The sequence below is a fragment of the Arthrobacter sp. P4_F10 genome, from assembly GCF_056401435.1.
This window is the reverse complement of sequence record NZ_JBFUJJ010000004.1, coordinates 1-115343: the sequence shown is the minus strand read 5'-3', so window position 1 is coordinate 115343 and position 115343 is coordinate 1. Positions and strand designations below refer to the sequence as shown.

The following is a 115343-nucleotide window of genomic DNA, read 5'->3' as shown; positions in this document are numbered from 1 at the left end:
TGGGATTCGCCGCGGATCTGCCGGACCTGCCCGTCTACGGTGCCGGGGCCGGAATCTACTCCGACGTCGTCAAGGCGGTCACCGAATTCAGCACCCGGCAGCCGGAGGCCCTCTCGCTGGGCCAGTTCGCGCTCGCCCGGCTCGCAGCGGGGGAACAGCTCCTGGACTCCACCCCCCTGTACCTGCGCGAATCCGACGCCCAGGTGCCCGGACCAAGGAAGCGTGCCCTGTGAGCCCGGAACGCGCCGCGCCGCGCAGGCTGCCCGGCGGGGTTACCCTGCGGGACATGGACGCCGCGGACATCCCCGCCGTCCACGCGCTGGAACGCCGGCTCTTTCCCGTGGATGCCTGGCCGCTGCAGATGTTCCACGACGAGCTGGCGCAGACGGACACCCGCCGCTACCTCGTGGCGGAGGTCCACGGAGGGATCGTGGGCTACGCCGGACTCATGTGCATCGAACCGATCTCGGACGTCCAGACCATCGCCGTGGTGCCCGAGCAGGAAGGAAAGGGCATCGGCTCTGCCCTGCTCACCGAGCTGATCGTGGAGAGCCGACGCCGCCGCGCCCAGGACGTGCTGCTGGAGGTCAGGGCGGACAACCCCCGCGCCCAGGAGCTCTACCGACGCTTCGGCTTCGAACAGATCCACGTCCGGCCCCGCTATTACCGCGACGGCGTCGACGCCCTGATCATGCGGCTCCAGCTGCCCCGCGAACCACTTAGCCCCCAGCCAGAGGAAGCAGGCCGACCATGAACCGCACCCAGCCGCTCGTGCTCGGCATCGAGTCCTCCTGTGACGAAACCGGCGTCGGCATCGTCCGGGGGACCGCTCTGCTGACGAACACCGTCTCGTCCTCCATGGACGAACACGTCCGCTTCGGCGGGGTGATTCCCGAGATCGCCTCCCGGGCCCACCTCGACGCGTTCGTCCCCACCCTCGAGGAGGCCCTCGCCGAGGCGGACGTAACGCTCGCGGACATCGACGCGATCGCCGTCACCTCCGGGCCGGGCCTGGCGGGGGCCCTCATGGTGGGGGTGTGCGCGGCCAAGGCGCTCGCCGTCGCCACCGGAAAACCCCTCTACGCCATCAACCACCTGGTCGCGCATGTCGGCGTCGGACTCCTGCAACAGCGCGCCGGCACAATGACGCTGTCCGGCAACGCGACGCCGTCCGGCGCGCCGTCGCCGCAAACCCCGCCGCACGCCCTGCCGGAGAACATGGGCGCGCTGCTGGTGTCCGGCGGCCACACCGAGATCCTGCGGATCCGGAGCATTACGGACGACGTCGAGCTGCTGGGCTCCACGATCGACGACGCAGCCGGCGAAGCGTATGACAAGGTGGCGCGGCTCCTGGGCCTGGGCTACCCGGGCGGTCCGGCGATCGACAAACTCGCGCGCACCGGCAACGCCAAGGCCATCCGGTTCCCGCGCGGCCTCACCCAGCCCAAGTACATGGGGACCGCCGAGGCGCCCGGGCCGCACCGCTACGACTGGTCCTTCAGCGGGCTCAAGACCGCCGTCGCCCGCTGCGTTGAACAGTTCGAGGCCAGCGGCGAGGAGGTCCCCGTGGCGGACATCGCCGCGGCCTTCCAGGAAGCCGTGGTGGACGTCATTACCTCCAAAGCGGTGCTCGCCTGCCGCGAAAACGGGATCACGGAGGTCCTTCTGGGTGGAGGCGTCGCCGCCAACTCGCGGCTGCGCCAGCTCACCGAGCAACGCTGCAGTGCCGCCGGGATCCGGCTGACGGTGCCGCCGCTGCCGCTGTGCACCGACAACGGCGCGATGGTGGCGGCCCTCGGGGCCCAACTGGTCATGGCCGGAGTGGAACCGAGCGGAATCGGTTTTGCCCCGGACTCCTCGATGCCGGTCACCACAGTCTCCGCCTGAGGCCTCGACCGCCTAAAGCCGGGTCCGGCCTAAAGCCTGGTCCGGGCGAATCTGAGTCCGCCTCCGTGGAGGCTGTAACAGTCCGGAGCTAGGCGTCCGGCCCCTGCCGCATCTGCTTGACCAGATCCAGGACGACCGCGCGCAGGTCCCCGCCGTGCTCGGCGGCGACCCGGCGTTGGCGCTCGTAGCCGGCGCCGCGCTCGATGATCTTCTCGACGTCGGCCAGTTCGGCGCTGCAGCCGAGCTTCGCCGCCACGGGCTCAAGCCGCTTGAGTGTCTCGCGCAGGTGCTCGGTGACGAGCTGCTCGTTGCCTTCGGCGTCGAGGATGATGATTGCGTCCAGGCCGTACCGGGCCGCGCGCCACTTGTTTTCCTGGACGTGCCACGGCGGCATGGTGGGAATGGTGCCGCCGTTCTCCAGCGTGGTGGAAAATTCGTCGACCAGGCACTGCGTCAATGCCGCGATCGCCCCGACGTCCTCGAGGGTCGCCAGGCCGTCGCAAATGCGCATCTCGATGGTGCCGAGGGCCGGAACGGGGCGGATGTCCCACCGGATCTCGGAGAGGGTGTCGATCACACCGGTGGTGAACATGTCCTGCACGTAGGACTCGTAGTCCTCCCAGCTGGCGAACTGGAACGGCAGCCCGGCGGTGGGCAGCTGCTGGAACATGAGGGCGCGGTGCGAGGCGTAGCCGGTGTCCTCGCCGCCCCAAAACGGGCTGGACGCGGAGAGCGCCTGGAAGTGCGGGAAGTAATTGACCAGGCCGTCCAGAACCGGAAGGACCTTGTCCCGGCTGTCCAGTCCGACGTGCACGTGGACGCCGTAAATGACCATCTGCCGGCCCCACCACTGGGTCCGGTCAATGAGCTTGGCGTAGCGTTCCTTGTCCGTGACGGGCTGGAGCTGTGGCGGGCTGAAGGGATGGCTTCCGGCACAAAAGATCTCCACGCCCATGGGATCGGTAACGTCCCGGACGGCCGCGAGCGAGCTGCTCAGGTCCGCTTTGGCTTCCGCGACGGTGGTGCAGATGCCCGTGACGAGCTCCACGGTGTTGAGCAGCAGTTCCTGCTTGATGTGCGGGTGCTCGTCGTCCTCATTGAGTTCGGGATGCCGGGCAGCGACTCCGCGGAGCACCTGGTTCGCCACGGAGGCCAGCTCACCGGTTTCGGCGTCGACGAGCGCCAGCTCCCATTCCACGCCAAGAGTCGACTGCCTGGATGAAGCGAACTCGATCTTCATGTGGTCCCTTCACTGTTTTGCTGTCACTGGCCGCGGTCCTGGTGGGAAATGCGCTGGCAAACACCCTCGGACGTGCCACCGGCGGTGGCACGTGACATTTCCCATCAAGGCGCCGGGCGGGCGGCTGACAGGGCTACGGGTGGTCCAAGTCTAGTGCAGGGGCGCCGCCGCGACGCGTGTCATAGTTACCGCTGGTGCGTGAGTGTATTCACAAAGTGGCTGGTCAGCGACGGTTCATGTTACGACATGGGGCCGGCGGCCGGGGGGTGACCGGACCCGTCCTGGCGTTTAATGGAGCTGTGCCCATTCTGAACAAAGACATGACCCTGTGTATCTCGCTCTCGGCCCGGCCCAGCAACAACGGGACGCGCTTCCACAACCACTTGTACGAACAGCTGGGCCTGAACTGGATCTATAAGGCCTTCGCCCCCACCGATCTCGCCCAGGCAATCGCCGGCGTGCGCGGTCTCGGCATCCGGGGCTGCGCGGTGTCCATGCCCTACAAGGAGGACGTGATCGCCCTCGTTGACGTCATGGACCCGTCGGCGAAGGCCATCGATTCGGTCAACACCATCGTCAACGACGGCGGCCGGCTCACGGCCTACAACACCGACTACACGGCCATCGAGCAGCTCCTGCACAGCAACGCCGTCCCCACGGACTACTCGGTGCTGGTCCTGGGCTCCGGCGGCATGGCCAAAGCCACTGTGGCCGCGCTGCGGGATGCCGGCTTCAAAGACGTGACCGTCGTGGCCCGCAACGAAGACTCCGGCCGCGCCCTGGCCGAACAGTACGGCTTCACCTGGAGCGCGGAACTGGGCTCCAGGGAGTCCGGCACCGGCACGGCCGACCTGCTCATCAACGTCACACCGGTCGGCATGGCCGGCGGACCGGACGCGGCGGCGCTGTCCTTCCCGCAGGAGGCCATCGACGCCGCGAAGGTGGTGTTCGACGTCGTCGCCCTCCCGGCCGAGACGCCTCTCATCAAGGCCGCCCGCGCGGCCGGCAAGACCGTGATCACGGGAGCCGAGGTAGCCACGATCCAGGCGCTGGAGCAGTTTGTGCTCTACACCGGGATCCGGCCCACGGACGAACAGATCAGGTCCGCCGAGGAGTTCATGCGGGCCCAGTAGCCCAATAGTGCAATAGGCCGGCGGCCCGGCCGCTTAGCCCCGGGATCCTGCTCGGGCGGTGCCTAGACGGGCTCCACCGAGATGGCCACCCGGTCCTCGCCGATCCTGGTGAGGACCAGGGTGGCTGATTTCTTGCCCTTGTGCTTTGCGCTTCCGCCGGCCAGGAGTTGCTTGCGCAGTTCTTCCGGTGTGACGGCCGTGCCGCGCTTCTTGATATCCAGGACGCCGATCCCTTCGTCCTTGACCCATGACTTGAGCGCTTTGACGTTGAACGGCATCACGTCGAGGACCTTGTAGGCCTTGGCGAACGGGGTGTCCCGCAGGTCCGGGGCACAGATGTAGGCGATGTGCTCGTCCACGAGGTGCCCGCCCAGCTGGAGGGCGACGTCGGCCACCAGCCCGGCGCGGATCACCGCTCCATCGGGCTCGTACAGATAGCCCTCCACGGGTCCCACGGGCGCCACCGGGCCGCCGTCGAAGTCCTCGCCGCTGGTGAGTTCGGCCGCACCCTGCGGGCCGAGCAGGAGGGCTGCGCGCCGCACGCCGGGACGCCGCACCGCGTTGAACCACAGGGCCACCTCGGTCACGTCCCCGCCGACGGAGACCCACTGGGCCTCGCAATCCGCGGGCACGGAATCGTGCGGCATGCCCGGCCCCATCTTCACTCCGACGGCGCGGCCGGAGCCGGCCAGCGACGCCACGAAGGACAGGGGAGGGGAGAAATCCTCCGGATCCCAGATCCGTTTGGTGCCCGACGTGGACGTGGTGCGCCGGGCCGGGTCCAGCCAGACGCCGTCGACCCCCTCGAGCGACACCAAGGTGGCATCCGCATGGACCACGGTGGCATTGCGGAACGGGATCAGGTTCATCGTGGCGCAGGCGGCCGTGGCCTCGTCCATTTCCACTGCGGTGACCATCAGGTCCAGGGACGCCAGGGCCATCGCATCCGCTCCGAGCCCGCAGCCGAGATCCGCGACGTGGCCGATCCCGGCCTCCGCGAACCGCTGCGCGTGCCGCGCCGCCACCGTGAGCCGGGTGGCCTGCTCCAGGCCGGCTTTGGTAAAGATCATCTGCCGCGCGAACTCCCCGAACTTGGCCTCGGCCTTGGTCCGCAGCCGGGACTGCGTGAGGACCGCCGAGACCATTTCGGGGGAGTGGCCGGCCTTGCGCAACGCCGCGGTGAGGCGGAAGGCCTCGTCCTCACGGTACGGGCCCAGCGACGCCAGCAGCTCCCAGCCCTCGGGCGTGAGGATCGGGGCAATATGTTCCTGCGGTGCGTCAGTCATGCCATCCAGCGTAGTTGAGCTCCGCGGGCACGCTGTGACCGGACCGCGGGGGCTAGGCTTGACGGCATGGAAGACAGCGGGACAGGCGACAGCATCGCAGAGGACACAGCCGGGCAAGACACAGCCGGGAACGACTACTCCGGGCAGGGGCGCCGGCGCCCGCAGGGTCTCGCAAGCTACGCCCGGCCGGCGCTGATCGCCGGCGCCGTGATCGCCGTCGTGTGCATTGCCCTTTTGGTGATCATTTTCTTCCTCGACTCCTTCAACGCCACCGTGTATTCCGTCGGTGGCAAGAACGTCCAGGACGCCACGGACGAGGCCCGGGCCATCCGCGACACCTACGCCGCTGCCCGGCTCGGCGGCATCATCTTCCTCATCGCAGGCATCCTGCTGGCCGCCGCCGGCGCCGTGCTGATGTACCGACACCGCAACGACGAGGGCCAGGACGTGGACGAAGACGACGGCGAGGACGTGGACTTCGAAGACCTCGCAGGCCAGTAGGCGCGGGCCCGCAAGGCCCGATCGTCCATGGGACATGCCCAGCACCCGGCATCAGGAGTGGGCATGTCCTCCCGGGCAGCCCGCACCCGTGGGGCATGTCCAGCGCTCAGCCCGGGCAGAGAGCATGATCCCCAAGTGCCCACCGGACGCCGCGAAAATTGGGCATGTCCCGCCGTGGAAATGTTCACCCGGAACGAATTTCTGGCACTCGCCTTGACCGAGTGCTAACCATTTACATAGAGTCGTCATTAGCACTCTCCCTAGGAGGGTGCTAACACATGAAGCGCGTTCCGCCAGGCACGCTGCCGGCACCGCGACGACGGTCTGCGCGCCTGGGCATCACCGCTTCATAGTCCACGAATTTGCTGACGAAAAGGAGAGGTCCGAGTGTCGGTCTCTATTAAGCCTCTTGAGGATCGTATTGTTGTCCGCCCGCTCGAAGCCGAGCAGACCACGGCTTCCGGCCTGGTTATCCCGGACTCCGCACAGGAGAAGCCGCAGGAAGGCGAAGTTGTTGCAGTAGGCCCCGGCCGCTTTGATGACAACGGCAACCGCGTTCCCATTGACGTTGCCGTTGGCGACGTCGTCATCTACTCCAAGTACGGTGGAACCGAAGTCAAGACCGGCGGCACCGAGTACCTCGTGCTCTCCGCCCGCGACGTTCTGGCGATCGTCGTAAAGTAACTCTCTTGGACCCCCGCGCAGCCGATCCTTTCGCATTGAATGGATCAGTTGCGCGGGGTTCTGTCTTGAAAGGACAAAACCATGGCAAAGCAGCTTGCGTTTAACGACGCTGCCCGCCGGTCGCTTGAAGCCGGCATCGATAAGCTCGCCAACACCGTCAAGGTCACGCTGGGCCCGCGCGGCCGCAACGTCGTACTGGACAAAAAGTGGGGCGCCCCCACGATCACCAACGATGGCGTGACCATCGCCCGTGAAATCGAGCTGGATGACCCCTACGAGAACCTTGGCGCGCAGCTTGCCAAGGAGGTCGCCACCAAGACCAACGATGTTGCCGGTGACGGCACCACCACCGCCACCGTCCTGGCCCAGGCCCTGGTCAAGGAAGGCCTGCGCAACGTAGCGGCAGGCGCCGCACCGGGCGAGATCAAGCGCGGCATCGAGGTTTCGGTCGAGGCCGTCGCCGCCCGGCTGCTGGAGAACGCGCGCCCGGTTGAGGGCACGCAGGTTGCCAACGTTGCCGCAATCTCCGCCCAGAGCGACGAGGTCGGCGAGCTGCTGGCCGAGGCGTTCGGCAAGGTCGGCAAGGATGGTGTGATCACCATCGAGGAATCCTCCACCACGCAGACCGAGCTGGTCCTCACCGAGGGCATGCAGTTCGACAAGGGCTACCTGTCCCCGTACTTCGTCACCGACGCGGAACGCCAGGAGGCCGTCCTCGAGGACGCCCTGATCCTGATCAACCAGGGCAAGATCTCCTCGGTGCAGGACTTCCTGCCCCTGCTGGAAAAGGCGCTGCAGAGCTCCAAGCCGCTCTTCATCATTGCCGAAGACGTCGAGGGCGAGGCCCTGTCCACGCTCATCGTCAACCGCATCCGCGGGACGCTGAACGTCGTCGCCGTCAAGGCGCCGGGCTTCGGTGACCGCCGCAAGGCCATGCTCCAGGACATCGCGACCCTCACCGGTGCGCAGGTTGTCTCCCCGGAGCTGGGCCTGAGCCTGGACACCGTTGGCCTCGAGGTGCTGGGCACCGCACGCCGCATCACGATCACCAAGGACAACACCACAATCGTCGACGGCGCCGGTTCGGCCGAGGACGTCGCCGCCCGTGTTGCCCAGCTGCGCGCCGAGCTGACCCGCACCGATTCGGACTGGGACAAGGAAAAGCTGCAGGAACGCCTGGCCAAGCTGGCCGGCGGCATCGGTGTCATCAAGGTCGGCGCTGCCACCGAGGTTGAGCTGAAGGAAAAGAAGCACCGCATCGAGGACGCCGTGTCCTCGACCCGCGCTGCCCTCGAAGAAGGCATCGTGGCCGGCGGCGGTTCCGCCCTCATCCACGCGCTGAAGGCGCTCGACGAGGACGCTGCCGTCCAGGCCCTCGAAGGTGACGCGGCTGCGGCCGTCGGCATCGTCCGCCGCGCCCTGGTCCAGCCGCTGCGCTGGATCGCCCAGAACGCCGGCTTCGACGGCTATGTCGTGGCTGCCAAGGTGGCCGAATCCGCCGTAAACCAGGGCTTCAACGCCAAGTCCGGCGAATACGAAGACCTGATCGCCGCCGGCGTCATCGACCCCGTGAAGGTGACGCGTGCGGCTCTGCGCAACGCGGCCTCCATCGCGGCGCTGGTCCTCACCACGGAAACCCTCGTGGTGGAGAAGCCGGCTGACGAAGACGAGCACGCAGGCCACAGGCACTAGGTTCTGCCCGCAAAGGGGACGGCCCGGCATCTTGCCGGGCCGTCCTTTTTTTCTGCCCTTTTCTCCCGCCGCCCTACCGCCGCCGGACGCACGTCTGCTGCATACCCGCCGCGGTTCTGCCGGGATTCTGGCGGCAAATTGCCCGGATTCCGGCGCCTTGACCAGGCAGGCGCCGCACCGGCGCCGAGAATTCACTGGAAACTCACACCCTGGCGTGCCTCAATGGAGATCGGTGGTGCTGCGACGATTGGCCATCAAAATTACGTTTTGGTAACATGGACGCTTTGGTTATCTGGTTGAGGGGTTGTTCTATGACACAGCAAAGAACCTCGCCCCTGCCTGCCCGCAATAGTGCCGCGCACAGGGCCAGCCCCGCCGCACCCAAGGCCGGCCGAAAATCCACATTCAGGCCAGAAATCCAAGGACTCCGGTCCCTGGCCGTGCTGATGGTCATGAGCTACCACATCTGGCTGGGCCGGGTCTCCGGCGGCGTGGACGTGTTCTTGCTGATCTCGGCCTTCCTCATGACGCTGCAGTTCGTCGGCCGCTACGAGCAGGGCCGGCCCATGGCTTTGCTCAAGCATTGGCTGCACCTTTTCCGGCGCCTGATTCCGGCTGCCGTCACCGTCATTGTGGCCGTACTCGCCGCAAGTATTCTGTTCCTGCCCCGGACCCGCTGGCTGGAAGTCATCAACCAGGGCTGGGCCTCCCTGTTCTACGCCGAGAACTGGCTCCTGCAATCCGAAGCCACGAACTACTACGCCTCGGACCACAGCCAGGCCAGCCCCTTCCAGCACTTCTGGTCCCTCTCGATCCAGGGGCAGGTCTTTATCCTGTGGCCGCTCATCTTCGCGGGAGCGGCAATCCTCGCCAAGCACTTCAGGCTCCGCTACCGCGTGCTGCTGTGCTACATATTCGCCCTGATCTTCGTTGTTTCGCTCGTCTACTCAATCGTTTTCACCCAGACGTCCCAGACGGTGGCGTACTTCGATACCTGGGCACGGCTGTGGGAGTTCGCGCTCGGCACCCTGGTGGCCCTGGCCCTTCCCGGCCTGCGGCTTCCCCGGGGCTGGCGCCTGGCCCTTGGCTGGCTGGGCATTGTGGCCATGCTCAGCTGCGGCCTCCTGCTCAATGTCCAGGCGTCCTTCCCCGGGTTCGTGGCCCTCTGGCCCACCCTGGCGGCGGCCTGCGTCATCGCCGCCGGGCAGTCCGGCAGCAAGCTGGGCGTCGACCGGATCCTCAGTTCGAAGCCATTGGTCCGGCTGGGCGACATCTCGTACGCCCTGTACCTGTGGCACTGGCCGGTCCTGGTCATCTCCCTCGCCGCGACGCACCGGGACCGTGCGGGGCCGATCACCGGCGCCGTCATCGTCACCGTGTCGCTGGTGCTCGCCTTTCTCACCACCCGCTTTGTGGAGAAACCCTGGCGGGAATGGAAGTGGCCGGAGGTGCGGCGGCGCCGCGCATTCATTGCCATCGCCGCGGCTGTGGTCACTGCCGTCGTGCCGCTGGCCGGCTGGCAGCTTCAGCTCAACATCGCCACGGCAGCCGCGGCGAGCCAGGCCTGGGCCAATAATCCGGGTGCCCGGTCGTTGGACCCCGCCTACGTCGACGGGGCTGACAAGTCTGCCCCGCTCCTTCCCACCCTCGCCACGGCAGCGGAGGAATGGCCCGAGTACGCGGGCGGCTGTAAAGCGGACGAGAAGGAACTCACCAACGTCTGCAACAACGGCAAGCAGAATCCCACCAAGACCGTGCTGATCATTGGCAACTCGCATGCCCACGTCTGGGCGACCCCGATCCTCACCATGGCCGATAAGTACGGCTGGAGGGTGGAGGCCATCACCAAGGGGTACTGCCCCGTGACGGACCACCAAGCCGCGGAGCTCTCGGAGGGCTGCCTGGACTTCAACAAGGACACCCTCAAGAAGGTGCTCGAGATGAAGCCGGATGTCGTGGTGACAACAAGCACCCGGACTGACCCCGACCCGAGCAACACCGAATTCATGGACCCGGGCTGGGTTCCGCCGATCAAATCCATCAACGACGCCGGCATCCCCGTGGTGGCGCTGCGGGACACCCCCCGCTTGCACGAGGCCGTTCCTGCCTGCCTCGAGAGCAACCCTGACAACTACGCCGCCTGCGGAACGACGACCGCGGAAAACTATCAGGCCGCGTCGCCCGATGCAGCCGTGGCCGGGCAGCTGCCGGCCACCAAGTTTCTGGACTTCAGCCGGTTCTTCTGCCCGGACAAACTCTGCCCGGCCGTGATCGGCAATGTGATGGTCTACAAGGATGACAACCACGTCACCCGGACCTACATGGAGAGCCTCACTCCGTACTTTGAGACCAAGTTCATGGCAGCTACCGGCTGGAACGCCGGGTAACGACCGTACGGTCCTTTGGGACGGCTGACTGACTGACGGGCTGACTGACTGCCGGCACGCGGCCGGCCGCCAGCGCCGGGCCGTCAGCGCCGTGAACGGTCCGCCCGGCGCCGCAGCCGGATTGCGGCGTCCGGGGGCAGCCGCTTGGTCACCAGCCGGTAGAAGATGAGAACCCCGACGGCGGCCACCACGATTCCCAGCAGGTTCAGGAACAGCTGCAGGGCGGAGCCGGCCGCCTTCTGGTACTCGCCCAGGACCAGTGCCACAGCCACGAACCCCGCCGCCGGCACCGTGGTGACCGAGATGAACACCCCGACCAGCGCCGCTGAACGCCGGCTGATGACCGACAGCATCCCGGCTATGCCGGCCAGCACGGCGACGATCAGGGAATACGGGCCCGGGTGGTAAATGAATTCAACCGCTGAACCGCGGTCCAGCGCGTCACGCGGAAACAGCCCGAGCGGCACGGACAGCCATGCGGCCAGGGCGGCAGCCAGCATCGCGACGGGAAAGCCGACGCCGAGGGCCAGCGCCGCGTCGCGTCCGAGCCGGCGCTGGCGCCGGACCAGGGCCACGGCCAGCGCAGCCAGCGGGCCGAACTCCGGGCCCACGGCCATGGCACCGACGATCGCAATGGTGGAGTCCGTCACGATGCCGATGGCCGCCAGCTGGGTCGCCAGGACCAGGAAGGTCAGAAACGTCCACGTCAGGCGCGAATCTTCGCCGGTCTGCCGCGACACCTCGTCCCAGATCACGGCGTCCGCGCCCTCACCCGGTGCCTCCGCCTCCGCCTTGTCGGACCGGTCCGAGAGCACCAGGTCCGGCTCGGTGACCGAAATTGATCCCCGCTGCTGGACATCGAGGACGTGGAGCTTCTCCACGAGCCCCTCCACGGATTCGCGCGCCAGCAGGACCTCGATAACGTCCCCGGGCGGCATGACCGAAGCACCCTTGGCCAGCGCGACTTCCGAGACGCCGACGTGACTTGTACAACTTTCGACAACAACTCCGGACAACTCACCCGGGACACAAATGCGCAGCTGCACGATCACTTAGCGGCCTCCTCAGACTCGTCCAGCCTAGCTTCCGCGCCACGACCGCGCCGGGGCCGGCGCCGCCGGCCGGCTCCGCGGGTGCGCCGTCCGCCGGGCGCGGGAAGGCTGCCGCCAGGGCCGCGGGAAGGCTTCCCGCGGGCGCCGGCGATTGGCCAAGAAAATCACGTTTCGGTAACATTGATGTTTTGGAAACTGGCCGGAAGGGTTATTTGTGTCGAGCGAGCGAACCATCGTGACCCCGCCAAGGGCAGACGCAGGTTCTCCGTCGAGCCGAAAAACAAGCTACCGCCCCGAAGTCCAGGGCCTTCGCGCCCTCGCGGTCCTCATGGTGGTCACCTACCATGTGTGGCTGGGACGGGTCTCCGGCGGCGTAGACATCTTCCTTCTGATTTCGGCATTCCTGATGACGCTCAGCTTCACGCGGAAGGTCGAAAGCGGCGCGCCGCTCCGGCTGCTGAGCCACTGGATGCATCTGCTCAAGCGCCTGCTGCCCGCCGTCGTCGTCGTGGTTCTCGGCGTCCTCGCCGGCACCTGGGCCATCCTGCCGCAAAGCCGCTGGCCCGAGGTCCTTGAGCAGGCCTGGGCCTCCCTGTTGTACCGGCAGAACTGGCTTCTGGCGGACAGCGCCGTGGACTACTACGCCCAGGACCATTCGGGCGCGAGCCCGCTCCAGCACTTCTGGTCACTCTCGATCCAGGGCCAGGTGTTCGTGCTCTGGCCTCTCGTCTTTGCCGGCACGGCACTTCTTTCCCGCCTGCTCCGGCGCGTGTACAGCCGCCGGAACGGCCAGGACCACGTGCTGCTGCACTACCGGTCCCTGCTGGCAGCGGCCTTCGGCGCCATCTTCGCCGTGTCCCTCGCGTACTCGGTTCAACAGACCGCAACGAACCAGGCCCACGCGTACTTCGATACCGGCGCCCGGCTCTGGGAGTTCGCCCTCGGCTCGCTCCTGGCCCTCGCCCTGCCGTACATGAAGCCGGGCAAGATCCTGCGCATCGTACTGGGCTGGGCCGGCCTGGTGGCCATGCTCTCCTGCGGGCTGCTGCTGACCGTGGACCGTTCCTTCCCCGGATTCATCGCGCTGTGGCCCACGCTGGCCGCCGCCGCGATCATCACCGCCGGCCAAAGCGGCAGCCGCTTCGGCGTCGACCGCTTCCTGACCTGGAAACCCCTGGTGGCGCTGGGAGACAACTCCTACGCGCTCTACCTCTGGCACTGGCCGCTGCTGGTCCTGGCCCTCGCCGGGGCGGGCATCACGGCGCCGAACCTGTTCCAGGGGCTGTGCATCGTTGCCGCGTCCGTCGTTCTGGCCGTGCTCACCACCCGCTTCGTCGAGAAGCCGCTGCGCGAATGGCACTGGCCCAAGCGCCGCGCCTGGCGTACCGCCGTCGTGATTGCCGCCTGTGGTGCGCTGCTGGCCGGTCCCGTCGCCGTCTGGCAGAGCCAGCTCGTCGCCGACGAGGCCGAGGCGGCATCCCAGCCCAAGGAGCTGACCCCCGGCGCGGCCGCCCTGGCACCGGAAAACGCCGGCAAACCCACGCCGGAGGCGAGAATCATCCCCGCACCGGCAGCGATGAAGAACGAGTGGGCCGACATTGACGGGCTGTGCACGGACGGAAACGTCCCCAGCGACCCCTTGCTGCAGGGCTGCCTGCAGAACAACAAGCCGGAGAAGGTCACCAAACGGATCGTGGTGCTCGGTGACTCGCATGCCCAGCAGTACATGGCGGCGCTGGGCCCCATTGCGAAGAGCCACGGCTGGGAAGTGGTCACCCTCCTGAAGGGCAACTGCCGCTTCGGCGGGGAATCCCCGGAGCGGGACGCGGACTGCAACGCCTTCAACAGGGCCAGCGCGCAGTACGTACTGGACCACCACCCCGACGCCGTTTTCACGGTTGCGTCCCTGACCCACAAGGAAGCACCGTTCGAGACCGAAGTGCCCCAGTACCTGGAGGGCATCAAACCCTTCACCGACGCCGGCATGGACGTGGTGGGCATCCGCGACAACCCCCGCTTTAACATCAACATGCCCGAGTGCGTCCAGAAGAACGGCGAGGACGCGGCGGAATGCAACGTGCCGGAGCAGGAATCGCTCGCGGGGTCCTCGCCGCTTGACGCCTACCGCGGCCAGGTGCCCAGGCTGCACCTGATGGACATGAGCGATTTCATCTGCGCCAACGGAACCTGCCCCGCTGTGGTGGGCAACGTGTACGTCTACAAGGACGACAACCACCTGACCAAGACCTACGTCCAGACCATGATCCCCATGTTCGAAAAGCGGCTGCTCGCCGCCACCGGCTGGAAATAGGCCGGCCGATCCCGGCGGGGGCGGCCGATCCCGGCTGGGGCGGCCGCAGGGCCGGTTTGGGCGGTCGGGGAGACGTGCGGGCATGGGACGGCTCACATTGAGCCGCACATTACTGCCCCGGAATATGGCTATCGCCGCCAAGGTTCTACTATTTATTCAGGACTTCTGCACAACCTGCTGCACAACCTTCTGCACAGACCAGACCCGTAATGACGGGCTGGTCATCTGTTGCAACCCCTACCCGTGAACCCCGTAACCCAAGGTAAGAGGCGCACTCATGACCCAGCCCGAACACAATCCCTTCGGCTTCATCGGCCTGACGTACGACGACGTCCTGCTCCTGCCCGGCCACACCGACGTGATCCCCTCGGAAGCGGACACGTCCTCCCGGATCTCCAAGCGCATCACGGTCCAGACCCCGCTGCTCTCCGCCGCGATGGACACCGTCACGGAGTCCCGCATGGCCATCGCCATGGCGCGCCAGGGCGGCCTCGGCGTCGTCCACCGCAACCTTTCCATCGCCGACCAGGCCGACCAGGTGGACCGGGTCAAGCGCAGCGAATCCGGCATGATCACCAACCCCCTGACCATCGGCCCCGAGGCCACGCTGGCCGAGCTGGACGACATCTGCGCACGCTACCGCGTCTCCGGTCTCCCGGTGGTGGACGAGGGCAACAGGCTGCTGGGCATCGTCACGAACCGCGACACCCGCTTCGTGCCCGAATCCGACTTCCCGCTGCGGCTGGTCAGCGACGTCATGACCAAGATGCCGCTCGTCACCGGGCACGTCGGCATCAGCCGCGAGGAAGCCTCGCACAAGCTGGCCACGAACAAGATCGAGAAGCTGCCGCTCGTTGACGAGCAGGGCCGGCTCAAGGGCCTGATCACCACCAAGGACTTCACCAAGGCCGAGCAGTACCCGCTCGCCACCAAGGACGACGAAGGCCGCCTGCGCGTCGGCGCGGCGATCGGCTTCTTCGGCGACGGCTGGGAACGCGCCATGACGCTCGTGGACGCCGGCGTGGATGCCCTCTTCGTGGACACCGCTAACGGCCACTCCCAGGGTGTGCTGGAGATGATCCGCCGGCTCAAGTCCGATCCCGTTGCGGCGCACGTGGACATCATCGGCGGCCAGGCAGCCACCCGCGAAGGTGCCCAGGCACTGATCGACGCCGGTGCCGACGGCATCAAGGTCGGCGTCGGTCCCGGGTCCATCTGCACCACCCGCGTGGTTGCCGGTGTGGGCGTCCCGCAGATCACGGCCATCTACGAGTCTGCGAAGGCTGCCATCCCGGCCGGCGTCCCGCTGATCGCCGACGGCGGCCTGCAGTACTCCGGTGACATCGGCAAGGCGCTCGTCGCCGGCGCCGACACCGTGATGCTCGGCTCCCTCCTGGCCGGTTGCGACGAATCACCGGGTGACCTGATTTTCGTCAACGGCAAGCAGTTCAAGAGCTACCGCGGCATGGGCTCCCTTGGGGCCATGCAGACCCGCGGGAAGAACACCTCCTACTCCAAGGACCGCTATTTCCAGGCGGACGTCTCCGGCGACGACAAGCTCATCCCGGAAGGCATCGAGGGCCGGGTCGCGTACCGCGGTCCGTTGTCGTCGGTGGCGTACCAGCTGGTCGGCGGCCTCCGCCAGACCATGTTCTACACGGGCGCACCAACCGTGGCCGAGCTGAAGGCGCGCGGCAAGTTCGTCCGCATCACCCCGGCCGGGCTCAAGGAATCGCACCCGCACGACATCCAGATGACGGTCGAAGCCCCGAACTACGGGTCGCGCTAAGACCCTCTGCCAGAACGGGTGAGCCCGCCGAAACCACAGTTTCGGCGGGCTCACCCCCTTAAGGGGCAGGCTCACCCTTCTTAGGGCGGCTTACGGCGGCCCGTTTCCAGCGGCGGTGCCGCTCACGCCGGCTCCGGGCCGCGGAACTAGGCTGGAGGCATGTCCGAACTCCTGCCGGCACGTGCGCCCAAACGCAAGCTCGCGCTCAAGCCCTACGCCCGCGCCGTGGCGCAGGTGCTGCGGGTCAGCTTCCGGGCCTCGCCCGCCGCCGTCGTCATGAAGGTCCTCGGCTCGCTGATCTCGGCGCTCCTGCCGCTGGTCACGACGTACTTTGCCGCCCTGACCACCACGGCGCTGGCCGCCGCCTACGCGGGCGACGCCGACGCCGGCGGCCAGGCCGTCGTCTACGTCATCATCACCGCGGCACTCGGGCTCTTCTGGGGATCGTTCAGCAGCGTGGACCGCTACATCCAACAGCTCATGAGCTTCCGGGTCGGCGCGATAGTCGGGGATCTCATGTACGAGCGCTTCCTGACCCTGGACTTCTGGCGCTACGACGACAAAGAGACCGTGGACCTGTACGACCGCGCCAAGCGCTTCTCCGATTCCTATGCCCGCGTCCTGGACCGGATCGCCGCCATCTTCACCCAGCTCGTCTCCGTGCTCCTGGCCATCGGCGCGCTGCTGCTGGTCAGCTGGTGGATCGCCGTGATCGTCCTGATCGCGATCGTCCCCAGCGTCTACCTGCAGTTCAAGCTCTCCCGCGAACAGATCGCGCACTGGAACACCCAAGTCGATTCCCGCAGGCAGCGCAGGATGATTGAAACCAACCTCCTGCGCCCGCAGCACATCGCCGAGATGCGGCTCTACGGGATCGTCGGCTACCTCATGGGGCTGCGCTCCCGGCTGCGGGACGCCGACGAAAAGCGCCGGCTGGACTTTCAGAAACGCTACATTCCCAAACAGCTCGCGGCCGATGCCCTGCAGTACGGCGCCGAGGTCGTCTCCCTGATCTGGGTGGTGGGCCAGATCATCGCCCGCGCCCAGCCGGTGGGGCAGTTTCTCTATGTCCAGCAGATTGTCAGCCGCGCCCTGTCCACCGCCAACAACCTCGTCTCCTCGCTCAGCTCGATCGACGAGGACCTGGCGAACCTCAAGGACTACGAGCTCTTCATGGCGCTGCCGGTGCAGTCCGGCCACGCCCCGCCCCTGCTGCAGGCGCCGAAAACGGTGGACCTGCGGGACATCCGCTTCACCTACACCGGCAGCGAACTGGAAGTGATCCGCGGCATTTCGCTGACCATCAGGCAGGGCCAGCACATCGCGATCGTCGGGGAGAACGGTGCCGGCAAGTCMACCCTGATCCGCATCCTGGCCGGGTTGTACCGTCCCGATTCCGGGCAGGTGATGCTCGACGGCGTGGACCTCGCCGCCGTCGACGTCACGTCCTGGCACCGGCACCTGGCGGTGCTCAGCCAGGAGTTCCTCAAATACGAATTCGCCACCGCGGCGGAAAACATCTTCTTCGGCGACGTCGATTCGCCCCGCGATGACGGTCGGGTCCGTCGCTCCGCCGCGGATGCCGAAGCCCTCGAGTTCATCAACAAACTGCCCAACGGCCTGGACAACCATGTCAGCAACTGGATGGAGGACCCGCGCGGTCGGAAGGGTTCCGGCCTTTCCGGCGGGCAGTGGCAGCGCCTGGCGATGGCGCGGAACTTCTACCGCAACGCCTCGTTCATGGTGATGGACGAGCCGACGTCGGCCATCGACGCGCTGGCCGAGCACCGGATCTTCACGAGGCTCTTCGCTGACCGCGCCAGTACCATCATCGCCATCAGCCACCGCCTCGCCACGATCGAGAAGGCTGACGTGGTCTACATGCTCGAGGACGGCAGCATCGTCGAACAGGGCACCCACAAGGAACTCGTGGCGCTCCGCGGCCGCTACTTCCGGATGTTCGAATCCCAGCTGACCGTCCCGGATACCGAGAACGTCAGCGGCGAGTGAGGGGAGGGCCTTCGATGGTGGTCCGCACGCGGGCCAGGCTGGGTCGCGGCGGGACACTGCTGAAACCGAAGCCGACGGCGGGCCGGACGGCGGCGAACGGGGACTGCGCCCACAGCCCCACCACCGCGCGCAGGCCCGAGCCCGTGCCGATCCCGGCAATGTGCCCGTCGAAAATCCACCGCTGCCCGTGGTGCCAAAGCATGACGGACACAGTACGCCGAAGCGGCGCCCCGCGTCGGCTGGGATAACCTAGAGCAGTGACTTACGAGATTGAGATTGGCCGAGGCAAGCGTGGGCGTCGTGCCTACTCCCTGGATGACATTGCGATCGTCCCCAACCGGCGCACACGTGACCCCAAGGACGTCTCCGTCTCCTGGCAGATCGATGCCTACAAGTTCGACATGCCGGTCATCGCGGCGCCGATGGATTCGGCCATGTCGCCGGAAACCGTCATCGCCCTGGGCCGCCTCGGCGGACTCGGCGTGCTCGACCTCGAAGGCCTGTGGACCAGGTACGAGAACCCGCAGTCCGTGCTGGACGAGATCGGGGGCCTCGCGGACGAGACCAACAGTCCCGCCGTCACCCGCCGCATGCAGGAGCTCTACCAGGCGCCGATCCAGCCCGAGCTGATCACCTCGCGCCTCGCCGAGATCCGCGCCGCCGGTATTACGGTGGCCGGCTCCCTGACCCCGCAGCGGACGCAGGAGCACTATAAGACCGTGGTGGCCGCCGGCGTCGACATCTTCGTCATCCGCGGAACCACCGTCTCGGCAGAGCACGTCTCCAAGGACCACGAGCCGCTGAACCTCAAGCAGTTCATCTACGAGCTCGACGTCCCCGTAATCGTCGGCGGAGCGGCCGGCTACACCCCGGCCCTGCACCTGATGCGCACCGGTGCCGCCGGCGTGCTGGTCGGCTTCGGCGGCGGAGCCACCACCACCACCCGCCGCGCCCTGGGCATCCACTCGCCGATGGCCTCGGCCATCTCCGATGTCGCGGCCGCCCGCCGCGACTACATGGACGAGTCCGGCGGACGCTACGTCCATGTGATCGCCGACGGCGGCATGGGATCCTCCGGTGACATCGTCAAGGCCATCGCCATGGGCGCCGACGCCGTGATGCTGGGCAGCGCCTTGGCCCGCGCCGACGAGGCCCCCGGCAAGGGCTGGCACTGGGGCCAGGAAGCCCACCACGTCGAACTGCCCCGCGGCGACAGGGTCAACGTCGGGACAGTGGGGCCGCTCGAAGAGGTCCTGTTTGGGCCGGGACACCACACCAACGGCACCTCCAACCTCATCGGGGCGCTGCGCCGTTCCATGGCAACCACCGGCTACTCGGACCTGAAGGAATTCCAGCGCGTCGACGTCGTCGTCTCGCCGTACGCCGGAAACTGAACGCCACACCGGCCTTTGTTTGGCCCTGCCCATCCGGGAAACTTGGACGTAGTCTGGTGCCCTACGAGGTTTGATCCGGATGGAGGCGTGACATGAACAGTTTTGCCGGCGGTTCTGCCGTGGCCGGAGGTGCCCTTGGGCCTGCGGAACGCGAGGCTTCAATCACTGTGCTCAGGGGCAGCACCGCCCCCGGCAAAGAACTCGACATCCTGATCGTGGGCGGAGGCATCGTGGGCGCCGGCGCCGCCCTCGACGCCGTCACCCGCGGGCTCACCGTAGGCATCGTAGAGGCGAATGACTGGGCCGCGGGGACGTCGTCGCGTTCCTCGAAGCTCATCCATGGTGGCCTCCGGTACCTCGAAATGCTCGACTTCGGCCTGGTCAAGGAGGCACTGCACGAACGCGGCCTCATTCTCTCCGTGCTGGCACCGCACCTGGCCCGGCCGGTCCCGTTCCTGTACCCGCTCCACAAGCCGTTCCTGGAACGGCCCTACGTCGGCGCCGGAATCGCCCTGTACGACGCGATGTCCATCACCGGCGGGCACAGCCGCGGCGTCCCCTTCCACAAACACCTGACTCGGCGCGGAACCCTGCGCGCCGCCCCCAGCCTCAAGGACGACGCCTTCGTCGGGTCCATCCGCTACTACGACGGGCAAGTCGACGACGCCAAGTACGTCGCCAACCTCGTGCGCACCGCGGCGCACTACGGCGCCCACGCGGTCAACCAGATGTCGGTGGTGGACTTCGTGCGCGAAGGCGAGCGCGTGGTCGGCGCCAAGGTGGTCAACCACGAGGACGGCTCCAGCTTCAACATCCGGGCCAAGCAGGTCATCAACGCCACCGGAGTCTGGACCGACGAAACGCAGGCCATGGTGACAGACCGCGGGCAACTCAAGGTGCGGGCCTCCAAAGGCATCCACCTGGTAGTGCCCCGCGACCGGATCCAGTCCACGGTGGGGCTGATCCTGCGGACCGAGAAATCCGTCCTGTTCGTGATCCCCTGGGGCAGGCACTGGATCATCGGGACCACGGATACCGACTGGCACCTCGACAAGGCCCACCCGGCGGCCTCCTCCAAGGACATCGACTACCTGCTGGAGCACGTCAACAAGGTCCTCAAGCGCCCGCTGACCCGCGAGGACGTCGAGGGCGTCTACGCGGGGCTGCGCCCGCTGCTGGCCGGGGAAAGCGATTCCACCGCGAAGCTCTCCCGGGAACACGTGGTGGCCCACCCCGTGCCGGGTCTCGTGGTGGTGGCAGGCGGCAAGTGGACCACCTACCGGGTGATGGCCAAGGATGCCGTCGACGAGGCAACGCGCAGCATGGACGAGCGCGTCCCGCCCAGCTGCACGGAGTCCATCCCCCTGCTGGGGGCGAGCGGCTTCAAGGCCGCATGGAACCAGCGGAACCGGATGGCGGAGGAGACCGGCGTCCACGTGGCCCGGATCGAACACCTGCTCAACCGCTACGGTGCCATGGCTCCGGAGGTGCTGGCGATCATCGCCGGCAGCCCGGAACTGGCCGAGCCCCTGCCGGGCGCGGACGACTATCTGGCCGCCGAAGCCGTCTACGCGGCCACTCACGAGGGCGCCCGGCATGTCCAGGACGTCCTGACCCGCCGCACCCGGATTTCGATTGAGGCGTGGGACCGCGGTGTGTCCGCCGCCCCGGTAGTCGCTAAACTAATGGGAGACGTTCTCGGCTGGAGTGATGCGCAGCGCGAGGGCGAAATCAAGCACTATCTGGCCCGGGTTGATGCCGAGCGCCTGAGCCAGCAGCAGCCGGACGATGAATCCGCCGACGCCGCACGGCTGGGCGTGGAGGACATCGTGCCCCTGCGCTGAGACGCAGCACCGGCCGGCAGTGGAGATTACAACGCTAGTCATTGGACTGCCGGCCGGCGTGCACTGACGCCACTTCGAAGGGACATCTCTTGGCGGAACCACTGGACCGGTACGACGCCGAGCTCACCACGCCCGAGATGGTGATCCTCGAAATGGATGCCACGGACAAGCTCGACGCCACTTCCCAGCTCGCCGAACGCATGCATGCGGCCGGACGAATTTCCGATCTCGAGGGATTCCTCCAACAGGTCAATGCCAGGGAGCACCAGCTCGCCACCGGCCTGCCCGGCGGCGTGGGGCTGCCGCATGCCCGCAGCGAGCTGGTCTCCCAGACCTCCATCGCTGTCGGCATCACGAAGTACGGCAGGGCGCTGGACTTCGGGGCGGCGGACGGCCCGGCCACTGTGATTCTGCTCATCGCCACTCCGGCGAGTTCCTTTTCCGATCACCTCGAAGTGCTTGCGACGCTGGCACGCTCACTGTCGAAGGAGTCCTTCCGCGAGTCGCTGCGCCGCGCCTACGACGCTGAAGTGATCGCCGAACTCATCAATTCCAGCCTGGTGTTCTTCGACCACTGAGATTGGGGCAGGCCCTTTCGTGTCGACTCCGTCGCCACGCAGGGACCCGGCTGCCCCACTCTGGGCAGGCCTTTCGTGTCGACTCCGTCGCCACGCAGGGACCCGGCTGCCCCACTCTGGGCAGGGCCTTTCGTGTCGACTCCGTCGCCACGCAGGGACCCGGCTGCCCCACTCTGGTCAGGCCCAACTGCTGCCCCGTTTCGCTGTTCTACACAGGGACGAAGTACGGTTAAGAGGTGCTGAAAACTGCCCTCAAACCCCGCTGGATCGCAGGACTCGTGTTCGCGATCGCCATTTCCGGGGTCTTTGTGCTGCTCAGCCAGTGGCAGTTTGGCCGTTCAACGCAGGCGGAAGCCCCAGTCTCCACCACAACAGAGGAGACGCGCCCGCTCACCTCGGTCCTGCAACCCGGGGGGTTCTTCCCCGGATCGGTGGCTGACCAGATGGTCTCCGCCACCGGCAGCTACGACCCCCAGAAGCAGGTCTTGGTCCCGGGACGGCTCAACGACGGGGCGAAGGGCTACTGGATCGTTTCCGCTTTCGCCGTCAAGGATGCCCCGGCCCTGTTGGGCCGCGGGGCCACGCCGCAGACCTGGATTCCGGTCGCGCGCGGCTGGGTCGCGGATCCCGCGGACGCCGTGGCGCCGCCGCCGGGCACCATCGAACTGACCGGACGGCTCCTTCCGTCCGAGTCCCCGCTGCCGCAAACCGATCCCGGGCCCGGCCGCGCCAGCGCCGTCTCAGTCGCCGAACTCATCAACGACTGGAACATCAGCAGCTACCCGGGCTTTGTCGCGGCGAGCACCGAACTGGCCGGCGGCACCGACGTCGGGGCCTCAGCCACCGGCGACGTCAAACCCCTCCGGATCGGCCCGCAGCCGCCCGTGCAGCAGGTCAACTGGCTAAACCTCTTCTATTCCGTGGAATGGGTGGTCTTCGCCGGCTTCGCGTTGTTCATCTGGTGGCGGCTCGTCAAGGACGACTACCGCCGGGACCTCGAAGACGAGCTCGACGAGGAACTCGCCGGGGACGAACCACCGGCCCAACACCCCACGGCCCAACACACGGCCGAACAGGCCACCGACCCGCATCCCACAGCCCCCCACCCCACAGACCCGAGAGTGCAATCATGATCGAGCCCCAGCCCGCCATCCAGCCGCAGACAACCAACGGCACGGGGAAAACCGGCAAGAAGCGCCGCTTCGGCGGCACCGAGGCCCAAATCCGGTCCGCCCTGAAGTTCTACAAGGTGCTCGCCTACCTGACAGGTTCGATGCTGCTGCTGCTGTGTGCCGAACTGGTCGCCCGGTACGGCTTCGGGCAGTACCTCTACGCCGGCGGCACCAACGCCATCACCGGCCAGCCGTTCGGCCTCGGATTTGCCGACGCCGAGCCGCCAGGGGTGATCGGGGGCGTCAACCTCTCCGTCGCGGTCCTGATCGTGCACGGCTGGATGTACGTCGTGTACCTCATTTCCAACTTCCGGCTGTGGTCCCTCATGCGCTGGCCGTTCACCAAGCTGGTGGTTATGGCCTTGGGCGGCGTGGTGCCGTTCCTGTCCTTCTTCGTTGAGAAGAAGTTCCACGCGGAGGTCGAGGCCGAACTCGCCGCCAACCCGCAGGCACCCCAGCGGTACTGAACCCCGGCGGCTCTAAACAGCGTCACGACGCCGGCAGCCGCCGTCGGGCGTGTGAGTTCGCTTACCTCCGCCCTCGATTCGGGGCCCGCGCCGGCTTCTCAATGTGCGGGCGGGCAGCGGCGCAAAGTAGGCTAGTGGGGTGACTACTCCCTCTGCATCCCAGACGTCCCACAGGCCCGTTCTGGTTGTTGACTACGGTGCCCAGTACGCGCAGCTGATTGCCCGCCGCGTCCGGGAAGCGAATGTGTATTCGGAAGTGGTTCCGCATACCTACAGCACCGAGCAGCTGCTGGCTAAGAACCCCTCCGCGATCATCCTCTCGGGCGGCCCCTCGAGCGTCTACGCCGACGGCGCGCCCAGCGTCGGCGCTGACCTCTTCGAGGCCGGTGTCCCGGTCTTCGGCATCTGCTACGGCTTCCAGGCCATGGCCAACGCCCTCGGCGGCAAGGTGGCCCAGACGGGGCTCCGCGAATACGGCGCCACCGAGACCACCACCCTGGGGGAGGGCCGCTCCATCCTGGCCGGCATGCCCCAGCACCAGAGCACCTGGATGAGCCACGGCGACTCCGTCCATGAAGCCCCCGAGGGCTTTGAGGTCCTCGCGACGACGGCGGGCGCCGACGTCGCCGCGTTCGCCAACGAGGACAAGCGCCTTTACGGTGTCCAGTGGCACCCCGAGGTCAAGCACTCGGCCTACGGCCAGCAGGTCCTGGAAAACTTCCTCTTCAGGGGCGCGGGGCTGGAACCGAACTGGACCACCGGCAATATTCTGGAAGAACAGGTCCAGCGCATCCGCGAACAGATCGGCGACTCCAAGGTCATCTGCGGCCTTTCCGGCGGCGTCGACTCGGCAGTGGCCGCCGCCCTGGTCCAGCGCGCAGTCGGCGACCAGCTGACCTGCGTTTTCGTAGACCACGGGCTGTTGCGCGAGGGCGAGGCCGAACAGGTCGAACGTGACTTCGTGGCCGCCACCGGCGTCAAGCTCTATGTCGCCAACGAGCAGGAGCGCTTCCTGAACGCACTTGCCGGCGTCAGCGATCCCGAGACCAAGCGCAAGATCATCGGCCGCGAATTCATCCGCGCCTTCGAGGAAGCCGAACTGGCGATCATCGCCGAAGCCGCGGCGCACGGTGAAAAGATCAAGTTCCTCGTCCAGGGCACCCTGTACCCCGACGTCGTCGAATCCGGCGGCGGCGAAGGTGCGGCCAACATCAAGAGCCACCACAACGTGGGCGGGCTGCCCGAGGACCTGCAGTTTGAACTCGTTGAACCGCTGCGCGCCCTGTTCAAGGACGAGGTCCGCGCCGTGGGCGCGCAGCTCGGCCTGCCGCAGGAAATCGTCGGACGCCAGCCCTTCCCCGGACCGGGCCTCGGCATCAGGATCGTCGGCGATGTCACCAAGGAACGCCTGGACCTGCTCCGCAAGGCCGACGCGATCGCCCGCGCCGAGCTGACCGCCGCCGGACTGGATGACGAAGTGTGGCAGATGCCCGTGGTGCTGCTGGCGGACGTCCGCAGTGTCGGCGTCCAGGGCGACGGCCGCACCTACGGACACCCCATTGTCCTGCGCCCGGTGTCTTCCGAGGACGCCATGACCGCCGACTGGTCGCGGCTGCCCTACGATCTCCTGGCCCGGATTTCCAACCGGATCACGAACGAGGTGGACGGCGTCAACCGCGTGGTGCTGGATGTGACCAGCAAGCCGCCGGGAACCATCGAGTGGGAATAGCAATGTGAATGGCCGGCCTTTCGAGGCCGGCCATTTCATTTTGTTCCTGACAATTCGAGCCGAATTTCGCACCGCCCAGTGTTGCGGCCCCGCACGTGCCGGGGATTCGGGCTACCCTCGAAAGCATGCCGGTATGGTCCAAGGCGTCCCGCGCCAGCCAGACAACCGCGAGCACCCACAACGCGGCCAGGGAAAGCGCGGACGCAACACAGACGAGCGTTGATACGTCGAACGCGCTAGAGTCGAGCCCGCCACGGTCCGGCGCAGAGAAATCGAGCACAGAAAAGAAGGCAGCAGTGTCAGTTGGTCAAGGCCACCCCGAGGGCTCCGAGGAGTTCAGGAAATGGCTGTCGGAGCTCAAGCCCGTCACCGGAGCAGATACCATGCTGCGCTTCACCAAAACGCCTGAAGGCTCGATCGACCTGACCCATGCCCATCCGTCCGGGCTTGCCCAGCTGATGGCAGGCCGGCGCACCCGGCTCTCGACGTTGATCCGCGACCGCCAGCAGTATGTTGTTGCGGCCAGGGCATCGCGGAACCTGCGCTCCAAGATTTTCGAACTCGCCAATGACCGCGGCATCGACGCGGGGTATTTCTCCGCCGGCACGGTCGTCTGGACGTCCGCAGTCGGGGGTAAGCCGCAACGGATCTCGGCCCCGGTCATGCTCACCGCCATTTCCCTCACGGTGCGCCCCGGCGAGGACGACTACGAACTTCAACTGACGGAACAGGCGCAGATCAACCCGGCGCTGGTTCGGCACCTCAAGTCAGTCCATGGGATCGTCTTTGACGTCAACGCGGTCACGCGGATGGCGTACAGCACGGCCCGTTATGACCCCCAGCCGGTTCTGGACCGTCTTGGCACCCTGGTCCAGCCGATCCACGGCGCGGAAGTCGAGCACAACCTGCTCGTCTCCACCTTTGCGGACCTCTCCGGCAACCTGGATGATCCGTGGATCAACCAGAACAACCCCCTTGTCACCGCGCTGGCACGGTCCGGTTCCGGCGAACGGGTCGACGTGCCCGCGCTTGAGCCCGGCCGCTTCCCCAGTACGGATGAGCGGGACCCGGCCGAGGAGCTTTTGCTGCTCGACGCCGACACGGACCAGCAGTATGTCATCGACGCCGTCCGGGCGGGTGACTCGCTGGTGGTCAGCAGCCCGCCGGGCACCGGCCAGACCCAAACCGTCATCAACACCATCGGCGCCCTCGTGGACGAGGGCAAGTCCGTCCTGGTGGTGGGTGACCGGCGTGCCAGCCTCGCCGAGATCTCCGCGCAGCTGGACGGCCTTGGCCTGGATTCGGTGCTCTTGCAGCTCACCGGCAACGCCAGCCCGCTGCAGCTCAAGGGCCAGCTGGTCCGGGCGATCGTCCGCAACGAGAAGTCTCTCCAGCCGCAGCTGAGCAACCTGCACGCCACACTGACCGGGCACCGCCACGCCCTGATGGACCACGTCGCATCCCTGCACAATGTCCGGGCCCGCTGGGGCTGCTCGCCGTACGAGGCCATGCAGTCGCTGGCAGAACTGACCTCCATCCAGCCGGCGCCGGCCACGACGGTCCGGCTCAAGCGCAGCGTGCTGGACAACATCCGGGACCGCGAGGAGCTCGCCGGCCGGCTCCGCCGCGCCGCCGAGCTCGGCAGCTTCAGCCGCGCGTCGACCACCAGCCCCTGGCACGGCGCGCGTCTGCTCACCCGCAAGGAAACGCAGGAAGCGCAGAACGTTGCCCAGTCCGTGGCGGAGAAACTGCCCTTGCTGCGCGGGCGCATGGACGCCGTGGCGGAACACGCAGAGATCCGGCTCGGCGGGACGTTCGCCGAATGGGGCGAGCAGATCGAACTTCTCGTGGCCGTCCGCGAAAGCCTGGACAAGTTCACTCCCGACATCTTTGACCGGCCGGTCCATGACCTGATCTCCGCCACGGCGTCCTCCGCCTGGCGCCGGGAACGCGGGATCGAGATGCCGTCCATGCAGCGCTCGCGCCTGCGCCGGGTGGCCAAGGAATATGTCCGGCCCGGCGTGCACATCGCGGACCTGCACAGTTCCCTGGTCCTCGTGCAGGAGCAGCGCGCCGCCTGGTCCGGCTACGCCACCACGCAGCGGCACCCGGCCGTGCCGTCCGGGCTGGGCGAAATCACGGGCCTGTACCGGGAGCTCGCAGCGGAACTGGCTGAACTCGGCCAGGCGGTCAAGCACACCGCCGCCGGCGGCGATGTGGATCGCGCGCCGTACGATGAACTCCTGCCCCGGGTGCGGCGGCTCGTCGCCGACACCGCGACCCTGGAAACCCTGCCCGAGCGCACCCTGCTGGTCGAAAGCATGCGTGAGCACGGCCTCGGCGAGCTCCTCGCTGACCTTGCAGAGCGCGAGGTTCCGGAGGGGTCGGTGACCGCCGAGCTGGAGCTGGCCTGGTGGCAGTCGGCCCTGGAAGCCATGATCAGCGGCGATGACTACCTCGCCATGTCCGACGGCGACGCCCTGCGCCAGCTTGAGGCGGAGTACCGGCTCGCGGACAATGCCCATATCGCCAGTGGTGCTGCCCGGCTGCGGTGGAACCTGTCCGAGCGGTGGCGTACGGCAATCGCGGCGTACCCCCGCCAGGCCGAGCTGTTGCGCAGCCTGCTCAAGGACGGCCGGGTGACCCTGGCAGCCCTGAGCGGCCAGGCGCAGGAGCTGCTGCCCACCCTTGTCCCGGTATGGTCCGTCAGCCCCTATCTCCTGACGGGCCTCCTGCCGATCGAGCAGACCTTCGACGCCGTCGTGATCCTCGACGCGGAGACGACTTCGCTGCAGGCAGTCCTTCCGGCCATCGCCCGGTCCCGGCAGGTCATCGCCTTCGGCGACGAACAGGTCGCCAGCCCCCGGACCTTTACCGTGGGCGTCGAACGGCTCGCGGCCGGGGAGAGCTCCTCCCAAAGCGTTGAGAGCTCGTACCGGGCACTCTCCGCTGTGCTTCCGGTCTGGAACCTGAGGACCGTGTACCGTGCGGTCGATGAAGACCTGGTGCGCCAGCTCAGCAAGGGTTTCTACGCCGGGGAACTTTCCCGGCTCCCTGAGGGGCAATCCGCCACGGGCCTTGACCGCACCCTCAGCGTGGAGTACCTGCCCGACGGCACGGGGCTGCCCAGCGCTGACCACGACGGCGTTGAATCGGTTGTTGCCGAGGTGAACCGTGCGGTGGAGCTCGTCTTCGAGCACGCCCGGCTCCGGCCGCGGACCTCGCTGGCCGTGGTGACCGGCAGCCTTCGCCACGCCGCCCGAATCGGCGAGGCCATCAGGGCGCAGCTGCCCAACTACCCTATGCTCGGCAGCTTCTTCACGGCGGGGGACGAGTCCTTCCGCGTGGTGGATCTGGAACGGGCCCAGGGCCTGGTCCGCGACCACGTCATTTTTTCCCCGGGCTATGGCCGCACCCCGCATGGGCGCACCCTCCACAGCCTCGGGCCGCTCTCCGCCGACGGCGGCCGGGCCAAATTCGCGCTGGCGATGACGCGAGCCCGCCGGTCCCTGCACGTGCTCAGTTGCTTCCGCCCCGAAGACCTCGATGTCAGCCGCCTCAGCCACGGCGCCGTGGACTTCTATGAACTGCTGGACCGTGAGATCGCGGGCAATACAGATCTTGGCAGCCCCGCGTCCCGGGCCGCGGCCAGCGAGCAGGCGCTCGGCGCCGATCCGCTCGTGGCCGACCTGGGCGACCGGCTCCGGGCACGTGGGGCACGGGTATGGCACCAGTACGACGGCGTCCTGAACATGGTGGCGGCCGCCGATCCGATGACCACGATCGGCCAGGACGATGCTGATATTCCCCGTCCGGTAGCAATCGAGTCAGATGGCACCGGCCACTACCGGCGGATGAGCGTCCGGGAACGCAGCAGGCTCCGGCCGCAGCTCCTGGAGCGGCTTGGCTGGCGCTACATGCCACTATGGACCATAGAGGTCTTCACAGATCCCTCGGCCTGTGCCGATCGGATTGGCGGCTACCTCGGGTTGGAGAAACCTGCCGTGTCCGGCCGGCTCCGGACATCGCACGGGTTCTTCGATGACGACATCGACCACCTGGCGATTGACCAGGCGCGGGCCGCTGAGTACCACGTGGCGGACGAACCCGCGGGGCAGGTATTTCGAGGCCGCGGAACTGCGGGCCAGGACTACCGCCGGCAGGAACCAGCAACAGGAATGACAGGCAATTCAGGCAGTAAGGAGGCCGGCGGCATGAGTGCGGACGGCGACATCCGAGACAACACCGGCGCCAAGAGGGACGACGCGACCAGCGCCACTGAGCCCAAGACCGCTGAGCCCAAGACCGCTGAGCCGAAGTCCGGCGAGTTGACCGGTGACGGGCCGGACCAGGAAACGGCGAAGGAGCCGTCCCGCCGTTCGGAGGCGCCGGCCACGGTCCCCGAAGGCGTGCTGCCGAACAAGGCGGCGGAAGATGACCCCCGGCGCTGGGGTGACCAGCCTGACAATTACGATCACGACGCATGGCTCCAGGAGCAGAAGCCACCGCACTGGGGCTGACGTTGTGTGGCCGGCACCGCGGAGCCTGCGGTGCCGGCATCACCCGGCGGACGGGCTGCCCGGGGCCCAGCGCGGCGCGCTGCCCAGGCCTAGCCCGGCGCGGCCGCCACAAGGACGAAGAACAGCTTGCCTTGGGTAGAGGCGCCCGCCAGTCTGCGTGCCTGGTCGGCCGCCGCTGCCACGACTATCAGCCCGTCCGTCTCCGCGGTGGCGGGCCACGGCGAAGCATTGCCGCCCTGCACTGACGTCCAGAGCACCGGAACGGCTTCGGCCAGGATTTGGCTTTCGCCGGGTTGGTCAAAGCCGTTGCCGCCGGTGAGCACCACGTTGACGAGCTGCCCGGGGGAGACCAGCTGGATGGAGGCCGGATCCGCCATCCTGAGCGGCACGGCCGCAGAGCCGGGCGGGCTTCCCGCGAGCAGGCCCGGGCCAAGGATCTGGGCATCGGTGAGGAGTTGGCCCTGGCGCAGCGGTGCGGCCAGTTGTTTTCCCTCGAACGCGGTCTCGCTGCCGGGGTTGCCGGCAGGCACGAGGCCCGGCGGGACACTGATGCTGCTGACATCGCCGGGTTCCAGGGTCTTTCCGGCGGGAAGATCCGCCGCTGCGGCGAAAGCAACCACCGTGGCAGTGGGCGCGGGAGCTAGCTGCTGAACCGTGAGGCCGGCCGGGATGCAGAACAGGAGGGCCGCGATAAGTCGCCGGTTCCCGTTCATCCAGCCGCGCAGGCGGCGCCGTGACGGACGGCGGCCGGGAGGCCGTTGCCGGCGGGTCTTCGCCGGGCCCCGGCTCCGGAACGGGCGGCCCGCCGCGGACAACGTGGCGGCGGGAAGGTTGGCGGCGCGGATCCCGGCGCGTGCCCAGCGGCCGGAGCCTTCGACGGGCGTGGGGAGGGACGGCAGGGACGACGCCGTGGAGGGTGCCCCGGACGAAGGGGTGGATGACGTCCAGGGCCAAGGCGGGGAAACCGCGCTGAGTGAAAGGGCCATGCCGTCACGCTACGGACCCGGGAGCATCGACGGGAGCCGCAGAACCGCCTATGTGGACAATGGCCACCGGCCCAAGGATTACGCTGACTCAGCCAGCAGAGGCCCACCTGACGGGCCGGCGCCGAACAGGCCGGCGTCTGACGGGCCCGCCCTAAGCAGGCGGGTGTCCTGCTAGAGCGCGGGGGCGGGTGCGGGGGTGGCCGCAGGAGCTGCAGGAGCCGGGGAAACCGTGCTGCCCTTGGCGTCGCGGGAATCGGTCCGGTAGAAGCCGGAGCCCTTGAACACTACGCCGACGCTGTTGAACTTCTTGCGCAGCGTGCCCTGGCACTCGGGGCAGGACGTCAGGGAGTTGTCGCTGAACGACTGCACGATCTCGAAGGCATGGCTGCAGTCCTTGCAGGCGTATGCATACGTGGGCACTGGAAATCCTCACTCTGGGGCAAACGAGCAGGTCCCGTGCTGCCGAGCCGGAATCACTGCCGATATGCCTATCGACCGGTTCCGCCCTTAGCAGTCGCAGGGCCTGAGTGCCAATTCTATCACCTTGGCAGGAACCCACATCAGCCGGGGCGGCATCAGCCGAGCCGGATGATCCCGCCCGGGGTCAGCGCCACGTCGACCTTCCGGTCGAACGACTCGGCGGGAATGCTGCCCGCGGGCAGCACCTCCGTGTCATAGACGACGGCCGCAGTCGGCAACGCGACAGCGTCGGACGCTGCGCCGGACGCGGGGGACATGGCGGCCAGGGCGGCAAGGAACTTGTCGTAGTAGCCGCCGCCTTGTCCGATGCGGTTGCCCGAGAAATCCACGGCGGTGGCCGGGAGGATGACTGCCGTGGCGTCGCGCATTACGGCGGTGCTGTGGCGTTCTCCGACAGGCTCCTGGATGGGGGCGTATCGGCTGCGTACAAACCCGGACTGCGGAGTCCAATACACCCAGCTGAGCGAGATATCGGGTTCGCACACCGGAAGCAGCACCCGGTGCCCGGCAACGGTCAGGGCCGTCAACAGCGGCAGCGTGGGCGGTTCGGCGCCCACACCGAGGTACACCGCGAAGATGCCTTGGCGGCCGCGGGCCTGCCCGGAGGCCCACTCGAGCCCGTGGCGGGCGATGCCCGCCGCGGCAGCATCCTGTGCGGCCGGCGGGAGTGCGGAACGCTTCGCCCTGTGGCTGGAGCGTATTTCCTCTTTAGACGCCAAGCTGGCCTGTCCTCTGCCTCTTCCGGCCGCCAGGTGTCGGGAGGGCCTGCCGGGCGGTTCGAATAAAAATTACGCAATGATTGGTCCCTCCGTTAGATTAGTCGAGTGAATACACTGAACGCTTCCGTCCGTAAGGCCGTCATCCCCGCCGCGGGCCTTGGTACCAGGTTTCTTCCGGCCACTAAGGCCATGCCCAAGGAAATGCTGCCTGTAGTTGACAAGCCGGCCATCCAGTACGTCGTTGAGGAGGCCGTGAATGTTGGCCTGAACGACATCCTGATGATCACGGGCCGCAACAAGCGGGCGTTGGAGGACCACTTCGACCGCGTCCCGGCGCTGGAGTCCACCCTCAAGGCGAAGGGTGACACGGCGAAGCTCGAGTCCATCCAGGCCGCCAGCAACCTAGGGGACATTCACTATGTCCGCCAGGGCGATCCCATGGGCCTTGGCCACGCCGTCCTCCGGGCCAAGCAGCACGTCGGGCAGGAGCCGTTCGCCGTCCTCCTGGGCGATGACCTCATCGATGCCCGCGATGAGCTGCTCAGCACCATGATCGAAGTCCAGGCCAAGACCGGCGGGTCGGTGATCGCCCTGATCGAGGTGGATCCGTCCCAGATCAGTGCCTACGGCTGCGCCGACGTTGAGGCAATCGTTGGTGAGGACTACGTCCGCGTCAATCAGCTCGTGGAGAAGCCCGACGTCGAGGACGCCCCGTCCAACCTCGCCGTGATTGGCCGCTACGTGTTGCACCCGGCCGTCTTTGAAGTGCTTGAGCGCACCGCGCCCGGCCGTGGCGGAGAAATCCAGCTCACGGACGCGCTGCAGGAGCTCTCGGCCGGCACCGGCGAGGGCTACGGCGTGTACGGCGTCGTCTTCCGCGGCCGCCGCTACGACACCGGCGACAAGCTCAGCTACCTCAAGGCCTGCGTACAGCTCGCCTGCGACAGTGAGGACCTCGGCCCGGGTCTGCGCGAATGGCTGCCCGGCTTCGCGTCCAGCCTGGCCCCCAGCCTCGCAAAGTAACTCCCGTGGGGGGCAGCTTCACCTGGCCGGTGACCCTGGAGAGTGGCGAGATCGTGTTGCGCCCGATCCGGTACCGGGACCGCAAGGAGTGGACAGCACTCCGGTCCCGTAACTGCGAGTGGCTGGCCCCCTGGGAGGCGTCAAACCCGGTCCCCGGCGGCGGCCTGCCGGACTACCGGCAGATGGTGCGTTCGCTCAAGGCCCAGGCCGCGCAGGCCACTGCCCTGCCCTTCGTGATCGCGGAATGGACGCCCGGCCACCAGGCACCGGTGATCGTGGGGCAGTTGACTGTGTCCTCGATCGTGTGGGGATCGGCCATGATGGCGACGCTTGGCTATTGGGTCGACAAGGAACGGGCCGGGCGGGGAATCGCCCCGACCGCCGTGGCCATGGCAACGGACTATTGCTTTGGCACCCTTGGGCTGCACCGCATGGAGATCAACATCAGGCCGGAGAACGCGCCGAGCCTGCGGGTGGTGGAGAAACTTGGGTTTCGCGACGAGGGATTCCGGCCCAGGTTCCTGCACATCAACGGCGAATGGGCGGACCACCGGACCTTCGCGCTCACGGCTGAGGAAGTGCCGGAAGGCCTCCTCGCACGGTGGCTGAGGACGCGCCAGGCCTGAACCTGTGACGCCGCCTGACCATCCACGGTGCCCCGGCGCCGGCCACTGGCCGGCGCGCGCGACACACCCCTGACAATGCGGGGCAGCACCCCATATACCTCATACGGTTTTGAGTGTGGACTTCCCTCTTAGCAGCTCTGTGATCCTTGTCATTGCTGTTGCGCTCTGGATCGTGTGGGTGGCGCCTTACGTTCTCCGGAACGGGCGCCACCAGCTGCAGCCTGCAGGCGAATTCCTGGCGGACGTCATGGACATGGAACCAGCAGATCCACATGCGGGGAAGGTTATGAAAATGACAGCGCAGCAGGAGAAACCCATGACCAGCACCCAGCGCGCAGTACCGGCCGGCGGCACCGCAGGCCATGGTCCAAGTAGCGGGGCGGCGGCCGGAAGGAACCCGAATTCTGCAGCGGCCTCCCCGGCGTTCCGGATTCGTTGGGGACGGCTGGTGCTGGCGGTAGCCGGCCTCCTGGCCCTCCTCACAGGAGTGGTATCCGCGGCCCTTCGACTTTTCGGTATTGGTTCCGGCTGGCTCCCCGTGACGGCCCTGCTGGGCGCCGTCGCCGCCGTGGCGCTGCTCCGCCGCCTCGCTGTCCGCGACCGCCGGCGGAAGATGAACGCCGCATTCCGTGCCGCCATGGGCAGCCCGGAACGCACTACTGCGCGGCCTTCCGCGCCCGAACAGGTCCCCGCCCTTCCTGCCGGCCGTCCCGCTGCCCGGCCGGAAAGCCCGCTCTTCGACGCCGAGGCGGACCGGGTCACTCCCAAGCCTGCACCGAAGCCGTTGACCGCACTGGAGCTCCGCCAGGCCGCCCTCGCCGAAGCGGCAGCCTCGGGGGATACCTCGGCGGCTTTGGCAGCCGAAACTGCGGCGGCCGCGGAGGGCTCCAGCTGGGAGCCCGTCGATGTTCCCAAGCCCACCTACGTCGAAGCGGCGAAGGCCGAACGCGCAGCCCCCATGCCGCTCGACCTGCCTGAAGCGCCGAAAGCCGTCGGGAAGCCGTCTCTCAAGCAGGGCGCGCGGCCGGCCGCATCCGATCCGCGGGCCGCGGACGATTCCGAGTCAAAGCAGCTCAGCAAGGCCCAGAGTGCTTTGAGCAACCTGGACGATGTCCTCCAGCGGCGACGCGCCTGATCCGCTCCGTTCCTCCGGAGATTTCGCCCCGGGCAGCCAGCGATGGCTGCCCGGGGTTTTCATTTCCCCGGGGCGTCGCGGGCGGGCTTCGTTGCGGTAGCCTCGGGTCATGACAAGGATCTGTGTCGCCGGCGGAACCGGCCAAGTAGGCCGTGAAGTGGTGCGCAGGGCTGTCGATGCCGGGCACTCGGTGGCCGTCCTCAGCCGCAACCAGCCGGCGGCCGGCACTGCCGCCAACATCAGCGGCGCGGAATACTTCCGCGCGGACGTGACGACGGGAGAAGGTGTCGCGGCCGCCCTGGCCGGTGCCGACGTCGTGATCGATTGCCTGGAGGGACGCTCCGGGACGGCGCGCAAGAACTTCGCCGACGGCGGCGCGCGTCTTCTGGCCGCCGCTCGGGATGGGGGTACGGCGAGGGCCGTCATGCTGTCCATCGTGAACTGTGGTCGCAGTAAGGCAGCCTTCTACCGGTCGAAGGCTGCCAAAGAACACGTCTACGAGCTGTCCGGACTGGAGACAGTGGTGGTCCGGGCCACCCAGTTTCATTCGTTGCTGGCAATGATGTTCGGCGCCGGCTCGAGAGTGCGGATCATCCCCGTGGTGCGAGGCGCCCGGTTCCAGCCGGTGTCGCCGGCCGACGCGGCCGCGGTGCTCCTGGAAACCGCACTGGAACGGGGGCCGGTTCCAGCTGCGGGACCGCGGCACCGGGTGCTGAACCTCGGCGGCCCGGAATCCAAGGACATGGCCGACTTTGCCCGGGAGTGGCAGCGGGCCACGGGCGTCAAGGGCCAACTGGTGCGCCTACCGCTGCCCGGCGCGACGGGCCGCTATTTGCGCGAGGGGCTAAACCTGGTGCCGGAGGCGCGACACGGCAACGAGACATTCCGGGGCTGGCTGGAAAACAGCGCAGATAGTTTGTAGCCTAGGGACACCGGCAACGCCGTTCCCTCAGGACCGGCGTTGCTTCGGGGCTATAGCTCAGTTGGTAGAGCGCTTCGTTCGCATCGAAGAGGTCAGGAGTTCGAATCTCCTTAGCTCCACAGTTTGCAGGGGTTTTTGAACCCTTGAATGATGAAATAAGCACTTTGCCAGGTGAAATCACTAAGAGCGCCTCGCCGAAAGGTGCGGTGCCGTCACCGGAACCGAATACGTCAACAAGTTATTGTCAAGGAAGCCGCCCCCGGGTCGATTTCGCGTGCTAGGTTAGCGGCAAAGCCGCGGCGATTGCCAGCAGCTTCCGTACTCTTGGGGGAGAGTGACGATGATCGCGAACAACAGGCAGCTCATCAATCTCATGGCCGGCGCCGATCCGGTTTTTCTTGCCGGCCGATTCGCTACCGACTTTTCGGCAGCCCGGGGTCTGGAGGGGGAGCGGGGCACTTTCCGGTACTTCGGGGGAGGCTATTGGGACATCAGGATTGACGGAGGCCCTGCGTTCCAGTTGACCCCTCACGGATCGAGAGTCGTCCAGGCCAACGGGTCGGCCGAAGATGGCCCGGTCATGACAAGCCCGCGGCTCCGACCGCCGTGGTCCCTGGTGCTGCCCTGTCATTCGACATCGACCGGACCGAACCCACGGATGAGGACCTGGCGGAGCTGGAATCTTTGAAATCCAGTGTCCAGAACTTTCCCGGAACGACCTGAGCCGGAAGATAAGGGATCGTCGTGACGGAAACATCCGCGGTGAAGCCCGCCACCCCCGGCGAACGTCGCGACGGACAGGCCAAAACCGACGCATGATTAACGCATGAGAGGGTCAATGATCGACGCGCTCCGGACCGGACTCCGCAGCCCGCATTTCTCTTGGGGGACAACTTGAATTCACGCATCACCGGCCTGCTGTTCACCGCGGCACTGACGGGGGTCCTGCTCACTGCCGCGGCGTGCGCCGTCCCGCAGGCGAGCACGGAGCCGAACGCCACGTCTCTGAGCGCGCCGGCCACTACTGTGGAGCCCTCGCCCAGTGCCGCAGCCACAACAGCGGCAACCCTCACCCCGGCAGTCAGTGAGACGGCGGCGGCGCCTGCTCCGGAGACCCGACAGTCTGCACCGATGCAGACGTTCACGTTTCCGGACGGCCACATTTCCTTCACCCACCCGGCCGGCTGGACGGTCACGGTCAAGCCCGGTCCGGTAAACAACGCTGAAGAGCAGAAGATCTCCTTCGAGGCGACCATCTCGGACGAGTCGGGCGCAGAATTGGCCCGCGTTTACAGCGGTAAGTACGGCGACGGCGCCGCGGGTCCGGCCAAGCGGACCGTCCTGGACCACAGCCCCGTGTCAGGAATCACGGACAAGTCAGGGGAAACCGCGCAGTTCGGCTTTGCCTACGATGAGGACCTGGCGGGCGGTCTCCACTACTTCATGGATGTCCGGGAAGCTCACGAGTTCCTGGCACATGACGGCAGCTCCGGGTCCAACCAGATCGCGCTGCCCGACAGGGTCATGAACGCTTACGTCGTCCTCACTGATTCGCCGTCCACACTGGCCTTTCCAACGACGGCCGCCGCGAAAGCCTGGATGGACACCGGACGGTACGCCCAGCTCAAAACGATGCTGCTCAGCCTGAAATACGCGTAGCCGGATCAGATCCCGGCGTTCCGACCTGGCACCGTCGGGGTCGTCTTGCATGCTCCAGGCGACGCCATGGTGCATGATTACCCCCGTGAAAAGAGGAGCAACATGACATCCACAGCGATCAGGACCCGGACGGCGTCGGACGTCAATCTGCACGTCGGCGCACCGGGACCCGCCGTGGCCATCGAAGCGGCGGCGCTCCTCAACGAATCCCTGGGCTCTGGATTCATCCGCCCTTCCGAGCTGGCTGAACTCACGGCAGGCCACGGGGGAGTCCTCATCCGCGCCCGCAACCGGCCCGGCCAGCTCTTCGGCGCGGCCACGGCCCGCCTCCTGGGCCGGGAAGACGTCAATGCGCTGCAGGACCTTCTGAGCGGTGCCGGCGTCGAGGCCAGCCTGGACGGGCACCAGGTCGGTGAGCTGAAGTCCATTGTCGTCTTGCCCGCAGCCCGCGGGATGGGCCTCGGTACCACCATGCTTGCGGCCAGTCTCGATTTTCTGAAGGCCTGCGGTTGCCGCTATGTTGTGTCCGCGTCGTGGGTCTCGGCCGATCCACAGCAATCTTCTCTCGGGATGCTGGAACGGGCCGGATTCGCGCAGATGGCCACCATTGCGGCCTTCTGGGCGGACGACCAGAAGGCGGGCGGTTACCTGTGCCCCGAGTGCGGCGCCGAGTGCGTCTGCGCGGCCATCATCCTCGTGCTGCCACTCGAGGACTGGCCGGTGGGCCCCGGTGGCACGTGACCTAACTCGCGGGGGCTGCCGTGGCGACTGGTTGTCAGGCCTGCTGGATGACCTGTTGGTCGGCCGTCAGAGCCTCGGGCGGCCGGGCGCCAACGCCGAACAGGGCCGGCGGCCGCTAGAGCTCTTCCTTGGCGAGGGCCGTGGTGCCGGGAGGTGTCGGCCGTCCGAGGCGCATGTCGAGTCTGGCGCGCAGCCTTGCGGCGGTGACCTGAACCCGGTGCTGCGGGACGGGCGCTTTGTGGGAAGCCTTCGCGGAAACGAGCGGCCCGCCGTCCGTTATTTCCGCAAGCCCGTTCACGGACTTCCACGCGATGTCCAGGAGTTCAAGCTCTTCGTTCCGTGCCAGCTCGCTGCCGGCGAGCACATCCAGCGCTGCCAGCCCTAGGGCTTTGATGTCCTCGTCCTCGTCCAGGGCACGTTCCAGTGCCCATTGTGTCCGTTTCCACCACTCGGCCCGGTCGTCGGAGATGGCCTTCTGGCGCAGTGTCTGCCAGGCCATAAGCGCTCCAACTGCCGCCGCTATGAGTACCGCAATAGGGGCAAGCGCGGCAACGATCTGCCACCACTCGGCCGGACTTGAGTGGAGAAGGACTTCAACTGGAACTGGAGTCGGGGCAGGCGTTGGCGGCATGCGATCAGCCTAAGCCGCAGCCCGGACAGTGTCAGGCGACGAGGCGGGCGCGGCGTGGTTTCGGCGCTCGCGCGCCATCACCGCGGCCACCGGTGTCCGTGGTCTCCCGGTGGGCGCCCCGGCGTGGATGCCGCCCTTGACGGTCCGCTCACCGGCTCTTCCAACCGGCAGCTTGCCCACCGGCTGTTGCCGGAGGAGCCGTTCTGAATATCCCCTCGGGCGGCGCGGAACGTCCCGTCGGCGACGCCCTTCTGGTGCTTCCCACCCGTAAGGATGAACAGGACAGCACGGACAAGTAGCCGCGGTACCCTCCGGTCACAGCGAAGCGTAGAGCCGGCCGAGTGATGTCAGCTGGCCGTTCGTTTCGTAGAGGGCTGACGGGCCCATGGCAGGGTCGCTGGGTTCCCTGGATTTCCACGCAAACCGTTCGACGAAGGGCATCGCACGCATGCCGGCTACCGCAACCTGCATGAAGTATGCGATCTCGCGGGTCGTGTACCTGGACGGATGTGCCGGGGTTGCCGACCAGTCCGCAACCGCAAATTCGGTAACCCAGACCGGCCTTCTATACCTGTGATGCAAGTACCAAACTTTTGCGAGGAAGCTCTCTGGGTTCGGCGAGCCGTAGGAATGCATCGTCATGAAATCGACCCGGAGATTCGCCTGCCGCGCCCTGGCCATGAACTGCTCCAGCCACGGGCTCCTGACACCGACAGTGGCCGGAGATCCCAGCCGCAGGCCGGTGGACTGAAGGTGGGGCCACAACCGGATGGCCTCATCGACAGACATGCTGGCTTGGCCAGGGTGGTCCGGCTCGTTGAAAGCGAGGAGGTGTCTGGTCCTCGTCTGGGGAAGTTGCCTGGCCACGTCGCCAAGGGCGTCCTTTCGGAGCAAAGCATTCGCGCTCCACACCATCGGGACAAAGGCCGGGTTGGTCGTGACGGTATACGCGGATCCCCAGGAGTAGTACCAGTTGGCGTTGAGGCTCCGGATTTGTCTCAATGCCAACGCATCGTCTCCGCCGTGGGCGGCGCCTTTAAGAGCCCTTGGGGCAGAGATGGCCGTCCGGGCAAGGGATGGTGCGGATGGGGCCGGAACCGGTCCTGGGGGTGTGGCGGCGAAACTGGCCCCGGCCGCAGCCGGGGCAGCCAGCATTGCAGTGAGAAATGTCCGGCGATCCATGGATTCCTTCTTCCGAAGCGAAGCGGGCCGATACCAATCCTCAACCGGATGTGACCAAGATCACGCTACGCCACTCTCTCGGCATTTGGAACAGCCGCAACGTGTCGCAATACCGGCGGCTTCGCGTGCGGGGCAAAAGAGTTTTCATGAGATGGTGTGAACATGCGTGATCGGCGCCGTGGCCGCGCCGGCGCAGCCATCTGCGCGGCGGAACCCAAAACGCAAATCAACGGCAAACCAGCAGAAATCCACTGCAGACATCCACAGCAGAATCCCAGTGCAGAAACCCAGTGCAGACGAGGCCACCAACCATGAAGAACATGATCGTGATCGCGATTGCCCTGCTGACGCTTCTGCTGACCGCAGCCTGCTCCGCCTCGCCGAATCCCGAGCCGTCCGCCGGGAGCGCGTCCGCGGGCCTGCCGGCGTCGCTTCCCAAACCGGACGCGGCCGAGCAGGAAGCCCTCCTGGCCTCGCTCGCCGCGATTGACCCCCGGCTGCCAAGCGATACGGCAGTCGATAAGGCCCGCAGGCTCTGCGGCCGCCTTCTGGGGCAGTCGCCGGAAGACCAGCTCATCGCCGCCGCAAAAGCGGAGTTCACCGGCGGCGACGTCCCGGCCGTCTCGGACGAGGACGCGCAGCGGGTACTCTCGGCGATCGGGGCCAACGGGTTCTGCCGCTAGCCTTGTTAATAACACGAGGAGAACTATGACCACCCTGAAAGAACGCCTGCACGCCGACGTCGTGAGCCACATGAAGGACCGCAACAAGGTTGCCCTCACCACTGTGCGCAACGTCCTGGGCGAGATCGAAACCCGCGAGAAATCGGGTAAGACGCCAATCGTGCTGGACGACGCACAGGTGACCGCCCTCCTGCAGAAGGAAGCCGCCAAGCGCCGCGACACCGCCCGCATCTACACCGAAGCCGGCGAAGCCGAGCGTGCCGCTGCAGAGATCGCCGAGGCCGAGGTGATCGAAGCCTACCTGCCCAAGCCACTCACCGCAGCCGAAGTCGAGACGATCGTGGACGAGACCATCGCGGCGCTCAAGGCCGACGGGGTCGAGCTGTCCCTGCGTCAGCTGGGAGCAGTGATGAAGCCCGTCACCGCCACGGTGGCCGGACGTTTTGACGGCAAAGCCGTCAGCGAAATCGTCCGCAACCGTCTCGCGCAGCAATGAGCCTGATCCGGCTGCACGACGTCGGCGTCCGTTTCGACAACACACAGATCCTTCGCGAGGCGTTCTTCCGCTTGGAACCCGGGGACCGGGTGGGCCTGATCGGCAAAAACGGCTCGGGGAAGACCTCCATACTCAAGCTCATCCTGGACCAGGTGTCCCCGGACACCGGAACGGTCACCGTGGAGCAGGGAACCAGGGTGGGGTATTTCTCCCAGTTTTCCGAGCTGGACGGCGAGGCGACCATCCTCGAGGTCCTTGACGGACTGTTCGTCCAGATCAAGGCTGCCGAGGCCGAACTGGCAGGCATCGACGCCGCCATTGCGGCAGACCCCGCCGAAGCAGAGCTGGACCGGCTGATCCGGCGTCAGTCCGAGCTGTTCGAGGACATGGACCGTCTCGACGGGTGGGACTACAAACGACGCATCGACACCGTCCTGACCACGCTGGGGTTCAGCGAGGCGCACCGCACGTGCGCGATTGACGAACTCTCCGGCGGGTGGCGCAATCGCGCTGCCTTGGCCAAGATCCTGTTGGAGGGTCCGGACGTATTGCTGCTGGACGAACCCACCAACTACCTCGACGTGGCCGGCGTCGAATGGCTGGAAAACTGGTTCCGCGACTACCGCGGTGCCGCGATCATCGTCTCGCACGACCGGAAGTTCCTCGATGCGGTGGTCAACCGGATTATCGAGGTGGAGAACTTCCATCTGCACGAATACCCGGGAAACTTCGCCGAGTACGTTGTCCAGAAGCAGTTCCGGCTCAAAACACTCGAGGCGCAGTTCGTCCACGAGTCCGAGCTCCTCGCCTTTGAAGCGGAGGGCATCGCCGACCGCCGCGAGGCCGCCAAGGCAGCCAGCCGCGGGCTGGGGAACCAGCTGGCCAAGATCAAGAAGGCACGCACACCCCGGCCCGTCGACCAGATCGTCACCGAGATCTACGGCGGGCTGCACGTGAAGGATGTCCTCTGCCGGGTCGAGGGGCTGGGCAAATCCTATGGCGACAAAGTGTTGTTCGAGGACCTCAGCTTTGAGATCCGCCGTGGCAACAGGATTGTGGTCCTGGGCTCCAACGGCAGTGGCAAGTCCACGCTGCTGAAAGTGCTGACCGGGGAGGAACCGACCGATTCCGGTGATGTGGTCTGGGCCAAGGGGCCCGGTTTTGTTTCGTACAACAAAATGCTGGAAGAGCTCGACGACGCCGACACAGTTTCGCACGCGGTCAACGCGCTGCCGGACAGCCTCGCCTTCAGCGCCACGAAGAAGTCCGTGAACAGATTCCTCGCGATGTTCCAGTTCTCCGAGGCCGACCTCAAACAGAAGATCGGCAACCTATCCGGCGGACAGAAAGCCCGCGTCGCCATGGCTCAGTGCCTGCTGTCCGGTGCCTCGGTGCTGCTCCTGGACGAGCCCACCAACCACCTGGACATGTCCAGCACCCAGGTGATGGAACGGGCACTGCTCCACTTCCCCGGGGCGGTCGTCGTGGTCAGCCACGACCGGTTCTTCACCGAGAAAATCGCCACTCGTCGGCTGGTCTTCGGCAGCGACGGCGCGGAACCCGGCGAGGTCGACGTGCGCGCGGCCTAGCAAACGCAAGATGAACCTTTGCTCAGCGTTGGCTCAGCATTGGCTCAGGTTGTGGCAGAAGCGCGTGAACGGCCGAAACGTGCTGGGTTCTGTCCGGTAACGTGGCGCTGGCTGCCGATGGGGGACCGGCAGCGGTCTCACTCGCCGCGTTGAAAGGTATCTCTCTCATGGCAGGAATCTTCGGCTGGCTTGGTGCGTTGGGCACCACCGGCAAAGCAGTAGTTGTTGCGTCCGTCGTCGTCACCGGCGGCGCAGGCGCCGCAGCCGCTACCGCGACCCCAGATCTTCCGGCTGACCCGACGTCGACCACGACGTCGACCGGCACCGCGACGGCTGAGCCGGACGATCCGGCTCAGTCGACGCCGGGAGCGGACGACCAGGAGTCCGCCGAGTCGGGCGATCCGGCTGGGGCGGAAACTCCCGAAGCCGACGACGAGGAAGCCGATGATCGAGAGTCCGCCGAGTCCGCCGAGTCCGCCGAGTCGGGCGATCCGGCTGGGGCGGAAACTCCCGAAGCCGACGGCCAGGAAGCGGACGATCAGGGCACGGACGGGGCCTCCGACGGCCAGGAAGCGGACGATCAGGGCACGGACCAGGACTCCGACGGCCAGGAAGCGGACGATCAGGGCACGGACGGGGACTCCGACGAGAATGGACCTGCTGCCCCCGCCGCTCCCGAGTCTCCGGCACCCGCCGCTCCGGAGTCTCCGGCACCGGCCGAAGATGATGAGCAGGACTCGGCCGATGCGCCGGAATCCGACGGCTCGCACCAGTGGAATGGCAACAGCGGATGGGCGCACCAGAATGCTAGCGAGCACCGCGCCGCTGGCCAGGCCAACGCCTCCGAGCACCGCGGCGACGCTGAGGACCGCGGAAGCGATCACTCCGGCAAGTCCAAGGAGCACGGCGGCTCCGGCGAACACCGCCACAACAAGTAGCGCGAACAGCTCTGAAACGGCGGCCCGGACCAWTGGTCCGGGCCGCCGTTTCTCTGACTGCGCGAAAATGGGATGCCGCGAATAACGTCACGGCCGGCCGCCTTCAGGGGCGCGACGGTCCGGTCCGCGAGATAATAAGAACATGACCAACCAGGAGCAGGACCGCGACCCGTGGGAGGAGTTCGACCAGCTCAAGCCCGCGGGCCCGGACCGGGTCGCCGGCTACCCCGGCGGGGAACCGCAGGGCTTCGGCTTCCGCACGGGCGTCCGCAGCGCCAAGGTTGCCCTCGGATTTGCCGTCTACTCCCTAGGGCTTGGCAGCATTCTGGTTCTCATCGGGGCCATCGTATTCATTGGCAGCGGGAAGTGGCTGCTGCTCGGGCTCATGGTACTGGCCGAGGTCGTCTTTATCCTGGCGTTCCGGCGGCTTATGGTCCAGGTCCGGGACCGCCGCGCTTCCGGCTAGAGCCAGCCCTTCTTCTTGAAGATGGTGTACATCAGCGCCGCCGTGGCGGCCATGAGCGCGACTGCCATCGGGTAGCCGAACGTCCAGTGCAGTTCCGGCATGTGGTCGAAGTTCATGCCGTACAGTCCGGCCACAAATGTCGGTGCGAAGAGGATCGCGGCCCACGACGAGATCTTCTTGACCTGCTCGTTTTGTTCGGCGCTGGCCTCGTTCTGGCGGTTGGCGGTCAGGGTCCCGTCCAGGGTGAGCGCGTTCTGCAGCAGGTCACGGAAGGAATCGGCGCGGGAGATCAGCCGCTCCACGTGGTCCTCGACGTCGCGGAGGCTGTGCTGCAGTTCCGTGTCCACCCGGTACTTCTCGAAGCCCCGCCGGAGCTGTTGCATCATTGCCGGGAGCGGATGGATGGCGCGCTGGAAATGGATGACTTCCCGGGCGAGTTCGTAGATCCGCCGGGACACCAGCGGGTCGCCGCTGAAGAGCTGGTCCTCGATCTCGTCGATGTCGTTTTCGAGCCCGGCCACCACGGGCCCGTAGTCATCCACCACCTGGTCCATGAGTGCGTACAGGACGGCCTCGGGGCCGTGGCGCAGCAGGTCGGGTCGGTCCTCCAGCCGGCGCCGGACCTGGCCCACGACTTTCGTCTCGGCGTGCCGGACGGTGACCACGAAGTTCCTGCCCGTGAAGATGTGCAGTTCGCCGAACTCCACGGTCTCGGTCTCGTCCAGGTACCGGGCAGGCCGGAGAACAGTGAACAGGTTGTCGTCGTAGCGTTCCAGTTTGGGGCGCTGATGGGCAGAAATTGCATCCTCGACCGCCAGCCCGTGCAGGCCGAATTCCGCCGCCACAGCCGCCATTTCACCGGGCGTGGGCCGGTAGAGCCCGATCCAGGCCATGCCCCCGCGCTCGGTCAGGGTCTCGAAAGTCTGCTCGAGGTTCCGCGGCTCGGCACTGCGTATTCCGTCCACGTAGACGGCGTTGTCGATGATAGTCACCGGGACATTATCCTTTGTTCATCTGGGGTTCGGCGCGATCGGCCCGCCGCGGCGCGGAGCGGCCGGAGGTCAGCGCGTTGCCCTGGGCGAGCCGGCTGATCAAAGGTTCGGTCCGGTAGGGGATATGGGTGTGCAGCGCCAGTACGGTCTCGGTTCGGATGACGCCCTTGATCCGAAGGATCGACCGGAGGGCCGCCTGGAGGTTGTGCGTATCCGTTGCCACCACCCGGCACCAGACGTCGCCGCGCCCGGAGATCTCATGGACTTCCAGGACTTGGGCGATCAGCCGCAGGGCCCCGACGACGCCGTCGAGTTCCCGGTGGTTGACCTCGATCGTCACGAAGGCAACGACGTCGTACCCCACCGCTTCCAGGTCGATTTCGCGGCCGCCGTCGTGCAACACGCCCGAGCGCAGCATGCGCCGCACGCGCGACTGGGCGGTGTTCCGGGCGATGCCCAGGGCATCACTGAGGTCGCCGATCTGGATCCGCGGATCCCGGATCAGCTCCAGCAGAATTTTGAGGTCGGTGGGGTCCAGACTGTTCAAATCATCACTCCGGTTCACGTCAACAGCCCGAGAATGACTGTTTTGATCAATTTTGACACAGAATTTGGCCATGAAGATCATTGGTATTGCATTCTGTAGGTACCAATCTTTCAACCAGGCCGGGCGTTTCCCCCACAACAGGGAAAGCCCGGCCTGCACTTTGCAAGGGCACGGCCATGACAGTCTTCAGTGAACTTCGCATGCGCCCGGCCACAGCTGACCGCTGGGGCTGGGACGCTTCCACCACCGCACGGCTCGTAATGGCCGGCGTCGTGATCTTTACGCTGCTCGTCGGCGCGAATCTGGCGACTCCGCTGTACCCCCTGCTGCAGGCAAAACTGGGAATTACGGCGCTCGACGTCACGGTGGCGTTCTCGGCCTACGTCCTGGCGCTCGTGGCCACCCTGGTCCTGGCCGGTCACTGGTCCGACCACATCGGACGCCGCGCCGCCCTCGTGCTGGCGGTACTGGTGGGCCTGACCGGCGGCTTTGTCTTCGCCACCGCGGACAGCCTCGTGGCGCTCTGCGCCGGGCGCGCGCTGCAGGGCGTCGCCGTGGCGCTCGCCACCGGCGCCAGCTCGGCTGCCCTGCGCGAACTCCTGCCCAGCCGTCCGGAGTGGGCCTCCCGGTTCACGCTCCTGGCCTCGGCCGGGGGCGTCGCGGCCGGTCCCGCGATCGGCGGACTGCTCTCACTCCTGCCGGGCCCGACGACGACCCCGTACTACCTGCACTCCGTCGTCCTCGCGGCCGTGCTGGTGCCCCTCTACCTGCTCAAGGCGCGGCCCGCCATCAGCCTGCATGCCGGACCCCAGCCGCTGCGTGTCCTGGCGCCGCGGCGGCCTTCGGTCTCCAGCGAGGCGCGCGGCGCCTTCTGGCTGGCGTCCTCTGTGGGCTTCCTGAGCTTCACGGTCTTCGGCTTCTGCCTCTCGCTCGCGCCTGGCTATTTCGCCCAGATTGTCCACGCCGACTCACGGCCGCTGATTGGCCTGCTGGCCGGGCTGACGCTGGGCTCCTCGGCCCTGAGCCAGCTGCTGGCCGTCCGGGGCCGGTTCGCCGTGTCCGCCGGGCTGGCCGTCCTGGGCGTCTCCGTCCTGCTGATCGCCGCGGCCGCTGCCTGGAGCAGCCCGTGGCTGCTGATATTGGCCAGCATCACTGCCGGCGTGGGGCAGGGCGTGGCCTTCCGGACCGTCTTCAACGACGTCGCCGGCAAGGTGGAGGCCGCCCGGCACGCCCAGATCATCAGCACCGTCTATGTCATCACGTACCTTGGCAGCGCCTTCCCGGTGATCGGGCTGGGGCTCGCGGCCGGTATGGTCGGGCTGCAGGCCGCCGTCGCCGGTTTCGTCACAGTGTGCGCCGCCGCCGCGCTGACGCTGGCGGCCGTAACGCTGCGGACCGCCCTGCGCCAGCCGGTCTATGTGCGCCAGCAGGTCTAAGTGCGCCGGCAGGTCTAGTGCGCCGGCAAGTGCGCGGTCGGCAACGGGCGCGCCGTCGCCCCGGTTACGGCAACGGGCCGTGGTTGCCCTGGATGTGGTCAAAGACCAGCGTGGTTTCGGTGTGGCCCACTACGGGGTCGGTGGCCAGGTTGTCCAGCACCCAGTCCCGAAGGTCCTCGGTGGTGGCCACGGCGATGTGCAGCAGATAGTCCACTGACCCGGACGTGTGGAAGGTCGAGAGCACTGCCGGGAGCTTGGGCACCCGGGCTGTGAACCGGTCGATCTGCTCGCGGTCGTGGGCCCGGAGCCGGACCGCAATGAGGGCCTGAACCGAGCGTCCGATCGCGGACAGGCTCAGATTGGCCTCGAAGCCCTCGATGATGCCGCGCTCCGACAGGGCGCGGGTGCGCATCAGCGCGGTCGACGGCGCGATCCCCACGAGCTCTGCCAGCTGCTTGTTCGAGATGCGGGCGTCCGCGACGAGGGCAGCGAGCAGGCGCTCGTCGATCGCGTCCAGCGGCTCGCTGGCTCCCGGCCGAACATTCTTCGCACTGCTGCTCACGGATCCTCCTCGTAGTGTGGTCTATTCATCATAAACGGCACTATCCGACAGTTCCATTCACATGCCCTACAAAAGCTCGAATTATTGCCAGATACTTGCGGAATTCAATGGCGAATATTCGTAAGGAGTAAGGGTGCTCTCTCAAGATTCATTGGCGGTCCACGCAGGCCGGAACGGGCTCACGGAACTGGGCGTCCATGCGGTGCCCATCGATTTGTCCACGACGGCACCCCTGCCGTCCGTGCACGACGGAGGCCTTGCCTACGAGCACATGGCCACGGGCGGGTCGCATGTGGAGGGGCAAAGTACCGTGTACCAGCGGCTGTGGAACCCCACGGTGGCACGCTTCGAAGATGGCGTCGCCGTCCTGGAAGGGACCCCCGAGTCTGTCGCCTTCGCCACCGGCATGGCGGCGCTGAGCGCGGTGCTCCTCGCAGTTGTGGCGGCAGGCAAGAAGCACGTTGTCGCCGTGCGGCCTCTTTACGGCGGCAGCGACTACCTGCTCGCCTCCGGCTTCCTCGGCAACGAGGTCACCTTTACGACGCCGGAAGGCGTCCGCGCCGCCCTGCGGCCGGACACCGGCCTGGTGATCCTGGAGACGCCGGCGAACCCGACCCTCGAGCTGGTGGACATCGCCCGCGTGGCTGACGCCGCCGACGGCGTGCCGCTCCTGGTGGACAACACCTTCGCCAGCCCGGTGCTGCAGCAGCCCTTCATGCGCGGTGCCGCCATGGTGCTGCACAGCGCCACGAAGTTCCTCGGCGGCCACGGTGACGCCATGGGCGGCGTGGTGGCCGCCGGCTCTGAATGGGCGGTGCGCCTGCGCCAGATCCGGGCCGTGACCGGCGGAATCCTGACACCGTGGCCGGCCTACCTGCTGCACCGCGGGTTGGCGACGCTGCCTGTGCGTGTCCGCGCCCAGCAGGCCAGCGCTGAAAAGGTCGCGGTTGCCCTGGCCGGGCACGGGCTTGTGAAGCAGGTCTACTACCCGGGACTGGCTGAATGCGACCCGCAGGGCCTTGTGGGCACGCAGATGTCCGGGCCGGGGTCGCTGATGGCCTTCGAGCTCGCCAGCGCCGAGCACGCCGAGCGGATCCCGGCCGCCGTCGGCATGATCACGCACGCCGTCTCCCTCGGCGGGATCGATACCCTCATCCAGCACCCGGCCGGCCTGACCCACCGGCCGGTCGAAGCCGCGGCCAAGCCGCACGCGAGCCTGCTGCGGATCTCGGTGGGGCTGGAGGACCCGGCCGACATCGTCGCCGACCTCGTGCAGGCGATCGAGGCAACCCGGTAGCCGGCGGACCCGGCGCCTAGCCGGAAAGGGCATCTAGCCGGTTACTGTGGCTCCGCCGCCGGCGGCTTCGGTTCCGCGCGCCGCTCCGGTTGCGGACGCGGGCGCAGGATGCGCGACGGCGGTGATTGCCGCCGTCGCGCCGGCCAGTCCGATGACTGTCAGGGCAAGGGCCGTCCAGCCGAACCGCTGGAAGATCAGGCCGCCGGCCCAGCCAAGCACGCTGGAGCCGAGGTAGTAGGCGAGGTTGTACAGTGAGGCTGCCTGCGCCCGGCCCGTCGTGGCGATCAGTCCGGTCCAGCCGGAACCGATGCTGTGGGCCGCGAAGAAGCCGCCCGTGAACAGCAGCAATCCCACCAGGATCGGGACCAGCAGCTCCGTGAGCGTCAGCGCCAGGCCGCCCGCCATCAGTACGGTGCCGGCGATCAGGACGGTGCGCCGGCCGAACCGTGACGTCAGCCCCGCTGCCCAGCGCGCCGAGACGGTTCCGGAGAGGTAGGCCAGGAAGATCAGGCTGATAGCGGTGGCCGGCAGGCTGAACGGTTCCCCGGACAGCCTGAATCCCAGATAGTTGTAGACAGCCACGAAGCCGCCCATGAGCAGGAAGGCCTGGACGTACAGGGCCAGCAGCCGGGGATTGCGGGCATGGCCGGCCAGCGTGCACCAGGCCCCGCGGATGCCGCCCGCGGCCGCGGCGGTGAACCCCTGGGCCCGCGGCACGAGGACGAGGAACAGGACAGCTGCTCCGGTGGCCAAAACGGAGACGGCCAGGGCCGCGGCCCGCCATCCCCACAGTTCCCCGACCGGTCCGGCGACCAGCCGGCCGGCAAGGCCGCCCAGGGTGGTCCCGGCGACATAACTACCGGCGGCAAGGGCAGCATGGGCCTTGTTGACCTCTTCGTTGAGGTAGGCAATCGCGATGGCGGGGATGCCGCCGAGGGCCATTCCCTCGAGCATCCGCAGACTGAGCAGCACGGGGAAGCTCGGGGCCAGGGGGACCAGCAGTCCCAGGATGGTGGCCGCGGAGATGCCCCACATCATTGCCCGGACGCGGCCGATCCGGTCGGCCAGGAAGGACCACGGGAGCACCGTCAGGGCGAGCCCCACCGTCGCCAGGGAAATCGTCAGCGCGGCCTCGGCGGCCGAGATGTGGAGATCCGCCGCCAGGAGGGGGAGCACCGCCTGGGTGGAGTAAAGCTGGGCGAAGGTCGCGACGCCGGCAAAGGCAAGCCCGGCGAGGATCCGGCGGTAGGCCGCGGAGCCCTTCGGATGGCCAGCCCAGGCAGCAGCGTTAGCTGCAGGATCAGCTGCAGGATTGGACACTGGACTGGGACCGGCGCCGGAGGGTGCGGAAAAGCGTGGCATGCCCTCAGGCTAAAGCCTGCCCGGGGCATGCTTCCAATGCATGATTTCCATAGAATAGATAGCAAATATGGAACAGTGCACGGAGGAAGGGCCCATGGACGTCGAACACAGGCAGCTCGTGCAGCTGCTGCCCCTCCTGCCGCTGCTGGCGGAACTCGGGCGGACGGAGCACATTACCGAGACGGCCGAGCTCCTGGGCCTGCCGCAGTCGACGGTGAGCCGTGCAATAGCGCGCGCCAGCGCCATCGTGGGGACTGAGCTGTTGATCCGGGACGGCCGCGGCGTGCGGCTGACGGCCGCGGCGAAGACGCTCCTGCCCCACATCGAGGCCGCTCTCGACGAATTCCAGACGGGGCTGGATCGTGTCCGGCACGAATCGGAAGTGGTCCGCGGCCGGATCGCTGTGTCGTTCCAGCACACCTTCGGCGAGGCGATGCTGCCGCTGCTCATCAGTGCGTTCCGGAGCCGGCACCCGCAGACCGCCTTTGACCTCAGCCAGGGCGCACGGGACGGCTGCCTCGCGGAACTGGCCGAGGGCTCCGCCGACGTGGCGCTCACCGCACCCGTGGCCGCGCCAAGCAAGAGAATCGGTTCGGCCGCGCTGTACCGGGAACCGCTGCGCCTGGTGGTGCACCACCGGCATCCCCTGGCCGGCCGCCGTCGGGCCCGGGTCACTGATATCCGGCAGGAGCCGTTCGTGGCGATGGGGTCCGGCTACGGCATGCGCTCACTGACCGATGCGCTGTTCCGGGAGGCGGGGTTCCGCCCCCGGATTGCCTTCGAGAGCCAGGACTCGCACACCGTCCGCGGACTTGTCTCGGCCGGGCTCGGCGTCAGCATCCTGCCGCCGGGCGGTTCCGCGCCGGGGCGGCAGCTCCCGTCGCCGGGGGCCGGCGCCGATGACGGCGGGCCCGGGTGGGTGGAGATTCCCCTGGATTCGGCCCTGGCGTTCCGCGAGATCGGCCTCGCGTGGCGGGAGCCGGTTTCGCGGAATGCCGGGGCCGATGCCGAACCTGATCCCGTGCGCTTGTTCCGCGAACTCGTGCTGCGCGACGGGCCCGCACTCCTGGCTGGTTTCGTGCGCGAACGCTCGGGAGGCTGAGCCGGGCCGACGGGCGCGCCGAGGTCGCCGGTTGGCCGCGAGATCGCCGTAAGAGGACCGCGGTTTCGCACGTTTCCGGCGATCTCGGGGTTCAGGGGCCCGCGAGGTTCTGGTGGCCTGCGGCGGTCAGCGGCCGGCGAGCAGCCCGTGCACGACGTCGGCGACGGGTCCGGCCTGCGCTTGGCGCCAACCCGTGCCCGCCCACAGGTTCAGGCGCTCCGCGTCGCCGGCTGCGGCCGCCGCGGCCCGGAGGGGAGCCGTCAGGTGGTGGACCGCCGGGTAGGCCTCAGGTGCCTCGGGGTGGTCGCGGACAAATTCGTTCTCCAAGGCCCGGGCCTGCCGGCCGGTGAAGGCGCGCGTCAGCCGGGTACGCGTGAAATGCGGATCCGCCAGGGCATCCTTGTGCAGCTGCCTGGCGCCGCTTTGGTCCGTACGGAGAAACGCGGTGCCCAGCTGGGCAGCAACAGCCCCGGCGCGCAGCACGGCGTCGAGCCCGGCCGCATCCATGATGCCCCCCGCGGCCACCAGCGGGAGGCCGACGAAGGACCGCACCTCCGCGAGCAGCTCCGCCGTCGTGCCGCCCGGCTCTGCCCCGCCCGGCACTGCCCCCGGTGCCGGAAGGAACGCCGCGCTGTGTCCGCCGGCGCTCGTGTGCTGCACCACCAGGGCATCCACGCCCTGCTCTGCCGCCTGAACGGCCTCGGCCGCGGTGGTGACAGTGGCAAGCACCGCCGATCCCGCCCGCTGCAGAGCGCGGACGACGTCGAGGCCGGGTAGCCCGAAGGCGAAACTGACCAGCTCCACGGGGTCCGCCAGCAGGGCATCGATCTTTGCCTGCCACTCGTCGTCGTCATCCAGCCGCAACTGCGGGAGCTCCACGCCGTATCGCCGGGCATCGGCCCGCAACTGCAGCCGGTAGTCCTCGAGCTCCGCCAACACCGCCGCGGACGGCGGCAGTTGGGCCGGATCCGGGACGAACACATTCATGCCGAAGCGGGCGCCGGACTCCCGGATGGTGCGGACTTCCGCCTGCATGGCCGCCACGCTCTTGTACCCGGCGGCCAGGAAGCCAAGCCCGCCGGCGCGGTGCACGGCCTCGACGAAGGCCGGCGTTGAGGTTCCTCCGGCCATGGGCGCCGCGATGACGGGTGTGCCGAAAAGATCCTGGGGCATTGCGGGCTCCTTGCAGGGGTTCAGTAACCTGTTCCAGTGACTAACACTGACTTCCCGCCGGCGGCGGACTCCGTTCCATCTTCCACCACGCCATCCACCCCGGCGGCGACGACGGGCGCTGTGATCGGCCTGGACATCGGCGGCACCAAAACCAGGGGCGTCCGGTTCGAAGGAGGCACGCCCGTGGCCGACGAATCGGTGGGCAGCTCCAACGTCCAGAACGTCAGCCCTGAGGAAGCCGCCCGCAACCTGGCGGAACTCTTCGGCAGGATCGGCGGGGGAGAAGTGGCCCAGGTCTACGCGGGGGCCGGCGGCATCGACACCGACGACGACGCCGCGGCGCTCGCGGCACTGATCGCCCCCCACGTACCCGGCGCACGGATCACAGTGGTCCATGACTCCCGGCTGCTGCTCGCCGCAGGCGGCGCCAGCACCGGCGTCGCCGTGATCGCCGGCACTGGCTCGGCCGCGTGGGGCAGGAACGGCCGTGGTGAGGAAGCCCGGGCCGGGGGCTGGGGCTACTTGCTCGGCGACGAGGGCAGCGGCTACTGGCTGGGCCGGGAGGCCGTCCGCCACAGCCTGCGGCGGATGAACCAGGGGCTGGAACCGGACGAACTCACCCGGGCCCTGCTGGCCTCCTGCGGGGCGGATGACCCGAACAAGCTGATCGCCATGTTCCACTCGCCCGCGACCGGACGCCGCTTCTGGGCCCAGCAGGCCCGGCTCGTGGTGGAAGCCGCAGACGCCGGCCACGCGCCGAGCCAGGCCCTCATTGATCAGGCCGGGCGCGACCTCGCCGACCTGGCCGCGCAGTCCGTCAGGCAGCTCGGCATCGAGGGTCCCGTCATCCTGGGCAGCGGTCTGGGCATGAACGTGCCGCGGTTGCAGGAGTCCTTCCGCGCGGCACTGGCCGTCGCGGGGATCACCGATGTCCGGGTCCTGGCGCAGGAGCCCGTCTTCGGGGTGCTCCAGCTGGTGGCGGAACAGGACTAGCGGGGGGCAATCCTCCGGCCACTACGCTGGAGGCATGAGCATGCAATTCGACACCCGGCCCGCCGCCTACGCCGTCATCATCCGCGACGCCGAGATCCTCCTGGCGTACTGGAAGCAGGACGGCCGCGAGGGATGGACGCTGCCCGGCGGCGGCCTGGACCTCGCCGAACACCCTGTTGACGGTTGCCGCCGCGAAATCCACGAGGAAACCGGCTACGACGCCGAGGTTGGCGCCATGCTGGGGATCGACGTCGGGCACTGGCCGTCCGAAGTCCGGCTCGACGGCGGCGAGCGGGACTTCCAGTCGCTCCGGCTGGTCTACGAGGCGGCGATCACGGGCGGGGACCTGCGCCACGAAGTGAACGGGAGCACCACCCACGCGGCCTGGATTCCGCTGCATGCGGTGGCGGAGCTGAACCGGGTCTCGCTGGTGGACGCCGGACTGCGCCTGTACCGCGAGAGGCCGCTGAACGGAAAACTTTCCGGCTAAATCGCTAGCCAGGCGCAGGCGCCATGGCTATTCTGTAGAAACCGCAGCGCAAGTAGACGACACAGCGCAGTAGACGGGATCAGCCAGGAGCCGGCCGCAGCAAGCCGGCCGACGATGGGGAGGTGGAAGCAATGAATGCGATATTTCTGAGCGCGCAGCGCACCGATACAAGCCAAATCATTACTCCTGCCCCGTCCCACGGCGCAGCCTAGCCATCCAGCGCTAGTCTCCACGCGCGCGGCGTCCCTTGCCGCCGCAGCGCACCTGCACCGCACCACGGGCCCCATCAAAGGGTTTTCGTTGACCACTCATGCTGCATCGCCCGGCGCCCGTGGCGCCCTCTTCACCGATTCATCTGTTGCCAGTTCATCCGTCCCTACTGCAGCCATCCCCAATTCAGCCACCACTAATTCAGCCACCACTAATTCAGCCCTGCACTCCAATGCGGCTGGCCCCGAGGGGCCGGTCCACTACGGTTACACGGCGGGCATCGCGGAGCGTTTCGCGGCACATCCCGTGCCAGGAGGCCACCGCCGGGGCCGAGTTATCCGGGTGGACCGCAACCTCGTCCTGGTGGCCGACGGCGACGGGGCCGCCCACCTGCCCTACCCCCGCGGCGGGGAGCTTCCCGTCACCGGGGACTGGGTCTGGCTGGGCTCGAACGCGGCGGGGGAGCCCGCCATCGCGGGCATACTGCCGCGCCACTCGGAGCTGAGCCGCAAGCGTGCCTTCGAAGCCTCCTCTGAAGCACAGGTCCTTGGCGCCAACATGGACGTCGTGGGAATCGTCGTTCCGGTGGACCGCCCGCTCACGCACAACCGGCTCGAACGGACGCTGGTCGCGGCTTGGGACTCCGGCGCCACTCCGCTCGTGATCATCACGAAGGCGGACATCGCGGATCTCGCGGACGACGTCGTGGGGACGGTCGTGCGCCAATCGGCCGGCGTCGACGTCGTCACCACCTCTGCCGAGAACGGCGACGGCCTCGACGAACTGCTGGGCCATCTGCCACCCGGCGGCACGCTGGTGCTGCTGGGGCCCTCGGGCGCCGGCAAATCCACGCTCATCAATGCCCTCGCCGGCGTCGCGGCCCAGGAGATCGGGACCGTTCGCGCCGGTGACGGGAAGGGCAGGCACACCACCACGTCCCGCGCGCTCGTTCCCCTGCCCGGCGGCGCCGTCCTGATGGACACGCCCGGGGTGCGCGGCTTCGGGATCTTCGACGCCGACGAAGGAATGGAGGAGATGTTCGGCGACCTAGAAGAGCTCTTCGAGCACTGCCGCTTCTCGGACTGCGCGCATGGCCGGGAGCCCGGCTGCGCCGTGCAGGCCGCGCTCGCCGACGGCGGACTCGACGACCGCCGCTGGGCCAGTTACCTGAAGCTGCAGCGCGAACTCGCCGCCCTGGCCCGCCGCCACGACGCGGCCGCGCGGCGGGCCTACCAGCGCGAATGGCACCAGAAGATCGCGGTGGCGGGCAAGAGCCAGCGGTCGGCCGAACGCGACAACCATGAGAACGCGCGCGACCGGGGCGGCAAAGCCGGCGGCGCCAAGGGCGGCCGGCGGCGGCCCCGCTGAGGCGCACCGCGCGGTGACTCAACGGTCCCGGTGGCGCGCCGGGAGCTCTTCCGGCGCGCCACCCATCCAAAATCGTTGTGCTTCCGAAGCCTTACGGGAGCCGCGCGCCGCTGACATAGGCCGGGGCGCTGGTTAGTCTATGAGCTAACTGCTTTATGGCCAGTACACTGATGAGCAGTTGGCTGGTCCCTGTCGATGTTGCCGCCAACAGTTAGGTAAGCCCGGAAATGGCCGAAGCCATGATCGAGTTCCAGAACGTCACGAAGCAGTACCAGGGTGGCCAGCCCGCCGTTGACGGACTGACCATGTCCATCGACAAAGGCGCCATCACGGTCTTCGTCGGACCTTCCGGCTGCGGAAAGACCACCTCCCTGCGGATGATCAACCGCATGGTGGAACCCACGTCCGGCATCATCACCGTCGGCGGGGCCGACGTCACGTCAGTGCCCGCCGCGCAGCTGCGCCGGTCCATGGGCTACGTCATGCAGTCCTCCGGTTTGATGCCGCACCGCTCCGTGCTGGACAACATCGCCACCGTTCCCCGGCTTAATGGGGTGTCCAAAGGGGACGCCCGCAAGCGCGCGCAGGAACTGCTCGACGTCGTCGGGCTGGCCTCCTCCCTCGGCAAGCGTTACCCCTCCCAGCTTTCGGGCGGCCAGCAGCAGCGCGTCGGCGTGGCCCGGGCGCTCGCGGCCGATCCGCCCGTGCTGCTCATGGACGAGCCCTTCAGTGCCGTGGACCCCGTGGTCCGCGATGAACTCCAGAGGGAGTTGCTGCGGCTCCAGCGAGACCTGGCCAAGACGATCGTCTTCGTCACCCATGACATCGATGAGGCCACTGTCCTGGGCGACAAAGTGGCCGTGTTCGGCATCGGCGGCAAACTGGCGCAGTACGCCGCCCCTGCCGAGATCCTGCGGGCCCCGGCCAACGAGTTCGTGGCGTCCTTCGTGGGCCGCGACCGCGGGTTCCGGCACCTTGCGTTCAGCCCCTCCGACGGCGTCACCATCCACCCCGTCCCCACCATCACGCTCGAACAGCTCCAGGCGGAGGGCAGCTCCGACGACTGGCAGCTGGTGGTCGACGGCGCGCTGCGTCCGCTGGGCTGGGCCGGGCCCGGCAGCGCCAGCGGAGCCGGCGCGGAAATGGTTCCCGGAGGCTCCCTCTTCCGCAAGGGGGACACCCTCCGCCGGGCACTGGACGCGGCCCTGTCCTCGCCGTCAGGGCTTGGCGTCACCGTGGACGACGACGGCCGGGCAGCGGGGGTCATTGTCGCCGCCGAGGTTCTCGAAGTGATCGAATCGGACCGCAACGTCCGTCACGGGGTCCTCTAATGGAGTGGTTCCTGGCCAACAAGGAGCAGGTCTTCACGCTCGCCGGCCAGCATCTTGTCCTCGCCGTCCTGCCGATGATCTTAGGCCTGCTGATCGCCATCCCGCTGGCCCAAGTTGCCCGGCAGAGCCGTGCCCGGCGCTCCGTGGTGCTCACCGGGTCCTCGCTGCTGTACACGATCCCCTCGCTGGCGCTCTTCATCATTCTGCCGACCGTCCTCGGTACCCGGATCCTGGATCCCGTCAACGTGGTGGTCGCCCTGACCATTTACGCGGTGGCACTGCTGGTCCGCGCCGCCCTGGATGCCTTCGATTCGGTGGACGAGGACCTCCGCCAGGCCGCCGTCGCCATGGGCTTCAAACCATTTGCCAGGTTCCTCCAGATTGACCTGCCGCTTTCCCTGCCGGTGATGTTCGCCGGGCTGCGCGTGGTCTCCGTCAGCAACATCTCGCTGGTCAGCGTCGCGGCCCTGCTCGGGATCGGCAACCTCGGGATGCTGTTCACCTCGGGACTGCAGCGGGACTTCGTCACCGAGGTCGTGGTGGGCATCATCGCGATCCTGATCCTCGCGCTCTTCATGGACGCCGTCCTGGTGCTGATGGAACGGCTGCTGACCCCTTGGACCCGCGCCTCGGCGGCCACGGGCGGCAGCACCGATTCAGGCGCCGGCCCGGACAAGACCGGCCCCGCTGCCGCGGCGATGCGGCTTTCGCGTCCCAAGACCGGAGGGGGAAACGCATGAGCAACGTCGTCACGGACACCGCCGACTGGCTCACCGATCCGGCGAACTGGAGCGGCAGCAGCGGAATCCCGGTGCGGCTTCTCGAGCACCTGGCCTACACCGGGCTCGTCATGCTGATCGCCATGGCCATCGCCATTCCGGTGGGACTGTATGTGGGCCACACCGGCCGCGGGCGGGTTGCCGTCGTGGCACTCGCCGGCGCCCTGCGGGCCCTGCCCACCCTCGGCCTGCTGACCCTGTTCGTCCTGATCGCCGGCATCGGGCTGATGCCGCCGATCTGGGCGCTCGTGATCCTGACCGTCCCGCCCCTGCTGGCCGGCACCTACGCCGGGATCTCCAGCGTTGACCGCAACGTGGTGGACGCCGCCCGCGCCATGGGCATGACCGAGTGGCAGGTCCTGTTCCGGGCGGAATTCCCCAACGGACTGCACGTCATGTACGGCGGGTTCCGGACCGGGGTGCTGCAGGTGATCGCCACCGTCTCGGTGGTCGCGTACATCAACCTGGGCGGTCTGGGCCGCTACCTGTTCGACGGGCTGGTGCTTTCCGATTTCCCGCAGATGCTGGGCGGTTCGCTGCTGATCGCGGGCCTCGCGATCAGCGTCGACCTTGTCCTGGCCCTTATTCAGAGGCTGTTCCTGTCACGGGGTGCCTCGTTCCAGCCGAACCGCAGCCAGAAGGCTGCGGTTGATCTCACAGACTCCGTATACACGGAGACTGCTGTTCAAGGAGGTACGTCATGAACGAATCCCGCCAACGAGCGCTCGGCAGGCGCGCATTCGGCGGCCTGGCCGCCGGCGTGGGCCTGGCCCTGGCACTGTCCGCCTGTGGAGGCTCATCCAACCCGCTGAGCTCGGCACCGGCCAGCAGCGGCGGCGCCTCCGGTTCCGGCGGCGCCCTGGTGATCGGCTCCGCTGATTTCCCCGAGAGCCAGATCCTGGCCGAGGTCTATGCCGGCGCCCTGAACGCCGCGGGCGTTACGGCCAGCACCAAGCCGAACATCGGCTCGCGCGAGGTCTACTTCAAAGCCGTCCAGGACGGCTCGGTGGACGTCGTTCCCGACTACAGCGGCAACCTGCTGCTGTACGTAAACAAGGACGCCACCGAGGTCTCGGCCGATGACATCGCGAAGGCGCTCCCGACCAAGCTCCCGCAGGGCCTGGCCGTGCTGGATGCCTCCAAGGCCGAGAACAAGGACGCCATGGTGGTCACCAAGGCCACTGCCGAGAAGCACCAGCTGAAGTCCATCGAAGACATGGCGAAGGTCTGCAGCGAGCTTGTAATCGGCGCCCCGGCGACCTTCGCCGAACGCGCGTACGGCCTGCCCGGCCTGGCGAAGAACTACAACTGCGTGCCCAAAAAGCTGGAGCCGTTCAGCGACGGCGGCGGCGCCGTCACGCTCAAGGCACTGCTCTCGGACCAGGTCCAGGTCGCGGACATCTACACCACCACCCCGTCCATCCCGGACAACGACCTCGTGGTGCTGGAGGATCCGAAGAACAACTTCATCGCCCAGCAGGTGCTGCCGCTGTACAACTCGGCCAAGATGACGGACAAGGCGAAGGAAGCCCTCAACTCCGTGTCCAAGGTCCTCACCACCGAAGACCTCATCAACCTCAACCGTGCCGTCAGCGGCAGCCAGAAGCAGAACCCGAAGGACGCCGCGGACGCGTGGCTGAAGGAAAAGGGCATCGTCAAGCAGTAACCGGCAGGGCGGGGGAGCGCGGCGGCTACATGCCGCGGCGAACCCCGCCGGCCAGTGACCACGGCTGACCTGCCGTCGACGCCGGTGCCCGGGCTTGCAGCCCGGGCACCGGCGTCGTTGTTGTTACTGCCGCGTCCGCGTGTGAGTCATGTCTCAGCGGAAGTACATCCTCCATATGGCATATTTGATGAATGGCAGAATTCAAGCAGTCCACCAAGCTTCATAATGTCCTTTACGACATCCGTGGACCGATTCTTCAGGCCGCCCAGCAGATGGAGGCGGAGGGTCATCGCATCCTCAAACTGAACATCGGAAACCCGGCCCCGTTCGGGTTTGAAGCGCCGGACGCGATCCTGGTGGACATGATCCGCCACCTGCCGCATGCCCAGGGCTACAGCGACTCGCGCGGCATTTTCTCGGCCCGCACCGCCGTCTCGCAGTACTACCAGACCCGCGGGATCCAGAACATCCACGTGGATGACATCTATCTCGGCAACGGCGTCAGCGAGCTGATCACGATGTCGCTCATGGCCCTGCTCGACGACGGCGACGAGGTCCTCATCCCCACCCCGGACTACCCCCTGTGGACCGCCTCGGTTGCCCTGGCCGGCGGGAAGCCCGTGCACTACCTCTGCGATGAGGAAACCGGCTGGCAGCCCGACCTCGAGGACATGGAAGCGAAGATCACTCCGCGCACCAAGGGGATCGTGGTCATCAACCCGAACAACCCCACGGGTGCGGTGTACCCCAAAGCGACGCTGAAAAAGATCGTCGCCCTCGCCGAGAAGCACGGCCTCGTGCTCTTCGCCGACGAAATCTACGAGAAGATCCTCTACGAAGATGCGGTGCACGTAAACCTCGCCTCGCTCACCGGCGACGACGTCCTGTGCCTGACCTTCAGCGGGCTCTCCAAGGCCTACCGGGTCTGCGGTTTTCGGGCCGGCTGGATGGCCATCTCCGGGCCGAAAAAAGACGCCGCGGACTACCTCGAGGGCATCAACCTGCTCGCCAACATGCGCCTCTGCGCCAATGTTCCTGCCCAGCACGCCATCCAGACTGCCCTCGGCGGCTACCAGAGCATCAACGACCTGATCCTGCCCGGGGGACGTCTCCTGGAGCAGCGGAACAAGGCCTACGACATGCTCAACGCCATCCCGGGCGTCAGCACGCAGCAGGCCCGCGGGGCGATGTATCTGTTCCCGAAGCTGGACCCCGAGGTTTATCACATCCGCGACGACGAGAAATTCGTCCTGGACCTGCTCCGCGAGCAGAAGATCCTCCTGTCCCACGGCAGGGCGTTCAACTGGGTCCGGCCGGACCACTTCCGGATGGTGACGCTGCCAAACGTCAAGGACCTCGAGGAAGCGATCAACCGCATGGCGGACTTCCTGAGCCGGTACAAGGGGAACTAGGCTTCGGTCAGCAGCGCAACGGGGCTCCTGCTCCGCCTACTGCGGCTGCGTCAACCGGAAAGAGGCATTGATGGCAGACTCTGCGACGTTCGATGACCAACCCTCGAAACTCCTCAAGGTAGGGAAGGGCTTCAGCCTGGAATCGCTGGACCCGGGCTCGACGCCGGGCTACGACGGCGGCAAGGCCGACGGCGAGCAGCTGCTCGGCGAACTCGACGGCAAGCTCACGCAGCTGCAGGAGCAGCTGTTCGCCGAGTCCAGGACCGGCGGCAAGAAACGCGTGCTGCTGGTCCTGCAGGCCATGGACACTGCGGGCAAGGGCGGCATCGTCAACCACGTGATGGGCCAGATGAATCCGCAGGGCGTGCAGCTGAAGTCGTTCAAGGCGCCCACGCCCGAGGAACAGTCCTACGACTTCCTATGGCGGATCGAAAAGGAAGTGCCAGCGGCCGGCATGGTTGGGGTCTTCGACCGTTCCCACTATGAGGACGTCCTGATCCACCGGGTGCACCACTGGGCGGACGCCGAGGAACTGGAGCGCCGCTACCGGGCCATCAATGAATTCGAGGCCCGGCAGGCGGCCGCCGGAACGAAGATCGTCAAGGTCATGCTGCACATCAGCCGCGATGAGCAAAAGAACCGGCTGCTGGCCCGTCTGGAGGACCCCGCCAAACAATGGAAGTACAGCAGTGGGGACCTTAAGGAACGGGCCTTCTGGGCCGACTATATGGACGCTTACCAGACGGCCCTGGACAAGACCAGCACGGAGCTGGCGCCGTGGCATGTCGTGCCGGCCAACAAGAAGTGGTACGCCCGCATCGTGGTGCAGCAGCTCCTACTGGAGGCCCTCGAAGGCCTGAATCTCAAATGGCCGGTTCCGGACTTGGACATGGACATGGAACGCGAACTGGTGCAGCGGTCCTGACCGGCGGTCTTTGAAAAGCAGGTGTTTAGTTCTTGTCCGCAGCCTGGTCCCGGGCGGCGGCGAGCCGCTTGCGGGCGCCTTCCAGCCACTGTTCGCAGCGCTTGGCCAGTGCCTCGCCGCGCTCCCACAGCGCGAGTGATTCTTCCAGGCTGGCGCCGCCGGCCTCCAGCTTGCCCACCACCGCGACCAGCTGCTCGCGGGCGTCCTCGTAGCTGAGGGCCTCGATGTCGGCGTTCGGGCTGGATTCTGCTGCCATGTGGATGCTCCTTGGTTGATGCGGTTACTGCGTCCGCGGTGTCTGTTGCGTGCCGTCTGGTGATGTTCAGTGGTGCTGTGGTGTTGCCGACGGATTGCCGTGTTGCCGTGCGGCTGGTGGTTCCTGGGATGACGCCGGATCAAGCGTTGCGGGCCCGGGTTTGGTCCGGGCAGTTATTCCTCGGCCGGCTCCTGGCCGCCGGTGGACTGGGCGGTGAACCGGCCGCCGGCCACCCGTACCGTAAGGTCCGTGCCGGCGGGCGCCTGCGTGGGGTGCCGAACCACGTCCCGGTGCGTCGCGGCGGACGCTCCGGAGCCGGCGAGCTGGACCACCGCGTAGCCGCGGTCCAGCGTCTTTTGCGGTGAGAGCGCGCGCACCTGCGCCTTGAGGTGGACCAGCTGGTCCGCTGCCCGGACGACGGCGGCGCTGATGGCCGAGTGCGAGCGGACTTTGAGCCGTTCGACGTCGTCGTGGCGCTGGGTGATCATGACGTCGGGGGAGAGCAGCACGGGGCGGGAGCGCAGGGCCGCCAGCCGGTCGCCCTCGCGTTCTACGAGTCGGGTGACCCCCCGGCGGAGCTGGTCCCGTGCCTGCCGGACCCGGACGAGCTCTTCCGCGACATCCGGAACGATCCTCTTCGCCGCGTCTGTGGGCGTTGAAGCCCTGAGGTCTGCGACGTCGTCGAGGATGGGCCGGTCCGCTTCGTGCCCGATCGCGCTCACCACGGGGGTGGACGCGTCCGCGACAGCCCGGATGAGCTCCTCGCTGCTGAACGGCAACAGGTCCTCGAGGGCGCCTCCGCCGCGGGCGATGACGATGACGTCGACCCCGGGGTGGGCGTCGAGCTCCCGCAATGCCGCGATCATCTGGGCCACGGCGGTGTTGCCCTGGACCGCTACTTCGCGGATCTCGAATTCGACGGCCGGCCAGCGCAGGGCAGCGTTGCGCAGCACATCCTTCTTGGCGTCAGAGTCGCGGCCGGTGATCAGGCCGATCCGGTGCGGGAGCAGGGGGAGGCGTTTTTTGCGGGAATCGGCAAAGAGCCCTTCGGCGGCGAGGGCGTGGCGCAGCCGCTCAATCCTGGCGAGGAGGTCGCCGAGCCCCACGGGCCGGATGTCCTTCACGGACATGTTCAGCCGGCCCGTCTTGAGCCAAAATTCGGCCTTGATCAGGGCAACAACCCGGGAGCCGCGTTCCAGCGGAGCGTCCTGGCGGTCCAGCACGGTGGTCCAGACCGACGCCGGCAGCGAGATTTCGGCGTCGATGTCCCGGAGCGTCAAGTAGGCGTTGCTGCCACGCCGGTTGAGCTCGATCACCTGCCCCTCAACCCATGCCGAGGGCGCGCGGTCGATGTGCATCTTGAGCTTCTGGGACAGCAACTGCAGAGGCCAGGGGTTGTCCGGGCTGGTTTGAGCCGCGGTGGCCGGTAGCGTGGTGGCCGCCGCCGCGTCCTCAGGCATGCGTGGGCTCCATGGCCGAGAGTGCCCTGTGGAGTGCCTTGTGCATATGCGTGCGTGTCCTTTTGCCCGAGGGGACTGCCGGTGGCCCGCTCCCCGGCGGGTGGGCCGGCCGGCAGCCGGAAGTTGTCTCTGTCAACTCTATCCATAGCTCTACCACCGGGGCCCGACTTTATGGCCGCGCCCGGCCCCGCCCTAGGATGGGAGGGACGCCATCAACCTCCTAGGAATCCCTTGCGCACTTTTGTCTCCGCCGCCGCCGTCCTTATCGGGCTTCTGATGGCAGCCGTCGCCGTTCCAGCCATGTGGGTTGACCGCAACATCGTCCAGGAAGACGGCTTCGTAGCCCTGACCGCACCGCTGGGCAAGGACCCGGCGTTCCAGCAACGGCTCGCCACGGCCGCCGTCGATGGCGTGGCTTCCAGCGCCGGCATCCCTGCGGCCCTCACGGAGCTTGCCCGGCCGGTCCTGGACAACGCGGCACAATCGCTCACGGGGCTGCCCGGCTACTCCGAGGCCTGGGCGGAAACCCTTCGCAAGAGCCACCGCCTCACGTTCGCCGACCCCAGCACGCTGCCGCCGGAGGTTGACGGCACCTCGTCGCTCACCCTGGATGTCGCACCGCTTGCCGGGCTGGTGGCCAAGCAGGTAACCGAGGCGACCACCCTTCCGGTGGAGGCGCCCGGCCAGGTGCTGATCCATATCGGGCAGTCCAACCAGCGCCAGCTGATCGAACGCGTCATCGTCTACGCCCCAATGGGCTACGCCGTTGCCGTCGGCGCGGGCATCGCCTTCGTGCTGGCGTTCGTTGCGGCCCGACGCCGGTGGACCGTCCTGGTCGGCATGGGCGTCGGCGCGCTGGTGGTCGCCGGTGTGTGGAAGCTGGCCAGCGATGCCGCCAGCACCGCCGTCGCAGGGACCTCGAGCGGCAACGATGTGGCGGAGCTCTTCAAGAACGAGTTCGTCGCGGCGTGCTCTGCCAGCTTCGGCCAGTGGATCGTCGCTGCCGCTGTTGCGGGAGCAGCACTGCTGGCCACAGGCGTGGCTGTCCGCGTCGCCGGGGGCCGCAAACGGGGCAAGATTGAACACCGGTAGCATGGGAGCATGACCTCCACCGCTGTTTCCGTTCCGATGCCATCTGTTCCGCGCCGACGGCGTTCACCGGAAGACGTTCTGGCGGCCGCCCCTGTCGCCGGTCCCAAAAAAGTCCTGCTGGCAGCCCCGCGCGGCTACTGCGCCGGCGTTGACCGTGCGGTCATCGCGGTGGAAAAAGCCCTGGAGCACTACGGCCCCCCGGTCTACGTCCGCAAGCAGATCGTGCACAACGTCCACGTGGTCAGCTCCCTGGAGGAGAAGGGCGCCATCTTCGTCGATGAGACCGACGAGGTCCCGGAAGGTGCCCTCGTGATCTTTTCCGCGCACGGTGTCTCGCCCGCCGTCGTCCAGTCCGCCGAGGACCGCGGGCTGCGCACCATTGACGCGACCTGCCCGCTGGTCACCAAGGTGCACCGCGAAGCCGTCCGGTTCGCCAAGGATGACTTCGACATCCTGTTGATCGGCCACGACGGCCATGAGGAAGTGGAAGGCACCGCCGGCGAGGCTCCCGAGCACATCCAGATCATCAACGGCCCGCACGAGGTCGACAAGGTCACGGTCCGCGACCCGGAGAAGGTCATCTGGCTCTCGCAGACCACCCTCAGCGTGGACGAAACCATGGAGACTGTGCGCCTGCTCAAGGAGCGGTTCCCCACCCTGCAGGATCCGCCCAGCGACGACATCTGCTACGCCACCACCAACCGCCAGGTGGCCATCAAGAAGATCTCGCCCCAGGCGGAACTCGTGATCGTGGTGGGCTCCGCCAACTCCTCGAACTCCGTCCGCCTCGTGGAGGTGGCATTGGAATACGGCGCCAAGGCCTCCTACCGGGTCGACTTCGCGAACGAGGTCGACGAGACCTGGTTCGAGGGCGTCGCCACGGTGGGTGTGACATCGGGGGCCTCCGTCCCTGAAGTCCTCGTCAAGGACGTGCTCCGGCTCCTGGCCGACTACGGCTACGGATCGGTCGAGGAAGTCGTCACGGCCGAGGAAGACCTCCTGTTCTCCCTGCCCAAGGAGCTCCGGGCCACGCTGAAGCAGGCCGGCGACGTCACCCGCGCCCTCGGCGGCCGCGGCACCCGCCCCGAACAGTCCTAGGAGCTGCACAGCCCTAGGAACTGGACAGTCCCGGGCACTTAGCCGTCGGAACTGACCCGTCTTAGGCCGCGGACTCTTCGGACTCGTCCCGGGGCTGCAGTTCCGGGGCTGCGACTGCGCGCGGCGCGACCTCGACGGCGGGCGGAGTGGCCAGACCGGCGGATTCCAGGGTGTTCAGCTTCCTGGCGGTGGGCAGGACCCGGGCCTCAAGGGTCCCGACCATGGAGTTGTACCTTTCCACCGAGGTCTTCAGCGAGGACCCCAGCTTGGTGACGTTCTCGCCCAGCGTGCCCATCCGGTCATAGAGCTGCCGCGCGAGCTCGAAGAGTTCCCGGGCGCTGTCCGTCAAGACGTCCTGGCGCCACGTGAACGCCACCGACTTCAGCACCGCAAGCAAGGTCCCGGGGGAGGCCAGGACCACGTTCTTGGACAGGGCATAGTCCAGCAGGGCCGGGTCCGCCGAGAGCGCGGCGGCCAGAATGGACTCCGCCGGCAGGAAACACACCACCAGCTCCGGAGAGTTGCCGGGGATGTCCCAGTACTTCTTGCTGCCCAGCGCGTCCACGTGGGCCTTGAGGGCCTTGGCATGGGCGGCGAGGTGCGCCTGCTGGCTGCCGGGCAGCTGCGAGGACTGCTGGCCTGTCTGGGAGGCGCCGAGGTCCTGGGCGGCGAGGTACGACGCCAGCGGGACCTTTGCGTCGACTACGAGCTGCTTGGCGCCGGGCAGTTGCACCACGAGGTCGGGCCGGAGGCTGCCGTCCGGGCCGGAGCCGTGGGCCTGCCCGCTGTGGACCTGTTCGTGGAAATCCACGTGCCGCAGCATGCCTGCTGCCTCGACCACACGGCGCAGCTGGACCTCGCCCCACTGGCCGCGGGCGCTGTTGGAGCGCAGGGCAGACTCGAGCGCATGTGTGGAGCGCAGCAGCTGCTCATCGGACAGGCGGGCCTCCTGCAGTTGCTGGGCAAGCTGGCCGTACTGCTCCAGCCGGTCGCGTTCGAGTAGGGACACCTGCTGCTGCACGGCAGTGAGCTTCTCCGCCACCGGCGCCAGCGCACGGAGAACACTGCCGTCCTGGTTCCGGGACTCACCCAGCTCCCGGTTCTGGGCCGCGAGAAGGCGCCTCTCGGCGTCGGCCGCGGCGAACTGGGCGCTGACGTCGGACAGCCGGGCCGATACGCCGTCGAAGTCCTGTTCCACGGCAAGGTACCGCCGGTGCAGCAGGAAATAGACGGCGGCGGCCCCGGCGACGGCGCCGGTGAGCAGCATGAGCAGGGCAAGAATCAGTGCAAAAGCATCCATGACTTCACTGTGGCATGCCCCTGTGACAGTTTTGGCTTCGACGCCCGGAACACCGGCGATTTACACCGGTCTTACGGCCGGAACCCCCGCGCGGGCCGCCGCCCAAGCCTTGGCACGGGCCGCCGAAGCAGACCCCGCGCGGGCCCACACGCCGGCCTCCATACGGCCCCAGCACCGGCCGCCGCAACGATCGCCGGCGCGTGCGGGTAGAATATATGCTCGTGGCACTTACTATTGGCATCGTCGGACTGCCCAACGTCGGCAAATCAACCCTTTTCAACGCACTGACCCGCAACCAGGTCCTCGCGGCGAACTACCCGTTCGCCACGATCGAGCCCAACATCGGCGTCGTGAACCTGCCGGATTCCCGGCTTGAAAAGCTGGCCGGCATCTTCGGCTCCGCGCGCCTGCTGCCCGCCGCGGTGTCCTTCGTGGACATCGCCGGCATCGTCAAGGGCGCCTCCGAGGGCGAGGGCCTCGGTAACCAGTTCCTCGCCAACATCCGCGAGGCCGAGGCCATCGCGCAGGTTGTCCGCGTGTTCGATGACCCGGACGTCATCCACGTCGATGGCAAGGTCGATCCCAGCTCCGACATGGAGACGATCAACACCGAGCTGATCCTGGCCGATCTGCAGACCATCGAAAAGGCCATCCCCCGGATCGAAAAAGAAGTAAAGATCAAGAAGCGGGATGCGGCCGAGCTGGCAGCCATCCTGGCGGCGCAGGCGGTGCTGGAGCGCGGCGACACCATCTTCTCCTCCATCAAGAGCGACAAGCTGGAGATGGAGCACCTCAAGGAACTCGGCCTGCTGACGGCCAAGCCCTTCATCTACGTCTTCAACTCCGACGAGGGCATCCTGGGCAGCCCGGAGAAGCAGGCGGAACTGCGTGCCCTGGTGGCTCCGGCCGACGCCATCTTCCTGGACGCCAAGCTTGAGTCCGACCTGGTGGAGCTCGACGAGGCAGAAGCCCGCGAGATGCTGGAAATGAACGGCCAGGATGAATCCGGGCTGGACCAGTTGGCCCGCGTCGGCTTCCACACCCTCGGACTGCAGACCTACCTCACGGCCGGCCCCAAGGAAACCCGCGCGTGGACCATCCGCCAGGGCGACACCGCCCCGCAGGCCGCCGGTGTGATCCACTCCGATTTCCAGCGCGGCTTCATCAAGGCCGAGGTCGTCTCCTTCGAAGACCTCATCGAGGCCGGCTCCATGGCCGAGGCGAAGGCCCGCGGCAAGGTCCGGATCGAAGGCAAGGAATACATCATGGCCGACGGCGACGTGGTCGAATTCCGTTTCAACGTTTGACGGCCGCCGCCCGGCAGCGCGGTAATTCTGCCAAGTAATTAACGATTAACTGGAGGAGCCTCGATTTTCGGATCGGGGCTTTTCCTGTGTGCGGCTCTTTTATCTTTTTGTTACGCCGCCGTCAACGTTTCTGTGGAAAGCTGGCCCTGCGGAACCTGTCCAATGTTGCAGCTCGGTAACGAACTTTACAGTCGGTCAACTTTGGTGGCTCCGAGCGGGCTTTGGGGTTTACGCTTCATGCCATGTGAGACGGGCCACACTGCCGCTGGGGGAGTGTGGACGTCTGTCTGGCGCTTTTGGCGCCGGTCTCACCCACACCACAGAAACAAGGAGGCGGAATGCGCTTGGGTCGTATTTCCAAAGCAGTGGGCGTGGCGGCAGCAGCTGCCATCGCCCTCAGCGCCTGCGCGGGCAACAGCGGCGGGACAACCCCGACCACTGCGGCCGCAGCAAGCAAGCAAGGCGGATCGGCAACCGTAGTAGAGGTCAACGCGTTCAATACGTTCAACCCGAACACGGCCGACGGAAACACTGACATTAACTCAAAGGTCAGCTACGCCACGCACTCAGGGTTCTTCTACATCGACAACAAGCTCAACGTTGTTCGCAATGAGAAGTTCGGCAAGATGGAAAAGGTCTCCGACGATCCGTTGACGGTGAAGTACACCATCAACGACGGCGTGAAGTGGTCGGACGGCACGCCTGTCACCGCGGCCGACCTTGTGCTCCAGTGGGCTGCTTTCTCCGGTTACTACAACGACGCCGATGCGGACGGGAAGACCGGAACGTCCTACTTCTCCTACGCGGGTGACCCGACCGGCATTGCCCTCACCGATTTCCCGGAACTCGGTGACGACGGCCGCAGCATGACGCTGAAGTACTCCAAGCCGTTCGCCGACTGGGAAATCGCCATCGGCGGCCCCGGCATCGACATCCCGGCCCACGTCCTCGCCAAGAAGGCGGGCCTGGCTGACACCAAGGCGTTCATTGACCTGCTGAAGGGCATGCCCCGCGGCGACTCCAAGGCCCCCAAGCCGGCGAACGCGCAGCTCAAGGCCATGTCGGACCTGTGGAACACCGGCTTTGACACCAAGACCCTGCCGGCCGATCCGAGCCTCTACCTCTCCAACGGCCCGTTCATCGTCAAGAGCGTCAACCAGGACCAGTCCCTGACCATGGTCAAGAACAAGGACTACAACTGGGGTCCGGAAGCCCAGCTGGACGAAATCACCGTCCGCTACATCGGTGAGGCACCCGCCCAGGTCCAGGCACTCAAGAACGGCGAGGCAGACATCATCGCCCCGCAGGCATCCGCGGACACCGTGGAGCAGCTCAAGGCACTCGAAAGCCAGGGCGTGAAGGTCGACGTCGGCAACCAGCTCGCGTACGACCACATCGACCTGAACTACTCGGGCCCGTTTGCCGAGAAGAACGTCCGCGAGGCGTTCATGAAGGCCGTCCCGCGTACGGACATCGTCGACAAGATCGTCAAGAAGCTGGATCCGAACGCTGCACCGCTTGACTCCCAGCTCTTCGTTCCGGACCAGGCCCCGTACGCCGAATCGGCCAAGAACAACGGCTCCTCCGCTTACCAGGGTGTGGATATCGAGGGTGCCAAGAAGCTCCTCAACGGCGCCACCCCCGAAGTTCGCATCATGTACAACAAGGACAACCCCAACCGTGTTGACGCCTACTCCCTGATCAGCGAGTCCGCCACCAAGGCCGGCTTCAAGATCGTCGACGGCGGTCTCGGCAAGTCTGACTGGGGCAAGGCCCTCGGTGACGGCAGCTACGACGCCACCATCTTCGGCTGGAGCAACTCGGGTGTCGGCGTGTCCGGCGTTCCGCAGATCTTCAAGTCCGGCAACGACTCCAACTTCAACCAGTTCAGCAACCCTGAAGCCGACAAGCTGATGGACGAACTGATTGTCACCACCGACAAGAGCAAGCAGGACGGCCTCGTTGCGCAGATCGACAAGATGATCTGGGATTCGGCCTACGGCCTTCCGCTCTTCCAGTCGGTTGGCGTGGACGCATACAGCGACCGCATCACCGGTGTGAAGTACATGCCGAACCAGACCGGCGTTTGGTGGAACTTCTGGGAATGGGCACAGAAGTAGCCCGCGACCCTAAGTAACACTGCTGGAAAGGCGTCGGGACCACAGCTTCTTCGGTCCCGACGCCTTTCTGGCGATATCCTGGCGATGCCGTGGTCCCGCCGCCACATCGGCGGGAACCGGCCAAACTCCGCGACCGGTCCGGGCAATCCCTGGGCCCGAATTCCGAGGTTCTATTCCAATGGTGACCTACATCTTCCGGCGGCTCGTGACTGCCGCCCTCATTCTTCTCGGCGCGTCCTACTTCGTGTATCTCCTGACAGCGGCGTCCGGTGATCCCCTGGAGGAATTCCGCGCCAACCCCTCGCCGCAGAAGCAGCAGCTCATGGACGCGAGGACCGAGCTCCTGCAGCTGGACACCCCGGCACCGCTGCGGTACTTCAAATGGTTCGGCGGCGCAGTCCAGTGCCTCGTTCCGTTCGCCAACTCCTGTGACCTCGGGAAAAACATCGCCGGCCAGCCCATCACCGAGGCCCTCGGCAATGCGCTCATCCAGACCTTGACCCTCGTCACCGCGGCGACGGTGCTCGCCATCCTGATCGGCATCACCCTGGGCATCATCACCGCCCTGCGGCAGTACAGCACTTTGGACTACGGCGTCACGTTCATGGCCTTCCTCTTCTTCTCCCTGCCGATCTTCTGGGTGGCCGTCCTGCTCAAGGAATTCGGCGCCATCGGCTTCAACAACTTCCTGAGAAACCCCGACGTGCCGCTGCCAGCGGCGCTTGGCATCGGCGTCGTCGTCGGCGCAGTGACAGCCGTCGCGGCGGGCGGACCCATGCGGCGCCGGCTGCTGGCCGGCGCCGTCGCCTTCGCCTTCGTCACCGCGGTGCTCATCTACTTCTCCGCCACCGAATGGTTCAAGACGCCGGGCCTGGGGCCCGTGGTCATCGCCATCGCCGGTGCGGGCATCGCCTTCGCCGTGACCCTGCTCTCCGCCGGGCTGAAGAACCGCAAGGCCCTTCAGTCGGCCCTCATCGCCGTCGGCGTCGGCGTCGTGCTGTACTTCCTCCTTCAGCCRCTGCTCAACGAGGCCACGTTCGTGATGATCGTGGTGCTGGCGATCGCCTTTGTCCTGATCGGCATGGGCATCGGCTACCTGATGGGAGGCTATGACCGCGGGCAGTCCATGCGCGCCGCGGCCATCACCTCGTTCCTGGTCGGTTTCCTGATCCTGCTGGACCGCTACATGCAGGCATGGCCCAGCTACTTCAACAACAGCCGTGTGCGCGGCCGGCCGATCGCGACTATCGGTGCCAGCACGCCGAACATCCAGGGCGACTTCTGGGTCCTGGGCCTCGACTCCTTTACCCACCTGATCCTGCCCACCCTGGCCCTGATCCTCATTTCGCTGGCCAGCTACACGCGGTTCACCCGGGCCTCGATGCTCGAAATCATGAACATGGACTACATCCGCACGGCGCGGGCCAAGGGCCTGAGCGAGCGGACCGTCATCATGCGCCACGCGTTCCGCAACGCCCTGATCCCGATCGCCACGATCGTGGCGTTCGACATAGGGGCACTGATCGGCGGCGCCGTCATCACCGAAACCGTCTTCTCGGTCCGCGGCATGGGATTCCTCTTCCTGGACGGGATCGCGCACGTCGATCCCAACCCCGTCATGGGCGTCTTCATCTGCGTGGCCATCACGGCCATGGTCTTCAACCTCATCGCGGACCTCGCCTACTCCGCACTGGATCCGCGCGTAAGGGTAAAAGCATGAGCCAGCCAAGCCAGCAGGAAGAAATCATGGCCGAAGACGCCTCCCGGATCTCAGCCGCGGCCGGCATCGAGCCGGTCCTCGAAGCCAAGGGCCTCAGCCAGGGCCAAATCGTCCGGAAACGGTTCCTCGGACATTCCGGCGCCATCATCGGCCTCATCGTCTTCGCCTTCATCTTTGTCCTGGCCTTCACCTCCGTGGGCTACCTGGGAATCCCCGGCTGGTGGAAGTACACCCACACGCAAGTCTCGCCCCTGGTCAACGGCGGCGAACCCACCTCCTCGTTGTGGCCGCTGGCGTGGGGCGAACATCCGTTCGGCCAGGACCGGATCGGCCGCGATCTCTTCGCCATGACCATGCGCGGCGCGCAGCAGTCCATCACCATCATGATCGTGATCGGCCTCATCGCCGGCCTGATCGGCGTGGTGGTCGGTGCCATCTCCGGGTACTTCCGCGGCTGGGCCGAGGCCATCCTGATGCGCCTGACCGACGTCATCATCATCATTCCCGCCCTGCTGCTGGCGGCCGTCATGGCGCAGCTCGCCGGCCGCCGGGACCAGGGGAGCTGGTTCGCTTCGTTCGCCAGCACCAACGGCGTCCTGGCCCTCGGAATCTTCCTGGGCCTGATCAGCTGGGTCGCCCTGGCCCGCCTGATGCGCGGCGAATTCCTGTCCCTGCGCGAACGCGAGTTCGTCGATGCAGCCCGGATTTCCGGCGCCAGCAATGCCAGGATCATCTTCAAGCACATCCTGCCCAACGCCGTCGGCGTGCTGATCGTGAACGTGACCCTGACAATGTCCGCCGCGATCCTCACGGAAACGGCGCTGAGCTACCTCGGAGTCGGCGTCAAGGCCCCGGACACGTCCCTGGGCCTGCTCATCTCGCAGAACCAGCAGGCCTTCGCCACCAGGCCCTGGCTCTTCTGGTTCCCGGGCCTGTTCATCGTGCTCATCTGCCTCAGCATCAACTTCATCGGCGACGGCCTGCGGGACGCCTTTGACCCGCGGCAGAAGAAGTTCAATGCCAAGAAGGCCAAGGATCACGGCGGTCCCGCGGTGCAGGCAAGCGCCGCCACCGGCCTCGACAGGCCTGAGCCCGAGGAATTCCGGCCCGACGGACCCGGACACGACGGACCGTGGCACGACGGACCATCCGACGGGACACGGGGCCAGTAATGCCGGCCCCGTGCAGGTGCCGGCTAGCTGGCGGTGACAGCCACGTAGCTGGCCGCCAGGAGCAGTACGACGGCGCCAATCGCCACCCAGCGGACGGTGACGGTTACGGCGGTGGTGGAGGCGTCGCCGGCGGCGAGCTGCCCGCCTTCCACCAGCTCATGCCACCGGCCCCGCACCAGCATGGCGGCCTGGCCGGAGTCCGTGGTCTTCAGATCGCCCGGGCGGACCGACTTGCCGGGACCGTAAGTGGTTGCCGGCAGGCCGTGGAGGTCTTCCGGCCTGGCGTGGCGCCCGCCCCAGATGCCGGGGGCGGGCGCGGCCCAGGACGTGTAGCTCTTCTCGGCGGTGACCAGCGTGAGAGCAAAGCGGGTATCGACGTGCACCAGCGCTGCCCACGGGACCTCAATGGAGCGGAACGGATTCTCCAGGGTGACGCCGGCGTCGTGGACTACAACGGACGGCATCCAGAACAGTTGCCAGCCCATGAAGGCAATGAAGGCCAGCGGGGCGATGCCACCCAGCGCCCCCGGCCCTGCCATGACAACCGTGACCACGACACCGAACGCGGCCACCGCCCAGGACAGCCACGCGAACCATTTGTTGGTTCGTGGTTTGAAGACTTCAACATTTCCGGCGTGCGGCGCAGAGCTCATGCCCCCAATAATTCAGTATTCCGAGCCGCAGCACTAATCCCCGGTGCACCGGCGGCCCGGGCGGAAGGATAGCCCATCATGACTGACTTCATCACCCTCGATCCGCCGGCCTCACCCGTGCCTGGCAAAGGCGAAACCGTCCTGGAAGTCCGGGACCTCAGCGTGGATTTCGGCGTGGACAAAAAATGGGTCCCGGCCGCGATCGGCCTGAACTACGAGGTCCGGGCCGGCGAAGTTCTCGCCATCGTGGGGGAGTCCGGGTCCGGAAAGAGCGCCAGTTCAATGGCGCTGCTGGGCCTGCTGCCCAGTAACAGCCGTGTGACTGGAAGTGTCAAGCTCGGCGGCCGTGAACTGCTGGGGAGCAATGAAACCAATATCCGTGCCGTGCGCGGCAAGGACGTCGCGGTGATCTTCCAGGAGCCGATGACGGCCTTGAACCCGGTCTACACCGTGGGGTCGCAGATCGTGGAAACTGTGCGCCTGCACAATGAGGTTTCGCCGGAAGAAGCCCGACTCCGGGCCCTGCGCATGCTGGATCTTGTCGAACTGCCCGATCCGGAGAAGGCCTTCCGGTCTTACCCGCACCAGCTTTCCGGCGGCCAGCGCCAGCGCGCCATGATCGCCCAGTCGCTCTCCTGCGACCCGAAGCTGCTCATTGCCGATGAGCCGACCACGGCCCTCGACGTGACAGTCCAGGCCGAAATCCTTGACCTCATGCGCAACCTGCGGAACAAACTGGACAGTGCCATTGTGCTCATCACTCACGACATGGGGGTGGTGGCCGACCTCGCCGACCGGATCGCCGTCATGCGCAAGGGCCTCATCGTGGAGACGGGGACGGCAGCGCAGATTTTCCACAACCCGCAGCACGAGTACACCAAGGCGCTGCTGGCTGCGGTCCCGCACCTGGGCCAGGGTGGCGCGGATTCCGCGGCGGACGTAGACGTCACCGCCGCTCTCGCCGCCGCGACCCACGTCGAGATCCTTTCCATTCCGGAAGAGGAGCTGATCCGGCGGGAGCGCGAAAATGCCGCCGCCCTGGCCGCAGCAGAAGCGGCCAAGCCGAAGGGCGAACCGGTCCTGGAGCTCAGCGATGTCGCCATCGATTACCCGAAGCAGGGCCGGGCGCCGGCCTTCCGTGCCGTGGAAGGGGCCAACCTGGTCATCTATCCCGGACAGGTGGTCGGCCTCGTCGGCGAGTCGGGTTCCGGCAAGACCACCATCGGCCGGGCCGCCGTCGGCCTGCTGCCCGTGGCGGCGGGCACCATGCGGGTGGTCGGGCAGGACATTTCCGCTGCCAAGAAGAACGGCCGCCAGCTCCGCGAGATGCGCCGGCACGTTGGCATGGTGTTCCAGGATCCCTCGTCGTCCCTGAACCCCAGGCTGCCCATCGGGGAAAGCATCGGGGAGCCGATGTTCTTGTCGGGGACCGCGAAGGGCGCCGAACTGCAGCGGCGCATTGAGGCGCTCCTGGACCAGGTTGAGCTGCCTCGGGACTACCGCAACCGCTACCCGCACGAGCTCTCCGGCGGGCAGAAGCAGCGCGTGGGGATCGCGCGTGCCCTCTCCCTCAAGCCGAAGCTGATGGTCGCCGACGAGCCCACTTCCGCCCTCGACGTCTCTGTCCAGGCCAAGGTGCTCGATCTGTTCCAGAACCTGCAGAGGGAACTGGGGTTCGCCTGCCTCTTCGTCACCCATGACCTTGCGGTGGTGGACGTGCTCGCGGACCGGATCTGTGTCATGCAGCGCGGCAGGATCGTGGAGCAGGGCACCCGGGACCAGATCCTCCGCAACCCCCAGGAGCCTTACACCCAGCGGCTCCTGGCGGCGGTTCCGCTGCCGGATCCGGACAAGCAGCGCGAGCGTCGCGAACTGCGCGCGCAGCTGCTCTCAGGGGCCAGCTGAAGCTTACCGGAGGGTTCAAACAGGGGCGAAAAGCCGCCGCATTCCAGTTAACCGCGGGTAACCCGGGTCACAAAGCGGGCGAATAATACCAGCCAGTAGCGTGTGACTTGAAATACATCGCGCTTGACGTTAACCGTCATGAGATTGTCGGATCACGGTTTGGCAACGGAGTTCCAACATTTGGACATTTAAGGGCTAGGCTACTTCCATATGTAGGCCACGTCACAGGGGATACCCCTGTGCCTGCTTACGGGGAAGCATAAGTTTTTCCCTCACGAACTCCCACAACTCATAGGAGGCGGAATGCGTTTTTCGCGCACTTCCAAAGCACTGGGCATGGTGGCTATCGCCGCCCTCGCCCTGACCGGATGCGGTGCCAGCGGCTCTGCAACCGGTAGCGGCAGTACCGGCGGAGACACCAGCAAAGTGATCTTCGCCGACGGCTCCGAACCCCAGCGTCCCCTCATGCCGGCCGACACCAACGAAGTTGGCGGCGGCAAGGTCATCGACATGATCTTCGCGGGCTTGGTCAGCTACGACCCCAGCGGCAAGCCGGTCAACGAACTCGCCGAGTCCATCGAGGGCAAGGACGGCCAGCACTTCACCATCAAGGTCAAGAAGGACCAGAAGTTCACGAACGGCGAGGCCATCACGGCCAAGTCCTTCGTCGATTCCTGGAACTTCGGCGCCGCAGCCAAGAACGCCCAGCTCAGCGGCGGCTTCTTCGAAAGCATCAAGGGCTACGACGAAGCCAGCGCAGAAGGCTCCACGGTCGAGACCATGTCCGGCCTGAAGGTCGTTGACGACCAGACGTTCACCGTTGAACTGAAGCAGCCGGAATCTGACTGGCCGCTTCGCCTGGGCTACACCGCGTTTGTTCCGGTTCCCTCCGGCGCCCTGAAGGACCCGAAGGGCTTCGGCGAGAAGCCGGTCGGCAACGGCCCGTACAAGCTGGCGGACGGCGGCTGGCAGCACAATGTGCAGATCCAGCTCGTTCCGAACCCGGACTACAGCGGCCCGCGCAAGGCCAAGAACGCCGGTGTGACCTTCAAGATCTACCAGAACGACGACTCCGCCTACCAGGCCCTGCTGTCCAACGACCTGGACATCCTGCAGACCATCCCGACCAGCGCGCTGAAGAACTTCAAGTCTGACCTTGGCGAGCGCACCATCAACAAGCCGTACGCAGGCAACCAGACCATCGCCATCCCGGAATACCTGCCGGAGTGGAGCGGTGAGGCCGGCAAGCTTCGTCGCCAGGCGATCTCCATGGCGATCAACCGCGAGGAAATCACCAAGGTGATCTTCAACGGCGCACGCCAGCCTGCCAAGGACTTCACGGCCCCCGTGCTTGACGGCTACAGCGATTCGATCGCCGGTGCCGACAACCTCAAGTTCGACGCCGCCAAGGCCAAGGAGGCCTGGACCAAGGCCGACGCGATCCAGAAGTGGGACGCCAACACGACCTTCACCATTGCCTACAACGCCGACAAGGGCGGACACAAGGCCTGGGTTGAGGCAGTAGTCAACCAGCTCAAGAACACGCTCGGCATCAAGGTTGAAGGCAAGCCGTACGCCACCTTCAAGGAAGCCCGCAACGACGCCACCGCCAAGACCCTCACCGGCTCCATCCGTGCCGGCTGGCAGGCAGACTACCCGTCGCTGTACAACTTCCTCGGCCCGATCTACAAGACCGGTGCCGGCTCCAACGACGCTAACTACGCCAACCCGACGTTCGACAAGGCCATCTCCGACGGCCTGAACGCCGCGACGGTCGGCGAGGGCAACAAGGCCATGAACAAGGCCCAGGAGATCCTCCTGACGGACCTGCCGGCCATCCCCCTGTGGTACCAGGTTGCCCAGGGCGGCTGGAGCGACAAGGTCACCAACGTCGACTACGGCTGGGACGGCGTCCCGCTGTACTACAACGTAACCGGTAAGTAACAACAAAACGACGGCGGGGGCCGCCCATACTGGGGCCTCCGCCGTCGTCGTGTTTTCCCACCATTTATTTTCTTGATGCCCGGCTCTTCGGGCGAACTTTTCGCAGCCCTGCCGCCGTGAATGAACCGGCGCCGGCCTGCATCCATAGTGAAAAGGTTCTTTGATGAACAACTCCGCCGCATCCCTGGACAGGATGCCTGCCAACGAGGGTGTGACTCGCTGATGTCGACATACATCCTCAAGCGTTTCCTGCAACTGATTCCCGTCTTCCTGGGCGCAACACTGCTGGTCTACTTCCTGGTCTTCAGCCTGCCCGGCGATCCCATCGTGGCACTGTTCGGCGACAAGCCGGTGAACGAGGCCGTGGCAGCCAAGCTGCGGGCGCAGTACCACCTGGACCAGCCGTTCTGGATGCAATACCTGCTTTACCTCAAGAGCATCTTCACGTTCGACCTCGGCCAGGACTTCTCCGGACGCCCCATCGCCGCCGTGCTCGGTGAGGTCTTCCCCGTCACGGCCCGGCTGGCCATCATGGCGCTGATCTTCGAGGCAGTCTTCGGCATCGTCTTCGGCCTCATCGCCGGCCTGCGCAAAGGCAAGTTCTTTGACGCCACTGTCCTGGTGGCGTCCCTGATCGTGATCGGCATCCCGATCTTCGTCCTGGGCTTCCTGCTGCAGTTCACCATCGGCGTCCAGCTGGGCTGGGCCAAGCCGACCGTCAGCTCCGCGGCGACCGTCCAGGACCTCATCCTGCCGGCGATCGTGCTGGGACTGGGATCCTTCGCCTATGTCCTGCGCCTGACCCGCACGTCGGTCATCGAAAACATGAACGCCGACTATGTGCGCACCGCCACGGCCAAGGGCCTCTCCCGGTTCCAGGTGGTCCGCGTCCACATCCTGCGCAACTCCCTGATTCCCGTCATTACCTTCCTGGGCGCCGACCTCGGTGCCCTGATGGGCGGCGCAATCGTCACGGAAGGCATCTTCAACGTTCCGGGCGTCGGCAACCGGCTCTACCGGGCCGTGCTGTCCGGCGAAGGGCCCACGGTGGTCTCGATCGTCACCGTCCTGGTGCTGATCTACTGCCTCTCCAACCTGCTCGTTGACCTGCTTTACGGCTGGCTTGACCCGAGGATMCGTTATGACTCCTGATAACACCACCACCGCACGGCACACCTCCCTCCGCCCGGCCCGCCGGACCGAGCACTTCGTGGCCGATGTCTCCGAGACCCCGCTCCAGGTGACGGACCGGGTCAAGGACGAAGCCGCACCGCTGAGTCTGTGGGGCGAGGCCTGGAAGAACCTGCGCAAGCAGCCGCTCTTCCTCATCTCCGCACTCCTGATCCTGGTGGTCGTGGCGGTCTCCCTCTTCCCCGGACTCTTCTCCCCGATCGACCCGGGCTCGGAGGCGTGCCAGCTGGCCAACTCCGACGCCGGCCCCGCCGCGGGCCACCCCCTGGGCTTCACCCAGCAGGGCTGCGACGTCTACGCCCGCGTCATCTTCGGCACGCGGTCCTCGGTGACCGTGGGCCTCTTCACCACCATCGGGGTGCTGCTGATCGGCGGCATCATGGGGGCCGTGGCCGGTTATTACGGCGGCTGGATCGACTCCGTCCTGGCCCGCATCAATGACATCTTCTTCGCCCTGCCCCTGATCCTGGGCGCGATCGTGCTCATGCAGCTGCCGATGTTCCGGACGAACCGGACCGTGTGGACGCTGGTGCTCATCCTGGTGGCCTTCGGCTGGCCGCAAATCGCGCGCATCACCCGCGGTGCGGTGATCGAGGTCCGCAACGCCGACTTCGTCACGGCCGCCCGGTCGCTCGGCGTCTCGAAGTTCGGCGCCCTCATGCGGCACGTGATGCCGAACTCGCTGGCCCCGATCATCGTCGTGGCCACCATCTCCCTGGGCACGTTCATCGTGGCCGAATCCACGCTGTCCTTCCTCGGCATCGGGCTGCCGCCCAGCGTCATGTCCTGGGGCAACGACATCCAGGCGGCGCAGGCCTCGCTCCGGTCCAACCCGATGCCGCTGCTCTACCCGGCAATCGCGCTGTCCATCACCGTCCTGAGCTTCATCATGCTGGGCGATGCCCTGCGTGATGCGCTCGATCCCAAAGCCCGCAAGCGATGAAAGGGGACACCATGAGCACTTCTGTTGACTTCCAGGAAGCTGAGTACGCCACTGAGCGCCCGCTGCTTGAAATCAAGGACCTGGCCATCGGGTTCACCACCAGCAACGGCGAGGTCAACGCCGTCCGCAACGCCCGCCTCACCGTCATGCCGGGCGAAACCGTCGCGATTGTGGGCGAGTCGGGCTCCGGCAAGTCCACCACCGCGCTGGCCGCCATCGGCCTGCTCCCGGGCAACGGGCGCGTCGCTGCAGGCCAGATCCTGTTCGATGGCGAAGACATCTCCAACGCCAGCGAAAAGCGGATGATCGAACTTCGCGGCAACAGCATCGGCATGGTCCCGCAGGACCCGATGTCCAACCTCAACCCGGTGTGGAAGATCGGCGACCAGGTCCGCGAAACGCTCAAGGCCAACGGACTCCCGAGCGGCCCGGACGACGTCGCAAAGGTCCTGTCCCAGGCCGGGCTGCCCGACGCCGGCAGCCGCGCCAAGCAGTACCCCCACGAGTTCTCCGGCGGCATGCGCCAGCGCGCACTGATCGCGATCGGGCTCGCCTGCCAGCCGCGCCTGCTCATCGCGGACGAGCCCACCTCGGCGCTCGACGTCACCGTGCAGCGCCAGATCCTCGATCACCTGGACAAGATGACCACGGAACTGGGCACCGCGGTGCTGCTGATCACGCACGACCTCGGCCTCGCCGCCGAGCGCGCCGACCAGGTGGTGGTCATGTACCGCGGCCAGGTTGTCGAGTCCGGACCCTCGCTGGAGCTGCTGCAGAACCCGCAGCACCCGTACACCCAGCGGCTGGTCGCCTCGGCGCCGTCGCTGGCGTCCCGGCGCATCCAGGCCGCCAAGGAACTCGGCGTGGAGACCGACGACATGCTCGCCCCGAGCGAGACCGGCGTGGTTGAGCCGGCCAAGTCCGACGACGTCCTGCAGATCCAGAACCTCAGGAAGGTCTTCAAGCTGCGTTCTGGCCTGGGCAAGTCCACGGACTTCACCGCCGTCGACGACGTCTCCTTCAGCGTCAAGCGGGGAACCACGACGGCGATCGTGGGGGAGTCGGGATCCGGCAAGTCCACGGTGGCGCAGATGGTCCTGAACCTCCTCACGCCGACCTCCGGCAAGATCATCTTCGACGGCGTGGACACCTCCACGCTGAACAGCAAGGAGATCTTCGCCTTCAGGCGCCGGGTGCAGCCGATCTTCCAGGACCCCTACGGTTCACTGGACCCGATGTACAACATCTTCCGGACCATCGAGGAACCGCTGCGGACCCACAAGATCGGGGACAAGGCCAGCCGCGAGAAGAAGGTCCGGGAGCTGCTGGACCAGGTGGCGCTGCCGCAGTCCACCATGCAGCGGTACCCGAATGAGCTCTCCGGCGGCCAGCGCCAGCGTGTCGCGATCGCCCGCGCCCTGGCCCTGGACCCCGAAGTGATCATCTGCGACGAGGCCGTCTCGGCACTGGATGTGCTGGTGCAGGCGCAGGTGCTGAACCTGCTCGCCGAACTGCAGTCCAGGCTCGGCCTGACCTACCTGTTCATCACCCACGACCTCGCGGTGGTCCGGCAGATCGCGGACCACGTGTGCGTCATGGAGAAGGGCAAGCTCGTGGAGACGGGCTCCACGGACGACGTCTTCGAGTCGCCGCAGCAGGACTACACCCGGGCGCTGCTCAACGCCATCCCCGGCGCGGGCCTCATGCTGCCGCCGGAGGTGGAAGTGGCCTGAGCGGCCACTTTACCTAGGGCTTGAACAAGTCCGCCGGTAGCAGCACAGGAGCCGGTGTCCGCCCGTTGGGGCGGGCACCGGCTCCTTTTTGCTGTGGTGTGCAGGGTTGCTGTGGTGTGCTGTCCGGCGCTAGCGGGACAAGCCGGCGAGCATGCCGGGCTCTGCGTAGTCGAACCCCATGGACTCCAGCCGCTGGCCGAAAACGGCGCCCAGGGCCGCGTGGCCCTGCCGGTTCAGGTGAACCCCGTCCGCCATTGAACCCGTGAGGTTGTACCGGGTGAGCCAGTCGCCCGCGCTGACGAACGGCAGCCCGTGCCGGTCCGCCACCCTCCCCAGAAGCGCGTCCACCTCGGACCGGCGTCCACCGCCGTAGTGGACGCCGCGGGCGAGCGTGCCGACCATGAGCATCCGGGCCGCCGGATAGCGCTGCTGGATGCTGGCGATCAGCCGCTCGGCGTTGGCGACGATCTGCGCGTTCGAGGCGCCGCGCGCGGCGTCGTTCCCGCCGCCTTCGATCACTACGAGGGGAGGGGTGCCGTACGGGAGTTTCCAATCGCCGCGCTGGAGCGCATCGACGTAGTTGCCGGTCTTGCCGTTCGATGCCACGTAGCCGGTGCCGCCCCGGCCGCAGAAGAAGACCTTGTACCCGGCCGCTGCCAGACCCTGCCTGGGCCAACCGTAGGACGGTTCCGATTGTGAGTCGCCAATAAGCACGGCGACATTGCTGGTGTCCTTGACGATGATCTCGTTGCGGCCGTTGGCAGGGTTGCGGTAGGTCGAGCCGCTCGGCAAATCGGCGGGGTCGATGGTGGACCCGATGCGGGTCTTCGCAGCGGCCCCTGCCGCGACCGGTACGCCGGCGCCGTTAGCCGTTCCGGCCTGGCTGGCGGTCAGTGGCACGCCCGCAGAGCCCGCGTCAGAAGATCCGCCGTCGGACGATCCGCCGTCGGAAGAACCTGCGTCGTACGCAGGTGAAAAAGTGGCCTGCCCACAGCCGCCAAGAACTACGCCTACGGCGATCATCGTTGCGACAAAGCGGGACAGGGCCGAGGCGTTTCGCATGAATGTCTCCGGGCTTGCTTGCTGCTATCAGAGCAATGATGGTGCATGGGCGCCGGAAAATCCAGTGACTTTACTCACAGGTAATAAACCACTTCCGTGCGCCCGTCCCGCTCCTGGGACGGTGCGGCGGCCGGCCGCCGCTTCGCATTTTAGGCCAATAAATGACCTAGCGTTTAGAATGGTTGTAGGTGCCCTGTGCCAAAGGGACTTATCCGTCGTGCGTTCCAGTTGGAAATGTCGCGATACCACAGCTGACTTCACCACTGAATCGAGCAATAACGCATGTCTGAAACCACCACCAACACCGCGGTAGCCACTGCATCGCGCAGTGACCTGCGCAACGTCGCGATCGTGGCCCACGTTGACCACGGCAAGACCACGCTGGTCGACGCCATGCTCAAGCAGACCAACTCCTTTGCCGAGCACAACCACCTCGAAGACCGCGTCATGGACTCCGGTGACCTGGAACGCGAAAAGGGCATCACCATCCTGGCCAAGAACACCACGGTGGCCTACAACGGTCCGTCCTCCAAGGGCGAGACCATCACCATCAACGTCATCGACACCCCCGGCCACGCCGACTTCGGTGGCGAGGTCGAGCGCGGCCTGTCGATGGTCGACGGCGTCGTCCTCCTCGTCGATGCCTCTGAGGGCCCGCTGCCCCAGACCCGCTTCGTGCTGCGCAAGGCCCTCGCCGCGCACCTGCCGGTGATCCTCCTGGTCAACAAGACCGACCGCCCCGACGCGCGGATCGAAGAAGTTGTCCACGAGTCCATGGACCTGCTCCTGGGCCTGGCCTCCGACCTCGCCGACGAAGTTCCGGACCTCGACCTGGACAAGATCCTCAATGTTCCGGTTGTTTACGCCGCAGCCAAGGTCGGCCGCGCGTCCCTCGAACAGCCCGCAGACGGTTCAGCCCCGGAAAACGAGGACCTCGAGCCGCTCTTCCAGGCCATCATCGAGCACATCCCGGCCCCGACCTACAACCCGAACGGTGTCCTGCAGGCGCACGTCACCAACTTGGATGCCTCCCCGTTCCTCGGCCGCCTCGCGCTGCTTCGCATCTACAACGGCACCCTGCGCAAGGGCCAGACCGTCGCCTGGGCACGTGCCAACGGTGAGCTGAAGAACGTCAAGATCACCGAGCTGCTGGCCACGAAGGCACTCGACCGTGTCCCCGCGGAATCCGCCGGCCCCGGCGAAATCGTTGCTGTTGCCGGCATCGAGGAAATCACCATCGGCGAGACTCTCACCGACGCCGAGAACCCGCAGCCGCTGCCGCTGATCACTGTTGACGACCCGGCCATCTCCATGACCATCGGTATCAACACCTCGCCGCTGGCCGGCAAGGTCAAGGGCGCCAAGGTCACGGCCCGCCAGGTCAAGGACCGCCTCGACAAGGAACTGATCGGTAACGTCTCCATCAAGGTTCTCCCCACCGAGCGTCCCGACGCTTGGGAAGTCCAGGGCCGTGGCGAGCTCGCGCTGGCCATCCTGGTCGAGCAGATGCGCCGCGAAGGCTTCGAACTGACCGTCGGCAAGCCGCAGGTCGTCACCCGGACCGTCGACGGCAAGGTCCACGAGCCGATGGAGCACATGACCATCGACGTGCCCGAAGAGTACCTCGGCGCCGTCACCCAGCTGATGGCTGCCCGCAAGGGCCGCATGACCAACATGGCCAACCACGGCACCGGCTGGTGCCGCATGGAGTTCATCGTTCCGGCCCGTGGCCTGATCGGGTTCCGCACCAAGTTCCTCACGGACACCCGCGGCGCCGGCATCGCCGCCTCCATCTCCGAAGGCTACGAGCCGTGGGCCGGCCCGATCGAGTACCGCACCAACGGTTCGATGATCGCCGACCGCGCCGGTGTTGTGACCCCGTTCGCCATGATCAACCTGCAGGAACGTGGCTCCTTCTTCGTCAAGCCCACGTCCGAGGTCTACGAAGGCATGATCGTGGGCGAGAACTCCCGCGCCGACGACATGGACGTCAACATCACGAAGGAAAAGAAGCTCACCAACATGCGTGCAGCCTCCTCGGACACCTTCGAGAACCTGACGCCGCCGCGCGACCTGACCCTCGAAGAGTCCCTCGAATTCGCCCGCGAAGACGAGTGCGTTGAGGTTACCCCGGATTCAATCCGCATCCGCAAGGTCATCCTGGACACCAACGAGCGTGCCAAGGCCAACCGCGCCCGCGCCAAGGTCTAATCCCGGTCTCCGGGCTTCGGCTGCAACGTGACTAAGAGAGCTGCCGGTACGGCAGGCGGCATTGCCGCCGCCGTACCGGCAGCTCTTTTTGTTGCCCTGGCCGGAACCGCCCTGCACCGCCACGATCTGGTCCTGAACGGCGTGGACGTCCCGTGGGGAGCCGTCGCGGCGCTCGTGCTGCTGGGCTCGGTCCAGGTGTGGCTCGGGGCGGCGTTCCGTTCAGTCGTCCCGACGGCAGTATGCGGGGTCCTCTGTTATGCGCTGACCGGGTGGTGGTCCACCCTGGAAACAGGCAAGCGCCTGGTCATCGGCGACACCGCGGGCAATGTCTGGGTCTTCGGCATCGCAGGCATCACCGTGGCCATGCTCGCCTGGTGCCGGCGGTACCGGCGCCCGCCCGGCTAGGACCCGGCCCTGCCTCCTACGCGGGACATGCTCATTTTTCGTTCGCTCAATTGGGCTCAATGGCATCATGTCCGGCGCAGGGCTGGCCCGCGGGACATGTCCAGCGCTCATCTATGGGCCTGTCCACTCCCACCCACGGCTCGGGGACATGCCCGTTTTTTGTTCGCTTGAGCGGGCACAATGGCATCGCGTCCGGCGCAGGGCCCGTGCGCGGGACATGTCCAGTCCTTGCTCCTGCCCGGGTTGCCGCAGCCCTGGCCCCGCCCGCGCAGTTTTCCACATAGCGCGGGATCCGACTGCACGGGCGCAGTGTGCGGCTCCACCATGGGTGAATGGCCAACATTATCGAGGTGCTCTCGAAGTACGACGGCGTCGCCCGCGCCAAATACATTGCCGCGGCGGGGGTCTCCGATTTTCAGCTCAAGTCGGCGATGGCCGCGGGATCGGTGTCCCGTGTAGCCCGCGGTGTCTATGCCTTGCCCGGTGCGGACGCACAGCTGATCTCTATTCGCTCACTGCCGGCGGAGCCTGCTTGTATCACCGCTGCCCACTTCAGCGGGCTGTGGGTCCTCGAAGGCCCGGCCCAGCCGCACATAGCCCTCACCCACAGCAGGAGTTACCAGGGCTTCATCTGTCACCGGGCTTCCGTTCCGCCGACGCTCCTGGACACAGTCGTCCAATGCCTGCGCTGCTTGCCTGAACCTGACGGGCTGATCATCGCCGAGTCCGCCGTCGTGCTGAAGGGACTCCCGTTGGGTTTGTTGCGCCAGCGGCTCGATGGCCGGAACGACTCCCGGGAGCGCCGGATCGTGTCGGCGATCGTCCCACAGTCACAGTCGGTCATTGAATGCCTGGCCCGGTTCCTTCTGCGGCGTGCCGGCTTTCATGTTGAATCGCAGGTCAACGTTCCGGGCATGGGACATCTGGACCTGATGGTCGATGGCCGTCTTGGCATTGAGGCTGACGGGGCCGGGTTCCACATGGATAGGACGAGCTTCGAGGAAGACCGGCGGCGTTGGAACGTTACGACGCGCCGAGGAATACCGACACTGATTGTGACCTACCAGCTGGTGAGGGACCATCCTGAGGATTTCATTACCATGGTCCGGGAAGCGCTGAACAGGCTGTCCGCCGCCGCATAGAGTCGGACGCGAATTCCAAATTCGTGCGCCTTTTCCTGCGCCCTTGCACTGCGATTCTGCGCCTCACCCCAGCGCTGTGACCCTGCTCTGCACCCAGCCACCACTGACTCTGCACCGCACGAAGCCACCACTGGACATGTCCCGTGCTCTGTCGATTCGCCACTGGACATGTCCCTCGCTGGCCCGCGGTGATGAGCATAACGGTGGAATGTGCACGGCCGGCAACGAGGGGAGGACATGTCCACAGGTCGTCGAGGGTGCGGGTGGGCATGTGCGCGGCCGGCAATCGGGGGAGGACATGTCCATTGGTCGCGGAGGGTGCGGGTGGGCATGTGCGCGGCTGCGGGCCAGGAGGGGGCATGTGCACGGCCGGCAACGAGGGGAGGGCATGTCCATTGGTCGCGGAGGGTGCGGGAGGGCATGTCCACTGGACGCTAGCAACCACCCGGGAACCGTTGCCCAGGGCCCCCTGCGCCGCGGGTCAGGTGCCCTGCACGCGTGGGGCGCGGCGCGGCGGGGGCGGCGGGACTTCCTTGGCCGCCACTACAAGGGGGAGTGCGATGACGACGTCGGAGCGGCGGGTGCGGACGGTGCACACGCCGTCGGCGCGTTCGACGAGCTCGCCAAGGGCATCCGTCAGGCCGCCGTCGATCCGGTACCGGACCACAACGCGCGTGCCCAGCGGGGCGCCGGAGAGAAACTGCTGGGGCAAGGGCAAAGGCGAGCTCATCAGATCATAGTAAGACGCGGAGCATGTATGACGTTCCCGCTAGGTTCGCGGGAACAGGCTGGGAGATAATAGGCTCGGAAGTCAGAAACCCGGCGCTCAGGCCGGGAAACCATCCGGCCGTTCGCCGGAACCAACGTGGAGAGGCCAGGGACGTGACGTACGTAATCGCGCAGCCGTGTGTAGATGTCAAAGACAAGGCATGCATTGAGGAGTGCCCCGTCGATTGCATCTACGAGGGTGAGCGTTCCCTGTACATCCACCCCGACGAGTGCGTGGACTGCGGTGCCTGCGAGCCGGTCTGCCCCGTGGAGGCGATCTACTACGAGGACGACACCCCCGAAGAATGGGCTGACTACTACAAGGCCAACGTCGAGTTCTTCGACGAACTCGGTTCCCCGGGCGGCGCCGCGAAGGTCGGGAACACCCACACCGACCACCCCATGATCGCCGCCCTGCCGCCGCAGAACCAAGACAACTAGGACGGCGCTACGGTGACATCCGCGGTGCGCACCTTCGGCCTGAGCCTGCCCGACTACCCGTGGGAGGCCATGGCGCCGTATCTCGCCACGGCAGCCCGGCACGCGGAAGGAGCCGTCAACCTTTCCATCGGAACCCCGGTGGACCCGACGCCGGCCCTCATCCAGGACGCGCTGCGCGCCGCCGCGGACGCTCCCGGCTATCCCACCGTCCACGGGACGCCGGCCCTGCGGGAAGCCATCGCCGGCTGGTTTGCGCGCCGTCGCGGCGTCCCCGGACTCGATCCGCAGGATGTGATGCCGACGGTGGGTTCCAAGGAACTCGTCGCGTGGCTGCCGTTCCTGCTCGGCCTGAGGCCGGGCGACGTCGTCGTCCGCCCCACGGTCGCGTACCCCACGTATGACATCGGTGCCACCTTCGCCGGTGCGGAGCAGATCGCCGCCGACGACCTCGACGAGCTCGACGCCGGCACCCGCGCCCGTGTGCGCCTGGTCTGGGTCAATTCACCGGCCAACCCCACCGGCAGCGTCCGGGACATCGCATCGCTGCGGCGGATCGTCCGGCAGGCGCGGGAGCTGGGCGCCGTCGTAGCGTCGGATGAATGCTACGCCGAACTCGGCTGGGGGGAGTGGGACGTCCAGCGCGGCGGCATCCCGGTCCCCAGCATCCTGGACCCGCAGGTCGCAGAAGGCTCCCACGAGGGCCTGCTTGCCGTCTATTCGCTGAGCAAACAGTCCAATGTGGCCGGCTACCGGGCGGCATTCGTCGCCGGTGATCCGGTGATCATGGCGAACCTGGTCAACAGCCGCAAGCACGCCGGGATGATCGTTCCCTATCCGGTCCAGGAAGCCATGCGGGTGGCCCTCGGCGACGACGCCCACGTCCAGGCCCAGAAGGACCTGTACAGGGGCCGGCGGGAACGGATCGTCCCGGCGCTGGAGGGTTTCGGCCTGGCGATCCGTGAGTCCAGTGCGGGCCTTTACCTGTGGGCCACCGCCGGCGAGGCGACGTGGGACACCGTGGGCCGCCTCGCGGACCGCGGAATCGTCGTCGGCCCCGGGGTTTTCTACGGCGACGCCGGAAGCGGGTTCATCCGGGTGGCGCTGACCGCCAGCGACGAGCGGATCGACGCCGCCGTCTCGAGGCTGGCCCCGGACGCGTAACAATGCTGTGACGCGTGCCACATGTGGCGTGTTTTCGGCGTTATGGACGCCTTACGGATTAGTACCACCCGCGAAGTGAAGGTACTTTTTAACTGACGATCAATGGTGGCTTTCCACAAGAAGGCAGCGCAGCCTTTGGAAATCCTGTCCGCACAGGATCCGCGGGCAGCTTCACCAGATGTTGGACCAGCTTTCGACAGAGGCCCCGATGCCTCATGAGGAGACTCCATGACTGAAACCACCAGCGCAACCCTGCGCCATGCCGGCGGCGAGCTCGAACTCCCGCGCATCAAGGTTGTAGAAGGAAACGAAGGCTACGACGTTTCCAAGCTGCTGAAGCAGACCGGCGCCGTCGCCTTCGACCCCGGTTTCATGAACACCGCAGCCACCACCTCGGCCATCACCTACATCGATGGTGACGCTGGCATCCTGCGGTACCGCGGCTACCCGATTGAGCAGTTGGCCCAGCACTCGAGCTTCCTGGAAGTCTCCTACCTGCTGATCTACGGCAACCTGCCGACCCCCACCGAGCTGGAATCCTTCGACCAGAGGATCCGCCACCACACGCTGCTGCACGAGGAGCTCAAGGGCTTCTTCAGCGGCTTCCCCCGTGACGCGCACCCGATGCCCGTATTGTCCTCGGCCGTGTCCGCGCTCTCGACGTTCTACCAGGACTCGCTGGATCCGTTCAACGCGGAACAGGTGGAAGTGTCCACCATCCGTCTCATGGCCAAGATGCCGGTCATCGCCGCCTACGCCCACAAGAAGTCGATCGGGCAGCCGATGCTGTACCCGGACAACTCGATGAACCTGGTGGAGAACTTCCTGCGCCTCAGCTTTGGCCTGCCGGCCGAGCAGTACGAGGTGGACCCGGTTATCGCCAAGGCCCTGGACCTGCTGCTGATCCTGCACGCTGACCACGAGCAGAACTGTTCCACGTCGACTGTCCGCCTGGTCGGCTCCTCGAACGCCAACCTGTTCGCGTCCGTCTCCGCCGGCATCAACGCCCTCTTCGGCCCCGCCCACGGTGGTGCCAACGAGGCAGTCCTGAAGATGCTGCGCCAGATCCAGGCCGACGGCATCAAGCCCGAGGACTACATGGAGAAGGTCAAGAACAAGGAGGACGGCGTCCGCCTCATGGGCTTCGGGCACCGTGTCTACAAGAACTATGACCCGCGCGCCAAGATCATCAAGGCCACCGCCCACGAGGTCCTCAGCAAGCTCGGCGGAAATGACGAGCTCCTGGACATCGCCATGCGCCTTGAAGAGAAGGCCCTGGGCGACGACTACTTCATCCAGCGCAAGCTCTACCCCAACGTGGACTTCTACACCGGCCTGATCTACAAGGCCATGGGCTTCCCCGAAAAGATGTTCACGGTGCTGTTCGCAATCGGACGCCTGCCGGGCTGGATCGCCCAGTGGCGCGAGATGATCAGCGACCCCAACACCAAGATCGGCCGCCCGCGCCAGCTCTACGTCGGCGAGCCGGAACGCAACTACCCGTCGCTGTAGCCCGCCCGCCTGCCACGGCAGGCACGGGACAGCAAGCACGACGCCGGCCGCGCACCTCCTTGAGGCGCGCGGCCGGTGTCTTTCTCAGGTTTCGCTGCGCCGCTGTGACCTGCACCACGTGCCCGGGGGCGCCGGTGTGCCCTCAGGCGGCGGCGGCACGGACGTGCTAAAAAAGACCAGTGCCTAAATTTGTCGACGCCGTAATCCGGCGCCAGGAAGTAGTTGACGCGGTCTTCAGGATCATCGCCGCGGATGGTCTTGAGCGGGCCTCCCTGCGGGAGGTCGCAGATGAAGCGCAGCTGGCCGTCGGCTCGGTGCGGCACTATTTCGCCAGCAGCGACGAGCTCCTGACCCACGCGTTCGCCGTGGTGGTAGACCGGATCGTCGGACGCCTCACGGACGCGGACTCCTTGCTGGGCGACCTGCTGCCAGGGTCGGCGGAGCACCAGGCTGCCCTCATGGCACTGCTGGGTGAGTTTCTTCCGGTGGACGAGGAACGGGCGGTCGACGCCTGCGTCTGGATGGCCTTCAAGAATGCGGCCCGGACCAAGCCGTTCCTGGCCGCCGAGGCCGACCGGAGCCATCGCGCGGTGGCAGCAGTCGTGGGCGGACTTATCCTGGGCCTGGCAGCCGGCGCGATCGACCCCAGCGCCACCGACGCCGATGGCCCCGCCAGAGTCGACCAGCAGGTGCTCGTCACCGAGGCGGAGCTGCTGCTGGCCGTCCTGGACGGTCTGACGATGCACGCCCTCCTGCAGCCCGAGTGGATGACGGCTTTGATGTGCAAGGACGTCCTCGAAGCCCATCTTGAGGGCCTGAACCGCAGGCTGTCGGCAGGGCAGCTTGCCGTTAACGCGTCATAACAACAGGAATAGACTGAGATAGTACGTCTTGCCAAGGGAGGCAATTGGATGCACCACACCGGCGGACCTGGCTGGCAGATCACGATGGATACTTCTGGTCCCATGCTGATTGCCCTTTACGTTCGTGACGCTGCCGGTCTGGACACTGCGGGGCACCCGGCGCTGTGCCACGCGGCCCCGAAGATCCGCGCCGCGGACCACTCTCATCTGATCGCCGAGGTTGGCGGCCCGGCGGCGCTCAAGACCGAATGGGAGGCCTGGTGGGAACAGCTGCTGAAGGCCTATCCGGAAATGTCCCCCGAGCTCTCCCCGCCTGGTTTCCGTGCCTTCGGCAATTCGCCGGCGCTCCGGCGCGTGCTGCAGGCCCACTTCGGGGCGGCCCTGACATGGGCCCGGGAACGCCGCGCGGAATACCTGGCCCTCGAGGCGGAGCGCGAAGCCAACGGCAACAACGAACTGCTGGCCGACATGGTGGAGGACCGCCTGCTTGACGTGGGACGCGCGTCAAAGGATTTCGGCCTGACGATCATCGAACTGCCGCTCGCGGAGCCGCGGGCCTGGTACCTGGAGCCCGACAAGATCATCATGAGCCGCGAGCTGTTGTCCCAGCCGGAGCTTTTCCGCAGCTACGTGCAGCCGGTGGTCGACCTACTGGTCTGAATTCGTGCAGCCCGCCGGGGCTCAGGCGCCGGGCGCGCCGGCGACGGTTACCCGGACCTGGCCGGCCGGGACTGAAGCCGGCTGCCAGCCGTCGCGGGACTGCCGGTTCCAGGCCCGGCCGTCGACCTCGACGTTGGTGATGGCGAGCTCCTTGGCGTTGGCCACTGCCCACTGCCCCACAGCCCAGGCCTGGGTCCCTTCGGCATCGACGAGCAGCGTCCGGCCGTTGGTGGACGTCTGGACGTCCCCAAGCGCAGCGGTCAGCTCTGAGGTGACGGCAGCGGGATCCCCTGCGGTGTCGGCGGACCGCAGCGAGCAGTCCAGGCCTGCGGGGGTCTGGCCGCTCAGGGCGGAGGCGAACGCACGGGCCATCGGCTCATGCTGGGCATAGGCGTCCGGGTATGCCGAGCGTTGGACCTGCTGGGCGGCATCGGTGATCTCCAGCGACTCGTACCCGGAGATCTCGACGAGCGCATCGTAGAAAGCATTGCTGGCGTGGTAAGGGTCCATCACCTGCGCCGTGGTGCCCCAGCCCTGGGACGGCCGCTGCTGGAACAATCCGCGCGAGTCGGGGCCGGCCTGGTCGCCATGGCCGATGTTGCGCAGTTTGGATTCCTGCATCGAGGTGGCCAGCGCGATGCTGGCGGCCCGGGCGGGAAGCCCGCGCCGGACAGCGACGGCGGTGATGAGCGAAGCGTTGGYCGCCTGGTCGGTGGCGAGGTCATCGCCTMCGCTGCCCGCGGCCGTGCAGCGTTCGGTGATCAACGTTTCCGATCGCTGCAGGAACGCCACCGCGGTGTAGATCGCGCCGGCGACCATCGCTAGGGTCAGCAGAAGGACGATCCGGCGCCGCCAGCTCCCTCTTCGTGCCACGAACTTACTCCCTCAGGCCCTTGCGGGCTGCGTCTTCGGCTGCTTCATCGTTGGGGGTTGACCCCGCCGGGCGGTCTTCGCCGCCCGGCATACCGTACCAGCCGGTGCGGTCAGTTGGCGTGCAGGGCCTCGTTGAGCTCCACGGTCTGCCCCTTGCGGGGGAGGACCTCAACCTCGCCGGTGGTGGAATTGCGGCGGAAGAGCAGGTTCGGAACCCCGGAAAGCTCCACGGCCTTGACGATCCGGCTGGTGTCTTCACCGTCGGCGTCCTTGGGGCCGATCACACGCACACGGGTGCCGGCGGTGACGTAGAGCCCGGCTTCGACGACGGAGTCGTCGCCGATGCTGATGCCCACGCCGGAGTTGGCGCCGAGGAGGACCCGCTCGCCGAGGGCGATCTTTTCCTTGCCGCCGCCGGAGAGGGTTCCCATGATCGAGGCCCCGCCGCCGACGTCGGACCCGTCACCGGCGACGACGCCGGCCGAGATCCGGCCCTCCACCATGGAGGTGCCCAGCGTTCCGGCATTGAAGTTCACGAAGCCCTCGTGCATGACGGTGGTGCCTTCGGCCAGGTGCGCACCCAGCCGGACCCGGTCGGCGTCGGCGATCCGGACGCCGGAGGGAACCACGTAGTCCACCATGCGCGGGAATTTGTCCACACCGAAGACGGTGACGGCGCCGCGCTTGCGCAGGCGCGCCCGGGTCAGTTCGAAGTCCTCCACGGCGGCGGGGCCGAAGTTGGTCCACACCACGTTGGGGAGCTTGCCGAAAATGCCGTCGAGGTTGATGCTGTTGGGCTGGACGAGCCGGTGGGAGAGCAGGTGCAGGCGAAGGTAGGCGTCCGCCGTGTCCGCGGGTGCTTCGTCCAGGTTGATCTGGGCGAAGACAACCTTCTGCTCGGTGCCCCGGTCCGGGTCGATGCCGCCGGCGGCGATGTCGATCAGCGACTGGTCCGCGTTCTCGAGCTCGCGCAGGTGCTCCTCCGCGATTCCGAGCGCGGGCGCCGGGAACCATACGTCCAGCACGGTGGCATCACCGTTGCGGGTGGACACGGTGGCCACGCCGTAGCCGAAGGCGGAGCGGGCGTCGGTGGGCACAGCGGAAGCAGCAGTCTCAGTCATGGCCCAAGTCTAACGAGAGGGCCCGCGGGCGCTGAAACGTGAGACGCCCAAGTGACAGGAGACGCTCGCCACCTATGCATGGGGACGGCACCTGTTGCGGCCCCGCGGGAAGGCGAACAGATAAAGTGGGACGGTGACCCCCACGAACCCGCGCACCCCTGCCACTGCCAGCGTCCCTGTCCGCACTCCGGTCCACTTGGACCTCCGCCAGGACGTAGCCCTGCTCACAGCCGCCCTGATTGACATCAACAGCGTCTCCGGCAATGAAAAGGTCCTGGCAGACGCCGTGGAACATGCCCTGCGCCTGCTGCCGCAGCTGGAGCTGGTCCGCGACGGCGATTCGATCATCGCCCGCACCAACCTCGGCCGCACCGAGCGCGTCATCCTTGCCGGGCACCTGGACACCGTGCCGCTCCCCATCACCGAGGGCTCGCTCGGGACCGTGCCGGCGTACTGGCCCTCCGGGGCCCCGGGGGAGGGGATCCTCTACGGCCGCGGCGCCACCGACATGAAGGGCGGCGTCGCCGTGCAGCTGGCGCTGGCCGCCACCATGTTCGACGCCGGGGCGGCGCCGGACAAGGACGTCACGTTCGTCTTCTACGACCACGAGGAAGTCGAGGCCGTGAAGAGCGGCCTCGGCCGGCTGGTGCGCAATCACGGATCCCTGCTCGGCGGCGACTTCGCGATCCTGCTCGAGCCAACCGACGGGACGGTGGAGGGCGGCTGCAACGGCACCAGCCGCTTCGAGGTGACCATGCGCGGCGAGGCTGCCCACTCGGCCCGGGCCTGGATGGGCAGCAACGCCATCCACGCCACGGCCCCGATCCTGGCCCGGCTGGCGGCGTATGAGCCGCAGACCGTGACGGTTGACGGCCTGGACTACCGCGAAAGCCTCAACGCCGTGAAGATTAACGGCGGCACGGCCGGCAACGTCATTCCGGACAAGTGCGTGGTGGAAATCAACTACCGCTTCGCGCCGGACAAGACCCCGGACGGGGCCGAGGCCGTCGTGCGCGAACTGCTGGACGGATTCGACGTCGTGCGCACCGACAGCGCCGCCGGGGCGCGGCCGGGACTGCACCACCCCGCCGCCGCGTCGTTCGTCGTCGCCGTGGGCGCGGAGCCGAAGCCCAAGTACGGCTGGACCGACGTCGCACGGTTCAGTGAGCTCGGCATTCCCGCGGTGAACTTCGGACCCGGCGACGCGCTGCTGGCGCACAAGGACAACGAACACGTCGAGGCAGACGCCATCAGGGAATGCCTGCGGGCGCTGCGGATCTGGCTCGGCGCCTAGCAGCGCACAGCGCAAGCCAAGCACGCACGAACGGGGCAACGGCACGCAGGAAGCCCGCAACGCACAAAGGGTCCGGAACCTCCGAGAGGTTCCGGACCCTTTTGTGGGTGGACGGGCTTTACTTGGCCGCAGGGATCCCGGCGACCGGCACGTGCGCCACGCCGCCGGCGGCCCGCTTGGAGCCGCGGCGTTCGAGCCAGATGGCCAGGYGGGAGACCGCCAGGTCGATCGCGATGTAAATGGCCGCGGCCACGAAGAACACCGGGAACAAGTACTGCGGGCCCAGGAAGTCGGCCATGACCTGCACGGCCCGGAGCAGCTCGCCGTAGGCGACGATGTAGCCGAGCGAGGTGTCCTTCAGCAGCACCACGAGCTGCGCGACCAGCGAGGGCAGCATGCGCCGAATGGCCTGCGGCAGCTCGATGGTCAGCCGGCACTGGAAACTGGTGAGGCCGATCGCCAGGCCGGCCTCACGCTGGCCCTTGGGCAGCGACTGGACGCCGGCACGGATGATCTCGGCGAAAATCGCCGAGTTGTAAAGGACCAGGCCGGCGACCACGGCGATGAATGAGCTGGTGGCAAAGACGAGCAGCACGAACAGCATCATGAGCACCACGGGCATGCCGCGCAGGAATTCCAGCACGATCCGGGTGGGCACCCTGACCCAGGCGTTGTCCGAGATGCGCAGCAGGCACAGGAGCAGGCCCAGCGGGAAGGCAATCACGGCCGCCACCGCCGCGGCGGCGAGCGTGGCGCCGATGCCGGCGGCGATCAGGGCCCAGACCTCGGGGAGCTGGAAGACCGCCCAGCGTTTGGGGTCGAAGATTCCCTGCTGGGCGAGGGTCATGACTGCCAGGACGAGCAGGCCGCCGATCACGATCACGCCGATGATGGAACCGATCAGCGAAATCCGACGGGCTTTGGGGCCGGGGACGTCATAGAGAACAGAGCTCATCGTGCGATCGCCACCTTTCGTTCAACGACGCTGGCGAGGTAGCCCAGCGGGATGGTTATCAGCAGGTAGAAGAATGCGACGCCGACCAGAACCCACATCACGGCGTCGCCGTTGGCGTTGGCCAGCTGCTTGCCCTGGCCGAAGAGTTCCAGCACATAGAACGCGCCGGCCACAGAGGAGTTCTTGACCAGGGCGATCAGAATGTTGATCAGCGGCGGGATCACGGTGCGCAGGGCCTGCGGCAGGATGATCAGGGAGAGCACCTGGCTGAAGTTCATACCGATGCTGCGGGCGGCCTCCGCCTGGCCCACCGGGACACTGTTGACGCCGGAGCGCACGGCCTCGGCGATGAAGGCCGAGGTGTAGGCGCTCAGGGCGATGATGGCGGCGACCTCGAACTGTTGGAACGTGACGCCGAGGCGGGGCAGAACCACCGCCGCGAAGAAGAACGCGATGGTCAGCGGCGTGTTCCGGACGATCTCGACGTACGTCATGCTGAAGCCGCGCAGCGCGGCGACGGGCGAGACGCGGGCGGCCGCCAGTACGGTGCCGAAGACCAAGGCGATAATTCCCGAGACCACGGACAAGAAGAGGGTTCGGAGAAAACCGTCCCAATACTGGGGGAGGTTTTCAATGATGACGTCCATAAGTTCCTTCAGCTGCGTTGAGGGGATTCCAGGCGAAAGACGGGAGTGGCGGCCGCCGGGCTGCGATGGATCCGCAGGCCCGGCAACCGCCACAGCCGACTAGTAGCGGTCGATCGTGGGAAGCTCGGGCGCGGTCTTGATGACGGTACCGGCGGTGTCCTCCCAGGCCTTCTTGTAGGACCCGTCCTTGTCGAAGGCCTCCAGCTGGTCATTGATCCACATGCGGAACGCGGTGTCGTCCTTCTTCAGGCCAATGCCGTACGGCTCCTTGGTGAAGGTCTGATCCGATGCCAGCTTGAAGGCGTCCGGTTCCTTGGACACGAAACCGGCAAGGATGACGTTGTCGGTGGTGACCGCTTCAACCTGCTTGTTCCGCAGCGGCTCCAGGCAGGCGGAGTACGTTGCGGCCGGCACCAGCACTGCTCCGTACTTCTCGACGATCGTCGAGGCCGGGGTGGAACCGGTCACGGAGCAGACGTTCTTGCCCTTGACGTCCTCGGGCTTGGTGATGGAATTGTTGTCCTTGTTCACCATGAGGGCCTGTCCGGCCTCGTAATACGGTCCGCCGAAGTCGACTTCGGCCTTGCGCTTGTCGTTGATGGTGTAGGTGGCGACGATCATGTCCACCTTGCCCTGCTTGATGAATTGCTCGCGGTTGGCGGAGACAGTTTCAACCCACTCGATCTTGTCGGCGGGGATGCCCAGCTTGGCGGCCACCAGCTTGCCGATTTCGACGTCGAAGCCGATCGGCTTGCCGTCAAGGCCCTTCTGGCCGAAGAGCGGCTGGTCGAACTTGGTACCGATGGTGATCTTGCCCGCGGATGCAAGCTTGGCCATGGTGGAATCGGCGGCAAAGCTCGGCTTCTCGGCTACGGGCGGGTTGGTGGTCGTGGAGGAGCTGCCGCCACAGGCGCTCAGGCTGAGCGCCAGTGCTGCGGAAGCGGCAACCAGAAGGGATTTCCTTCGGGTCAAAAATGCCTTCATGACATTCCTTTCATTGGGCGGCCGCCGTCCGGCGGCCAGGGTGCGAACTCGTAGTCGGTCAGTGTGTCAGCAGCTTGGACAGGAAATCCTTGGCCCGGTTGCTCTTGGGGTTGTTGAAGAACTCCTCCGGGGTCGCGTCCTCGACGATCTGGCCGTCGGCCATAAACACGACGCGGTCGGCCGCCTTGCGGGCGAAGCCCATCTCGTGGGTGACCACGATCATGGTCATGCCTTCCTTGGCGAGCTGGACCATGACGTCCAGGACCTCGTTGATCATTTCCGGGTCGAGGGCCGAGGTGGGCTCATCGAAGAGCATCACCTTTGGCTTCATGGCCAGGGCGCGGGCGATGGCCACACGCTGCTGCTGGCCACCGGAGAGCTGGGCCGGAAGCTTGGGGGCCTGCTGCCCGACGCCGACGCGCTCCAGCAGTGCCATGGCGTCCTTGTCGGCCTCGCCCTTGGGGACGCCCTTGACCTTGATGGGGCCGAGGGTGATGTTTTCCAGGATGGTCTTGTGGGCGAACAGGTTGAAGGACTGGAAGACCATGCCGACGTCGGCGCGCAGCTTCGCCAGTTCCTTGCCCTCCGCGGGCAGTTCCTTGCCATCGATCTTGATGTCGCCGTCGTCGATGGTCTCGAGGCGGTTGATGGCTCGGCAGAGCGTCGACTTGCCGGAACCCGACGGGCCGATAACAACAACAACCTCACCCTTGCGGACGTTCAGGTTGATGTCCTTCAGGACGTGCAACTGGCCGTAATGCTTGTTCACGGCCTTCAGGGAGACGAGAGCATCGCCGGGCACTTGAGTAGTCATAGAACGAATCTAGCGAAGATTGACGCAATATGACCGCAATCACTCTGTTTAGTGCAGATCGTGATTCAAGAGATACCTGCACGTCAGCGTCCCCTGAGGGGCCGCCGCCGGGCTCCCGCCCCGGTCCCCGGCGGCCGCCTGCGGCCGCTCCCGCGTCGACGCGCCGACGCGGCGTCGGCCCAGTTCCGCGCTAGCCTATGGGCATGAGTACCGATCCGCAGCACGGCCCCAAGCAAAACGCAGAACAGCAGCCCGCCGGAAAGCCGGCCCGCGAGGCCCGCACCACCCCGGCGCCCAACGGTATCCGCCACAAGGGCCCGCTTGAGCTGCGCCGCAAGGCCGCGAAGGTCACGATGTCCGATCAGACCTTGCTGGACACCAAGGGACCGGGCCAGTTCATCCACACCGACCCCTGGCGCGTCCTGCGGATCCAGAGTGAGTTCGTGGAAGGATTCGGCGCCTTGGCCGATCTCGGCCCGGCGGTCAGCGTCTTCGGCTCCGCCCGCACCGTGCCGGGGAGCCGGAACTACGAGCTCGGCGTCGAGGTCGGACGCCGGCTGGCCGAGGCCGGACTGGCCGTGATCACGGGCGGCGGACCCGGGTCGATGGAGGCCGCGAACAAGGGCGCCGTGCAGGGCAATGGCGTCTCCGTTGGGCTGGGGATCGAACTGCCCTTCGAGCAGGGCATGAACCAGTGGGTGGACCTGGGCATCAACTTCCGGTACTTCTTCGCCCGCAAGACCATGTTCGTCAAGTATGCCCAGGGCTTCATCGTGCTCCCCGGCGGCCTCGGCACCCTGGATGAGCTCTTCGAAGCCATGGTCCTGGTCCAAACCCGCAAGGTCACCTCCTTCCCGATCGTGCTGCTGGGAACCGCTTTCTGGAGCCCTATGCTCGCGTGGGTCCGGGACACACTGGTCGCGGAGGGGATGGTTTCGGCCGAAGACCTGGACCTCGTGCAGGTGGTGGATGACCCCGCGCTGGCCGTCGAGCTGGTCGTGGAGGGCGCCGCCCGACACCGGAACCCGAACAGCGGCTCCACCAACGGCGGCGGCACCGTGAGCACCAAGGGAAACGGCTAAGGAACGCGGGGCTGACCCGTCCGGCCGCCGGCGTCTGGCACGATGGTCTAGTGAGTCTCTTCCTGGTCTTCCTGGCGATTGTGCTGATCGGCGTCGCCGTCCTCCTGGGCACCGGCCTGGCGCCGAAAAACTTCCGCCGACACCGGGACGGCGGTGCCGGCGATTCCTTTGACGACGGTTTCGATGAGCCGGTCGCCTCCCTGCCGCCGGTGCTGCTCCCCGAGCGCGCGGCCGCGGCGGACATCGACCGTCTGCGCTTCGCCGTCGGACTCCGCGGGTACCGGATGGACCAGGTGGATCAGGTCCTCGATGATCTGCGGGACCAGATCATCGCCAAGGACCAGAAGATCGAGGCCCTCGGGGAGGAACTGGAACGCCTCCGTCCGCCGACCGAAGAGCGTCCGTGAGCCACGTGGAAGACCCGGAGACTGTCGCCGAGCCTGAGGCCCTGAAACCGCAGGGATTGAACGCGGCGCTGTGGAGCCGCATCGCGGCCGCGGGCGCCCGTATGGCGCGGTGGCCGTGGTGGGTGCAGGTCGCCGGCCTGTACATCGYCGCCCGGCTGGTGAGCGCCTGCATCTTCATGGCTGCCGCCCTGCACCAGGGCGTGAATCCGTGGTTTCCCGCCAAGCCCGACTATTGGAACTTCATCAATATCTGGGACGCCCGCTGGTATGCCGAAGCGCTCCAGGCAGGGTATCCGGCGCTTCTGCCGACAGACGACGCCGGCACCGTCCAGGAGAACACGTGGGCCTTCTACCCCCTGTTTCCCGTGCTGGGCCGGGTGGTTTCCGGGCTCACAGGCACGGGTCCGGCGTGGTCGCTGACGGCCATCGCCCTGGTCTGCGGGATAGGCGCAGCCCTCGTGGCGTACAGGATTTTCCGGCACCGGGCCACGCACCGCACAGCGCTCTGGGGGACCGTGTTCGTGGCGACTTTCCCGGTGGCGCCGGTCCTGCAGGTGCCTTACGCCGAATCCCTCAACCTGCTGCTGCTAGGCGCCGCGCTGCTGCTCGTCATGGAGCGCCGGTACCTGTGGGCCATGCCCGTCGTGGTCCTGATGTGCCTTTCCCGGCCCACCGGGGTTCCATTTGCCGTGATGCTGGGGCTGTTGTTTCTCTACCGCTTCTGGCAGCGACTCGCGGCGCCACGCCTCACTGCGCAGGGCTTCGCCACGCAGGGTCTCACCACGCAGGGTCTCACAACGCAGCGCCCGGACGGCGTTGCCGTCCCCAGCAACCCGGAGCTCTGGTCCCTGGCAGGCCTCACCGCCGTCAGCGGCATTGGCGCGCTGCTGTGGCCGGCCATCGCCTGGGCCGCGACCGGCGATCCGGGCGCCTACACCAAGACCGAAACCGCATGGCGCGGCGATGACCTGGTGCCGTTCAAGCCGTGGTTCGACGCCGGCATCATGCTGTTCGGGCCGACGCTCGGCGTGCTGGCACCCTTCGTGTTCGTTGCCGCGTTCACCCTGTTGATGATGTCCCGGCCCGTGGCCGCCCTTGGCACTGAACTGAGGCTCTGGTGCTGCTGCTACATGGGGTACCTGCTGGTCTTCCTGCACCCCCAGACCAGCACGTTCAGGATGCTGCTGCCGCTGTTCCCGCTCGCCCTCAGCGCCGCCCTTCTCTCGCGTTCCCGCGCCTACCGCGGTGCCGTGGTGGTCATGTTCGTGCTGTTGCAGATCGTGTGGATTGTGTGGCTGTGGGCGTGGGCGCAGCTGCCGGGCGGAGGGGACTATCCGCCGTGACGCACAGCACCATTTCGCGGTGCCGGACCGGCGTGGCGGGACGCRCTGGAAAGTCCAACGATTAGCTACGTGCGCATTGTTACGCGATAATAGAGGGTAAGCAAGGACAGAAGCACACTGAATAAAAGCAAACTGAGTATTCGGAAGCAATCTATTTGTGAGTTTGCCTGTCACGGCGGCCTGGAGGGCTGCCGGGCGGCTTGATTGGCCAAGCGGACGCAGCCCGGCCGGGCTGGTATGTCAGGGACTAATGGAGGGGATATTCCTTATGGCGGCAATGAAACCACGCACCGGCGACGGCCCAATGGAAGTGACGAAAGAGGGACGAAGCCTGATCATGCGTGTTCCGCTCGAAGGCGGGGGGCGGCTTGTAGTCGAACTCAATGCCGCTGAGGCGACAAACCTCAAGGAATGCCTCGTCGGCGTCACCGAATAGCGTCACGCCAAGAGCTTCGCAAAAGGGCGGGGTCCCGGCCAACAGGCTGCGGACACCGCCCTTTTCTGTCTGCGCTTGACCTCTGCGTCGTCGCGGCGACTGTTGGCTGCTGTTTCTTGGGCTGCTACTTCTTGACGGCGATCAGCAGGCCGTCGCCGGTGGGCAGCATCGCGGAGGCAAGGCGGTCGTCGTCGCGGATGGACTTGCCGATCTGGCGCAGCACCACCGTGGTGGCTTCCCGGGCGGCCGGATTCGCGACGCGGTCCTTGTCGAGGGCATCGTTGACGATCAGCAGACCGCCGGACTTGAGCAGCCGCACGGCCTGTTCCACGTAGCTGGGGTAGCTCGGTTTGTCGGCGTCGATGAACACAAGGTCGTAGGCCCCGTCCGTAAGGCGGGGCAGGACATCGCCGGCCCGGCCCGAAATGGTGCGGGTGCGGTTGGCGGGGCTGCCTGCTTCCTGGAACGCTTCGCGGGCGGCCTTGAGGTGTTCGACGTCGACGTCGATGGTGGTCAGGACAGCCTGCGGGCCCAGCCCGCGCAGGATGCACACGCCGGACACTCCCGCGCCGGTGCCGATCTCCACCGCGGTCTGTGCCTTGGACGCTGCCGCCAGCACGGTCAGCACGGCGCCCACGCCGGGACCGATCGGGGTCACGCCAAGCTCGAAAGACCGTTCGCGCGCGTGCAACAGGACCTCATCCTCGGCAGGCAGATCTTCTGCGTAGGACCAGCTCGTGGACTTATCGGCGCTCATGGGATATCGCTTTCTGGGCGGCAGGGGAGTGTTCCCTACAGCGTACTGTGTCCGGCGGGACGGGACAGGGAGGCGCCAGCGCCGTGGCCCCGGCAGGAGGGAGCAGTTCTGCCTTCGGCGGAAGACCGCGATGGATCAGGAAATTCCCAGCTTATTTTGAAATGATGGGTATCCGCTCATCCGCGTGGTGATCGGCGTCGAATGAAGGGTGCAGGAACCTGTGCGAGCAGGCACAATTCAGGCGTAGGTACCATCCATGAGGGGAGCGGACGATGTCGATTCTGGCACCTGTCCCGGCAACTGAGGCAACTGATTCAACCGGCCAGTCACGGACCGCGGCGGACGCCGAATGGGTCCGGCCGACCTGGGAGGAAGTGGTGACGAACCACTCCGCCAAGGTCTACCGCCTTGCGTACCGGCTGACCGGAAACAAGTACGACGCCGAGGACCTCACCCAGGAGGTGTTCGTCCGCGTCTTCCGTTCGCTGGAGAACTTCAAGCCGGGCACGCTGGACGGCTGGCTGCACCGGATCACCACCAACCTGTTCCTGGACCAGGCGCGGCGCAAGAGCAGGATCCGTTTTGACGCCCTGGCCGATGACGCCGAGTCGCGGCTGCCGGGCCGGGAGCCCGGGCCGGAGCAAAGCTTCGAATTCAACAACCTCGACGTCGATGTTCAGGCGGCGCTCGAGGAACTTCCGCCGGACTTCCGCGCCGCCGTCGTGCTGTGCGACCTCGAGGGGTTGTCCTACGACGAGGTCGCCGCCGCGCTGGACATCAAACTCGGGACCGTCCGGTCCCGGATTCACCGCGGCCGGACCATGCTGCGTGAAAAGCTCGCGCACCGCGACCCGCGTCCGGCGCAGACGGCCAAGCAGTCCCTCAAGCCGCGGCTCAAGATGCCGCGCATCGCCGGCCTCCTCTGAACCTGTCAATGGGTCTGCTGAGACGTTTACTGGGAGGCTCTGGCTGCGGGTTCTGGGGCAGGACCGGCCGTGCCAGGATCGGCGCTACGAAGTGGGCCGCCGGCCGCCATGATCATGTGGAATCGTGCGCCGAATGCCGTGCCCGGCAACAGCGCGAGCGCCAGTACCTCGAGAAGCTCCGAGGCGCCGCCGTGCCCGAGGCCAGCGAGGACCTGACCGCGCGGCTCCTGGCCCGGACCGGGCAGTTGGCCGCGGAACGCGCGGCGGCAGAACGGAAAGCCACAGCGGAGCTGGAACGGACAGACGCGGAACAGACGGCCCTGGAACGGGCAGCGCCGGAACGGGCAGACGCGGAACGGACAGACCCCGCAGACACGGCGGCGACGGAACAGGGCGGTACCCCTCGGTGGCCGTCAGGGCAGTTCCCCGCAGAATACTCCGTGCCGGAGCGGGCAGCGACCGCCGGAACGGCAGCCGGTAGCGCCGCCGCCCGCTCACAGGGCGAACGCCGCCGCGGCTCCCGCCTGCCAGTGCTGGCAGTCGGAGGAGCCGTCGCCGCCTTGGCCCTCATGACCGGAACCGCGTACGTCATGGGAGGCGACGACGCAGTCCCCGCCGACGGCGCGGGGGCTTCCGCCCTCGCGAACCCGGACATCGCCGGGCTGCCCGCCAGCCGTGAATCGCTCGGTGCGGGGGAGCTGTTCGACGCCGGCGGATCGGGCAGCCCTGGCGTCCCCGGGGCAGAGGGAACCGAGCCCCGTGTTGCGTTCGGCCTGGGCGGTGAGCCCGACTTCACCCCCGGCGGGACGCTGAGCACCGTGCAGCTTGCCGCGTTCCGCTCGCAGGGATGGACATGTCCGGAGCTGCATGACCTCGGATTCCACCTCATCTGGGCCCGCGCCGGCGCCATCGCCGGCAACGAGGTCCTGGAGCTTCGCCTCACGGACGGCCGGCACTATGCCACGGTCCTCGAACAGCACGCTGCGACCCGGGGCCCGGGTACGGCGCCCGCACCCGCCCGGGGCGAAGTTTCACCCATTAACGTGCTGACCGGACACGCCGCCGTGGCGGACGGCTTCACCCCGGCCAAGGCCGGCACGCCGTCGGGCGTACCCGAAACCGGAAATGGCACCCTTTGGGTCAACCCTGCCCCGCCCTACCGGGCCATCTACCAGACCTCCGCGGCCACGTACACGTACATTTCGGACCTGCCGGCCGAGCAGGCCGACGACGGCGTCGCCGCGCTCACCCGGGTCAGCAGCGGCACTGCGGTGCAGGCATCACGGAACGGAATTCCGGAGCGGATCGAGCGTGGACTGAGCCGAATCCTGGAGCACCTGGCCCCGTGAGGCAGGGACGGGCCGGACATGGTCGGCATTCGGCCTTCGCGAAGTCGTCGCCAGCCCGAACGAGAGGGTAATCTTCCTAAAGTGCTTGGAATCAATGGACCGGAGTTCTTACTTCTGCTGATCATCGGCCTTCTGGTGATTGGTCCCAGCCGGCTGCCCGAATACACCCAGAAACTTGCCAATATCGTCAAGGAAGTGCGCCGGATGGCGTCCGGTGCGCGGGAACAGATCAAAGAAGAAGTCGGCATCGACATCGATGAGGTCGACTGGAAGAAGTACGATCCCCGGCAGTACGATCCCCGCCGGATCATCAAGGAAGCGCTCCTGGACGACGACACCAAGCCGGTGAGCACGGGAGCCCCCACCACGGTGTCCGCGGCCGCCGCCGCCGCGACGGCGGTCGCAGAGCGCCGTCCGGCGCGGGTTATCGAGCGGCTGCCCGAGGGCGAACCGGCACCCTTCGACTCAGAGGCGACCTAGGACCCCCAGAGGCGCCTGTGCCCTGATGGCGGGGTCCAGCCACGACGCCGGGCCCGGGCGGCAGCAGCCACCAGCGGGCGCCGTCAGCGGGGCTGCAGGCCCAGCGGCATACCCTTGAGTCCGCGGGGAACGGACGCCAGCTTGCCGGCGATTCCCGCCAGGGCCACGGCCGCAGGCGTCTCCGGACGGCCCAGCACCAGCGGCACCCCGGAATCCCCTCCTTCACGCAGCAGGACTTCGAGGGGAATCTGGCCCAGCAGGGGCACGTCCTCACCTACGGTGGCCGAGAGGCGCTCGGCGAGCACGGCGCCGCCGCCGCTGCCGAACAGTTCCATCCTGCCGCCGTCGGGCATTTCCAGGTATGACATGTTTTCCACGACGCCGGCCACGGTCTGGCCCGTCTGGGTCGCGATCGCGCCGGCCCGCTCGGCAACATCCGCGGCGGCCGCCTGCGGCGTGGTCACGACGAGGATCTGTGCCTTGGGCAGCAGTTGGGCGACGGAGATCGCGATGTCACCGGTGCCCGGGGGCAGGTCCAGGAAGAGGGCGTCGAGGTCGCCGAAGTAGACGTCCGTGAGGAATTGCTCGAGCGCCCGGTGCAGCATCGGGCCGCGCCAAGCCACGGGCTGGTTCCCGGTGACGAACATGCCGATGGAGATCACCTTGACCCCGTAGGCAACCGGCGGCAGGATCATATCGTCCACCCGCGTGGGGGCCTGCGTGATGCCCATCAGTCCCGGAACGGAGAAGCCGTAGACATCCGCGTCCACGATCCCGACACGGAGGCCCTGGGCAGCCAGGGCGCACGCCAGGTTGACTGTCACCGAAGACTTGCCCACGCCGCCCTTGCCGCTTGCGACGGCGTACACCCGGGTCAGCGAGCCGGGCGCGTTGAACGGGATGCCGCGCTGGCCGCCGGCGCCGCGCAGTCGCTCCTTGAGCGCGTCGCGCTGCTCCTGCGTCATGACTTTCAAGTCCACCTCGACGCCGGTGACGCCCGGGACGGCGGACAGGGCCGCCTCGGTGTCGGCTGTGATGGTGCCGCGTAACGGGCAGCCCGCGATGGTCAGAAGTACCACGATCCGCACGCGGCCGCCGTCGGTGATCTCCACGGACTCCACCATGCCGAGCTCGGTGATGGGGCGGCGGAGTTCAGGGTCGATCACGGTGGCGAGTGCGCCGTGCACGGCCTGGTCCAGGGACGTACGGTCCAGCGGGGTGCTCATGCGGGCGATGCTCAGCTTTCGGGGATGGTGCGGTGTGCGGGCTGGCGGACGGGGTCGGAAATGGCCTCCGAAAGGTTCTCCGGCTTGCCCTGCGGCGGCTTCTCCCGCTTGGCCTCGGAAGGGTTCCCCGGTTTGTCCCCGGCAGGCTCCTTCGCCGGTTCATCCCGCTTGCCGCCCGCCTTAACGCGCGGGATCTGCTGGGTCCGGGGGCTCCGCTGCTTGTCGCGCCGCTCCTTCATCTTCTCCTTGACCTTATCCCGCGGGGTCTCGTGGACGCCGGCGGAAGGATCGTGGTTGCGCAGTTCCTCCTGGGCCTCCAGCATGTCCTCCAGCAGGCTGCGCAGCTCGGCGCGGACGTAGTCGCGGGTGGCGACCTCGCGCAGCGCGATGCGCAGGGAGGCAAGTTCCCGGGTCAGGTATTCGGTGTCGGAGAGGTTGCGTTCGGCCCGCTGGCGGTCCTGCTGGAGCGAGACCTTGTCCCGGTCGTCCTGGCGGTTCTGCGCGAGCAGCAGCAGCGGGGCGGCGTAGGAGGCCTGCAGGGACAGCATGAGGGTCAGCAGCGTGAAGCCGAGTGCCCGTGAGTCGAACTGCCATTCCTCCGGAGCCCACGTGTTCCAGCCCAGCCAGAAGAGGCAGAACACGGTCATGTACATCAGGAACTGGGGCGTGCCCATGAAACGGGCGAACCCTTCCGTGGCATGGCCGAAGGCGTCCGGGTCGGGACGGAAATTGGGCAGGATCCGCTGCCGGCCGCTCAGGGGCGTGTCGAGGCCGCCGGTTGTCCTGTTGCCAGGACGGACATTGGAGGTCCGTGGTGCTGTGGGATCAGCCAATGCGGCCTCCAAGCTTCCTTATCGGGGCGTCGTCATCGTGGGCGCGCCAGTCGTCCGGCAACAGATGATCAAGCACGTCGTCAACAGTCACCGCCCCCACAAGCCGTCCGTCCTCGTTGACAACGGGGAGTGAGTTGAGGTTGTACGTTGCCAGCGTGCGGGCGACCTCGCTGATGTGGGCCTGGTCGGAAACCGGTTCCAGGTTCTTGTCCACCAGGTTCCCCAGCGGTTCCGGCGGCGGAAAGCGCAGGAGCTGCTGGATATGGACGACGCCGAGGAAACGTCCCGTCGGGGTCTCCAGCGGTGGCCTGGCGACGAAGATTGAGGACGCAAGAGCGGGGGAGAGCTCCTCCCGGCGGACGTGCGCGAGTGCCTCGGCGACCGTTGCTTCCGGGGGCAGGATTACCGGCACGGGCGTCATGAGCCCGCCGGCGGTGTCCTCGTCGTATTCGAGCAGGCGGCGGACGTCCTCAGCGCCCTCGGGTTCCATCAGCTGCAGGAGTTCCTCGGCCTGCGCGCTCGGGAGCTCGGCCAGGAGGTCCGCGGCGTCGTCGGGGTCCATTTCCTCGAGGACGTCCGCGGCGCGGTTGACGTCCAGGGCGGAGAGGATCTCCACCTGGTCGCCTTCCGGCATCTCCTGCAGGACGTCCGCGAGCCGCTCGTCCTGGAGTTCGCTGGCAACCTCGAAGCGGCGCTTGTCGCTCATTTCCTGCAGGGCTTCGGCGAAGTCGGCCGGCTTGAGGTCCTCGTGCGTGGCCACGAACTGGGTGGCGGCCTGCGGCTCGGTCTTGGCGCCCTGCAGTGCATCGGCCCAGTCGATGATCATGGTTTCGTTGCGGCGCAGCCGGCTCAGCGGCGAGAGGGAGTGGCCGCGGCGGACGAAGAGCTTGCTGACGAACCAGTCGCCGGAGCGGTGCCGGTCCATGGCGATGTCCTCGATGGTCGCATCGCCGCTGCCGTCCGCGAGGGTCACCCGGCGGTCGAACATTTCCGCCACCACGAGGGTTTCCGCGCCGCGCTGTTCGAAGCGGCGCAGATTGACCAGACCGGTGCAGATGATCTGGGTTTGGTCGATGGACGTAATCCGGGTCATTGGGACGAACACGCGCTTCTTGCCGGGGACCTCGACGACGATGCCCACCACGTGCGGGGCGCCCCTGGTTCCGCGGGAGAGCACCACGACGTCGCGCAGCCGGCCCAGGCGGTCGCCCAATGGGTCGAAAACGTCCAGTCCGAGGAGGCGCGCGACAAACACTCGCGAAAGATTCGTGCTCACTCCTACAGGCTACCGAGTCTGCTCTCTTTTAGCTGAATTTCCAGCCGCACACCAGCCGGATAGGTGAGAATGGGCTTATGTCAAACATTTTTGGTCCCAGGGCCGGTGCCCCCAACGGTTCGGACGAGGCCCGAGCCGTCCCGAGAGGCGACGTCGTCGGTTCCTACAACTCCTACCTGGATGCCCAGAAGGCGGTGGACTATCTGGCTGACCAGCAGTTCCCCGTGCAGATGGTGTCGATCGTGGGCAACGAACTGAAGATGGTGGAGCGGGTGACTGGCAGGCTGACCTACCCCCGCGTCGCCCTGTCCGGCGCCCTCAGCGGCATGTGGTTCGGCCTGTTCGTCGGCGTCATGCTGTCCTTCTTCTCCACGACCCCCGGCTATTTCTCGATTGTGACGTCCGTGCTGATGGGTGCCGCGTTCTTCATGCTGTTCGGCATCGTCACCTACGCCATGCAGCGCGGCAAGCGTGACTTCACCTCAACGAGCCAGGTGGTGGCGACCAACTACGACGTCGTGGTCTCCTTCGAGGCCGCCGGCGAAGCGCGGCGCCTGCTCCACCAGCTGCCCATGACGCCGCATGACGCGTCCGGTGCAACGGCCGGCGGCTACGCGCAGCACGACTACCGTCACCAGGAACCGCAGCAGCCCAGCCCGCAGCAGTCCGGGCAGCAGGGCCATGCGCCCCAGCGTCCCGCGGGCTGGAACGATCCGTACGGCCAGAGGACGCCGGAGACCGGCGGCGAGCCAGCCGGACAGTATCAGGGCGGTGTGCCACAGCAGGAGGATGCCGAAGGCCCGGCCCAGCCGGCACCGGCCACGGAGGAGACAGCCCGGCCCGCTGGCCGGGTCTCGGGTGTGACCTATCCGGACCTTCCGGACGGCCGCCCGCAGTACGGGGTCAGGGTCACGGACAGCGACAAGCCCGCCCCGGGCCAGGATGGCCAACAGCACTGATTCCGGCACTGATTCCAGACGGCACTGATTTTGGGCAGTAAAATCAGGCAGCAAAAAGGGGAGGGTCCCGGATGTCCGGGAGCCTCCCCTTTTCTGGTCTAAGCCTTTTTCGGAGCTACGCCTTTTTGATTTACGGCGTCTGGCCGTCCACCTCCAGGTAAATGCCCGCCATCCAGGACTCGACGTCGTCCGCCTTGCGCGGCAGTGCAGCGCTGAGGTTGACGGGGCCGCCGGCCGTCATGAGGATGTCGTCCTCGATCCGGACGCCGATGCCGCGATATTCCTCGGGGATCCCGATGTCTTCACTCTTGAAGTACAGGCCGGGTTCGATCGTGAACACCATTCCGGGCGTGAGCACGCCGTCGAGGTAGAGTTCCCGCTTCGCCTGGGCGCAGTCGTGGACGTCGAGGCCGAGGTGGTGGCTGGTGCCGTGCGGCATCCACCGGCGGTGCTGCTGGCCCTCGGTGCTGACGGCTTCCTCCACGGAGACGGGCAGGAGGCCCCATTCGGCGAGCCGTTCCGCCAGGACGGTGGTGGCTGCGGTGTGGATGTCCCGGAACTTGGTGCCCGGCTGGGCAGCGGCAAAGCCGGCGTCGGCGGCGTCGAGCACTGCCTCGTAGACCTTGCGCTGGATCTCGGAGAACTTGCCGTTGGCCGGCAGCGTGCGGGTGACGTCGGCCGTGTACAGGGAGTCGGCCTCGACGCCGGCGTCCAGCAGCAGCAGTTCACCGGCATTGACCTTGCCGGTGTTCCGCGTCCAGTGCAGCACGGTTGCGTTGTTGCCGGAAGCGGCAATGGTGTCGTAGCCGAGCTCGTTGCCTTCCTCGCGGGCCCGGGCGAAGAACGCCCCTTCCACCACGCGCTCGCCGCGGTGGTGGGTTAGCGCCCGGGGAAGAGCCTTCACGACCTCCGTGAAGCCTGCCACGGTGGCGGCGACGGCGGTCTTCATCTGTTCGATTTCCCACTCGTCCTTGAGGAGGCGCAGTTCCGAGAGGGCCTCGGTGAGCTTTTCGTCCAGGGCGTCGAGCACGCTCAGGTCAAGGTTGTCCGGGTCCTTGGCCGTGTTGTAGCGGGCTGTGTCCACGAGGGCGTCGATGTTGTCGTCAACCTTGCGGACCAGCCGGATGGAGATCCCGCCGATTTCGGGCGCACCGACGTTCTTGGTGATGGCGAGTTCGAGATCGGCTATGTCCGCGGTGGCCAGTCCGAGCTTCGCCTGGAACTCGGCCAGGGTCGGGCGTGCGCCGATCCAGAACTCCCCGGAGCGCGAATCAGCGTAGAACTGCTCGGTGTCGCGGCCGGCCAGTGGGCGGAAGTACAGGGTGGCGTGGTGGTTTCCGCCGTCGTCGCCCGCGCCCTCCGCCACCGGTTCCAGGATCAGGACCGCATCCGGTTCGTGGTCCAGGCCGAGGCCGGTGAGGTGCGCGAAGGCCGAGTGCGGCCGGAAGCGGTAGTCGCAGTCGTTCGAGCGGACCTTCAGCGGGCCGGCGGGGATGACCAGGCGTTCACCTTTGAACTGGCCTGAGATGGAGCGGCGCCGGGCTGCGGCGTGGCCCGCGACGGCGTCCCGTTCGGGGAGCTGTTGCGTGGCCGGCGCCCAGTTGCTGGCCATGAAGGCCTTGAAAGCGTCGGAGCTGGGCCGCTGTGAGCGGTTGTTGACGCGCTCTTCGAGGGGCTCGGAAGCGGAGATTAGGGTGTTATCTGCATCGTTCACCGTCCCATAGTCTCACCAGCGCCGCGGCTTAGGCCAACGGCGCGCTCGCGCTGCAGGGCGGCTGCGGGGCCCTGACACGAAGGAGGCGGGGCTTTGGATCCGGCCATCTACTAGGCTGGTGAGGTGAGGATTGACCTGCATGCGCACTCCAACGTTTCCGACGGCACCCAGGCGCCGGCTGACGTCATGGAGTCCGCAGCCGCTGCCGGCCTCGATGTCATCGCCCTGACCGATCACGATTCCACTGCGGGGTGGGCCGAGGCCGCCGCCGCTGCCCGGAAAACCGGGGTCGCCCTGGTCCCGGGCATGGAGATCTCGTGCCGCACGGCGGAAGGCATCAGCGTCCACTTGCTCAGCTACCTCCACGACCCCGCGCATCCGGGACTGCTTGAGGAAATCACGAAGTCAAAGGATGCCCGGCACACGAGGGCACAGCGGATGGTTACCCTTTTGTCCGAGGACTACCCGCTGACATGGGACGACGTGATCCATCACGTCGCGCCCGGCGCCACCCTGGGCCGCCCGCACATTGCCGACGCGCTCGTCGCCGCCGGCGTGGTGGAGGACCGGGCCGAGGCCTTCGGTTCCATCCTCACCTCACGATCGCGCTACTGGGTCCAGCACTACGCGCCGGAGCCGGCGCTCGCCGTCGAACTCGTCCTTGCAGCAGGCGGGGTCCCGGTGTTCGCCCACCCCGTCGCCTCTGCCCGCGGGCGGATCGTGGGGGAGGAGACTTACCGGGAGATGATCGACGCCGGGCTGGCCGGCCTGGAAATCTACCACCGGGACAATCCCGAGGAAGGCCGTAAGTTCCTGCGCCGCATCGCCGAAAAATACGGCCTGCTGGTCACGGGGTCTTCCGATTATCACGGCACAGGCAAGCCCAACCTGCTGGGGGAGAACCTGACCTCCGCGGAAGTCTTTGCCCGGATCGAGGAACTGGGCACTGGCTCGTCCGTGGTCCGCTGAAGGCCGCGACCCCGAGTTGCGCTATCACTTTGCGGCCCCTAGAGGCCGCCGGAATAGCCGCCACAAGTGATAGCGCAACGGGCGGAGTGGCGGGTCAGGCGGGCGGCGGGGTCAGGCCGTCGGGAACGACGTGAACTGCGCCTTCGCGGCCAGGCGCTTGGCCATGACGTCGATGGCCGGCTGGTTCTGGTCCACGCACACGAACCTGCGGTCGAGTTTCGCGGCCACGGATCCGAGCGTGCCGGAACCGGCGAAGAAGTCCAGGCACCAGTCGCCGGGCCGGCTTGAGGCCGCAACCACGCGTCGGATGAGCCCCTCCGGTTTCTGCGTCGGGTAGCCGGTCTTCTCCTTGCCGGTCGGCGAAACGATCGTGTGCCACCACACGTCCGTGGGAAGCTTGCCGAGCTCGCGCTTGGCGGGGGTGACAAGTCCGGGCGCCATGTACGGCTCACGGTCCACCTCGGCGCTGTCGAAGTGGTACTTCGCCGGGTTCTTGACGTAGACAAGGATGTTGTCGTGCTTGGTGGGCCAGCGGTACTTGGCCCGCGCACCGTAGTCGTACGCCCAGATGATCTCGTTCAGGAAGCATTCCCGGCCGAAGATCGCGTCCAGCATGACCTTCGCGTAGTGCACCTCGCGGTAGTCCAGGTGCAGGTACAGCGTGCCGTCGTCGGCCAGGAGCCGCCAGGCCTCCACGAGCCGGGGCTCGAGGAAGGACCAGTAGTCGCTGAACGCGTCGTCGTACTTATGCAGCGCACCCTTGATGGTGTCGTAGGACCGGCCCTTGAACCCGACGCGGTCACCCTCGCCGCCGGCGTTGAGCACCATCTTGGTTTCCTGGCGCCGCTGGACCCTGCCGGTGTTGAAGGGCGGGTCCACGTAAATCAGTGTGAAGGCGCCGTCCGGCAGCGTGGGGAGGTATTCCGCGTTATCCGCGTGAACCACCAGGTTGCTGCCGTCCGGCGCCCAGACGGTGTCAGTCATGGAGGGGATTAGGCCTCGGCGCCGCTCGGCTGTGCGTCGCCGCCGGCCACTACCTCGCCGTTGCGACGGCGGGTGCGGGTCCGGCGCCGGGCACGGGTTGCCCGGTCCACCTCGGTGGGGGCCTTCGCCGTTGCGGCGGCAGCAGTTTCCGGGCCCTGTCCGCTGGCGGTGGACACGGTATCGGCCTCGGCGGGACGGCGACGGCGGTCGCCGGACCGTCCGCCGGCTTCGGCGCCGCTGCGGCGCGAGTCGCGGCCGCCGGTGCGGCTGCTCTCGCGGGCGCCGTCACGGCTGCCCGTACGGCTGCTTTCTCGGGCGCCGTCCTTTGCGCTGCCGCGCGAGTTCTTCTTGCCGGTCTCGCCGAGGTCCTCGAGGACCTCCGCGTCGACGCCGGCGAGCACTCGCTTGTCGCGGGGGAGCCGGCCCTTGGTGCCCGCAGGGATGTCGAGTTCCTCGAACAGGTGCGGCGAGGAGGAATAGGTCTCCACGGGCTCGGGGTAGCTCAGGCCCAGGGCCTTGTTGATGAGCCCCCAGCGCGGCATGTCATCCCAGTCAACGAAGGTCACAGCGGTGCCCTTGTTGCCCGCGCGGCCGGTGCGGCCGACGCGGTGCAGGTAGATTTTCTCGTCCTCGACGCACTGGTAGTTGATCACGTGCGTGACGTCGTCGACGTCGATGCCGCGGGCGGCGACGTCGGTGGCCACGAGGACGTCCACCTTGTTGTTGCGGAAGGCGCGCAGCGCCTGTTCGCGGGCGCCCTGGCCGAGGTCGCCGTGGATGGCGGCGGCGGCGAAACCGCGGTCCACCAGTTCCTCGGCCACCTTCGCTGCGGTGCGCTTGGTCTTGGTGAAGATGATGGTACGGCCGCGTCCGCGGGCCTGCAGGATGCGGGCTACCACTTCCACCTTGTCCATGCTGTGGGCACGGTAGATCAACTGGCGGATGTCGCGCTTGGTCAGGCCTTCGTCGTCCGGGTCCGCGGCGCGGATGTGGGTCGGCTGGGTCATGTAGCGGCGGGCCATGGCGATGACCGGGCCGGGCATGGTGGCCGAGAACAGGAGCGTCTGGCGGACTGCGGGGGTACCGGCGATCAGGGTCTCGACGTCCGGCAGGAACCCGAGATCCAGCATTTCGTCGGCCTCGTCGAGGATGACGATCTTGACGTTCTTCAGGCTCAGGTGCTTCTGCTTGTAGAGGTCGATCAGGCGGCCGGGGGTGCCGACAACAACTTCGACGCCGTTCTTCAGCGCCTCGACCTGCGGCTCATAGGCGCGGCCACCGTAAATGGTGGCGATGCGGGCGTTGCGCTTCTTGGCGGCGTTCTCGAGGTCCTTGGCCACCTGGACGGCGAGTTCGCGGGTGGGCACAATCACCAGGGCCTGCGGGGCGCCCGGCACGGCCAGCTTGTCGAAGCCGGCGTCGTCACGGCCGACGACGCGCTGCAGCGCCGGGATGCCGAAGCCGAGGGTTTTGCCCGTGCCGGTCTTGGCCTGGCCGATGATGTCATGCCCCGCCAGTGCGACCGGCAGCGTCATGGCCTGGATCGGGAACGGGTGGGTGATGCCGGCGTCGGCCAGCGACTCCACGATGTCCGCGCGGACGTTGAAGTCGGCGAAGGTCTTTTCGGCAATCTCGTGCGGCTTTTCGTCCGAGATAATTGTTTCTTCGGGCTCGATGGTCTCCGTGCCGGACTCATCGGTCAGAAGCTGGTGCGTGTGCAATTCACTCACAGGGGAGTTTCCTTATTCATTTTGGGCTGCGCTGCTTGCTCAACGGGGCCGGCCGAAGTGGCCGTTCCGGAGCACGCTCAGGCGCGCAAGCATTTCCAGTGGAAGCCGATCGCGGGCTATCTAAATGCTGGCACTGGGGACCAGCGGGTGGATCTCAAGATCGCGTAGGGGCGGGCTTGTTGAATTCGAAAATCATGGAAATCAACGACCGGGCATCCATTTCTACTTCTCCAGTCTAGCTGGCTATAGGTCGTGTCAAGTGCATGCCCCGGGCGTGAAGGTTCGCCCCGTGTGTCTGGCGGGCGTTCTGAAGTGTTGTGGAGGGGCGGTTTGGCGGCTGGACCGGCGTTGGTCTGTGGGCGCCCACGCTGACTTATGCGACCTCAGCTATTTCACCCGGGTCATCTGGCGTCGTTCGGGTTGCCCGCGGGGCGAAGGGCCGGGCGCCAAGCTAGAGACGGCGTAACG

General features: G+C 66.9%; 103 protein-coding genes and 1 tRNA gene (1 of these 104 running past the window's edge). 71 read left to right on the top strand and 33 right to left on the bottom strand.

Going from position 1 to position 115343, the window contains the following annotated elements:
• The 3 genes in view from tsaB to tsaD are tightly spaced (at most 53 nt apart) and all read left to right on the top strand, a layout consistent with a single transcriptional unit that may run on beyond the window.
• Positions 1-233 carry the 3' portion of a tRNA (adenosine(37)-N6)-threonylcarbamoyltransferase complex dimerization subunit type 1 TsaB gene (gene tsaB, locus AC1DR1_RS06610; RefSeq protein WP_229994806.1) on the top strand. 439 nt of this gene lie to the left of the window's left edge, so only the last 233 of its 672 coding nucleotides appear in the window; its start codon lies off the left edge, out of view; the stop codon is at positions 231-233.
• A 53-nt stretch (positions 234-286) separates the two neighbouring features.
• On the top strand, positions 287-754 hold the full coding sequence (gene rimI, locus AC1DR1_RS06605; protein WP_229994817.1) for a ribosomal protein S18-alanine N-acetyltransferase: 468 nt from the start codon (positions 287-289) through the stop codon (positions 752-754).
• On the top strand, positions 751-1887 hold the full coding sequence (gene tsaD, locus AC1DR1_RS06600; RefSeq protein WP_229994805.1) for a tRNA (adenosine(37)-N6)-threonylcarbamoyltransferase complex transferase subunit TsaD: 1137 nt from the start codon (positions 751-753) through the stop codon (positions 1885-1887). The genes rimI and tsaD overlap by 4 nt, the downstream gene beginning before the upstream one ends.
• An 88-nt stretch (positions 1888-1975) precedes the next feature.
• On the opposite strand, the gene AC1DR1_RS06595 is transcribed toward tsaD, so the two are convergent.
• Positions 1976-3127, bottom strand: coding sequence for a glutamate--cysteine ligase (locus tag AC1DR1_RS06595; protein ID WP_229994804.1), 1152 nt, complete (start codon positions 3125-3127; stop codon positions 1976-1978).
• A gap of 299 nt (positions 3128-3426) precedes the next feature.
• Between AC1DR1_RS06595 and AC1DR1_RS06590 the strand changes: the two genes are divergently transcribed.
• Positions 3427-4260: a shikimate 5-dehydrogenase gene (locus tag AC1DR1_RS06590; RefSeq protein ID WP_364745616.1), complete on the top strand. Its 834-nt coding sequence runs from the start codon at positions 3427-3429 to the stop codon at positions 4258-4260.
• 62 nt (positions 4261-4322) lie between these two features.
• Here AC1DR1_RS06590 and AC1DR1_RS06585 read toward each other — a convergent pair whose 3' ends face one another.
• Positions 4323-5546: a THUMP-like domain-containing protein gene (locus AC1DR1_RS06585; protein ID WP_364745619.1), complete on the bottom strand. Its 1224-nt coding sequence runs from the start codon at positions 5544-5546 to the stop codon at positions 4323-4325.
• A gap of 66 nt (positions 5547-5612) precedes the next feature.
• On the opposite strand from AC1DR1_RS06585, the gene AC1DR1_RS06580 reads away from it, so the two are divergent.
• The 4 genes from AC1DR1_RS06580 (at position 5613) to AC1DR1_RS06565 (ending at position 10810) form a co-directional block, all read left to right on the top strand.
• Positions 5613-6047: a hypothetical protein gene (locus AC1DR1_RS06580; protein WP_229994802.1), complete on the top strand. Its 435-nt coding sequence runs from the start codon at positions 5613-5615 to the stop codon at positions 6045-6047.
• A gap of 387 nt (positions 6048-6434) precedes the next feature.
• On the top strand, positions 6435-6731 hold the full coding sequence (groES, locus tag AC1DR1_RS06575) for a co-chaperone GroES (protein ID WP_018773735.1): 297 nt from the start codon (positions 6435-6437) through the stop codon (positions 6729-6731).
• An 81-nt stretch (positions 6732-6812) separates the two neighbouring features.
• Complete coding sequence (groL, locus tag AC1DR1_RS06570) at positions 6813-8423, top strand: chaperonin GroEL (RefSeq protein ID WP_476967848.1); 1611 nt, start codon at positions 6813-6815, stop codon at positions 8421-8423.
• A gap of 311 nt (positions 8424-8734) precedes the next feature.
• Positions 8735-10810, top strand: a complete 2076-nt coding sequence (locus tag AC1DR1_RS06565) for an acyltransferase family protein (RefSeq protein ID WP_476992355.1) — start codon at positions 8735-8737, stop codon at positions 10808-10810.
• Positions 10811-10893: 83 nt separating this feature from the next.
• Here the strand turns inward: AC1DR1_RS06565 and AC1DR1_RS06560 are convergent, their stop codons facing one another.
• Positions 10894-11862: a DUF389 domain-containing protein gene (locus tag AC1DR1_RS06560; protein WP_476967846.1), complete on the bottom strand. Its 969-nt coding sequence runs from the start codon at positions 11860-11862 to the stop codon at positions 10894-10896.
• A 235-nt stretch (positions 11863-12097) separates the two neighbouring features.
• Here AC1DR1_RS06560 and AC1DR1_RS06555 point away from each other — a divergent pair, with 235 nt between their 5' ends.
• The 3 genes from AC1DR1_RS06555 to AC1DR1_RS06545 all read left to right on the top strand — a co-directional run bounded on the left by AC1DR1_RS06555 (position 12098) and on the right by AC1DR1_RS06545 (position 17972).
• Positions 12098-14173, top strand: coding sequence for an acyltransferase family protein (locus AC1DR1_RS06555; protein WP_476992402.1), 2076 nt, complete (start codon positions 12098-12100; stop codon positions 14171-14173).
• Positions 14174-14450: 277 nt separating this feature from the next.
• Positions 14451-15962, top strand: a complete 1512-nt coding sequence (gene guaB, locus AC1DR1_RS06550) for an IMP dehydrogenase (RefSeq protein ID WP_229994798.1) — start codon at positions 14451-14453, stop codon at positions 15960-15962.
• A gap of 159 nt (positions 15963-16121) precedes the next feature.
• Positions 16122-17972 carry an ABC transporter ATP-binding protein gene (locus AC1DR1_RS06545; protein ID WP_229994797.1) on the top strand — a complete coding sequence of 617 codons (1851 nt, stop codon included), beginning with the start codon at positions 16122-16124 and terminating at the stop codon, positions 17970-17972.
• On the opposite strand, the gene AC1DR1_RS06540 is transcribed toward AC1DR1_RS06545, so the two are convergent.
• Positions 17959-18174 carry a hypothetical protein gene (locus AC1DR1_RS06540; RefSeq protein ID WP_229994796.1) on the bottom strand — a complete coding sequence of 72 codons (216 nt, stop codon included), beginning with the start codon at positions 18172-18174 and terminating at the stop codon, positions 17959-17961. The genes AC1DR1_RS06545 and AC1DR1_RS06540 overlap by 14 nt on opposite strands.
• A 55-nt stretch (positions 18175-18229) precedes the next feature.
• On the opposite strand from AC1DR1_RS06540, the gene AC1DR1_RS06535 reads away from it, so the two are divergent.
• The 7 genes from AC1DR1_RS06535 to AC1DR1_RS06505 all read left to right on the top strand — a co-directional run bounded on the left by AC1DR1_RS06535 (position 18230) and on the right by AC1DR1_RS06505 (position 29676).
• Positions 18230-19366: a GuaB3 family IMP dehydrogenase-related protein gene (locus AC1DR1_RS06535; RefSeq protein WP_476992354.1), complete on the top strand. Its 1137-nt coding sequence runs from the start codon at positions 18230-18232 to the stop codon at positions 19364-19366.
• A gap of 92 nt (positions 19367-19458) precedes the next feature.
• Positions 19459-21210, top strand: coding sequence for a glycerol-3-phosphate dehydrogenase/oxidase (locus AC1DR1_RS06530; protein ID WP_476992353.1), 1752 nt, complete (start codon positions 19459-19461; stop codon positions 21208-21210).
• An 89-nt stretch (positions 21211-21299) separates the two neighbouring features.
• Positions 21300-21788: a PTS sugar transporter subunit IIA gene (locus AC1DR1_RS06525; RefSeq protein WP_229994793.1), complete on the top strand. Its 489-nt coding sequence runs from the start codon at positions 21300-21302 to the stop codon at positions 21786-21788.
• A 236-nt stretch (positions 21789-22024) separates the two neighbouring features.
• Entirely contained in the window at positions 22025-22921 is an 897-nt protein-coding gene (locus AC1DR1_RS06520; protein WP_476967569.1) for an SURF1 family protein, read from the top strand.
• A complete protein-coding gene (locus AC1DR1_RS06515; RefSeq protein ID WP_229995993.1) occupies positions 22918-23427 on the top strand; it encodes a DUF3817 domain-containing protein in 510 nt (169 codons plus the stop codon). Before AC1DR1_RS06520 ends, AC1DR1_RS06515 begins: the two co-directional genes overlap by 4 nt.
• Positions 23428-23566: 139 nt before the next feature.
• A complete protein-coding gene (gene guaA / locus AC1DR1_RS06510) occupies positions 23567-25156 on the top strand; it encodes a glutamine-hydrolyzing GMP synthase (protein ID WP_229995994.1) in 1590 nt (529 codons plus the stop codon).
• Between the two features lie 296 nt (positions 25157-25452).
• Positions 25453-29676 carry an AAA family ATPase gene (locus AC1DR1_RS06505; protein ID WP_476992352.1) on the top strand — a complete coding sequence of 1408 codons (4224 nt, stop codon included), beginning with the start codon at positions 25453-25455 and terminating at the stop codon, positions 29674-29676.
• A gap of 89 nt (positions 29677-29765) precedes the next feature.
• On the opposite strand, the gene AC1DR1_RS06500 is transcribed toward AC1DR1_RS06505, so the two are convergent.
• The 3 genes from AC1DR1_RS06500 to AC1DR1_RS06490 form a co-directional block, all read right to left on the bottom strand.
• Complete coding sequence (locus tag AC1DR1_RS06500; protein WP_364745637.1) at positions 29766-30662, bottom strand: RcpC/CpaB family pilus assembly protein; 897 nt, start codon at positions 30660-30662, stop codon at positions 29766-29768.
• A 171-nt stretch (positions 30663-30833) separates the two neighbouring features.
• Complete coding sequence (locus tag AC1DR1_RS06495) at positions 30834-31082, bottom strand: FmdB family zinc ribbon protein (protein ID WP_364745640.1); 249 nt, start codon at positions 31080-31082, stop codon at positions 30834-30836.
• A gap of 155 nt (positions 31083-31237) precedes the next feature.
• Positions 31238-31861: a 5-formyltetrahydrofolate cyclo-ligase gene (locus AC1DR1_RS06490; protein ID WP_476992351.1), complete on the bottom strand. Its 624-nt coding sequence runs from the start codon at positions 31859-31861 to the stop codon at positions 31238-31240.
• 105 nt (positions 31862-31966) lie between these two features.
• Between AC1DR1_RS06490 and galU the strand changes: the two genes are divergently transcribed.
• The 7 genes from galU (at position 31967) to AC1DR1_RS06455 (ending at position 37967) form a co-directional block, all read left to right on the top strand.
• Entirely contained in the window at positions 31967-32884 is a 918-nt protein-coding gene (galU, locus tag AC1DR1_RS06485) for a UTP--glucose-1-phosphate uridylyltransferase GalU (protein ID WP_364745646.1), read from the top strand.
• A 5-nt stretch (positions 32885-32889) separates the two neighbouring features.
• The gene (locus AC1DR1_RS06480; protein WP_229995396.1) at positions 32890-33510 is read left to right on the top strand and encodes a GNAT family N-acetyltransferase; all 621 of its coding nucleotides are present in this window, start codon (positions 32890-32892) and stop codon (positions 33508-33510) included.
• A 139-nt stretch (positions 33511-33649) separates the two neighbouring features.
• A complete protein-coding gene (locus AC1DR1_RS06475; protein ID WP_476992350.1) occupies positions 33650-34645 on the top strand; it encodes a hypothetical protein in 996 nt (331 codons plus the stop codon).
• Positions 34646-34754: 109 nt separating this feature from the next.
• Positions 34755-35567 (top strand): SDR family oxidoreductase, encoded by an 813-nt coding sequence (locus AC1DR1_RS06470; RefSeq protein ID WP_476967566.1) that lies wholly within the window; start codon positions 34755-34757, stop codon positions 35565-35567.
• Positions 35568-35613: 46 nt separating this feature from the next.
• Positions 35614-35686, top strand: a tRNA-Ala gene (locus tag AC1DR1_RS06465).
• A 775-nt stretch (positions 35687-36461) separates the two neighbouring features.
• Positions 36462-37226, top strand: coding sequence for a hypothetical protein (locus AC1DR1_RS06460; RefSeq protein ID WP_476992349.1), 765 nt, complete (start codon positions 36462-36464; stop codon positions 37224-37226).
• 102 nt (positions 37227-37328) lie between these two features.
• Complete coding sequence (locus tag AC1DR1_RS06455; RefSeq protein WP_476992348.1) at positions 37329-37967, top strand: GNAT family N-acetyltransferase; 639 nt, start codon at positions 37329-37331, stop codon at positions 37965-37967.
• Positions 37968-38082: 115 nt separating this feature from the next.
• Here AC1DR1_RS06455 and AC1DR1_RS06450 read toward each other — a convergent pair whose 3' ends face one another.
• Positions 38083-38466 (bottom strand): hypothetical protein, encoded by a 384-nt coding sequence (locus tag AC1DR1_RS06450; RefSeq protein ID WP_476992347.1) that lies wholly within the window; start codon positions 38464-38466, stop codon positions 38083-38085.
• A 447-nt stretch (positions 38467-38913) separates the two neighbouring features.
• Positions 38914-39600, bottom strand: coding sequence for a glycosyl hydrolase (locus AC1DR1_RS06445; protein WP_476992346.1), 687 nt, complete (start codon positions 39598-39600; stop codon positions 38914-38916).
• Positions 39601-40091: 491 nt separating this feature from the next.
• Between AC1DR1_RS06445 and AC1DR1_RS06440 the strand changes: the two genes are divergently transcribed.
• The 5 genes from AC1DR1_RS06440 (at position 40092) to AC1DR1_RS06420 (ending at position 43952) form a co-directional block, all read left to right on the top strand.
• On the top strand, positions 40092-40463 hold the full coding sequence (locus tag AC1DR1_RS06440; RefSeq protein ID WP_364745655.1) for a hypothetical protein: 372 nt from the start codon (positions 40092-40094) through the stop codon (positions 40461-40463).
• A gap of 25 nt (positions 40464-40488) precedes the next feature.
• Positions 40489-40959: a GatB/YqeY domain-containing protein gene (locus tag AC1DR1_RS06435; protein WP_229995402.1), complete on the top strand. Its 471-nt coding sequence runs from the start codon at positions 40489-40491 to the stop codon at positions 40957-40959.
• The gene (locus AC1DR1_RS06430; RefSeq protein ID WP_476992345.1) at positions 40956-42548 is read left to right on the top strand and encodes an ABC-F family ATP-binding cassette domain-containing protein; all 1593 of its coding nucleotides are present in this window, start codon (positions 40956-40958) and stop codon (positions 42546-42548) included. The genes AC1DR1_RS06435 and AC1DR1_RS06430 overlap by 4 nt, the downstream gene beginning before the upstream one ends.
• A gap of 167 nt (positions 42549-42715) precedes the next feature.
• The gene (locus AC1DR1_RS06425) at positions 42716-43486 is read left to right on the top strand and encodes a hypothetical protein (RefSeq protein ID WP_476992344.1); all 771 of its coding nucleotides are present in this window, start codon (positions 42716-42718) and stop codon (positions 43484-43486) included.
• Positions 43487-43628: 142 nt separating this feature from the next.
• Positions 43629-43952 (top strand): hypothetical protein, encoded by a 324-nt coding sequence (locus AC1DR1_RS06420; protein WP_476992343.1) that lies wholly within the window; start codon positions 43629-43631, stop codon positions 43950-43952.
• On the opposite strand, the gene corA is transcribed toward AC1DR1_RS06420, so the two are convergent.
• A complete protein-coding gene (gene corA, locus AC1DR1_RS06415; protein WP_229995406.1) occupies positions 43949-44944 on the bottom strand; it encodes a magnesium/cobalt transporter CorA in 996 nt (331 codons plus the stop codon). The genes AC1DR1_RS06420 and corA overlap by 4 nt on opposite strands.
• A gap of 7 nt (positions 44945-44951) precedes the next feature.
• Entirely contained in the window at positions 44952-45491 is a 540-nt protein-coding gene (locus tag AC1DR1_RS06410) for an Lrp/AsnC family transcriptional regulator (protein WP_476992401.1), read from the bottom strand.
• A 176-nt stretch (positions 45492-45667) separates the two neighbouring features.
• Here AC1DR1_RS06410 and AC1DR1_RS06405 point away from each other — a divergent pair, with 176 nt between their 5' ends.
• Entirely contained in the window at positions 45668-46927 is a 1260-nt protein-coding gene (locus AC1DR1_RS06405) for an MFS transporter (protein WP_229995408.1), read from the top strand.
• Positions 46928-46991: 64 nt separating this feature from the next.
• On the opposite strand, the gene AC1DR1_RS06400 is transcribed toward AC1DR1_RS06405, so the two are convergent.
• A complete protein-coding gene (locus AC1DR1_RS06400) occupies positions 46992-47489 on the bottom strand; it encodes an Lrp/AsnC family transcriptional regulator (protein WP_229995409.1) in 498 nt (165 codons plus the stop codon).
• 133 nt (positions 47490-47622) lie between these two features.
• Between AC1DR1_RS06400 and AC1DR1_RS06395 the strand changes: the two genes are divergently transcribed.
• Positions 47623-48786 carry a trans-sulfuration enzyme family protein gene (locus tag AC1DR1_RS06395; RefSeq protein ID WP_229995410.1) on the top strand — a complete coding sequence of 388 codons (1164 nt, stop codon included), beginning with the start codon at positions 47623-47625 and terminating at the stop codon, positions 48784-48786.
• A 33-nt stretch (positions 48787-48819) separates the two neighbouring features.
• On the opposite strand, the gene AC1DR1_RS06390 is transcribed toward AC1DR1_RS06395, so the two are convergent.
• On the bottom strand, positions 48820-50148 hold the full coding sequence (locus AC1DR1_RS06390) for an MFS transporter (protein ID WP_229995411.1): 1329 nt from the start codon (positions 50146-50148) through the stop codon (positions 48820-48822).
• A 94-nt stretch (positions 50149-50242) separates the two neighbouring features.
• On the opposite strand from AC1DR1_RS06390, the gene AC1DR1_RS06385 reads away from it, so the two are divergent.
• A complete protein-coding gene (locus tag AC1DR1_RS06385; RefSeq protein ID WP_229995412.1) occupies positions 50243-51250 on the top strand; it encodes a LysR family transcriptional regulator in 1008 nt (335 codons plus the stop codon).
• A gap of 126 nt (positions 51251-51376) precedes the next feature.
• Here the strand turns inward: AC1DR1_RS06385 and AC1DR1_RS06380 are convergent, their stop codons facing one another.
• Positions 51377-52423 carry a nitronate monooxygenase gene (locus AC1DR1_RS06380; protein WP_229994667.1) on the bottom strand — a complete coding sequence of 349 codons (1047 nt, stop codon included), beginning with the start codon at positions 52421-52423 and terminating at the stop codon, positions 51377-51379.
• A 36-nt stretch (positions 52424-52459) separates the two neighbouring features.
• Here AC1DR1_RS06380 and AC1DR1_RS06375 point away from each other — a divergent pair, with 36 nt between their 5' ends.
• The 9 genes from AC1DR1_RS06375 (at position 52460) to AC1DR1_RS06335 (ending at position 61597) form a co-directional block, all read left to right on the top strand.
• On the top strand, positions 52460-53416 hold the full coding sequence (locus AC1DR1_RS06375) for an N-acetylglucosamine kinase (protein ID WP_414645487.1): 957 nt from the start codon (positions 52460-52462) through the stop codon (positions 53414-53416).
• 34 nt (positions 53417-53450) lie between these two features.
• Complete coding sequence (locus tag AC1DR1_RS06370) at positions 53451-53906, top strand: NUDIX hydrolase (RefSeq protein WP_229994666.1); 456 nt, start codon at positions 53451-53453, stop codon at positions 53904-53906.
• 432 nt (positions 53907-54338) lie between these two features.
• The gene (gene rsgA / locus AC1DR1_RS06365) at positions 54339-55484 is read left to right on the top strand and encodes a ribosome small subunit-dependent GTPase A (protein ID WP_229994670.1); all 1146 of its coding nucleotides are present in this window, start codon (positions 54339-54341) and stop codon (positions 55482-55484) included.
• Positions 55485-55711: 227 nt separating this feature from the next.
• Positions 55712-56815 carry an ABC transporter ATP-binding protein gene (locus AC1DR1_RS06360; RefSeq protein WP_290369382.1) on the top strand — a complete coding sequence of 368 codons (1104 nt, stop codon included), beginning with the start codon at positions 55712-55714 and terminating at the stop codon, positions 56813-56815.
• A complete protein-coding gene (locus AC1DR1_RS06355; protein WP_229994665.1) occupies positions 56815-57555 on the top strand; it encodes an ABC transporter permease in 741 nt (246 codons plus the stop codon). The genes AC1DR1_RS06360 and AC1DR1_RS06355 overlap by 1 nt, the downstream gene beginning before the upstream one ends.
• A complete protein-coding gene (locus AC1DR1_RS06350; protein ID WP_229994664.1) occupies positions 57552-58298 on the top strand; it encodes an ABC transporter permease in 747 nt (248 codons plus the stop codon). The genes AC1DR1_RS06355 and AC1DR1_RS06350 overlap by 4 nt, the downstream gene beginning before the upstream one ends.
• A complete protein-coding gene (locus AC1DR1_RS06345; protein ID WP_229994663.1) occupies positions 58295-59260 on the top strand; it encodes an ABC transporter substrate-binding protein in 966 nt (321 codons plus the stop codon). The genes AC1DR1_RS06350 and AC1DR1_RS06345 overlap by 4 nt, the downstream gene beginning before the upstream one ends.
• Before the next feature lie 191 nt (positions 59261-59451).
• A complete protein-coding gene (locus AC1DR1_RS06340; protein WP_018773782.1) occupies positions 59452-60672 on the top strand; it encodes a pyridoxal phosphate-dependent aminotransferase in 1221 nt (406 codons plus the stop codon).
• Between the two features lie 70 nt (positions 60673-60742).
• Complete coding sequence (locus tag AC1DR1_RS06335) at positions 60743-61597, top strand: polyphosphate kinase 2 family protein (RefSeq protein WP_229994662.1); 855 nt, start codon at positions 60743-60745, stop codon at positions 61595-61597.
• A gap of 25 nt (positions 61598-61622) precedes the next feature.
• On the opposite strand, the gene AC1DR1_RS06330 is transcribed toward AC1DR1_RS06335, so the two are convergent.
• Together AC1DR1_RS06330 and xseA are read right to left on the bottom strand one after the other, a co-directional pair.
• Positions 61623-61853 carry an exodeoxyribonuclease VII small subunit gene (locus tag AC1DR1_RS06330; protein ID WP_229994661.1) on the bottom strand — a complete coding sequence of 77 codons (231 nt, stop codon included), beginning with the start codon at positions 61851-61853 and terminating at the stop codon, positions 61623-61625.
• Positions 61854-62026: 173 nt separating this feature from the next.
• Complete coding sequence (gene xseA, locus AC1DR1_RS06325; RefSeq protein ID WP_229994660.1) at positions 62027-63313, bottom strand: exodeoxyribonuclease VII large subunit; 1287 nt, start codon at positions 63311-63313, stop codon at positions 62027-62029.
• 231 nt (positions 63314-63544) lie between these two features.
• Between xseA and AC1DR1_RS06320 the strand changes: the two genes are divergently transcribed.
• Positions 63545-64405 carry a hypothetical protein gene (locus AC1DR1_RS06320; protein WP_229994659.1) on the top strand — a complete coding sequence of 287 codons (861 nt, stop codon included), beginning with the start codon at positions 63545-63547 and terminating at the stop codon, positions 64403-64405.
• Between the two features lie 9 nt (positions 64406-64414).
• The gene (locus AC1DR1_RS06315; RefSeq protein ID WP_277522563.1) at positions 64415-65503 is read left to right on the top strand and encodes a 4-hydroxy-3-methylbut-2-enyl diphosphate reductase; all 1089 of its coding nucleotides are present in this window, start codon (positions 64415-64417) and stop codon (positions 65501-65503) included.
• Positions 65504-65564: 61 nt separating this feature from the next.
• On the opposite strand, the gene AC1DR1_RS06310 is transcribed toward AC1DR1_RS06315, so the two are convergent.
• A complete protein-coding gene (locus AC1DR1_RS06310; protein ID WP_364745686.1) occupies positions 65565-66803 on the bottom strand; it encodes a DNA recombination protein RmuC in 1239 nt (412 codons plus the stop codon).
• A gap of 221 nt (positions 66804-67024) precedes the next feature.
• Between AC1DR1_RS06310 and ychF the strand changes: the two genes are divergently transcribed.
• The 4 genes from ychF to AC1DR1_RS06290 all read left to right on the top strand — a co-directional run bounded on the left by ychF (position 67025) and on the right by AC1DR1_RS06290 (position 73122).
• Positions 67025-68110: a redox-regulated ATPase YchF gene (gene ychF, locus AC1DR1_RS06305; RefSeq protein ID WP_229994656.1), complete on the top strand. Its 1086-nt coding sequence runs from the start codon at positions 67025-67027 to the stop codon at positions 68108-68110.
• 338 nt (positions 68111-68448) lie between these two features.
• Positions 68449-70230 carry an ABC transporter family substrate-binding protein gene (locus AC1DR1_RS06300; protein WP_229994655.1) on the top strand — a complete coding sequence of 594 codons (1782 nt, stop codon included), beginning with the start codon at positions 68449-68451 and terminating at the stop codon, positions 70228-70230.
• Between the two features lie 178 nt (positions 70231-70408).
• Positions 70409-71950, top strand: coding sequence for an ABC transporter permease (locus AC1DR1_RS06295; protein WP_229994654.1), 1542 nt, complete (start codon positions 70409-70411; stop codon positions 71948-71950).
• 26 nt (positions 71951-71976) lie between these two features.
• A complete protein-coding gene (locus AC1DR1_RS06290; RefSeq protein ID WP_476966441.1) occupies positions 71977-73122 on the top strand; it encodes an ABC transporter permease in 1146 nt (381 codons plus the stop codon).
• A gap of 23 nt (positions 73123-73145) precedes the next feature.
• Here the strand turns inward: AC1DR1_RS06290 and AC1DR1_RS06285 are convergent, their stop codons facing one another.
• Entirely contained in the window at positions 73146-73775 is a 630-nt protein-coding gene (locus tag AC1DR1_RS06285; RefSeq protein ID WP_229994653.1) for a PH domain-containing protein, read from the bottom strand.
• A gap of 78 nt (positions 73776-73853) precedes the next feature.
• Here AC1DR1_RS06285 and AC1DR1_RS06280 point away from each other — a divergent pair, with 78 nt between their 5' ends.
• From AC1DR1_RS06280 to AC1DR1_RS06260, 5 genes are all read left to right on the top strand, one after another.
• Entirely contained in the window at positions 73854-75680 is a 1827-nt protein-coding gene (locus tag AC1DR1_RS06280; RefSeq protein ID WP_364745693.1) for an ABC transporter ATP-binding protein, read from the top strand.
• Positions 75681-75983: 303 nt separating this feature from the next.
• Positions 75984-77624, top strand: a complete 1641-nt coding sequence (locus AC1DR1_RS06275) for a peptide ABC transporter substrate-binding protein (protein ID WP_229994651.1) — start codon at positions 75984-75986, stop codon at positions 77622-77624.
• 222 nt (positions 77625-77846) lie between these two features.
• A complete protein-coding gene (locus tag AC1DR1_RS06270; RefSeq protein WP_229994650.1) occupies positions 77847-78776 on the top strand; it encodes an ABC transporter permease in 930 nt (309 codons plus the stop codon).
• Positions 78766-79758, top strand: a complete 993-nt coding sequence (locus AC1DR1_RS06265; RefSeq protein WP_229994649.1) for an ABC transporter permease — start codon at positions 78766-78768, stop codon at positions 79756-79758. Before AC1DR1_RS06270 ends, AC1DR1_RS06265 begins: the two co-directional genes overlap by 11 nt.
• An 11-nt stretch (positions 79759-79769) precedes the next feature.
• Entirely contained in the window at positions 79770-81491 is a 1722-nt protein-coding gene (locus tag AC1DR1_RS06260) for an ABC transporter ATP-binding protein (protein WP_229994648.1), read from the top strand.
• A 129-nt stretch (positions 81492-81620) separates the two neighbouring features.
• Here AC1DR1_RS06260 and AC1DR1_RS06255 read toward each other — a convergent pair whose 3' ends face one another.
• Complete coding sequence (locus AC1DR1_RS06255) at positions 81621-82553, bottom strand: SGNH/GDSL hydrolase family protein (RefSeq protein WP_476992342.1); 933 nt, start codon at positions 82551-82553, stop codon at positions 81621-81623.
• 282 nt (positions 82554-82835) lie between these two features.
• Here AC1DR1_RS06255 and typA point away from each other — a divergent pair, with 282 nt between their 5' ends.
• The 3 genes from typA to AC1DR1_RS06240 all read left to right on the top strand — a co-directional run bounded on the left by typA (position 82836) and on the right by AC1DR1_RS06240 (position 86311).
• Positions 82836-84764 (top strand): translational GTPase TypA, encoded by a 1929-nt coding sequence (gene typA / locus AC1DR1_RS06250; protein WP_229994646.1) that lies wholly within the window; start codon positions 82836-82838, stop codon positions 84762-84764.
• A 27-nt stretch (positions 84765-84791) separates the two neighbouring features.
• Complete coding sequence (locus AC1DR1_RS06245; RefSeq protein WP_364745702.1) at positions 84792-85169, top strand: hypothetical protein; 378 nt, start codon at positions 84792-84794, stop codon at positions 85167-85169.
• A gap of 332 nt (positions 85170-85501) precedes the next feature.
• Positions 85502-86311 carry a type IV toxin-antitoxin system AbiEi family antitoxin domain-containing protein gene (locus AC1DR1_RS06240; RefSeq protein WP_229994644.1) on the top strand — a complete coding sequence of 270 codons (810 nt, stop codon included), beginning with the start codon at positions 85502-85504 and terminating at the stop codon, positions 86309-86311.
• 481 nt (positions 86312-86792) lie between these two features.
• Here AC1DR1_RS06240 and AC1DR1_RS06235 read toward each other — a convergent pair whose 3' ends face one another.
• A complete protein-coding gene (locus AC1DR1_RS06235) occupies positions 86793-87041 on the bottom strand; it encodes a putative acetyltransferase (RefSeq protein WP_476966435.1) in 249 nt (82 codons plus the stop codon).
• A gap of 152 nt (positions 87042-87193) precedes the next feature.
• Between AC1DR1_RS06235 and fdxA the strand changes: the two genes are divergently transcribed.
• From fdxA to AC1DR1_RS06210, 5 genes are all read left to right on the top strand, one after another.
• Positions 87194-87520 carry a ferredoxin gene (gene fdxA / locus AC1DR1_RS06230; RefSeq protein ID WP_026266493.1) on the top strand — a complete coding sequence of 109 codons (327 nt, stop codon included), beginning with the start codon at positions 87194-87196 and terminating at the stop codon, positions 87518-87520.
• A gap of 12 nt (positions 87521-87532) precedes the next feature.
• Positions 87533-88681 (top strand): succinyldiaminopimelate transaminase, encoded by a 1149-nt coding sequence (dapC, locus tag AC1DR1_RS06225; RefSeq protein WP_364745708.1) that lies wholly within the window; start codon positions 87533-87535, stop codon positions 88679-88681.
• Between the two features lie 228 nt (positions 88682-88909).
• Complete coding sequence (locus tag AC1DR1_RS06220; RefSeq protein WP_028275687.1) at positions 88910-90193, top strand: citrate synthase; 1284 nt, start codon at positions 88910-88912, stop codon at positions 90191-90193.
• A 179-nt stretch (positions 90194-90372) separates the two neighbouring features.
• Positions 90373-91056 (top strand): TetR/AcrR family transcriptional regulator, encoded by a 684-nt coding sequence (locus AC1DR1_RS06215; protein ID WP_229995012.1) that lies wholly within the window; start codon positions 90373-90375, stop codon positions 91054-91056.
• Between the two features lie 48 nt (positions 91057-91104).
• Positions 91105-91716, top strand: a complete 612-nt coding sequence (locus tag AC1DR1_RS06210; RefSeq protein ID WP_229995011.1) for a hypothetical protein — start codon at positions 91105-91107, stop codon at positions 91714-91716.
• Between the two features lie 21 nt (positions 91717-91737).
• On the opposite strand, the gene AC1DR1_RS06205 is transcribed toward AC1DR1_RS06210, so the two are convergent.
• The gene (locus AC1DR1_RS06205; RefSeq protein WP_476992341.1) at positions 91738-92589 is read right to left on the bottom strand and encodes a hypothetical protein; all 852 of its coding nucleotides are present in this window, start codon (positions 92587-92589) and stop codon (positions 91738-91740) included.
• Positions 92590-92699: 110 nt separating this feature from the next.
• Positions 92700-93710 carry a 2,3,4,5-tetrahydropyridine-2,6-dicarboxylate N-succinyltransferase gene (gene dapD / locus AC1DR1_RS06200; RefSeq protein ID WP_229995010.1) on the bottom strand — a complete coding sequence of 337 codons (1011 nt, stop codon included), beginning with the start codon at positions 93708-93710 and terminating at the stop codon, positions 92700-92702.
• 133 nt (positions 93711-93843) lie between these two features.
• Here dapD and dapE point away from each other — a divergent pair, with 133 nt between their 5' ends.
• Entirely contained in the window at positions 93844-95004 is a 1161-nt protein-coding gene (gene dapE / locus AC1DR1_RS06195) for a succinyl-diaminopimelate desuccinylase (RefSeq protein WP_414645489.1), read from the top strand.
• Positions 95005-95122: 118 nt separating this feature from the next.
• On the opposite strand, the gene AC1DR1_RS06190 is transcribed toward dapE, so the two are convergent.
• From AC1DR1_RS06190 to AC1DR1_RS06175, 4 genes are all read right to left on the bottom strand, one after another.
• Complete coding sequence (locus AC1DR1_RS06190; protein WP_476992340.1) at positions 95123-95959, bottom strand: amino acid ABC transporter permease; 837 nt, start codon at positions 95957-95959, stop codon at positions 95123-95125.
• Positions 95956-96606 (bottom strand): amino acid ABC transporter permease, encoded by a 651-nt coding sequence (locus AC1DR1_RS06185; RefSeq protein ID WP_229995008.1) that lies wholly within the window; start codon positions 96604-96606, stop codon positions 95956-95958. Before AC1DR1_RS06185 ends, AC1DR1_RS06190 begins: the two co-directional genes overlap by 4 nt.
• 99 nt (positions 96607-96705) lie before the next feature.
• Complete coding sequence (locus AC1DR1_RS06180; RefSeq protein WP_476992339.1) at positions 96706-97590, bottom strand: glutamate ABC transporter substrate-binding protein; 885 nt, start codon at positions 97588-97590, stop codon at positions 96706-96708.
• Between the two features lie 58 nt (positions 97591-97648).
• Entirely contained in the window at positions 97649-98404 is a 756-nt protein-coding gene (locus AC1DR1_RS06175; protein ID WP_229995006.1) for an amino acid ABC transporter ATP-binding protein, read from the bottom strand.
• 197 nt (positions 98405-98601) lie between these two features.
• On the opposite strand from AC1DR1_RS06175, the gene AC1DR1_RS06170 reads away from it, so the two are divergent.
• The 4 genes from AC1DR1_RS06170 to AC1DR1_RS06155 all read left to right on the top strand — a co-directional run bounded on the left by AC1DR1_RS06170 (position 98602) and on the right by AC1DR1_RS06155 (position 101672).
• A complete protein-coding gene (locus AC1DR1_RS06170; protein WP_229995005.1) occupies positions 98602-99486 on the top strand; it encodes an LOG family protein in 885 nt (294 codons plus the stop codon).
• Between the two features lie 50 nt (positions 99487-99536).
• The gene (locus AC1DR1_RS06165) at positions 99537-99893 is read left to right on the top strand and encodes a DivIVA domain-containing protein (RefSeq protein WP_476992338.1); all 357 of its coding nucleotides are present in this window, start codon (positions 99537-99539) and stop codon (positions 99891-99893) included.
• 101 nt (positions 99894-99994) lie between these two features.
• Positions 99995-101236: a hypothetical protein gene (locus tag AC1DR1_RS06160; RefSeq protein ID WP_476992400.1), complete on the top strand. Its 1242-nt coding sequence runs from the start codon at positions 99995-99997 to the stop codon at positions 101234-101236.
• A gap of 268 nt (positions 101237-101504) precedes the next feature.
• The gene (locus AC1DR1_RS06155) at positions 101505-101672 is read left to right on the top strand and encodes a DUF3117 domain-containing protein (RefSeq protein WP_079550332.1); all 168 of its coding nucleotides are present in this window, start codon (positions 101505-101507) and stop codon (positions 101670-101672) included.
• Between the two features lie 124 nt (positions 101673-101796).
• Here AC1DR1_RS06155 and AC1DR1_RS06150 read toward each other — a convergent pair whose 3' ends face one another.
• A complete protein-coding gene (locus tag AC1DR1_RS06150; RefSeq protein ID WP_229995003.1) occupies positions 101797-102429 on the bottom strand; it encodes an O-methyltransferase in 633 nt (210 codons plus the stop codon).
• Positions 102430-102701: 272 nt separating this feature from the next.
• Between AC1DR1_RS06150 and sigE the strand changes: the two genes are divergently transcribed.
• From sigE to AC1DR1_RS06135, 3 genes are all read left to right on the top strand, one after another.
• Complete coding sequence (sigE, locus tag AC1DR1_RS06145; RefSeq protein WP_476966431.1) at positions 102702-103355, top strand: RNA polymerase sigma factor SigE; 654 nt, start codon at positions 102702-102704, stop codon at positions 103353-103355.
• Between the two features lie 116 nt (positions 103356-103471).
• Positions 103472-104704 (top strand): hypothetical protein, encoded by a 1233-nt coding sequence (locus AC1DR1_RS06140; RefSeq protein WP_476992337.1) that lies wholly within the window; start codon positions 103472-103474, stop codon positions 104702-104704.
• A gap of 81 nt (positions 104705-104785) precedes the next feature.
• Positions 104786-105184 (top strand): twin-arginine translocase TatA/TatE family subunit, encoded by a 399-nt coding sequence (locus AC1DR1_RS06135; protein WP_229995000.1) that lies wholly within the window; start codon positions 104786-104788, stop codon positions 105182-105184.
• 83 nt (positions 105185-105267) lie between these two features.
• On the opposite strand, the gene AC1DR1_RS06130 is transcribed toward AC1DR1_RS06135, so the two are convergent.
• The 3 genes from AC1DR1_RS06130 to AC1DR1_RS06120 are packed head-to-tail and all read right to left on the bottom strand — an operon-like array spanning position 105268 to position 108519.
• Positions 105268-106410, bottom strand: coding sequence for an Mrp/NBP35 family ATP-binding protein (locus tag AC1DR1_RS06130; RefSeq protein ID WP_229994999.1), 1143 nt, complete (start codon positions 106408-106410; stop codon positions 105268-105270).
• An 11-nt stretch (positions 106411-106421) separates the two neighbouring features.
• Positions 106422-107255 (bottom strand): DUF1003 domain-containing protein, encoded by an 834-nt coding sequence (locus AC1DR1_RS06125; protein ID WP_414645490.1) that lies wholly within the window; start codon positions 107253-107255, stop codon positions 106422-106424.
• Positions 107236-108519, bottom strand: a complete 1284-nt coding sequence (locus AC1DR1_RS06120) for a magnesium transporter MgtE N-terminal domain-containing protein (protein WP_229994998.1) — start codon at positions 108517-108519, stop codon at positions 107236-107238. The genes AC1DR1_RS06125 and AC1DR1_RS06120 overlap by 20 nt, the downstream gene beginning before the upstream one ends.
• Before the next feature lie 77 nt (positions 108520-108596).
• Here AC1DR1_RS06120 and AC1DR1_RS06115 point away from each other — a divergent pair, with 77 nt between their 5' ends.
• The gene (locus AC1DR1_RS06115; protein WP_476992336.1) at positions 108597-109478 is read left to right on the top strand and encodes a YflT domain-containing protein; all 882 of its coding nucleotides are present in this window, start codon (positions 108597-108599) and stop codon (positions 109476-109478) included.
• A 130-nt stretch (positions 109479-109608) separates the two neighbouring features.
• On the opposite strand, the gene AC1DR1_RS06110 is transcribed toward AC1DR1_RS06115, so the two are convergent.
• Positions 109609-111192 (bottom strand): aminopeptidase P family protein, encoded by a 1584-nt coding sequence (locus AC1DR1_RS06110; protein WP_476992335.1) that lies wholly within the window; start codon positions 111190-111192, stop codon positions 109609-109611.
• Positions 111193-111315: 123 nt separating this feature from the next.
• On the opposite strand from AC1DR1_RS06110, the gene AC1DR1_RS06105 reads away from it, so the two are divergent.
• Positions 111316-112161, top strand: coding sequence for a PHP domain-containing protein (locus AC1DR1_RS06105; protein ID WP_476992334.1), 846 nt, complete (start codon positions 111316-111318; stop codon positions 112159-112161).
• Positions 112162-112272: 111 nt separating this feature from the next.
• Here AC1DR1_RS06105 and AC1DR1_RS06100 read toward each other — a convergent pair whose 3' ends face one another.
• Positions 112273-113145 (bottom strand): DNA-methyltransferase, encoded by an 873-nt coding sequence (locus AC1DR1_RS06100; protein WP_229994994.1) that lies wholly within the window; start codon positions 113143-113145, stop codon positions 112273-112275.
• A gap of 8 nt (positions 113146-113153) precedes the next feature.
• Positions 113154-114875 carry a DEAD/DEAH box helicase gene (locus AC1DR1_RS06095; protein ID WP_476992333.1) on the bottom strand — a complete coding sequence of 574 codons (1722 nt, stop codon included), beginning with the start codon at positions 114873-114875 and terminating at the stop codon, positions 113154-113156.
• Positions 114876-115343 lie beyond the last annotated feature (468 nt).

Coding starts and splice junctions, on each gene's coding strand:
- AC1DR1_RS06350 (WP_229994664.1), top strand. CDS start 57,552: ATGAGCAACGTCGTCACGGACACCGCCGACTGGCTCACCGATCCGGCG.
- AC1DR1_RS06565 (WP_476992355.1), top strand. CDS start 8,735: ATGACACAGCAAAGAACCTCGCCCCTGCCTGCCCGCAATAGTGCCGCG.
- AC1DR1_RS06280 (WP_364745693.1), top strand. CDS start 73,854: ATGACTGACTTCATCACCCTCGATCCGCCGGCCTCACCCGTGCCTGGC.
- AC1DR1_RS06210 (WP_229995011.1), top strand. CDS start 91,105: ATGCACCACACCGGCGGACCTGGCTGGCAGATCACGATGGATACTTCT.
- AC1DR1_RS06580 (WP_229994802.1), top strand. CDS start 5,613: ATGGAAGACAGCGGGACAGGCGACAGCATCGCAGAGGACACAGCCGGG.
- AC1DR1_RS06310 (WP_364745686.1), bottom strand. CDS start 66,803: ATGGATGCTTTTGCACTGATTCTTGCCCTGCTCATGCTGCTCACCGGC.
- AC1DR1_RS06345 (WP_229994663.1), top strand. CDS start 58,295: ATGAACGAATCCCGCCAACGAGCGCTCGGCAGGCGCGCATTCGGCGGC.
- AC1DR1_RS06380 (WP_229994667.1), bottom strand. CDS start 52,423: ATGCCCCAGGATCTTTTCGGCACACCCGTCATCGCGGCGCCCATGGCC.
- guaB (WP_229994798.1), top strand. CDS start 14,451: ATGACCCAGCCCGAACACAATCCCTTCGGCTTCATCGGCCTGACGTAC.
- AC1DR1_RS06240 (WP_229994644.1), top strand. CDS start 85,502: ATGGCCAACATTATCGAGGTGCTCTCGAAGTACGACGGCGTCGCCCGC.
- AC1DR1_RS06255 (WP_476992342.1), bottom strand. CDS start 82,553: ATGCGAAACGCCTCGGCCCTGTCCCGCTTTGTCGCAACGATGATCGCC.
- groL (WP_476967848.1), top strand. CDS start 6,813: ATGGCAAAGCAGCTTGCGTTTAACGACGCTGCCCGCCGGTCGCTTGAA.
- AC1DR1_RS06150 (WP_229995003.1), bottom strand. CDS start 102,429: ATGAGCGCCGATAAGTCCACGAGCTGGTCCTACGCAGAAGATCTGCCT.
- AC1DR1_RS06100 (WP_229994994.1), bottom strand. CDS start 113,145: ATGACTGACACCGTCTGGGCGCCGGACGGCAGCAACCTGGTGGTTCAC.
- AC1DR1_RS06265 (WP_229994649.1), top strand. CDS start 78,766: ATGACTCCTGATAACACCACCACCGCACGGCACACCTCCCTCCGCCCG.
- AC1DR1_RS06335 (WP_229994662.1), top strand. CDS start 60,743: ATGGCAGACTCTGCGACGTTCGATGACCAACCCTCGAAACTCCTCAAG.
- AC1DR1_RS06315 (WP_277522563.1), top strand. CDS start 64,415: ATGACCTCCACCGCTGTTTCCGTTCCGATGCCATCTGTTCCGCGCCGA.
- xseA (WP_229994660.1), bottom strand. CDS start 63,313: ATGCCTGAGGACGCGGCGGCGGCCACCACGCTACCGGCCACCGCGGCT.
- AC1DR1_RS06470 (WP_476967566.1), top strand. CDS start 34,755: ATGACAAGGATCTGTGTCGCCGGCGGAACCGGCCAAGTAGGCCGTGAA.
- sigE (WP_476966431.1), top strand. CDS start 102,702: ATGTCGATTCTGGCACCTGTCCCGGCAACTGAGGCAACTGATTCAACC.
- AC1DR1_RS06420 (WP_476992343.1), top strand. CDS start 43,629: ATGACCAACCAGGAGCAGGACCGCGACCCGTGGGAGGAGTTCGACCAG.
- AC1DR1_RS06355 (WP_229994665.1), top strand. CDS start 56,815: ATGGAGTGGTTCCTGGCCAACAAGGAGCAGGTCTTCACGCTCGCCGGC.
- AC1DR1_RS06585 (WP_364745619.1), bottom strand. CDS start 5,546: ATGACTGACGCACCGCAGGAACATATTGCCCCGATCCTCACGCCCGAG.
- AC1DR1_RS06435 (WP_229995402.1), top strand. CDS start 40,489: ATGACCACCCTGAAAGAACGCCTGCACGCCGACGTCGTGAGCCACATG.
- AC1DR1_RS06440 (WP_364745655.1), top strand. CDS start 40,092: ATGAAGAACATGATCGTGATCGCGATTGCCCTGCTGACGCTTCTGCTG.
- AC1DR1_RS06275 (WP_229994651.1), top strand. CDS start 75,984: ATGCGTTTTTCGCGCACTTCCAAAGCACTGGGCATGGTGGCTATCGCC.
- AC1DR1_RS06235 (WP_476966435.1), bottom strand. CDS start 87,041: ATGAGCTCGCCTTTGCCCTTGCCCCAGCAGTTTCTCTCCGGCGCCCCG.
- AC1DR1_RS06285 (WP_229994653.1), bottom strand. CDS start 73,775: ATGAGCTCTGCGCCGCACGCCGGAAATGTTGAAGTCTTCAAACCACGA.
- tsaD (WP_229994805.1), top strand. CDS start 751: ATGAACCGCACCCAGCCGCTCGTGCTCGGCATCGAGTCCTCCTGTGAC.
- AC1DR1_RS06260 (WP_229994648.1), top strand. CDS start 79,770: ATGAGCACTTCTGTTGACTTCCAGGAAGCTGAGTACGCCACTGAGCGC.
- AC1DR1_RS06175 (WP_229995006.1), bottom strand. CDS start 98,404: ATGACTACTCAAGTGCCCGGCGATGCTCTCGTCTCCCTGAAGGCCGTG.
- AC1DR1_RS06515 (WP_229995993.1), top strand. CDS start 22,918: ATGATCGAGCCCCAGCCCGCCATCCAGCCGCAGACAACCAACGGCACG.
- AC1DR1_RS06300 (WP_229994655.1), top strand. CDS start 68,449: ATGCGCTTGGGTCGTATTTCCAAAGCAGTGGGCGTGGCGGCAGCAGCT.
- dapD (WP_229995010.1), bottom strand. CDS start 93,710: ATGACTGAGACTGCTGCTTCCGCTGTGCCCACCGACGCCCGCTCCGCC.
- AC1DR1_RS06500 (WP_364745637.1), bottom strand. CDS start 30,662: ATGGCCCTTTCACTCAGCGCGGTTTCCCCGCCTTGGCCCTGGACGTCA.
- AC1DR1_RS06370 (WP_229994666.1), top strand. CDS start 53,451: ATGAGCATGCAATTCGACACCCGGCCCGCCGCCTACGCCGTCATCATC.
- AC1DR1_RS06330 (WP_229994661.1), bottom strand. CDS start 61,853: ATGGCAGCAGAATCCAGCCCGAACGCCGACATCGAGGCCCTCAGCTAC.
- AC1DR1_RS06390 (WP_229995411.1), bottom strand. CDS start 50,148: ATGCCACGCTTTTCCGCACCCTCCGGCGCCGGTCCCAGTCCAGTGTCC.
- AC1DR1_RS06405 (WP_229995408.1), top strand. CDS start 45,668: ATGACAGTCTTCAGTGAACTTCGCATGCGCCCGGCCACAGCTGACCGC.
- AC1DR1_RS06115 (WP_476992336.1), top strand. CDS start 108,597: ATGTCAAACATTTTTGGTCCCAGGGCCGGTGCCCCCAACGGTTCGGAC.
- AC1DR1_RS06425 (WP_476992344.1), top strand. CDS start 42,716: ATGGCAGGAATCTTCGGCTGGCTTGGTGCGTTGGGCACCACCGGCAAA.
- AC1DR1_RS06430 (WP_476992345.1), top strand. CDS start 40,956: ATGAGCCTGATCCGGCTGCACGACGTCGGCGTCCGTTTCGACAACACA.
- AC1DR1_RS06385 (WP_229995412.1), top strand. CDS start 50,243: ATGGACGTCGAACACAGGCAGCTCGTGCAGCTGCTGCCCCTCCTGCCG.
- typA (WP_229994646.1), top strand. CDS start 82,836: ATGTCTGAAACCACCACCAACACCGCGGTAGCCACTGCATCGCGCAGT.
- AC1DR1_RS06595 (WP_229994804.1), bottom strand. CDS start 3,127: ATGAAGATCGAGTTCGCTTCATCCAGGCAGTCGACTCTTGGCGTGGAA.
- AC1DR1_RS06130 (WP_229994999.1), bottom strand. CDS start 106,410: ATGAGCACCCCGCTGGACCGTACGTCCCTGGACCAGGCCGTGCACGGC.
- AC1DR1_RS06450 (WP_476992347.1), bottom strand. CDS start 38,466: ATGGCCTGGCAGACACTGCGCCAGAAGGCCATCTCCGACGACCGGGCC.
- AC1DR1_RS06170 (WP_229995005.1), top strand. CDS start 98,602: ATGGGCATGAGTACCGATCCGCAGCACGGCCCCAAGCAAAACGCAGAA.
- AC1DR1_RS06290 (WP_476966441.1), top strand. CDS start 71,977: ATGGCCGAAGACGCCTCCCGGATCTCAGCCGCGGCCGGCATCGAGCCG.
- rimI (WP_229994817.1), top strand. CDS start 287: ATGGACGCCGCGGACATCCCCGCCGTCCACGCGCTGGAACGCCGGCTC.
- AC1DR1_RS06360 (WP_290369382.1), top strand. CDS start 55,712: ATGGCCGAAGCCATGATCGAGTTCCAGAACGTCACGAAGCAGTACCAG.
- AC1DR1_RS06455 (WP_476992348.1), top strand. CDS start 37,329: ATGACATCCACAGCGATCAGGACCCGGACGGCGTCGGACGTCAATCTG.
- AC1DR1_RS06180 (WP_476992339.1), bottom strand. CDS start 97,590: ATGAAGGCATTTTTGACCCGAAGGAAATCCCTTCTGGTTGCCGCTTCC.
- AC1DR1_RS06540 (WP_229994796.1), bottom strand. CDS start 18,174: ATGCTTTGGCACCACGGGCAGCGGTGGATTTTCGACGGGCACATTGCC.
- AC1DR1_RS06530 (WP_476992353.1), top strand. CDS start 19,459: ATGAACAGTTTTGCCGGCGGTTCTGCCGTGGCCGGAGGTGCCCTTGGG.
- AC1DR1_RS06220 (WP_028275687.1), top strand. CDS start 88,910: ATGACTGAAACCACCAGCGCAACCCTGCGCCATGCCGGCGGCGAGCTC.
- AC1DR1_RS06185 (WP_229995008.1), bottom strand. CDS start 96,606: ATGGACGTCATCATTGAAAACCTCCCCCAGTATTGGGACGGTTTTCTC.
- AC1DR1_RS06340 (WP_018773782.1), top strand. CDS start 59,452: ATGGCAGAATTCAAGCAGTCCACCAAGCTTCATAATGTCCTTTACGAC.
- AC1DR1_RS06155 (WP_079550332.1), top strand. CDS start 101,505: ATGGCGGCAATGAAACCACGCACCGGCGACGGCCCAATGGAAGTGACG.